The organism is Flavobacterium sp. ALJ2 (assembly GCF_015594725.1).
Classification (GTDB): domain Bacteria; phylum Bacteroidota; class Bacteroidia; order Flavobacteriales; family Flavobacteriaceae; genus Flavobacterium.
Window position 1 is genome coordinate 1 of the sequence record NZ_JADNRC010000012.1, and the last position, 115343, is coordinate 115343.

Annotated in this window: 115 protein-coding genes (1 of these 115 running past the window's edge); 64 read left to right on the forward strand and 51 right to left on the reverse strand. The window is 31.4% G+C overall.

Translation table 11 applies throughout. The annotated features are described in order from the left end of the window. Positions 1–414: 414 nt before the first annotated feature. The 4 genes from IUY40_RS14030 to IUY40_RS14045 form a co-directional block, all read right to left on the reverse strand. On the reverse strand, positions 415–2313 hold the full coding sequence (locus tag IUY40_RS14030; protein WP_195737495.1) for an amidophosphoribosyltransferase: 1899 nt from the start codon (positions 2311–2313) through the stop codon (positions 415–417). A gap of 90 nt (positions 2314–2403) precedes the next feature. Next, the gene (locus tag IUY40_RS14035) at positions 2404–3327 is read right to left on the reverse strand and encodes a PfkB family carbohydrate kinase (protein WP_195737496.1); all 924 of its coding nucleotides are present in this window, start codon (positions 3325–3327) and stop codon (positions 2404–2406) included. A 203-nt stretch (positions 3328–3530) separates the two neighbouring features. After that, positions 3531–3932 carry a hypothetical protein gene (locus IUY40_RS14040; RefSeq protein WP_195737497.1) on the reverse strand — a complete coding sequence of 134 codons (402 nt, stop codon included), beginning with the start codon at positions 3930–3932 and terminating at the stop codon, positions 3531–3533. A gap of 46 nt (positions 3933–3978) precedes the next feature. Further along, positions 3979–4587 (reverse strand): sigma-70 family RNA polymerase sigma factor, encoded by a 609-nt coding sequence (locus IUY40_RS14045; RefSeq protein WP_195737498.1) that lies wholly within the window; start codon positions 4585–4587, stop codon positions 3979–3981. A gap of 127 nt (positions 4588–4714) precedes the next feature. Here IUY40_RS14045 and IUY40_RS14050 point away from each other — a divergent pair, with 127 nt between their 5' ends. Further along, positions 4715–5062 (forward strand): DUF6249 domain-containing protein, encoded by a 348-nt coding sequence (locus tag IUY40_RS14050; RefSeq protein ID WP_195737499.1) that lies wholly within the window; start codon positions 4715–4717, stop codon positions 5060–5062. 61 nt (positions 5063–5123) lie between these two features. Here IUY40_RS14050 and rnhA read toward each other — a convergent pair whose 3' ends face one another. Then, positions 5124–5606, reverse strand: coding sequence for a ribonuclease HI (rnhA, locus tag IUY40_RS14055; protein ID WP_195737500.1), 483 nt, complete (start codon positions 5604–5606; stop codon positions 5124–5126). A gap of 249 nt (positions 5607–5855) precedes the next feature. Beyond that, on the reverse strand, positions 5856–6428 hold the full coding sequence (purN, locus tag IUY40_RS14060; RefSeq protein WP_195737501.1) for a phosphoribosylglycinamide formyltransferase: 573 nt from the start codon (positions 6426–6428) through the stop codon (positions 5856–5858). A gap of 175 nt (positions 6429–6603) precedes the next feature. Here purN and IUY40_RS14065 point away from each other — a divergent pair, with 175 nt between their 5' ends. The 5 genes from IUY40_RS14065 (at position 6604) to pyk (ending at position 11072) form a co-directional block, all read left to right on the forward strand. Continuing rightward, entirely contained in the window at positions 6604–6840 is a 237-nt protein-coding gene (locus IUY40_RS14065; protein ID WP_007137004.1) for an acyl carrier protein, read from the forward strand. Positions 6841–7031: 191 nt separating this feature from the next. Beyond that, complete coding sequence (gene fabF, locus IUY40_RS14070) at positions 7032–8285, forward strand: beta-ketoacyl-ACP synthase II (protein WP_195737502.1); 1254 nt, start codon at positions 7032–7034, stop codon at positions 8283–8285. Between the two features lie 7 nt (positions 8286–8292). Beyond that, entirely contained in the window at positions 8293–9033 is a 741-nt protein-coding gene (locus tag IUY40_RS14075) for a ribonuclease III domain-containing protein (protein ID WP_195737503.1), read from the forward strand. 114 nt (positions 9034–9147) lie between these two features. Further along, complete coding sequence (locus IUY40_RS14080) at positions 9148–9636, forward strand: IPExxxVDY family protein (RefSeq protein ID WP_195737504.1); 489 nt, start codon at positions 9148–9150, stop codon at positions 9634–9636. A gap of 5 nt (positions 9637–9641) precedes the next feature. Beyond that, positions 9642–11072, forward strand: a complete 1431-nt coding sequence (gene pyk, locus IUY40_RS14085; protein ID WP_195737505.1) for a pyruvate kinase — start codon at positions 9642–9644, stop codon at positions 11070–11072. 68 nt (positions 11073–11140) lie between these two features. On the opposite strand, the gene IUY40_RS14090 is transcribed toward pyk, so the two are convergent. Continuing rightward, positions 11141–11593, reverse strand: coding sequence for an OsmC family protein (locus IUY40_RS14090; protein ID WP_195737506.1), 453 nt, complete (start codon positions 11591–11593; stop codon positions 11141–11143). A gap of 42 nt (positions 11594–11635) precedes the next feature. Beyond that, positions 11636–12634 carry a GntR family transcriptional regulator gene (locus IUY40_RS14095; RefSeq protein ID WP_195737507.1) on the reverse strand — a complete coding sequence of 333 codons (999 nt, stop codon included), beginning with the start codon at positions 12632–12634 and terminating at the stop codon, positions 11636–11638. 102 nt (positions 12635–12736) lie between these two features. Between IUY40_RS14095 and IUY40_RS14100 the strand changes: the two genes are divergently transcribed. From IUY40_RS14100 to IUY40_RS14110, 3 genes are all read left to right on the forward strand, one after another. Continuing rightward, on the forward strand, positions 12737–13789 hold the full coding sequence (locus IUY40_RS14100; protein ID WP_195737508.1) for an aldose epimerase family protein: 1053 nt from the start codon (positions 12737–12739) through the stop codon (positions 13787–13789). 61 nt (positions 13790–13850) lie between these two features. Next, a complete protein-coding gene (locus IUY40_RS14105) occupies positions 13851–15536 on the forward strand; it encodes a sodium/sugar symporter (protein WP_195737509.1) in 1686 nt (561 codons plus the stop codon). A gap of 192 nt (positions 15537–15728) precedes the next feature. Continuing rightward, complete coding sequence (locus IUY40_RS14110) at positions 15729–16337, forward strand: hypothetical protein (protein WP_195737510.1); 609 nt, start codon at positions 15729–15731, stop codon at positions 16335–16337. 16 nt (positions 16338–16353) lie between these two features. Here the strand turns inward: IUY40_RS14110 and IUY40_RS14115 are convergent, their stop codons facing one another. Then, complete coding sequence (locus IUY40_RS14115; protein WP_195737511.1) at positions 16354–17616, reverse strand: NAD(P)/FAD-dependent oxidoreductase; 1263 nt, start codon at positions 17614–17616, stop codon at positions 16354–16356. Between the two features lie 101 nt (positions 17617–17717). On the opposite strand from IUY40_RS14115, the gene IUY40_RS14120 reads away from it, so the two are divergent. From IUY40_RS14120 to dusB, 34 genes are all read left to right on the forward strand, one after another. Then, the gene (locus IUY40_RS14120) at positions 17718–19238 is read left to right on the forward strand and encodes an aromatic amino acid ammonia-lyase (RefSeq protein WP_195737512.1); all 1521 of its coding nucleotides are present in this window, start codon (positions 17718–17720) and stop codon (positions 19236–19238) included. 38 nt (positions 19239–19276) lie between these two features. Then, on the forward strand, positions 19277–20482 hold the full coding sequence (locus IUY40_RS14125; RefSeq protein WP_195737513.1) for a WG repeat-containing protein: 1206 nt from the start codon (positions 19277–19279) through the stop codon (positions 20480–20482). Between the two features lie 127 nt (positions 20483–20609). Further along, positions 20610–21341, forward strand: a complete 732-nt coding sequence (fabG, locus tag IUY40_RS14130; protein WP_195737514.1) for a 3-oxoacyl-ACP reductase FabG — start codon at positions 20610–20612, stop codon at positions 21339–21341. Positions 21342–21362: 21 nt separating this feature from the next. After that, complete coding sequence (locus tag IUY40_RS14135; RefSeq protein ID WP_195737515.1) at positions 21363–22586, forward strand: beta-ketoacyl-[acyl-carrier-protein] synthase family protein; 1224 nt, start codon at positions 21363–21365, stop codon at positions 22584–22586. A gap of 4 nt (positions 22587–22590) precedes the next feature. Then, positions 22591–22845, forward strand: coding sequence for a phosphopantetheine-binding protein (locus IUY40_RS14140; RefSeq protein WP_195737516.1), 255 nt, complete (start codon positions 22591–22593; stop codon positions 22843–22845). After that, entirely contained in the window at positions 22845–23729 is an 885-nt protein-coding gene (locus tag IUY40_RS14145; protein ID WP_195737517.1) for a lipid A biosynthesis acyltransferase, read from the forward strand. Before IUY40_RS14140 ends, IUY40_RS14145 begins: the two co-directional genes overlap by 1 nt. A 65-nt stretch (positions 23730–23794) precedes the next feature. After that, positions 23795–25438, forward strand: coding sequence for an NAD(P)/FAD-dependent oxidoreductase (locus IUY40_RS14150; RefSeq protein WP_195737518.1), 1644 nt, complete (start codon positions 23795–23797; stop codon positions 25436–25438). A 39-nt stretch (positions 25439–25477) separates the two neighbouring features. Continuing rightward, positions 25478–26380, forward strand: a complete 903-nt coding sequence (locus IUY40_RS14155; RefSeq protein WP_195737519.1) for a dialkylrecorsinol condensing enzyme DarA — start codon at positions 25478–25480, stop codon at positions 26378–26380. 10 nt (positions 26381–26390) lie between these two features. Continuing rightward, positions 26391–27524, forward strand: coding sequence for a beta-ketoacyl-ACP synthase III (locus IUY40_RS14160; protein WP_195737520.1), 1134 nt, complete (start codon positions 26391–26393; stop codon positions 27522–27524). Next, entirely contained in the window at positions 27524–27955 is a 432-nt protein-coding gene (locus IUY40_RS14165) for a hypothetical protein (protein WP_195737521.1), read from the forward strand. The genes IUY40_RS14160 and IUY40_RS14165 overlap by 1 nt, the downstream gene beginning before the upstream one ends. 8 nt (positions 27956–27963) lie before the next feature. Next, complete coding sequence (locus IUY40_RS14170; protein ID WP_195737522.1) at positions 27964–28422, forward strand: ABC transporter permease; 459 nt, start codon at positions 27964–27966, stop codon at positions 28420–28422. Between the two features lie 299 nt (positions 28423–28721). Then, a complete protein-coding gene (locus tag IUY40_RS14175) occupies positions 28722–29126 on the forward strand; it encodes a hypothetical protein (RefSeq protein WP_195737523.1) in 405 nt (134 codons plus the stop codon). Further along, positions 29126–30124 carry a BtrH N-terminal domain-containing protein gene (locus IUY40_RS14180; protein ID WP_195737524.1) on the forward strand — a complete coding sequence of 333 codons (999 nt, stop codon included), beginning with the start codon at positions 29126–29128 and terminating at the stop codon, positions 30122–30124. The genes IUY40_RS14175 and IUY40_RS14180 overlap by 1 nt, the downstream gene beginning before the upstream one ends. Positions 30125–30185: 61 nt before the next feature. Further along, positions 30186–30884: an ABC transporter ATP-binding protein gene (locus tag IUY40_RS14185; RefSeq protein WP_195737525.1), complete on the forward strand. Its 699-nt coding sequence runs from the start codon at positions 30186–30188 to the stop codon at positions 30882–30884. Then, on the forward strand, positions 30874–32157 hold the full coding sequence (locus tag IUY40_RS14190; RefSeq protein ID WP_195737526.1) for an ABC transporter permease: 1284 nt from the start codon (positions 30874–30876) through the stop codon (positions 32155–32157). The genes IUY40_RS14185 and IUY40_RS14190 overlap by 11 nt, the downstream gene beginning before the upstream one ends. Further along, positions 32132–32581 (forward strand): acyl-CoA thioesterase, encoded by a 450-nt coding sequence (locus IUY40_RS14195; RefSeq protein WP_035620083.1) that lies wholly within the window; start codon positions 32132–32134, stop codon positions 32579–32581. The genes IUY40_RS14190 and IUY40_RS14195 overlap by 26 nt, the downstream gene beginning before the upstream one ends. Positions 32582–32641: 60 nt before the next feature. After that, the gene (locus IUY40_RS14200; RefSeq protein ID WP_195737527.1) at positions 32642–33778 is read left to right on the forward strand and encodes a beta-ketoacyl synthase N-terminal-like domain-containing protein; all 1137 of its coding nucleotides are present in this window, start codon (positions 32642–32644) and stop codon (positions 33776–33778) included. Between the two features lie 264 nt (positions 33779–34042). Then, positions 34043–34648 (forward strand): 3-oxoacyl-ACP synthase, encoded by a 606-nt coding sequence (locus IUY40_RS14205; protein WP_195737528.1) that lies wholly within the window; start codon positions 34043–34045, stop codon positions 34646–34648. A 2-nt stretch (positions 34649–34650) separates the two neighbouring features. Further along, positions 34651–34908, forward strand: coding sequence for a phosphopantetheine-binding protein (locus IUY40_RS14210; protein WP_195737529.1), 258 nt, complete (start codon positions 34651–34653; stop codon positions 34906–34908). Between the two features lie 106 nt (positions 34909–35014). Continuing rightward, positions 35015–36217: a beta-ketoacyl-[acyl-carrier-protein] synthase family protein gene (locus IUY40_RS14215; protein ID WP_195737530.1), complete on the forward strand. Its 1203-nt coding sequence runs from the start codon at positions 35015–35017 to the stop codon at positions 36215–36217. Then, the gene (locus IUY40_RS14220; RefSeq protein ID WP_195737531.1) at positions 36214–37275 is read left to right on the forward strand and encodes a beta-ketoacyl synthase N-terminal-like domain-containing protein; all 1062 of its coding nucleotides are present in this window, start codon (positions 36214–36216) and stop codon (positions 37273–37275) included. Before IUY40_RS14215 ends, IUY40_RS14220 begins: the two co-directional genes overlap by 4 nt. Then, positions 37272–38048: a polysaccharide deacetylase family protein gene (locus IUY40_RS14225; protein WP_195737532.1), complete on the forward strand. Its 777-nt coding sequence runs from the start codon at positions 37272–37274 to the stop codon at positions 38046–38048. The genes IUY40_RS14220 and IUY40_RS14225 overlap by 4 nt, the downstream gene beginning before the upstream one ends. Further along, positions 38038–38673 carry an outer membrane lipoprotein carrier protein LolA gene (locus IUY40_RS14230; RefSeq protein WP_195737533.1) on the forward strand — a complete coding sequence of 212 codons (636 nt, stop codon included), beginning with the start codon at positions 38038–38040 and terminating at the stop codon, positions 38671–38673. The genes IUY40_RS14225 and IUY40_RS14230 overlap by 11 nt, the downstream gene beginning before the upstream one ends. Then, on the forward strand, positions 38639–39277 hold the full coding sequence (locus tag IUY40_RS14235; protein WP_195737534.1) for a hypothetical protein: 639 nt from the start codon (positions 38639–38641) through the stop codon (positions 39275–39277). The genes IUY40_RS14230 and IUY40_RS14235 overlap by 35 nt, the downstream gene beginning before the upstream one ends. A 30-nt stretch (positions 39278–39307) precedes the next feature. Further along, on the forward strand, positions 39308–39916 hold the full coding sequence (locus IUY40_RS14240) for a porin family protein (RefSeq protein WP_195737535.1): 609 nt from the start codon (positions 39308–39310) through the stop codon (positions 39914–39916). Between the two features lie 4 nt (positions 39917–39920). Then, the gene (locus tag IUY40_RS14245) at positions 39921–40565 is read left to right on the forward strand and encodes an outer membrane beta-barrel protein (protein ID WP_195737536.1); all 645 of its coding nucleotides are present in this window, start codon (positions 39921–39923) and stop codon (positions 40563–40565) included. A gap of 10 nt (positions 40566–40575) precedes the next feature. After that, positions 40576–40947, forward strand: a complete 372-nt coding sequence (locus IUY40_RS14250) for a 3-hydroxyacyl-ACP dehydratase (RefSeq protein ID WP_195737537.1) — start codon at positions 40576–40578, stop codon at positions 40945–40947. A gap of 2 nt (positions 40948–40949) precedes the next feature. Continuing rightward, positions 40950–41435, forward strand: coding sequence for a hypothetical protein (locus IUY40_RS14255; protein ID WP_195737538.1), 486 nt, complete (start codon positions 40950–40952; stop codon positions 41433–41435). A 19-nt stretch (positions 41436–41454) separates the two neighbouring features. Then, positions 41455–42630: a DUF2062 domain-containing protein gene (locus tag IUY40_RS14260; protein WP_195737539.1), complete on the forward strand. Its 1176-nt coding sequence runs from the start codon at positions 41455–41457 to the stop codon at positions 42628–42630. 2 nt (positions 42631–42632) lie between these two features. Further along, positions 42633–46316, forward strand: coding sequence for a 1-acyl-sn-glycerol-3-phosphate acyltransferase (locus IUY40_RS14265; protein WP_195737540.1), 3684 nt, complete (start codon positions 42633–42635; stop codon positions 46314–46316). Between the two features lies 1 nt (position 46317). After that, positions 46318–47835: an NAD(P)/FAD-dependent oxidoreductase gene (locus IUY40_RS14270; protein WP_195737541.1), complete on the forward strand. Its 1518-nt coding sequence runs from the start codon at positions 46318–46320 to the stop codon at positions 47833–47835. Between the two features lie 8 nt (positions 47836–47843). Then, positions 47844–49511, forward strand: coding sequence for a C45 family peptidase (locus tag IUY40_RS14275; RefSeq protein WP_195737542.1), 1668 nt, complete (start codon positions 47844–47846; stop codon positions 49509–49511). Beyond that, a complete protein-coding gene (locus IUY40_RS14280) occupies positions 49511–50797 on the forward strand; it encodes an AMP-binding protein (protein WP_195737543.1) in 1287 nt (428 codons plus the stop codon). The genes IUY40_RS14275 and IUY40_RS14280 overlap by 1 nt, the downstream gene beginning before the upstream one ends. 146 nt (positions 50798–50943) lie before the next feature. Further along, positions 50944–51936: a tRNA dihydrouridine synthase DusB gene (gene dusB, locus IUY40_RS14285; RefSeq protein ID WP_195737544.1), complete on the forward strand. Its 993-nt coding sequence runs from the start codon at positions 50944–50946 to the stop codon at positions 51934–51936. Between the two features lie 115 nt (positions 51937–52051). On the opposite strand, the gene IUY40_RS14290 is transcribed toward dusB, so the two are convergent. The 4 genes from IUY40_RS14290 to rbfA all read right to left on the reverse strand — a co-directional run bounded on the left by IUY40_RS14290 (position 52052) and on the right by rbfA (position 55924). Next, positions 52052–52657 carry an N-acetylmuramoyl-L-alanine amidase gene (locus tag IUY40_RS14290; RefSeq protein ID WP_195737545.1) on the reverse strand — a complete coding sequence of 202 codons (606 nt, stop codon included), beginning with the start codon at positions 52655–52657 and terminating at the stop codon, positions 52052–52054. A 70-nt stretch (positions 52658–52727) separates the two neighbouring features. After that, a complete protein-coding gene (locus IUY40_RS14295) occupies positions 52728–54155 on the reverse strand; it encodes an MATE family efflux transporter (protein WP_195737546.1) in 1428 nt (475 codons plus the stop codon). A 175-nt stretch (positions 54156–54330) separates the two neighbouring features. After that, positions 54331–55530, reverse strand: coding sequence for an FtsX-like permease family protein (locus tag IUY40_RS14300; protein WP_195737547.1), 1200 nt, complete (start codon positions 55528–55530; stop codon positions 54331–54333). Between the two features lies 1 nt (position 55531). Continuing rightward, the gene (rbfA, locus tag IUY40_RS14305; RefSeq protein ID WP_195737548.1) at positions 55532–55924 is read right to left on the reverse strand and encodes a 30S ribosome-binding factor RbfA; all 393 of its coding nucleotides are present in this window, start codon (positions 55922–55924) and stop codon (positions 55532–55534) included. A 232-nt stretch (positions 55925–56156) separates the two neighbouring features. Between rbfA and IUY40_RS14310 the strand changes: the two genes are divergently transcribed. Beyond that, entirely contained in the window at positions 56157–56576 is a 420-nt protein-coding gene (locus tag IUY40_RS14310) for a CBS domain-containing protein (protein ID WP_195737549.1), read from the forward strand. A 45-nt stretch (positions 56577–56621) separates the two neighbouring features. On the opposite strand, the gene IUY40_RS14315 is transcribed toward IUY40_RS14310, so the two are convergent. From IUY40_RS14315 to IUY40_RS14375, 13 genes are all read right to left on the reverse strand, one after another. Continuing rightward, positions 56622–57869: a peptidoglycan DD-metalloendopeptidase family protein gene (locus tag IUY40_RS14315; protein ID WP_195737550.1), complete on the reverse strand. Its 1248-nt coding sequence runs from the start codon at positions 57867–57869 to the stop codon at positions 56622–56624. Between the two features lie 23 nt (positions 57870–57892). Beyond that, positions 57893–58672 carry a DUF4292 domain-containing protein gene (locus IUY40_RS14320; protein ID WP_195737551.1) on the reverse strand — a complete coding sequence of 260 codons (780 nt, stop codon included), beginning with the start codon at positions 58670–58672 and terminating at the stop codon, positions 57893–57895. 6 nt (positions 58673–58678) lie between these two features. Continuing rightward, a complete protein-coding gene (locus IUY40_RS14325) occupies positions 58679–60028 on the reverse strand; it encodes a tetratricopeptide repeat protein (RefSeq protein WP_195737552.1) in 1350 nt (449 codons plus the stop codon). A 49-nt stretch (positions 60029–60077) separates the two neighbouring features. Continuing rightward, entirely contained in the window at positions 60078–61094 is a 1017-nt protein-coding gene (locus tag IUY40_RS14330; RefSeq protein ID WP_195737553.1) for a sugar phosphate nucleotidyltransferase, read from the reverse strand. A gap of 53 nt (positions 61095–61147) precedes the next feature. Beyond that, on the reverse strand, positions 61148–61510 hold the full coding sequence (locus IUY40_RS14335) for a four helix bundle protein (protein WP_129540395.1): 363 nt from the start codon (positions 61508–61510) through the stop codon (positions 61148–61150). Positions 61511–61599: 89 nt separating this feature from the next. Then, positions 61600–62034 carry a dUTP diphosphatase gene (gene dut / locus IUY40_RS14340; protein WP_195737554.1) on the reverse strand — a complete coding sequence of 145 codons (435 nt, stop codon included), beginning with the start codon at positions 62032–62034 and terminating at the stop codon, positions 61600–61602. A 38-nt stretch (positions 62035–62072) separates the two neighbouring features. Next, complete coding sequence (locus IUY40_RS14345; RefSeq protein WP_195737555.1) at positions 62073–63533, reverse strand: oligosaccharide flippase family protein; 1461 nt, start codon at positions 63531–63533, stop codon at positions 62073–62075. A 100-nt stretch (positions 63534–63633) separates the two neighbouring features. Continuing rightward, positions 63634–64077, reverse strand: a complete 444-nt coding sequence (locus IUY40_RS14350; protein WP_195737556.1) for a GNAT family N-acetyltransferase — start codon at positions 64075–64077, stop codon at positions 63634–63636. A 64-nt stretch (positions 64078–64141) separates the two neighbouring features. Then, on the reverse strand, positions 64142–65008 hold the full coding sequence (locus IUY40_RS14355) for a thiopeptide-type bacteriocin biosynthesis protein (protein ID WP_195737557.1): 867 nt from the start codon (positions 65006–65008) through the stop codon (positions 64142–64144). Between the two features lie 2 nt (positions 65009–65010). Then, complete coding sequence (locus IUY40_RS14360; RefSeq protein WP_195737558.1) at positions 65011–67212, reverse strand: lantibiotic dehydratase family protein; 2202 nt, start codon at positions 67210–67212, stop codon at positions 65011–65013. An 18-nt stretch (positions 67213–67230) separates the two neighbouring features. Continuing rightward, the gene (locus tag IUY40_RS14365) at positions 67231–69399 is read right to left on the reverse strand and encodes a prolyl oligopeptidase family serine peptidase (protein ID WP_195737559.1); all 2169 of its coding nucleotides are present in this window, start codon (positions 69397–69399) and stop codon (positions 67231–67233) included. 204 nt (positions 69400–69603) lie between these two features. Then, on the reverse strand, positions 69604–69771 hold the full coding sequence (locus tag IUY40_RS14370; RefSeq protein WP_195737560.1) for a hypothetical protein: 168 nt from the start codon (positions 69769–69771) through the stop codon (positions 69604–69606). A 145-nt stretch (positions 69772–69916) separates the two neighbouring features. After that, complete coding sequence (locus IUY40_RS14375; RefSeq protein ID WP_195737561.1) at positions 69917–71638, reverse strand: helix-turn-helix domain-containing protein; 1722 nt, start codon at positions 71636–71638, stop codon at positions 69917–69919. A gap of 484 nt (positions 71639–72122) precedes the next feature. Here IUY40_RS14375 and IUY40_RS19500 point away from each other — a divergent pair, with 484 nt between their 5' ends. The 11 genes from IUY40_RS19500 to IUY40_RS14435 all read left to right on the forward strand — a co-directional run bounded on the left by IUY40_RS19500 (position 72123) and on the right by IUY40_RS14435 (position 81662). Further along, entirely contained in the window at positions 72123–72275 is a 153-nt protein-coding gene (locus IUY40_RS19500) for a hypothetical protein (RefSeq protein ID WP_229335567.1), read from the forward strand. 38 nt (positions 72276–72313) lie between these two features. Then, positions 72314–72484 (forward strand): hypothetical protein, encoded by a 171-nt coding sequence (locus tag IUY40_RS14385; RefSeq protein ID WP_195737562.1) that lies wholly within the window; start codon positions 72314–72316, stop codon positions 72482–72484. A 77-nt stretch (positions 72485–72561) separates the two neighbouring features. Continuing rightward, positions 72562–73050: a CPBP family intramembrane glutamic endopeptidase gene (locus IUY40_RS14390; RefSeq protein ID WP_195737563.1), complete on the forward strand. Its 489-nt coding sequence runs from the start codon at positions 72562–72564 to the stop codon at positions 73048–73050. A gap of 327 nt (positions 73051–73377) precedes the next feature. Further along, positions 73378–73767 (forward strand): hypothetical protein, encoded by a 390-nt coding sequence (locus tag IUY40_RS14395; RefSeq protein ID WP_195737564.1) that lies wholly within the window; start codon positions 73378–73380, stop codon positions 73765–73767. A gap of 343 nt (positions 73768–74110) precedes the next feature. Continuing rightward, positions 74111–74299: a hypothetical protein gene (locus tag IUY40_RS14400; RefSeq protein ID WP_195737565.1), complete on the forward strand. Its 189-nt coding sequence runs from the start codon at positions 74111–74113 to the stop codon at positions 74297–74299. A gap of 11 nt (positions 74300–74310) precedes the next feature. After that, positions 74311–74481, forward strand: coding sequence for a hypothetical protein (locus tag IUY40_RS14405; RefSeq protein WP_195737566.1), 171 nt, complete (start codon positions 74311–74313; stop codon positions 74479–74481). A gap of 272 nt (positions 74482–74753) precedes the next feature. After that, positions 74754–74963, forward strand: coding sequence for a hypothetical protein (locus IUY40_RS14410; protein ID WP_195737567.1), 210 nt, complete (start codon positions 74754–74756; stop codon positions 74961–74963). Positions 74964–75812: 849 nt separating this feature from the next. Next, positions 75813–76268 (forward strand): CPBP family intramembrane glutamic endopeptidase, encoded by a 456-nt coding sequence (locus tag IUY40_RS14420; RefSeq protein WP_195737569.1) that lies wholly within the window; start codon positions 75813–75815, stop codon positions 76266–76268. Between the two features lie 337 nt (positions 76269–76605). Further along, complete coding sequence (locus IUY40_RS14425) at positions 76606–77748, forward strand: HlyD family efflux transporter periplasmic adaptor subunit (protein ID WP_195737570.1); 1143 nt, start codon at positions 76606–76608, stop codon at positions 77746–77748. Between the two features lie 130 nt (positions 77749–77878). Further along, a complete protein-coding gene (locus tag IUY40_RS14430; protein ID WP_195737571.1) occupies positions 77879–80053 on the forward strand; it encodes a peptidase domain-containing ABC transporter in 2175 nt (724 codons plus the stop codon). A gap of 973 nt (positions 80054–81026) precedes the next feature. Then, complete coding sequence (locus IUY40_RS14435; protein WP_195737572.1) at positions 81027–81662, forward strand: ATP-binding cassette domain-containing protein; 636 nt, start codon at positions 81027–81029, stop codon at positions 81660–81662. A gap of 193 nt (positions 81663–81855) precedes the next feature. On the opposite strand, the gene atpG is transcribed toward IUY40_RS14435, so the two are convergent. From atpG to IUY40_RS14495, 12 genes are all read right to left on the reverse strand, one after another. Continuing rightward, positions 81856–82716 carry an ATP synthase F1 subunit gamma gene (atpG, locus tag IUY40_RS14440; protein WP_195737573.1) on the reverse strand — a complete coding sequence of 287 codons (861 nt, stop codon included), beginning with the start codon at positions 82714–82716 and terminating at the stop codon, positions 81856–81858. Positions 82717–82808: 92 nt separating this feature from the next. Beyond that, the gene (gene atpA, locus IUY40_RS14445) at positions 82809–84386 is read right to left on the reverse strand and encodes a F0F1 ATP synthase subunit alpha (RefSeq protein WP_195737574.1); all 1578 of its coding nucleotides are present in this window, start codon (positions 84384–84386) and stop codon (positions 82809–82811) included. 39 nt (positions 84387–84425) lie between these two features. Continuing rightward, the gene (atpH, locus tag IUY40_RS14450) at positions 84426–84959 is read right to left on the reverse strand and encodes an ATP synthase F1 subunit delta (RefSeq protein WP_195737575.1); all 534 of its coding nucleotides are present in this window, start codon (positions 84957–84959) and stop codon (positions 84426–84428) included. A gap of 4 nt (positions 84960–84963) precedes the next feature. Continuing rightward, positions 84964–85455, reverse strand: a complete 492-nt coding sequence (locus IUY40_RS14455; protein ID WP_195737576.1) for a F0F1 ATP synthase subunit B — start codon at positions 85453–85455, stop codon at positions 84964–84966. An 80-nt stretch (positions 85456–85535) separates the two neighbouring features. Next, positions 85536–85739, reverse strand: coding sequence for an ATP synthase F0 subunit C (atpE, locus tag IUY40_RS14460; RefSeq protein ID WP_039113322.1), 204 nt, complete (start codon positions 85737–85739; stop codon positions 85536–85538). A gap of 40 nt (positions 85740–85779) precedes the next feature. After that, positions 85780–86943: a F0F1 ATP synthase subunit A gene (gene atpB / locus IUY40_RS14465; RefSeq protein WP_195737577.1), complete on the reverse strand. Its 1164-nt coding sequence runs from the start codon at positions 86941–86943 to the stop codon at positions 85780–85782. A 133-nt stretch (positions 86944–87076) separates the two neighbouring features. After that, positions 87077–87460 (reverse strand): hypothetical protein, encoded by a 384-nt coding sequence (locus IUY40_RS14470; RefSeq protein WP_195737578.1) that lies wholly within the window; start codon positions 87458–87460, stop codon positions 87077–87079. Continuing rightward, the gene (locus IUY40_RS14475) at positions 87460–87687 is read right to left on the reverse strand and encodes an AtpZ/AtpI family protein (protein WP_195737579.1); all 228 of its coding nucleotides are present in this window, start codon (positions 87685–87687) and stop codon (positions 87460–87462) included. The genes IUY40_RS14470 and IUY40_RS14475 overlap by 1 nt, the downstream gene beginning before the upstream one ends. Continuing rightward, positions 87665–88057, reverse strand: a complete 393-nt coding sequence (locus tag IUY40_RS14480) for a polymer-forming cytoskeletal protein (RefSeq protein ID WP_195737580.1) — start codon at positions 88055–88057, stop codon at positions 87665–87667. Before IUY40_RS14480 ends, IUY40_RS14475 begins: the two co-directional genes overlap by 23 nt. Positions 88058–88059: 2 nt before the next feature. After that, positions 88060–90594: a gliding motility protein gene (locus IUY40_RS14485; protein WP_317190931.1), complete on the reverse strand. Its 2535-nt coding sequence runs from the start codon at positions 90592–90594 to the stop codon at positions 88060–88062. Positions 90595–90765: 171 nt separating this feature from the next. After that, positions 90766–91461 (reverse strand): ABC transporter ATP-binding protein, encoded by a 696-nt coding sequence (locus IUY40_RS14490; RefSeq protein WP_195737582.1) that lies wholly within the window; start codon positions 91459–91461, stop codon positions 90766–90768. Between the two features lie 97 nt (positions 91462–91558). Then, the gene (locus IUY40_RS14495) at positions 91559–93028 is read right to left on the reverse strand and encodes a DUF5687 family protein (protein WP_195737583.1); all 1470 of its coding nucleotides are present in this window, start codon (positions 93026–93028) and stop codon (positions 91559–91561) included. A 125-nt stretch (positions 93029–93153) separates the two neighbouring features. Here IUY40_RS14495 and IUY40_RS14500 point away from each other — a divergent pair, with 125 nt between their 5' ends. Continuing rightward, a complete protein-coding gene (locus IUY40_RS14500; RefSeq protein WP_195737584.1) occupies positions 93154–94206 on the forward strand; it encodes a ferredoxin--NADP reductase in 1053 nt (350 codons plus the stop codon). 155 nt (positions 94207–94361) lie between these two features. Here the strand turns inward: IUY40_RS14500 and IUY40_RS14505 are convergent, their stop codons facing one another. Both IUY40_RS14505 and IUY40_RS14510 read right to left on the reverse strand, forming a co-directional pair. Then, positions 94362–95369: a glycosyltransferase family 9 protein gene (locus tag IUY40_RS14505; RefSeq protein WP_195737585.1), complete on the reverse strand. Its 1008-nt coding sequence runs from the start codon at positions 95367–95369 to the stop codon at positions 94362–94364. A 39-nt stretch (positions 95370–95408) separates the two neighbouring features. After that, the gene (locus tag IUY40_RS14510; protein ID WP_195737586.1) at positions 95409–96014 is read right to left on the reverse strand and encodes a DUF4254 domain-containing protein; all 606 of its coding nucleotides are present in this window, start codon (positions 96012–96014) and stop codon (positions 95409–95411) included. A gap of 112 nt (positions 96015–96126) precedes the next feature. On the opposite strand from IUY40_RS14510, the gene upp reads away from it, so the two are divergent. Then, positions 96127–96780: a uracil phosphoribosyltransferase gene (gene upp / locus IUY40_RS14515; protein WP_195737587.1), complete on the forward strand. Its 654-nt coding sequence runs from the start codon at positions 96127–96129 to the stop codon at positions 96778–96780. On the opposite strand, the gene IUY40_RS14520 is transcribed toward upp, so the two are convergent. Then, positions 96775–97704 carry a DUF6427 family protein gene (locus IUY40_RS14520; RefSeq protein ID WP_195737588.1) on the reverse strand — a complete coding sequence of 310 codons (930 nt, stop codon included), beginning with the start codon at positions 97702–97704 and terminating at the stop codon, positions 96775–96777. The genes upp and IUY40_RS14520 overlap by 6 nt on opposite strands. A gap of 143 nt (positions 97705–97847) precedes the next feature. On the opposite strand from IUY40_RS14520, the gene IUY40_RS14525 reads away from it, so the two are divergent. After that, positions 97848–98078 carry a uracil phosphoribosyltransferase gene (locus IUY40_RS14525; RefSeq protein ID WP_195737589.1) on the forward strand — a complete coding sequence of 77 codons (231 nt, stop codon included), beginning with the start codon at positions 97848–97850 and terminating at the stop codon, positions 98076–98078. On the opposite strand, the gene purD is transcribed toward IUY40_RS14525, so the two are convergent. Continuing rightward, positions 98070–99344, reverse strand: coding sequence for a phosphoribosylamine--glycine ligase (gene purD, locus IUY40_RS14530; RefSeq protein ID WP_195737590.1), 1275 nt, complete (start codon positions 99342–99344; stop codon positions 98070–98072). The two genes, IUY40_RS14525 and purD, sit on opposite strands and share 9 nt — an antisense overlap. A gap of 133 nt (positions 99345–99477) precedes the next feature. On the opposite strand from purD, the gene IUY40_RS14535 reads away from it, so the two are divergent. Both IUY40_RS14535 and IUY40_RS19505 read left to right on the forward strand, forming a co-directional pair. After that, positions 99478–100788: a phenylacetate--CoA ligase family protein gene (locus IUY40_RS14535; RefSeq protein ID WP_195737591.1), complete on the forward strand. Its 1311-nt coding sequence runs from the start codon at positions 99478–99480 to the stop codon at positions 100786–100788. A 60-nt stretch (positions 100789–100848) separates the two neighbouring features. Beyond that, positions 100849–101013, forward strand: a complete 165-nt coding sequence (locus IUY40_RS19505; RefSeq protein ID WP_317190932.1) for an ORF6N domain-containing protein — start codon at positions 100849–100851, stop codon at positions 101011–101013. Between the two features lie 44 nt (positions 101014–101057). On the opposite strand, the gene IUY40_RS14545 is transcribed toward IUY40_RS19505, so the two are convergent. The 6 genes from IUY40_RS14545 to IUY40_RS14570 form a co-directional block, all read right to left on the reverse strand. After that, complete coding sequence (locus IUY40_RS14545) at positions 101058–101828, reverse strand: glycosyltransferase family 2 protein (RefSeq protein ID WP_195737592.1); 771 nt, start codon at positions 101826–101828, stop codon at positions 101058–101060. Continuing rightward, positions 101828–103180 (reverse strand): exopolysaccharide biosynthesis polyprenyl glycosylphosphotransferase, encoded by a 1353-nt coding sequence (locus tag IUY40_RS14550; protein ID WP_195737593.1) that lies wholly within the window; start codon positions 103178–103180, stop codon positions 101828–101830. Before IUY40_RS14550 ends, IUY40_RS14545 begins: the two co-directional genes overlap by 1 nt. Then, positions 103181–104164, reverse strand: coding sequence for a UDP-glucuronic acid decarboxylase family protein (locus IUY40_RS14555; RefSeq protein ID WP_195737594.1), 984 nt, complete (start codon positions 104162–104164; stop codon positions 103181–103183). A gap of 142 nt (positions 104165–104306) precedes the next feature. Continuing rightward, complete coding sequence (locus tag IUY40_RS14560) at positions 104307–105983, reverse strand: hypothetical protein (RefSeq protein ID WP_195737595.1); 1677 nt, start codon at positions 105981–105983, stop codon at positions 104307–104309. A 30-nt stretch (positions 105984–106013) separates the two neighbouring features. Further along, positions 106014–107501, reverse strand: a complete 1488-nt coding sequence (locus tag IUY40_RS14565; RefSeq protein ID WP_195737596.1) for a GH3 auxin-responsive promoter family protein — start codon at positions 107499–107501, stop codon at positions 106014–106016. Positions 107502–107510: 9 nt separating this feature from the next. Continuing rightward, positions 107511–108023, reverse strand: coding sequence for a peptidase (locus IUY40_RS14570; RefSeq protein WP_195737597.1), 513 nt, complete (start codon positions 108021–108023; stop codon positions 107511–107513). A 208-nt stretch (positions 108024–108231) separates the two neighbouring features. On the opposite strand from IUY40_RS14570, the gene tatA reads away from it, so the two are divergent. Further along, positions 108232–108417, forward strand: a complete 186-nt coding sequence (tatA, locus tag IUY40_RS14575) for a twin-arginine translocase TatA/TatE family subunit (protein WP_129540358.1) — start codon at positions 108232–108234, stop codon at positions 108415–108417. A 76-nt stretch (positions 108418–108493) separates the two neighbouring features. Here tatA and IUY40_RS14580 read toward each other — a convergent pair whose 3' ends face one another. Beyond that, positions 108494–110617 carry a Tex family protein gene (locus tag IUY40_RS14580; protein WP_195737598.1) on the reverse strand — a complete coding sequence of 708 codons (2124 nt, stop codon included), beginning with the start codon at positions 110615–110617 and terminating at the stop codon, positions 108494–108496. A 116-nt stretch (positions 110618–110733) separates the two neighbouring features. Here IUY40_RS14580 and IUY40_RS14585 point away from each other — a divergent pair, with 116 nt between their 5' ends. Next, positions 110734–111045, forward strand: coding sequence for a DUF1294 domain-containing protein (locus IUY40_RS14585; protein ID WP_195737599.1), 312 nt, complete (start codon positions 110734–110736; stop codon positions 111043–111045). Between the two features lie 146 nt (positions 111046–111191). Here the strand turns inward: IUY40_RS14585 and rpiB are convergent, their stop codons facing one another. Together rpiB and IUY40_RS14595 are read right to left on the reverse strand one after the other, a co-directional pair. Continuing rightward, the gene (rpiB, locus tag IUY40_RS14590; RefSeq protein WP_195737600.1) at positions 111192–111623 is read right to left on the reverse strand and encodes a ribose 5-phosphate isomerase B; all 432 of its coding nucleotides are present in this window, start codon (positions 111621–111623) and stop codon (positions 111192–111194) included. An 870-nt stretch (positions 111624–112493) separates the two neighbouring features. Further along, on the reverse strand, positions 112494–112727 hold the full coding sequence (locus tag IUY40_RS14595) for a DUF2007 domain-containing protein (RefSeq protein ID WP_195737601.1): 234 nt from the start codon (positions 112725–112727) through the stop codon (positions 112494–112496). 225 nt (positions 112728–112952) lie between these two features. Here IUY40_RS14595 and rnr point away from each other — a divergent pair, with 225 nt between their 5' ends. Then, a complete protein-coding gene (gene rnr, locus IUY40_RS14600) occupies positions 112953–115133 on the forward strand; it encodes a ribonuclease R (RefSeq protein WP_195737602.1) in 2181 nt (726 codons plus the stop codon). 26 nt (positions 115134–115159) lie between these two features. Continuing rightward, on the forward strand, positions 115160–115343 hold the start of the coding sequence (locus IUY40_RS14605; RefSeq protein WP_195737603.1) for a head GIN domain-containing protein. Its footprint extends 485 nt past the window's final position; 184 of the gene's 669 nt are visible here — the first part of the coding sequence; its start codon is at positions 115160–115162; its stop codon lies off the right edge, out of view.

Genomic DNA, 115343 nt, shown 5'->3' on the forward strand with positions numbered 1-115343 from the left:
TTTTTTCTATTCACTAAATTCTATTTTTTATTTGAGTTTATTCCAATAAAAAAGGCGGAATCTCTTCCGCCTTTTTTGCCCCAAATCTACCATAAACTTAACCTACTAATGTTATGGTTCTTCAAATGTATGTTAACATTGTAGCTCTGACAAATATTTCTGTTGAACTACAAAAAAAAACGTTTATTAGTCCTTTTTCATATAAGAGAGCCTTTTTTTAAGCTATCTCCTTGACTTTATTCCAATAAAAAAGGCGGAATCTCTTCCGCCTTTTTTGCCCCAAATCTACCATAAACTTAACCTACTAATGTTATGGTACTACAAAAGTATGTTAGCAATACATTTTGTCCAAACAATTAGGACAAACGGTAAAAAAAACCGATGAAATGCATATTTTAACCTTTTGTTATATTTTTAATACGCTCTAGCGTCTTTTCCTTCATAGAAATTCATAAAAGCACGATTCACTACTCTATTCCCTCCTGGAGTAGGGTAATCTCCTGTAAAATACCAATCTCCAAGATTTTTAGGACATGCAATATGCAAATCCTCTACTCTTTGAAATATGATTTTTACTTCGGCATTTATCTCTGGTGAACTTAACATTTCTGCAATTTTATCTGAGATTTCTTGCGGTTCAAATGGCGCATAAATTGCAGTAACATAATTTACAACATCACTGTCTAAATAATTCTCCTGAGCTTTACACTTTGCATAAACTTCATCTACTATATTATACAGATTTCGTTCTTTTAACAATTCTAAAGCTGCTCTAAAAGCTACCAAACCTTCCAACTTTGCCATATCGATTCCGTAACAATCTGGGTAACGAATTTGTGGTGCTGATGATACAATTACAATTCGCTTTGGATTTAAACGATCCATCATTTTTATGATACTCATTTTAAGTGTAGTTCCACGAACAATACTATCATCAATTATTACTAGGTTATCCGTTGGTTTTATAACACCATATGTTACATCATATACGTGAGCAACTAAGTCATCACGACTACTATCCTCTGTAATAAAGGTTCTTAATTTTGCATCTTTAATAGCTACTTTCTCAGTACGTATTTTTACAGCAAGTAACTCCTGCAACGTATCTGCAGTAAGTGTATTTCTATTGGCTATTATATAGTTGTTTTTTCTCTGATTCAAGAAATCCTGAGCAGCTTCAACTAAACCATAAAAAGAAGTTTCTGCTGTATTTGGGATATATGAAAAAACGGTATTGTCTGTATCACTATCAATAGCTTCTAAGACTGCAGGTAAAATTAATCTACCTAAAATTTTGCGCTCTTGATATATTTCAGCATCACTACCCCTTGAGAAATAGATTCTTTCAAACGAACATGCTTTTTTAACAGTTGGTGTTAAAATTTCTTCCATCGAAACTTTACCACTTTTTTTAATGATTAATGCATTTCCTGGTTCAATTTCCTGAACACTAGCAAAGGGTACGTTAAAAACAGTTTGAATAACTGGTCTTTCAGATGCTACGACTACAACCTCATCATCTTGATAAAAATAAGCAGGACGAATCCCTGCTGGATCTCTAAACACAAATGCATCACCATGACCTAGTAAACCTGCCATTGCGTAACCACCATCTAAGTTTTTAGCTGATCGCATCAATATTTTTCCAATGTCTAATCGGTCTGCAATTACTGGCGAAGCTTCTCTTTTAGAATAGCCTTCCTTTTTACAATCTTGATATAATGACATCACTTCTTTATCAAGAAAGTGACCTATTTTCTCCATAACTGTAACTGTATCCGCCATTTCTTTAGGATGCTGTCCCAACTCAACTAAATTCTCAAAAAGCTCTTTAACATTAGTCATGTTAAAATTACCTGCTAAAATAAGATTGCGGTGCATCCAATTACTCTGACGTAAAAATGGATGTACACTTTCGATACTATTTTTACCAAAAGTTCCGTAACGAACGTGCCCTAAAAACAACTCTCCTATATATGGAATATTTGCTTTTTGTTTTTCAACATCATTTGCGTATTCAGGATGTGAAGTCATTTCTTCATTAATACGCTCATTTATTTGCTTAAAAACATCTTGTATCGGTTGTGCGTGATTAGAACGAACTCTACTTATGTATCGTTGTCCAGGTTCAACGTCTAATTTAATACTTGCAAAACCAGCTCCATCTTGACCACGGTTATGCTGCTTCTCCATCATAAGATACATTTTTTGTACCCCATAAAAAGCTGTTCCGTATTTTTCTTTGTAATATTCAAGCGGTTTAAGAAGTCTAACCAAAGCTATACCACATTCGTGTTTTAAAGCGTCACTCATTGTATTTGTGTTTGTGTGTTGTTGTTGTGGTTTCTACTATTCATTGTAATAACAAAATCAAAAAAGCCCCGTGAACGAGGCTTTAATTCTTTATAGTTCTATGTCAAACTGAGTTAGCGATTTAAATTGTTTTAATCTCGCAACTACTTCGTTTTTATCTAATGCTACCATTCTTTCTGTCCCAAATTTCTCTACACAAAAAGAAGCTAAATTCGATCCATAAATTACAGCATTCTTCATATTCTTATATGATATGTTTTCACTCTGTGCAATAAATCCTGCAAATCCTCCTGCAAATGTATCTCCAGCTCCTGTTGGATCGAAAACATCTTCTAAAGGCAATGCTGGCGCAAAAAACACTTCTTTATCATGAAATAACAATGCTCCGTGTTCTCCTTTCTTAATTACCACATATTTTGGTCCAAGAGTGTGAATCTTTGCAGCTGCTTTTACTAACGAATATTCTCCCGAAAGTTGTCTTGCTTCTTCATCATTGATTGTAATTACATCAACACGCTTTATAACCTCTAATAATTCAGGCAAAGCACAATCCATCCAAAAGTTCATTGTATCTAAAACCACTAACTTTGGTTTTGATTCCATTTGATCCAAAACACTACTTTGTACCAACGGATGTAAATTTCCTAACATTACAACATCTGAGTCTTTAAAGTTTTCTGGAACTTTAGGCTGAAAATCTGCCAATACATTAAGCTCAGTTGCCAATGTATCTCTTGAATTTAGATCGTTATGATAACGTCCACTCCAAAAGAAAGTTTTTCCTCCTTTTACAATTTCAAGTCCAGAAATATCAATATTTCTTGACGTTAACAAATCTAAATATTCTTGAGGAAAATCATCTCCAACTACAGAAACAATAGCCGATTGTAGGTTGAAAAACGATGCCGACAAACCAATATATGTCGCTGCACCACCTAATATTTTATCTGTTTTCCCAAAAGGAGTTTCAATCGCATCGAAAGCAACTGTTCCGACAATCAGTAATTTATTCATTTTATGAATTTCGAATTAAGGTGCAAAGATACTTTATAAGTTTCAGAGTTGCAACGGTTCATTGCACCAAAATTTTTATAAAAATCAAAACCAAATAAAACAAGCAAACATATTAAAAGCCAAAGGGTTATAATAAAAAAATACCTACTAATTTCCTGCGGTTACAAGAATAAATCAATCAATAATTCTCAAAAAAAAAAGACTTATAATTCATATTTTTTATCATAATAATTCTTCAATAATGGTATCTGAATTAATACCATTAAAACAACAATTAAAACTGCATAAGAAGTGCTTTTTGAAAACTGAAACACTGGAATCAAATTATCCATTTTAGAATAGTACAAAGCACTTCCCTTTAAATCATAATCTGTTACTTGATTTCCTGCAAAAATTACATATCCAACAAAAGCAATTAAGCTTCCAAAAATGACAATCCAAACTGGTTTTGAGATTAGTGGTTTGTATACAATCCTCTTATTTTTCTCTATAATAAAAACTTGAGACATAATTTTAGATGTAAAATCTGCAGAAGGCTTTTGCAAAGTACTTTCGACCATTACTTTGTCAACTAGATTTTCATAATATTTATCGCTCTCTTTCATACGTAGACAATATTTGTTTTTTAATGGAATATGCTATCGGTATTCTTTATTTTATTTTTGTTTTTGGAATCTTACCGATATCATAATAATTTAATGTGTCAGGTTCCAATTTCTCTTTTAAAATAACTGCTAGTTTTTTTCTGCTCCGAAATAATTTTATTTTGACATTATTAACACTAATGTCCATAATCTTACCAATTTCATTTAAACTCTGGTCGTCAAAATAAAAAAGTGTCAATAAGAAACTTTCTTCACTTGATAACAAATTTAAACAATTCTGAATATCCTGCTTTCGTTCCTGATCTTCCAAAATACTTAAAGCATTATCAGTTGTTTTAACCAAATATCCTTTAAGTTCATCGATTACAACGTTGCTTTCATCTTTTTTATTCTTCTTCAAATAATCCAAAGATGTATTATATGCAATTTTATAAATCCAAGTTGAAAACTTAGAATCTCCTTTAAATTTATTGAGGGAATTAAAAATTTTAATAAAGGTATCTTGAGAAACTTCTTCAGCTATCTCTCTATTTTTTACCATTTTTATAGCCAAAGTAAAAATCAGGTCTTTATAGCGATCGACTAATACTGCAAACATATTAGTTTCTCCTAAAAGAATCCGATTGATATAATACTGATCATTTACTTTATCCATATTCCATATGACGACAACAATCTCATTAAGGTTACAACTAAATTAAAAAAATATTTTAGTAAAATCTGTAACCTCTATCAAACATCTTTCGTCATATGGAATATCAATCAATTAAATTTAAAAAATTATGGGTCCACAAATGTTAATACCAATTAGTCTTTTCCTTATGATCTTTGGAATTGCATATCTTATTTTTTCTACCAGAAACAGAGAACGTTTAGCTCTTATAGAAAAGGGCATAGATGCTAGTATTTTTTCAAATAGTAAAAACAATACTGCTCCTATATGGAAAGTACTTGTTTTAAATTTAGCTTTTTTACTAATCGGAAGTGGAATTGGGATTTTTATCGCCTTACTTATTACAACTTACACATCTCTTCAGGATGACGCTGTATATCCTGCTACTATTTTTACGATGGCAGGAATTGGGCTACTTATCGGATTTAATAAATCTAAAGATTTAAACAACAATTAAATCTCTCTTGATTTCTATAAATAACGTGTCTGAAAAATATATCTCAGACACGTTATTCTTTTTATGCTTCTTTTGAACCTATATCTTCATAATAGGCATCTATTGAAAGTTGTTTTTGCATCGAAGCCATTACAGCCAATTGATCACAACGTTCGTTTTGAGGATGATTATTATGTCCTTTTATCCATTTAAAATCTACTTGGTGTTTTCTATAAATAATTAGAAAACGTTTCCATAAGTCAGGATTTTTCCTCCCAACAAATTTTTTCTTCTCCCAACCAAAGACCCATTTTTTTAAAACAGAATCGACTACATATTTCGAATCCGAAATAACAAGTACTTTCATGCTTGGTTTTTTAAGTTTTTCGAGACCTACTATTACAGCCAAAAGTTCCATTCTATTATTTGTTGTTAATCGAAATCCCTCATAATATTCCTTTTTATGTGGCGTTCCTACCAATTCCATAACAACTCCATATCCTCCATTGCCAGGATTACCCTTAGCCGCACCATCTGTATATATATGTACTTCGTGTTGATTCATTTTAGACTACTTAGATTTTTAGACTTCTTAGACTTGCTATGCTTTTTAGACTACTTAGATTAGTTAGATTTTCAGATTCTTGGACTGTTAGACTTCTTGAACTACAAGTCGACTTTCTTTCTAAATACTTAGAAAGAAAAAAATTCTGTTTCTATTTACTTTTTCAAGCGAAACAAAAAACAATTTTATCTCTTTTTATTCTTTTTTCAAACCTAGAATAAAAACAACAATCTAACTAATCTAAGATATCTAAAATTCTAAGGCCTCTACCAGCCTATGAATAACTTCCGGAAAGTGTTTTTGTTCTAATTCATGAATTTTAGCGGCCACATCTTCAGCTGTATCTGTATCTGTTAAAACTACTTTTTCCTGAAAAATAATTGCCCCTTCATCATAATTTTCATTTACATAATGAATACTTATTCCTGTCTCTTTTTCCTTATTTTCTACTATTGCTCTATGAATGTGCATTCCATACATTCCCTTCCCTCCATAGTTAGGCAATAATGCAGGATGTATATTTATTATTTTATTAGGATATGCTTCGATTATCTGTTTTGGGAATTGAAGCAGGAAACCAGCTAAAATAATAAGATCGGGGTTAATTAATTTTACTTTTTGTAGTACATAACCTTCAATTAATTCTGTTTTAGTGAAAATTTCGACCTCTACATGATAGTTTTTGGCTCTTTCAATTACTTTAGCATTAGCGTTATTAGTAAACACAGAAACAACATTTGCAATTTGTGTTTCAGCAAAATATTTTATTATATTTTCTGCGTTACTTCCTGATCCTGAAGCAAAAACGATTATTTTTTTCATACTCGAATTAATTTATTTTTTGCAAAAAACGGAATAAAAAACCAAAATAAATAACATTCCAACCCCTTTGTTCAAATAAATTTTATAAATTAGTGTTACATTTATTAACTAAATCGTGGTTTTAAAATAAAGTTTTTTATTTTTGCCAACAAATTAAATTCTAAAATTAAAGATTATGTCAGACATTGCATCAAGAGTAAAAGCGATTATCGTAGACAAATTAGGTGTTGACGAAAACGAAGTTGTAACAGAAGCAAGCTTCACTAATGATTTAGGAGCTGACTCATTAGACACTGTTGAGCTTATTATGGAATTCGAAAAAGAATTTGATATTCAAATTCCAGATGATCAAGCAGAAAACATTGCTACTGTTGGTCAAGCTATTTCTTACATCGAAGAAGCTAAAAAATAATAAATTTCCACCCGATTTTTTTATAAACTATAAAAAGTCGGGTGTTATTATTTTTTATAAAAATTTAAATTTTGGGTTGATTTTCAATCAAAAAAATATATTTATATTGTAATACCCATGGCTCTTTTGTAATATAATACAATCAAGAAAGCGTGGGTTTTATTTGTTTAAAGCTAATAAAACACATATTTATGGTATTAAGGCGAGTTGTTGTAACAGGATTAGGCGCACTTACTCCTATTGGAAATAACATTCAGGAGTATTGGAACGCGCTTATCAATGGAGTTAGCGGTGCTGCCCCAATAACGTATTACGATACAGAGAAACATAAAACGAAATTTGCCTGTGAAGTAAAAAACTTCAACATCGAAGATTTTATGGATCGTAAAGAATCACGTAGACTTGATAAATTTGCACAATATGCTGTTGCTGCAAGTGATGAGGCTATAAAAGATGCTGGACTTACAGATGATAATATTGACAAACAAAGAGTTGGAGTTATTTGGGGAGCTGGAATTGGTGGTTTACAAACTTTTCAAGAAGAAGTAATTTATTATGCTAAAGGAGATGGTACACCAAAATTTAATCCATTCTTTATTCCTAAAATGATTGCTGATATTGCTCCTGCACACATTTCTATGAGAAATGGTTATATGGGACCAAATTATACAACTGTTTCTGCTTGTGCTTCTTCTGCTAATGCACTTATTGATGCCTTCAATTACATTCGTTTAGGAATGTGTGATGTTATCATCTCTGGTGGATCAGAAGCTGCTATTACAATTGCTGGAATGGGAGGTTTTAACTCTATGCATGCTTTATCAACCAGAAACGAAAGTCCTGAGACTGCTTCAAGACCTTTTGATGCTACTCGTGACGGTTTTGTTTTAGGTGAAGGAGCTGGTGCATTAGTACTTGAGGATTATGAGCATGCAAAAGCACGTGGAGCAAAAATATATTGCGAAATTGGCGGAGGCGGAATGTCATCTGATGCATACCATTTAACGGCACCACATCCGGAAGGAATTGGGGTTATTGCTGTAATGAAAAACACATTGCGTGATGCTGGTATGAAACCTGAAGATGTTGATCATATTAATACGCATGGTACATCTACTCCACTTGGGGATGTTGCTGAATTAAAAGCAATTAGTGCTGTTTTTGGAGATCATGCCAAAAAAATAAATATCAACTCTACTAAATCTATGACTGGTCACTTACTTGGTGCTGCTGGTGCTATCGAAGCAATTGCTTCTATACTTGCCATGAAACACGGTATTATACCCCCAACTATCAATCATACGGTTGCTGACGAAAAAATAGATCCTTCATTAAATTTAACACTAAACAAACCTCAATATAGAGAAGTTAATGTTGCTATGAGTAACACTTTCGGTTTTGGAGGTCACAATGCTTGTGTTTTATTTAAAAAATTAGTTGACTAGTTTTTATATGAGTATTTTCAAAAAAATATTTTCAAAATCCCGTTCTCAAGAAGACGGGATTTTTTTTGATTCTATTCAAAAAATACTTGGATTTCCACCCATTTCGATTCAGTTTTACAAGAAAGCATTTACACATCGCTCTTCTAATCGACTAGACGAAAACGGACATCCTATTAACTACGAACGTCTAGAGTTTTTGGGAGATGCAATGTTAAGCGCTGTAATTGCTGCACATTTATTCAACAAAGCTCCTGCTGGAGATGAAGGCTACTTAACCAAAATGCGTTCTAAAATAGTAAGTAGAGAGCATTTAAACGACCTAGGAAAGGATTTAAATCTTGTTCGGTTTATTGAGAGCAAAGTACCTTTGCAGCATTTTGGAGAAAACATCCATGGTAATATTTTCGAATCACTTATAGGCGCTATTTACTTAGACAGAGGTTATTCTTATTGTGAAAAATTCATTCAAAATAGCGTAATTAGCCCATATGTAGACATAACCCGACTGGAAGGAAAAGTAATAAGTTATAAAAGCTTAGTTATCGAATGGTGTCAAAAGGAGAAAAAGATATTCCATTACGATATTTTTGAAGACAATGGTATTGGTGGCGAACGTTTATTTGGCGTAAAATTAAGTATTGATGATAAAGTAGTCGCAAGAGCGCGAGCAACTTCCAAAAAGAAAGCTGAAGAGAAGGCTTCTCAACGTGCCTATTTTGCTTTTCAAGAAAAAATAGACAAGAAATAAACCCGATTTTCTTAAAACTATATCGTTTTCGTTTATAAATTAACAAAAACATACCAATCTTAACTATTGAACCAGCAATAGAAATAGTATATTTACAACTTATTTTTTCAGGGAATGGCTATTCATAAATTAGAATTAGGCGAATTTGATGAAATTGATTATAATTTAATTGCCATACATACTTCAATGGAAGATTATAGATTGGCGTATTTTATCAATCAGAATTTCCCAGTTCTTTTGAGTAAAAGTAAAAATGAAATTCAAATTAATGTGAAAGAAGGTGAGACTCATTTTTCACGATTTGATTATTATGACGAAGAAAAAGAACTTTACTGGGATTTGATTCAGAATAAAAACGAAGTCATTCAAAATACACCAAATGACAATCAGGATTTATTTTCAGATTCTCCAATTGAACTAGCCACAAAAGTATATTTACTACCTGAGTTTAAAAAAGTTGATTATTTTTTAAAAATTGAAAAGAGTGAGGGAGCTTTCGATATATTAAAAATACAACAAATATTAAACACCATTGATACCATCTCAACGGTTTATATAGTTGATACGAATAAAATAAAATCAAAAAACAATTTAATTTTTTAATAGAAATGCTTACAAACAAAAAAACCAAAATTGTAGCCACACTTGGCCCTGCATGTGGTACTAGAGAGATCATAAAAGACATGATCGAAGCAGGTGTGAACGTATTTAGAGTTAATTTTTCGCATGCAGATTACGAAGGTGTAAAGGAGAAAATCAATATCATTAGAGGACTTAACGAAGAGTTTGGCTATACTACAGCTATACTTGGAGACTTACAAGGTCCTAAACTTCGTGTGGGAATAATGGAAGAAGGTGTTGTAGTAAACGATGGTGATGTAATCACTTTTACTACTGCTGAAGACATTATTGGTACTGCAAAAAAAGTTTTCATGAAGTACCAAAACTTTCCAAATGATGTAAATCCTGGAGAGCGTATTTTACTTGATGACGGAAAACTTATTTTTGAAATCCTTACAACTGACAAAAAAACAGAAGTTACTGCTGTGGTAATTCAAGGTGGTGAACTAAAATCTAAAAAAGGAGTTAACCTTCCTAATACTAAAATATCTTTACCTGCATTAACTGAGAAAGATATCGCTGATGCAATTTTTGCTATTGAACAAAAAGTTGATTGGATTGCTCTTTCATTTGTAAAAACACCACGTGACTTACAAGACTTACAAGAGTTAATTGCAAAACACTCTGATGTTAAAATTCCAATCGTTGCTAAAATCGAAATGCCTGAAGCATTAGAGAATATGGATAAAATCGTTGCTTATTGCGACGCTTTAATGGTGGCTCGTGGAGATTTAGGGGTTGAACTTCCTGCTCATGAAGTACCTTTAGTTCAAAAAGAATTAATCCGTAGAGCAAAAACAGCTCGTATTCCTGTAATTGTGGCAACACAAATGATGGAAACAATGATCACTAGCTTAACACCTACTCGTGCTGAAGTAAATGACGTTGCTAACTCTGTTATGGATGGTGCTGATGCTGTAATGCTTTCTGGAGAAACTGCTGCAGGAAATTACCCTGTTCAGGTTATCCAAAAAATGACTCAAATTATCGAAGCTGTTGAAGACTCTCCGCTAATTCATGTTCCACAAAATACACCACAAATAAAAACAAATCGTTTTATTACCAAAACAATTTGTCAGCAAGCGGCTATGATGGCTAATGTTATAAAAGCTAAAGCAATTTGTACGCTTACAAATAGTGGATATACTGCTTTCCAAATTTCAGCTTGGAGACCATCTGCTCATATTTTAGTATTTACTTCTAACAGAAGAATTTTAACTCAATTGAGTCTTTTATGGGGAGTTAAATCTTATTACTATGACAAAGATGTAAGTACTGATGATACTGTAACTGATGTAAATCAAATCGTAAAAGATAAGGGATATGTTGTAAAAGGTGATTACCTAATCAACTTAGCTGCAATGCCTATTAAAGAAAAAGGAATGGTAAACACCATGAGAGTTTCTGAAATAGAGTAAACTGATCTCCTTTCAAAATATTAAATCCGTCTTGTATTATACTTGACGGATTTTTATTTTATATAAATTCAGACTACTTCACAAGTTGGATTATGCAAAACTGGGAAATTGCATGAATTGGCTATAAAACACAACTGATTTGCTTTTTTATGTAACTCTAATGCAAGTTGGATTTTGTCTGGATTAGCAATTGTTACTTTTGGATTCAATCGAACTTCCGTAAAACGTCCACTTCCATTAAACTCAACCTCTAGAATAGCCTCAGCGTTATCTGAATAAGTAACCACTTCAATCCCATTTTGACTGCAAACATAGAAATACGACATCATGTGGCAAGAAACAAGACTACTCAGTAGCATATCTTCTGGATTGTATAGCTTTGCATCACCTTTAAAAGCTTTTGCAGCAGAGACGCTTAGTTTAGGTTTTCCTTCAATTGTGATCTCGTGATTTTTAGGATTAAGTTCATTTTCATTTGACTCCCATTTGACCTCTGCTTTGAATAAATGTTTAAATCCCATAATTATTTTAAATTTAAAAAACTACAATAACAAAACTTCTGATTACAATGAATTACGCATGATCAAAGAGGATTTGTTTTCAATATTTTGTTTTTTTCCTGACAAAACCATCTTTGCCATAATTTTTCCCATTTCTTCAAAATTTGTTGAAATAGTTGTTATTCCATTTTCAACCACTTTTTTTAATGGTGTTTCATTATAAGAGATAATTCCAAAATCAATTCCAAGCTTTAAATCTTGACGTTTGGATTTTTCGATAACCCGAACCAAATCTCTATCATTAGGAATTATATATACCTCTCCTACTTTAACTTCTCTTTCTCTAAACTCAGTGATCACTTCATTATCAAATGAAAAATCATTGCAAAATTTCAAAAAACCAACTTTCATTCCTAAAGGCTCTCTAAATCCTGGAAAAATCATAATAAGCTTCCTATATTTATCTAGTTTAGTTTTTCCTTTTACTAACGCATCGTAAATATCTTTTGGAAAATTCTGGCAAACTGATGGATATGCTTTTAAAGCTTCACTAGTCTGATCCAAAATATAAACTTCATTTACTGGTAGGGTATTTATACAAGAAGCTGCATCTGCTAAATCGGTTGGCATTATTATATATTTAGTATATGCTCCGTTATTGTCATTTATTAGTTTCTTAAAAACCTTAGTATTGAAATAGTAAAAAAAGATATCAACCTGCACTTCTTCACCTATATTCCTCAAAAACGAAATATAAATATCTTCTTTAAAATTATTCAATTCATCAAAAAGTAAAAAAACCCGCTCTTTAATCGTGATTTCAACACTTTTAATATAATATCCCTTTCCTGGTATGGCATAAATAATACCTCTCTTTTTTAATTCATCATAAGCCTGCAAGACAGTATCTCTTGACAAAGAAAAGGCTAAACACACTTTATTAACTGATGGTAGTCTATCGCCTTTCTTTAAATTTTTCTTATTAATGCTGCTCTCAACAGAAGCTATAATCTGCTTGTATTTAGGAACACCTAGATTATTTTGGATAGAAATTATATTCATAAAAGGTTTGGTTTTTATGCAATATACAAAAAACTGGTAGGTGCTGGTATGAATCGTGTCAATATATACATATTTTTGAATTTCATTTTTCACAAAAAAATAATGAAAATAAAACACAAATCACATTTTACAGATATAAACACAAAAGGATTCTTTGGTATATTACCCGACAACAACGCTATCCATTCTTATAAATTAACCAATAAAAACGGCATGCAAGCCACTATTATCGATTATGGAGCAACAGTTACTTCGTTAATAGTACCGCTTGAGAACGGAGAACTCATAGATGTAGTTTTAGGTTTTGACAACTTAGAAAAATATTTAAAATCATACTTTTTATCTGACGCGCCGTATTTTGGCGCTACCATAGGTCGTTATTCTGGCAGAATAAATAATGGAACTTTTACCTTAAATGATAAAACATATCTTTTAAACAAAAACAAAACCAATCATTCCATACATGGTGGAATTATTGGTTTTGCTCAAAAAAAATGGAAAGTAGAAACAATTACCGAAGGCGAAAATCCATCAATAACAATGACTCTTTTAAGTCCTGCAAATGAAGAAAATTATCCTGGAGACTTATCTGTAAGCCTGACTTATACACTATCTGAAGACAATGAGTTACAACTAGAATACAATGCAACTACCACAGAGGATACGATTATAAACTTAACAAATCATAGTTATTTTAATCTTAACGGACATGACTCTAGTGTTGCAGACCAGGAAATGATTGTAAACTCGGATGAAATATTAGAAACAACTCCTGAGAATATCCCAACAGGAAATATATTAAATCTTTTAGATCATCCTTTCGATTTTAGAACTCCTGCAAACTGCCCTCCTATTATTGATAATTCATTTATAATAGAAACTAAAAATGACATTGCTGCTGCACTTTATAGTCCAACAAGCGGATTACGAATGACTGTTTATACAGATCAGCCAAGTGTTCATGTATTTGTAGGCGGTAATTGTTCAGCCGAAATAAAAGGAAAAGAAAACGTTACGTACCATTCTTTAAGCGGCATTTGTTTTGAAACCCAAAATTATCCCGATGCTCCTAATCAATCCCGTTTTCCTAATTCAGTACTTAGAAAAGAAGATAAATACCATCATAAAACTGTTTATAAATTTCAGTCTATTTAAAACCACCTTACAATAACCACGAAAAAATTTTATATTAATTTCCCTCTATAACGCCATTACCATGAACCAAACCCTTGCTCTCGCCGATTATGTAGTTTTCATCGTCTACTTTATTGTAGTATCTACTTACGGCTACACTATATACCGAAAACGTAAAAAAGACGAAAAAGATGCCAAAGCTTATTTCCTTGCTGAAGGAAACCTAACTTGGTGGGCAATTGGAGCTTCGTTAATCGCATCTAATATTTCAGCAGAACAATTTATCGGAATGAGCGGCGAAGGTTTCTTTTTAGGAATTGCTGTTGCTGCTTATGAATGGGTTGCTGCTATTACATTAATAATTGTTGCCGTCTGGTTTATTCCTGTTTATCTTAAAAACAAGATTTATACCATGCCTCAGTTTTTAAAAACACGTTATAATGAATCGACTGCTTTGATTATGGCTGTTTTTTGGTTGTTTTTGTATGTTTTTGTGAACCTTACTTCTATTTTGTACTTAGGAGCTGTTGCTATTAATGGATTAGCGGGAGGAGAATATCTTCATGTTATTATGGTAGGATTGGCTCTCTTTGCGTTAATAATTTCCTTGGGCGGAATGAAAGTAGTTGCTTATACTGATGTGATTCAAGTTGCAGTATTAATAATAGGTGGGTTAGTAACTTCTTATATTGCTCTAACCACTGTAGGACACTATTTTGGTGTGGGTCAAAATGCTATTGCGGGTTTTAAAGTATTAATGCAAGAAGCCCCAGAGCACTTTAAGATGATAATCCCAAAACCAACAGCTACTTCTTCTCAACTAGAAATAGATAAGTATTTAACCTTTCCTGGATTATTATCTTACGTTGCTGGTATCTGGATTATTAACCTCAACTATTGGGGTTGCAACCAATATATCACTCAAAGAGCACTTGGCGCCGACTTACAAACTGCTCGTACAGGTATTTTATTTGCAGGTTTCTTAAAATTATTAATGCCTTTAATCGTTATGTTACCTGGTATTGCTGCTTATGTTTTATACCAAAACGGACATTTACCTCAACTTGTTGGAGGAAAAGATGGAGCTTATTCTGCTGTATTAACTTTTTTACCAACAGGATTAAAAGGGCTTTCGGTAGCAGCCTTAACTGCAGCAATCGTGGCTTCATTAGCCGGTAAGGTAAATAGTATTTCGACTATTTATACTTTAGACATTCATAAAAAATACATACAAAAAGAGGCTGGCGAGAAACAACAAGTAAACATTGGTCGAATTGCTGTTTTTGCTGCAATGCTTTTGGCTGTTTTATTTACTTGGAATGATATTTTAGGAATTGGCGGCGTTGGAGGTTTTACATACATCCAAAAATATACTGGGTTTATTAGCCCTGGAGTTTTTGCCATGTTTATTCTTGGTATGTTCTGGAAAAGAACAACTGGAGCTGCTGCTATTGTAGGTGTAATTTTAGGGTTTGTATTATCTATCTTATTTAATGAATACGCCCCAATGTTATTTGGTAATGACACATTATTATATACTGCTTATCCAAACGGAAAAGGAGCATACGAAATTCCGTTCCATATTTGTATGGGATTATCTTTCTGCTTTACTGCAATGGCCATGGTTCTTATCAGTTTTGCAGGACCAAAAGTAAATCCAAAAGCATTCGAATTAGATACTACAATGTTTAAACTAAAACCACAAACAACTGTATTGATTGTAATTGCTCTATTAATAATTGCCTCTTTATATGTGAAGTTCTGGTAACCATTTACGACTTAATTAATAGAAAACAAGGATGCTGCAACTATAATAGTATCCTTGCTTTATGTTTATCCAATACCATATAATGATTTGATACAATAAAATTAACAAGATAAATATTGGCTTTAATAGGTTGGTTTTAATTACATTTGAGCGAAAAAATAATAAACGAACCATTTAATCCAAAATGAAATAATGAAAAAAACAGTAATTGCCTTTTTATTCCTTTCTTTCGCAATGTCAGCACAAGACATGAAAGTTGTATCTGGAGACTTTAAATTCTTGAAGGATCAGAAAGAAATCAATGTTGAATTTGATTATAGTAAATTCACAATGATGAAAGAAAAAAAGACAGAAGCTCAATATGTAGAAGAAAGAACCAAAGATTTAAATACAAAAACAAAAAGAAATGGTGACATTTGGAAAAAGAAATGGGATTCTTCCAAAGAATTAATCTGGACTCCTAAGTTTTTGGAATTAATGAATGTTATTTTCACCAAAGGGCGCAAAGATGTAAATTTTCAAGAAGGTTTAACAAATGCTCCTTACACATTAATTGTAGAAACTGTTTGGATTTACCCAGGTTGGGATGCTGGAGTAATGAAGCAAGCTGCAAAAGTATCTACTAATCTAAAATTTGTTGAAACAAATAACAAATCAAATGTATTACTTGAAATTTCTAGCCAAGAAGCTCCTGGAGATCAATGGGGAAACAACTACAGTAATGAATCAAGAATAGGAGAAGGATATGCTAAAACTGCAAAATCACTTGCTAAAATGATTCTGAAAAAAGCATACAAATAATTTAAAAAACAAAACCCTAGTTTGCACTAGGGTTTTGTTTTTTCTTACTTTCCATATTCAAGAGATAAGCCATGTTTTTAATTACATTATCATGTTTTTTCACAAATGGGTTTTCTTCATCCCAAACATAACCTGCAAGAACAGCACAAATTTTACGCTTTACATCTGGATTCTCTGGTTGATGAAAAAATAAAGTCTGTAAGTTTCCTGTGTACCATTCTTTTACATAAGTCGTAAAAACATTAATTCCACGCTTCATGTATTCGGTAAATTCTATTTCCCAATCTACAGCAATGCCTTGCGATTGTTTCAAGTATAGTTTTGCAGCAAGCATGCCCGATTCGGTAGCAAAAGCAACTCCTGATGAAAAAACCGGATCTAAAAATTCGGTACTATTTCCAGTTAAGGCAAAACCATCTCCATACATTTTCTTTACGGAACGCGAATAATTTTCCAATTTTATAGGTTCGAATAAAAACTCAATTCCTCCAAATCTTTTAATATAATAATCTGATAGTTGAATTGCTTTTTTTAAAGCTTCACCATTGTTTTTATTTTCAGAAAGTGAATTGATAAAATCTGTTGGACCTACAACTCCTAAACTTGTATTCCCATTAGAAAAAGGAATTACCCATAACCAAACTTCGGTTTCAAGAACGTCAAATGAAATTAACGTTCCTTCTTCTCCTTCTGGTCTGTTACTATCTTTTACATGTGTAAAAATAGAAGAATGTGGATCTAATGCAGACGGTTTATCTAAATCTAAAAGTCTTGGTAAGACTCTACCATAACCGCTTGAATCTATAATGAATTTGGCATGAATCTCTTTTAAATTTCCATCCTTATTCTTTACAATTGTTTTTGAATTACTTCCTTCAAAAGAAACTTCAATCACTTCTGACTCAAATTCTAAATCAATTCCTTTCCGAATTAATTCCTGAGCCATTGTATTGTCAAAATCAGCTCTCGGTACTTGCCATGTCCAATCCCAACCTTTAGTAAATTTATCAGAAAAATCAAAAACACAAATTTCATTTCCTCTAATAAATCGTGCTCCTAGCTTCTTTTCAAAGTTGACAGCATTTAAGCTATCAAATAACTCCGCTTCAGCAAAGTGATCCATAACTCTTGGTATCAAGCTTTCACCAACAACAATTCTAGGAAATTTTGTCTTTTCAACAACCTTTATTTTGCAATTATTCTTATGCAAATAAGCAGCCGATACGCATCCAGACGGTCCTGCTCCTATTATTAAAACATCTACAAACTCCTTTAACATATACGAATTGTTATTAATTATTAACTTACATTTGCGCTCATCAAAATAACTACATTTATTTTAATAAATAAAATTAATTTAGCATAATCAAAAAAGGGTAAATGAATACAATTGGCGAATATTTAAGTTTAAAAGAATTTGAATCTATAATCTTTGGAAATAATAAAATTGACATCAGTAAAGTTGTCTTAAATCGAGTAAATGAAAGCTTTGACTTCTTAAAAGAGTTTTCAGGTAACAAAGTTATTTATGGTGTAAATACTGGTTTTGGCCCTATGGCACAATACCGTATCAAAGACGAGGATCGAATTCAACTACAATATAATCTAATCAGAAGTCACTCTTCTGGAACTGGCAAACCATTAAATGCGGTTTGCGTAAAAGCAGCAATTCTAGCACGATTAAACACCCTTTCCTTAGGAAATTCTGGAGTACATCCTTCAGTTATTAATCTAATGAAAGAATTTATAAATAAAGATATTACTCCGTTAATTTTTGAACATGGAGGAGTTGGAGCAAGTGGAGATTTAGTACAACTATCCCATTTAGCATTAACACTAATTGGTGAAGGCGAAGTTTTTTACAAAGGCGAAAGAAGATCTACTAAAGAAGTTTTTGAAATTGAAAATCTATCTCCAATACAAGTAGAAATAAGAGAAGGTCTTGCCCTTATAAACGGAACCTCTGTAATGACTGGGATAGGCGTTGTAAACGTGCATCATGCTAATAAACTATTAGATTGGTCATTGAAATTTTCTTGTGCAATCAATGAATTAGTACAAGCTTATGACGATCATTTTTCGGAAGAATTAAATCAAACCAAACGTCACAAAGGGCAACAGGAAGTAGCTGCAAGAATGAGACAAAATCTTTCAGACAGTACTCTAATTCGCAAAAGAGAAGATCATTTATATACTGGTGAAAACACTGAAGAAATCTTCAAAGAAAAAGTCCAAGAATATTACTCTTTAAGATGTGTACCACAAATTTTAGGTCCTATCTTAGAAACTATTAATAATGTTGGGTCAATTCTAGAAGACGAGTTTAACTCCGCAAATGACAATCCTATTATAGATGTAAAAAACAAACATGTATATCATGGAGGTAATTTTCATGGAGATTACATCTCCCTAGAAATGGACAAACTAAAAATTGTAGTGACTAAACTTACAATGCTAGCAGAGCGTCAATTGAATTATTTATTAAATTCTAAAATCAATGAAATCCTTCCTCCATTTGTTAATCTTGGAACTTTAGGATTTAATTTTGGAATGCAAGGGGTTCAATTTACTGCAACCTCAACAACTGCCGAAAACCAAATGCTCTCTAACCCAATGTATGTACACAGTATCCCGAACAACAATGACAATCAAGATATTGTAAGTATGGGTACAAATGCGGCCGTAATCACTGCAAAAGTTATCGAAAACTCATTTGAAGTTTTAGCTATTGAACTGATTACCATTGTTCAGGCAATTGACTACCTAGAACAAAAAGATCAAATTTCGTCTGTATCTAAAAAATTATATGACGACATTAGAACAATTATTCCTAAATTTAAAGAAGACCAGGTAATGTATCCTTTTGTTCAAAAAGTAAAAGACTACCTGATAAATAATTAATATTTTATTTCATATTATTAATCTTGAATCTTAAAAACATGAAAAAACCACTTATTTTTTTATTGCTCTGTTTTATTCAATTTGTTAATAGTCAAGAACTGGCATTAGTTAGAAAAAACGGAAAATGGGGATATCTCACTAAAGAAGGAACATTTTGTATTGAGCCTACATACAAAAATGCCAAAAGCTTTTCTGAAGGCTTAGCAGCTGTAGAAGACAATGGAAAATGGGGGTTTATTGACTCTAAAGGAGCATGGGTTATACCCGCAACTTTTGATAATGTTAAGGATTTTAATAGTGGTATTTGTCTTGTATCTAAAGACAAGAAATGGGTCTACATTGACATAAAAGGAGAAGTTCAAATTGCTCCACCTTCGGATAAATTATATGAATTTGAAAACGGTGTAGCATTTATAAAACAAGGAAATAAAATTGGATTAATCAATTCAAAAATGGCAATTGTTTTAGAACCAAAATATGATGTCATCAAACCTTTTCAAAATGGTTTTGCTAGAGTAGCGAACAATAAAAACTGGGGGATTATAAATACAGCTGGAAAAGAAGTTGTAGAACCAGCGTATGCCGAAATAGGTAATTATAATAAAAACACAACTTGGGCCAAAAAAGACAAAGTGTTTGGATTAGTAAGTGCTGGGAAATTTATTCCTGTAGATGGTGCAGATAAAATTTGGGATTTTGAAACACAAGATTTGACATACGCTAGAAAAGGTGGTAAAATTGGATTCATCGACTTAAAAGGAACCTGGGTAATCATACCTATATACGATAAAGCCAAAGCTTTTTCTAAAAATTTAGCACCCGTTTGTATTGGATCTAAATGGGGGTACATTAACCCTAAAGCAGAATTTGTGATTCCGCCAACCTATAGTGATGCAGAAGTTTTTAGCACAAATGGATTGGCTCCTGTAAAAGAAAAAAACTGGGGATTTATCAATGATACAGGAAAATTAGTAATCCCAACTCAATACGGCATAACAACAAATGGATTCGTCATTGCTCTATTTGTACAACAAGACAAAGGATTTATAGACGGTTTAGCAAGAGTTAAAAATGAAGGGAAATGGGGATTTCTTAAGCCTGACGGAACTGTATTAAGTAATCAATGGTTTGAAAATGCCGAGCTATTTTCGCAAACAAAAGAAAAGAATAATGTAGATAAAATCGCTGCCGATAAGCCAAAAGCTGAAACAAAAACAAAACCGGTAAATAAAAAAAAGCGATAACATTTTTCAATCAATAAAAAAATAAAAATTACATATATGAAATCGCCACAGATAAAATTGTGTCAACAAGACCATTAAATAAAAAAGCGATACCATATATGCCCTATAAAAAATAAAATTTACATATATGAAATGTGTATTAGTAACTGGTGGTTCACGAGGAATTGGGAGTGCTATTTGTAAAAAATTAGCAGTAGATACAGAATACCATATTCTGATTAATTATCATTCAAACAAAATTGCTGCCGAACAAACACTTGAAGAAGTACTAAAATTAGGAGCAACTGCTGAGATTATACAATTTGATGTTTCTAATTTTGAAGAAGTTCAAAAAACATTAACCCAATGGCAAGACGCAAATCCAGAAGCCATCGTTGAGGCAATTGTAAATAATGCCGGAATTACCAAAGACGGTTTGTTTATGTGGATGTCACATGAAGACTGGAATGGTGTTATGAATACAAGTGTAGGTGGTTTTTTTAATGTCACCCAATTTTTTATTCAAAAAATGCTTCGTAATAAATACGGCCGTATTGTAAATATGGTTTCGGTTTCGGGAGTAAAAGGTACTCCGGGTCAAACCAACTATTCTGCTGCAAAAGGTGCTATTGTTGCTGCAACCAAAGCATTGGCTCAAGAAGTAGCCAAAAGAAATATTACTGTAAATGCCGTTGCACCAGGATTTATAAGAACTGATATGACAAGCCTGTTGGACGAAAAAGAATTATTGAAATTAATTCCTGTTAATCGTTTTGGCGAAGCCGAAGAAGTTGCAGATTTGGTAAGCTTTTTGATTTCAAATAAATCAAGCTATATTACCGGTGAAATTATAAACATTAACGGCGGAATATATTCTTAAAAAATTACTATAAAAAAGACGATGAATAGGAGAGTTGTAATTACAGGAATGGGAATTTACTCATGTATCGGTACTTCCTTAAACGAAGTAAAGGAATCGCTGTATAACGGAAAATCAGGAATACAATTTGATGCCGAAAGAAAAGAATTTGGCTTTCAATCTGCCTTAACTGGTATGGTTCCAAAACCAGATTTAAAAAATTTATTGACCCGAAGACAGCGTATGAGTATTGGTGAAGAAACCGAATATGCTTATATGGCAACTATCCAAGCATTGAAAAATGCTGGAATTGATGATGCTTTTTTCGACCACAATGAAGTAGGTATTATGTATGGTAATGATAGTGTTTCTAAAGCTATTATAGATGCTATCGACATTGTTCGAGAAAAAAAAGACACTGCATTAATTGGTTCTGGTGCCATTTTTAAGTCCATGAACTCTACTGTTACAATGAATCTTTCGACAATTTTTAAGTTAAGAGGTATAAACCTAACTATAAGTGCTGCCTGTGCAAGTGGCTCTCATGCTATAGGTCTCGCTTATTTTTTAATAAAAAGTGGATTTCAAGACACCGTAATTTGTGGCGGATCGCAAGAAATCAATAAATATGCCATGTGTAGTTTTGATGGCTTAGGTGTTTTTGCTTCGGGAGAAGGAGATCCTACAAAAGCATCAAGACCTTTTGACGCAGGACGCGATGGTTTAGTTCCTAGTGGCGGAGGCGCAACTTTAATTTTAGAAAGCTATGAATCGGCTATAAAACGAGGAGCAACTATCATTGCCGAAATTGGAGGTTATGGATTTTCATCAAATGGAGGTCATATTTCAACACCAAATGTAGAAGGACCATCAATTGCAATGCAAAGAGCACTTGATGATGCAAAAATAAATGCATCAGATATTGACTACATAAATGCGCATGCAACCTCAACTCCTGTTGGAGATGAAAATGAGGCAAAAGCAATCTTCGAAATCTTTGGAAAAAGCAATCCTTATGTAAGCTCCACAAAATCAATGACTGGGCATGAATGCTGGATGGCAGGCGCAAGCGAAGTCATTTATTCTATACTAATGATGCAAAACGATTTTATAGCTCCAAACATCAATTTAGAAAATCCAGACGAAGATGCTGCTAAATTAAATTTAGTTAAAACTACGCTAAATAGAAAAATTGATATATTTTTGTCCAATTCCTTCGGGTTTGGAGGAACCAATTCTGCATTGGTAGTTAAAAAGTTTAAATAGAATAATGAATAAGCAAGAGATAATAGAAAAGATTAATGGTTTTTTGGTTGATGAATTTGAAGTTGATAGTGACGACATTGAACCAGGCGCTAATTTAAAAGATACTTTAGGACTAGATAGTTTAGACTATGTAGACTTGGTAGTATCTATAGAATCAAATTTTGGTGTAAAATTAGTTGAAGTTGATTTCGTTGGCATTGCTACTTTTCAAAATTTTTATGACCTTATAGAAACCAAATTAAAAGCTAAAGCTGCTTAATGAGCAAATGGGATGGTAAATCCAAAGGAACAGTTTTAGGCTATAGAATATTCGTTTTTTTAATACAAAAAGCGGGTGTTAAGTCTGCCTATTTCCTATTGTATTTTGTAGCAAGTTATTATTTCCTTTTTCTCAAAAAAAGCAATCGTGCCATCTTTTATTACTTCAATAAAAGATTGGGATATTCTTATTTTAAATCCAAAAAAATGGTTTTCAAAAGCTACTATGTTTTTGGACAAACCATTATTGATAAAGTCTCCATTTCTGCAGGAATGAGAGAGCAATTCACCTATGAATTCGATGGTATTGAAACGCTAAAAAATTTACTTGCCGAAAAAAAAGGCGGTGTTTTGATTAGTGCTCATATTGGGAATTTTGAAATTGCTGAACATTTTTTCGGAGAAATTGACATCGATTTTCAAATCAATCTGGTTACTACAGATTTAGAACATTCTGATATAAAAAAATACCTAGAAAGCGTTACCCAAAAACCAACAGTTAAGTTTATTGTTATAAAAGATGATCTATCACATATTTTCGAAATCAACGCTGCGTTAGGTCGAAATGAACTTATTTGTTTTACAGGTGACCGTTATTTTGAAGGAACAAAATCATTATCAGATCAACTATTGGGGCAAGAAGCTAATTTTCCTGCCGGTCCTTTTTTAATTGCATCCCGATTAAAAGTGCCTGTGGTTTTTGTTTATGTAATGAAAGAACCAAACCTACATTACCACTTATATGCACGTGAGGCCATTGTAAAACATCGCGACGAAAAAGGTTTACTAAAGGTCTATATCGAAAGTGTAGAAACCATGCTTGAAAAATATCCCTTGCAATGGTTCAATTATTTTGATTTTTGGAGTCAATTTAAAAATAAATAAACCTGTAAGGAATACTGCAATTTAATACGTTTTCTTTTATACTTTAGCGATTCTTAAAATAAAGTATGGAAGAATTTGACACTATCATAATAGGTTCTGGAGTTGGCGGTTTAGCAACAGGTATTTGTTTGGCAAGAGCCGGACAGCGAGTCTTAATTCTAGAGCAACATTATGTTCCTGGTGGTTGGAGTCATAGCTTTACTTTAAAAGGACAACGCTTTAGTCCCGGTGTACATTATGTAGGTCTCATAGATAAAGGCGCTTCTACAAATGAATTATATCGTGGCTTAGGAATTGCCAATGATATGGTATTCTTTCGAATGAATAAAAAGGCATACGAACATTGCCTGATTGGTAACCAAACTTTCGATTTGCCCGCAGGAATCGAGAATCTCAAAAAAACACTTTCTGTACGTTTTCCTAAAGAAGAAAAAAACATAGATGAATATCTTTCATTAGTCGAGAAAGTTAGCTCTGAACTGCAATTAATCCCAAAATTAAAAGGCCTTTGGCAAAAAATAACTGTTCCATTCCGAACGAAGCATTTTGGAAAATTTGCTTTATTCCCTTTAAAAAAAGTGATAGGATGGCACATCAAAGATCCTATACTCAAAGCTATCCTTAATATACAATGTGGCGATCATGGGCTTTCGCCAAATAGAGCCTGTTTTCCTGTTCATTGCTCTGTAATGAGTCATTATTTTGATGGTGGATTTTATCCCATGGGTGGTGGAGGCGGAATTGTAAAAGCAATGACAAATGGAGTAAAAAAACATGGTGGAGAAGTTCGGATAAAACAAAACGTTAAAAAAATTATTATTGAAAACAAAAAAGCAATAGGAGTTGAACTCGAAAACGGCGAAACCATTTTTGCTAAAAATATTGTTTCCAATGCAGATCCATCGATTACCTATTTAAACTTAATTGGTCAGGAACATTTGAGTAAATCACTTATCAAAAAACTACATAAAACAAAATACTCTGTAACCTCCTTAATCTTATTCCTTACACTGGATATAGATGTCACCCAATTCAATATCGATTCGGGTAATATCTGGATGATGAAAGATGAAAATGATGATGCTAATTTCGAAAGTTTAATGAGTAACAATATTGATTCTGGAGATTCATTCCCAGCAGTATTTATAAGTTGCACCACTCTTAAAGACCCTGCCAGTTTCAATGGCAGATATCATAATTTTGAGATTGTTACTTATGTAAATTATGACAACTTAAAAGACTTTAACGGATTAGATGATTATCACACTATAGAATATAAAATATTCAAAGAAAAGGTCATTAATAAACTGATGAATAATGTTGAAAAAATCATTCCAAACGCAAAACAATTTATCATTCAAGCCGAATTAGGAACACCAAAAACAAATGAGTTTTACATCAATTCGACTAAAGGAAATGTATATGGAACCGAAAAAACACTAAACCAAGTTGGTCCTTTCTCCTATAAAAACAAAACCGAAATTGAAAATTTATTCCTATGCGGAGCCTGTACCCTATCTCATGGTGTTGCGGGTGCTACCTATTCGGGAGTTGCTGCAGCTGCATTAATACTTAATTGCACATCCGACGAATTATTAATCGAAGACCCAGCTCAAGAAATACGTATTTATGATGCCGAAGATGAATCGACTTGGCCAAATTGGGTTCACACGAAACGAACAGATAAAATAAGAAAATTCTTTTCATAAAATTAATTACTTTTGCGATATCCAAAAGCCAAAACCAAAATGAAAAATGTTCTTTTTATATATTACTCTCAATCTGGTCAACTAGAAAGTATAGCCCGAAATATTGCTAAACCATTCTTAGATTCAGATGAGTTTAAAGTAACGTTTCATGAAATACAATTAGAAAAACCATTCCCATTCCCTTGGGATAAAGATGCTTTTTTTGATGCTTTTCCTGAATCATTTAGGCAAGTTCCAACGGCACTAAAACCAGTACGCGAAGAAATTTTAAATACAAAATTCGACTTGGTTCTATTGCATTATCAAGTTTGGTATTTATCCCCTTCTATCCCTATTAATTCATTCTTAAAAAGTCCAGAAGCACATAAAATATTAAACAATACTCCTGTTGTAACCATTAGCGGATCTCGCAATATGTGGATTATGGCACAGGAAAAAACCAAAGTTTTACTAAAACAAAACAATGCTGACTTAGTTGGAAACATAGCTTTAGTAGATCGAGTCGGTAATTTAATTAGTGTCATTACAATTGTAGAATGGATGTTCTCTGGAGTGAAAAAGAAGTATTTGGGAATTTTTCCTTTACCAGGAGTTTCAGAAAAAGACATCCATGAATCCTCGAAATTTGGAGCCATTATTGCTTCTAATTTAAAAGAAAACAGCCTAAAAACGCTACAGCCTAAATTAATTGCAAATTCAGCTGTTCGTATTAGTTCCTATTTAGTTACCGTAGACAAAACTGCCAACAAAATTTTTACTAAATGGTCTGGATTAATTTCCGAAAATGATAAAAACAGGAAGGTACTCCTTAAGGTATTTTACATTTATTTATTCCTTGCAATTTGGTTAATATCGCCAATAGTGTATATATTGCACCTTATTACATATCCTATTAAAATAAAAAAAATAAAAAAAGAAACCCTGTACTATCAAGGAGTTTAGATCCCATATTATGTCTGAAGTATATATTACAAAAGCCGCAAAATATTTGCCAAATGAAGCTGTTACCAACGATGAAATGGAAAGCTATTTGGGCCTTATCAATGATTCTGTTTCCAAAGCGAGACGAATTATCTTGCGCAACAACAAGATTATAAGCCGTTACTATGCAATAGACAAAGAAGGAAAAAGCACGCATAATAATGCTGAGCTAACCAAAAATGCTATTACAAATTTATTTGATGAGAATTTCACTTCGCAAGACATGGAAGTGCTTTCATGCGGAACCTCAACACCAGATGTTTTTTTACCATCTCATGCAGCTATGGTTCATGGATTGTTAAAAAATAAATCGGTTGAATTAAATTCTTCATCAGGAGTTTGCTGTGCAGGAATGAATTCCTTAAAATATGGATTCCTTTCTGTTAAGTCCGGAAATTCAAATAATGCAGTTTGCACCGGATCTGAAAAAGTTTCTTCATGGTTCTTGTCACACAAATATGCCCCAGAAGTTTCTAATCTAAAAACCTTGGAAGAATTACCTATAATCGCTTTCAAAAAAGATTTTTTAAGATGGATGTTATCTGATGGCTCAGGTGCTTTTTTATTAGAAAACAAACCCAGAGGTCCAATTTCATTAAAGATAGAATGGATGGAAGCTTTTTCATACGCATATGAATTAGAAACCTGCATGTATGCCGGAGGAGATAAACTAGAATCTGGCGAAATTAAAGCCTGGAGTGATTACTCACCGGAAGAATGGTTAAATCAATCTGTGTTTTCTATCAAACAAGATGTAAAATTACTAGATGAATTTATCCTGTCAAAAGGTGCAGAAAGTATGGGTATCGCAATGAAAAAAAATAACATCACCGCAGATCAGGTTGATTATTTCATTCCACACGTTTCATCACACTTTTTTGTAGAAGGTTTAAAGAAAAGCCTTGAAGAAAATAATGTTGGAATGGCCGATGAAAAATGGTTTATGAATCTTGCTCGTGTTGGAAACGTAGGTTCTGCCTCTATTTATCTTGCAGTTGAAGAATTGATGAATTCAGAGAAATTAAAAGTAGGCGATCGCATTCTTTTATCAGTTCCGGAAAGTGGAAGATTCTCATTTGCGTATGCTTATTTAACCGTTTGCTAATGAAAACAACTTTACTTTTAGAAAAAGAAGCCGTCGAAAATTTATTACCACAAAAGTTTCCTTTTGTAATGGTCGATAAAATGTTTTCGTTTGATGAAACTTCTTTGGTCGCTGGTTTAAAAATTCAAAGTGAAAATATTTTTTCAGAAAATGGGACTTTTCTAGAAGCTGGATTAATAGAACATATGGCACAATCCGTGGCCCTACATACGGGGTATGTCTTTTTCTTAAAACAAGAAAAAGCCCCAACAGGATATATTGGTTCTATCAAGCAAATTGACATAAAGAAACTGCCAAATGTTAACGACGAAATTCAATCAACGATAACAATTATACAAGAATTTGCTGGGATAACACTCGTAGATATCGTTACAACATTAAATAATGAAGAAATCGCCAACGGTCAGATGAAGACCGTTTTGGCCAAATAATAAAGCCAATGGACACTTTAGTAGACATACGAAATTATCTCCCGCATCGTGAGCCCATGCTTATGGTGGATTTAATTCTTACGATAGATGCTCAAAGTGTCGAAACAATATTTTTGATAAAAGAAGACAATATTTTTGTTGACAAGAATACTTTTATCGAAGCCGGATTAATCGAGAATGTAGCACAAACCTGTTCCTCTATTGTAGCGCAAAAATATTTTGCCAATCCGGATGGAGAAGAAAATGTAAGTGTTATTGGTTTTATTAGCACGCTGAAAAACCTTAAAATATACGAATTACCCAAAGTGAATAATAGCATAATTACACGAGCAACTTTGGTTTCTAAATTTGCCGGAGACGATTATACATTATGTACTATGAGTTGCGAAAGTTTTTACGAAAATAAAATGCTTTTAGAATGTGAGATTAATTTGTTCATTCAAAAAACAAATCCAATCATGCAATAATTTAAACATGGATTTTAAAAAAAATATTATTTCATGTTTTAATACGAATAGTCATTTTTGTTGGAAAATCTTTTCCTTTTTTGGTATTTCACTTTCAACCCTCATAAATATTGTGAAGGTGATATACACCGATACATTGATGGTGATTTAGGATTATTCAAATGTATTGTATCGGTCTATTTGCTGAAATGATTTATTTATTATTAAAAAAACTGGCTTTTGCAAATTTGGAGATTTTAACAATTCTTGCTTTTATAATAGCCGCTTTTATGTTCGGAATATCATAGTTTAAAAACAATATGGAAAAAGAAAAAGTACCACAAGACCAAGGGAATCTAACCAAAAACAATATGAAGGAGCTAGTATATGCAACCGATGAAAACGGCAATTATACTACCGCTTTAAGTACAGGTTGGGAACCTAAAACTATTGCGCTTTCTAATTCTATCGACGAAATAAACGAACGAATCGCCGATGCTAAATTGCAAGTAAAAAATGGAGAAGTAAGCCCTATTTGCTATTTTATGGAATTGAACCGAATGGATTTGCTAATCCTTTCTAATTATGTTGGTATGTGGAAATGGCGCGTAAAAAGGCATTTTAAACCTGCTATCTTTGCAAAATTAAATGACCGGATTTTACAAAAATATGCTGAAGCCTTTTCGATTTCAGTATCCGAATTAAAAAAATTTAAAACAGATTAATGCAAACTACTTTTACACATCATCAATCGGCACATTGCGAAAATGGGGTAGCTTCGAACTTGCTAAAAAACAATGGTTTAAATTTAAGTGAACCTATGATTTTTGGAATTGGCTCAGGACTCTTTTTCGTGTACCTGCCCTTTATAAAAGTTAATTATGCTCCTGCGATAAGTTACAGAACTCTCCCGGGACAAATTTTCAGGAGAGTAGCCAATAGATTGCATTTAAAAATAAAAAGACAAAAGTTTTCATCCGTTTCAAAAGCAAACCAAGCTTTGGATGAAAATCTAAAAAATAATATCCCAACAGGATTACAAGTCGGTGTATATAATTTAAGTTATTTTCCAGATGAATATCGTTTTCATTTCAATGCACATAATTTAGTCGTTTACGGAAAAACCGATACCGATTACCTTATTAGCGATCCGGTAATGGAAACTGTTACTACCCTTACACATGATGAATTAGACAAAGTCCGTTTTGCCAAAGGTGCTTTTGCTCCAAAAGGGCAAATGTATTATCCCATTCATATTCCTGAGAACGTTGACTTAAAAAGTGCGATTATCAAAGGAATAAAAAATACTTGCCGTGATATGCTTGCGCCAATGCCAATTATTGGTGTTAAAGGAATAAAACTAGTTTCGGGGAAAATCCGAAAGTGGCCCATTAAGCATGGAACCAAAAAAGCCAATCATTACTTAGCACAGATCGTTCGAATGCAAGAAGAAATAGGAACTGGTGGTGGAGGATTTCGTTTTATATATGCTGCTTTTTTACAAGAAGCAGCTGTTATTTTAAACAATGAAGATTTAAAAATCCTTTCGAAAGAAATGACACAAATTGGAGATTTATGGCGCGATTTTGCTGTAGAAGCTTCAAGAATCTACAAAAACAGAAGTGCCAAAAATGATGCTTACAATACTATTGCCGACCAGCTTTTGGACATTGCCAATAGAGAAGAAGTATTTTTTAAAAAATTAAAAAAAGCAATTAGCTAAATATATTTTGCAACCCATTATTCAAATAACAGCACTCTCTAAAAAGTACAAAAATGCAGAAATGTATTCTTTGAACGAGTTAACGCTTACTATAAACGAAGGACAGATTTTTGGTTTATTAGGCCCAAATGGCGCAGGGAAAACAACATTAATTTCCATGCTTTGTGGTTTGGTAAAGCCTACTTCGGGTTCTTTTACAATTAGCGATATGGCATATGCTACCAATGCTAGCAAAATAAAAAAAATTATTGGTGTAGTTCCTCAGGAATATGCCCTATATCCTACCCTAACAGCTAGAGAAAATTTACATTATTTTGGGAGTATGTACGGTTTAAAAGGACAAGATTTAAAAGACAAAGTAATCGAAACTTTGGATCTTTTGGGTTTACTGAAATTTGCCGATAAACGCATCGAAACCTTTTCGGGTGGAATGAAAAGAAGGATTAATTTAATTGCAGGTATATTACACAATCCTAAAATTATTTTTCTGGATGAACCAACAGTAGGTGTAGATGTCCAATCGAAAAATGCGATTATTGATTACCTAAAACACCTCAACCAAAACGGAACTACTATAATCTATACTTCTCACCATTTATCCGAAGCAGAAGATTTTTGTAGTGATATTGCGATTCTTGACCAAGGAAAAATTTATGCCCAAGGCACCCCGTCTGGATTAATTTCGAGTACAAAAAATGCCCAAAATCTTGAGGACGTTTTTATTTCATTAACTGGTAAAGAACTGAGAGATGATATATAAACTATGGATGTCCGTCGTGAAAGAATTCCTTTTACTGAAAAGGGATTTAGGAGGATTAATCATTTTATTTGTGATGCCTTTGGTACTTGTTATCACCGTAACTTTAATTCAGGATAGTACTTTTAAAACCGTAAGCGATTCTAAAATAGAAATCCTTCTCGTTAATAACGACAATGGTTCTGTAGCCAAAACGGTTTATGATAATTTACAAAAAAGCAACTTATTTACAGTAGTTACACAAATCAACAATATTCCTTTAACCGAGACAGTTGCCAAAGAAGCCGTTTATAAAGGAAAGTACCAATTAGCAATTGTTATCCCCCAAAACTTAAGCAAGGATTTACAAGCAAAAATAGATCAGAATGTACAAAAAATAGTAAGCAGCATCGGTTTAACTGATACACTTGCTCAGGCAGAAGCTCCAAGAACAATTAACCAAAAGGAAGTAAAACTATACTTTGACCCTGCGGTACAAATAAGCTTCAAGAATGCAGTCATGAACGCTATTGATAAAATGATTTCGCAAATAGAAACACATTCTATATACACCGCATTCCAAGAACAATTAGGAGAAGGAAGTGCCAGTTTTGAACAAAAAAGTTTTATCATATTCAAGGAAATAGTACCAAGAGTAAACAATAAAGAAGTGTTACCAAATTCGACACAACATAACGTACCTGCCTGGACACTTTTTGCCATGTTCTTTATTGTAATTCCGCTTTCGATTAATATCGTAAAAGAAAAAACACAAGGAACATTTGTTCGATTATTAACAAATCCGGTTTCAAATCGTGTTGTTATGATGGGGAAAACAATTACATATTCTGTAATTTGTATGATTCAGTTTTATATGATGGTTGCCGTTGCTGTATTTTTATTTCCAGAAATTGGTTTACCACCACTTAATATCGAAGGACATTTATTCTTAATGAGTATCGTTGCATTATTCTCAGGATTTGCCGCAATTGGTTTCGGAATTTTATTAGGAACTATTGCTAAAACACAAGAACAATCGGCTCCGTTTGGCGCAACAAGTGTAATTATTCTGGCAGCAATTGGTGGGGTTTGGGTTCCTGTTTTTGCAATGCCAAAAATCATGCAAATCATCGCCAAATCATCCCCTATGAACTGGGGATTAAATGCATTTTATGATGTGTTGTTACGTAACGCATCTTTCTTAGAAATTATTCCAGAAATAGGTTTATTATTTCTGTTTTTTATAATTACCACAACAATTGCCTTAGCATATGATAAGAAGAAAAGAGCAGTATAACGAAGCTATTGCATTAACAGTTACCGAAGAAGTTAGAGTACGCTTTAACGAAACCGATGCACTCGGAATCGTTTGGCACGGCTATTACATAACTTATTTTGAAGATGGTCGTGAAGCTTTCGGGCGCAAACACGGGATTACATACCTAGATGTTGCCGATAGTGGTTATACAACGCCAATCGTAAAATCTATTTGCGAACACAAACTATCTTTACGCTACGGCGATGTTATTCGGGTAGAAACTAGTATTGTCGATACACCAGCCGCTAAAATAATTTTCAGATTCAAAATTTTCAATACCAATAATGAGATTGTCTGCACAGGCGAAACCACTCAGGTGTTTTTAAATAAAGAAGGGAATTTAATGCTTACCAATCCTCCATTTTATGAAGAATGGAAAAGAAAAGTAGGATTATTGAAATAGAAATAAACACGATTCTCACCTGCAAAGTTTCAAAAACCTTACAGGAATAAAATAATAAAAATGACAAAAGCAGTATACATCACGCAAACCAATTGTATCACACCATTAGGATTTAATGTTCCATCAAACATTGAAGCGATCCTTAATGGTCAATCGGGTATTCAGTTGCATGAAGATCTGTCTTTAATGCCAAATCCTTTTTATGCTTCGATTATAAAAAACGAGAAACTAAATACCGCTTTCGCGAAAGTTAGTTCCGAAACCAACTATTCGAGATTAGAGAAAATGATGATTTTGGCTTTAGAGCCAATTATCAAAAAATCAAAAATAGATTTAGATTCAAAGACCGCTTTAATACTTTCGACAACAAAAGGAAATATCACTGCGCTAAAAAATGATTCACCAGAGAATTTTCAGAATGCACATTTGCATACTTTAGCGCAGACAATAGCCGATTATTTTGAATTTAAAACCCAACCAATAGTAGTTTCAAATGCTTGTGTATCTGGAATTTTAGCCGTTTCGGTTGCCAAAAGACTACTACAAAGCGAACTTTACGACAATGTTTTTATTGTTGCTGGCGATGAAGTTTCAGAGTTTGTTTTATCAGGTTTTAATGCTTTTCAGGCAATGAGTAACTTACCATGCAAACCATATTCTTTAAACAGAACTGGTGTAAGTCTTGGCGAAGCGGCAGCAGCAGTTTTAGTTTCGGCGGAAGCCAAAGACGCAAAAATAAAAGTTATTGGAGATAGTTCTATAAACGATGCCAATCATATTTCGGGTCCTTCAAGAACAGGAGAAGGTTTGTACCGAAGCATACAAAATGCCTTAAACGAAGCACAAATAAAGCCAGAGAATATCGATTATATCTCGGCTCACGGAACCGCAACTCCTTTTAATGACGAAATGGAAGCCATTGCTTTCAACCGATTACAAATGGGGACTGTTCCTGTAAATAGCATGAAAGGTTTTTATGGTCATACCTTAGGCGCATCAGGATTATTAGAAACAGTAATTGCGATTGAATCTGTTCTTCAAAACAAGCTTTTTGTTTCCTTAGGTTTTGATGAATTAGGCGTAAGTCAATCAATAAATATAATTGAGAAAAACGAAGATAAAAACATCAATACATTCCTTAAAACAGCGTCTGGTTTTGGAGGTTGCAATACGGCTGTGGTTTTTGAAAAGGTATAAATATGAAAAAATTAAGTAGTAAAGAACTGAGTTCCTTTTAATTATTTCTCGTTTAAAATGGTACCAACAATTTTAATAATCTTGTTTTTTTTAAACTTGCTGGTCTTACAAAAACATTGTAGAAAACACAGTATCAACAAGTACTTTTGATAAAAAAGCTTTTCTGTTTTAATTGTGGATATTTTTCGTAGAATTTCATAATCAAAAATTTAAAAGGATACAAAAATTAAAATTATCACTAACTAATGTTAGTAAATTAAATAAATGACTCAAAACAAAACATACATATACGATTATTGTACGATTCAAAACAACGAAATTGTTTTGAATGGAGCTTCTGTATTCAAAACAGAACCAACTTCATTTGCTGATTTTTCAAAACAAGCATATCGCAATTTTGAAATTAATTACCCTAAGTTTTTTAAAATGGATTCTTTAAGCAAACTTGCTTTTTTAGGAGCCGAATTACTTTTGAAATCAGAAATAGAAAACAATACTGCTTTGGTTTTATCCAATAAATCATCCAGTTTGGATACCGATGTAAAGTATCAGGAATCAATATCCGACAAAGAAGACTATTATCCAAGCCCTGCAGTTTTTGTTTATACGCTGCCAAACATTTGCCTAGGCGAAATTAGTATTCGTCATCAACTAAAAAGTGAAAATTCTTTCTTTATATTTGACGCCTTCAATCCGGAATTTATGACCAGTTATGCTGATACGCTTTTGCATACCAATAAAGCCGAAACGGTACTTTGTGGATGGGTTGAATTTTTTAATGAAGAATATAAAGCTTTTCTTTGCCTGATTGGTAAAGAAAAAAACCAAAAATACCAAAACGAAACGATAGAAACATTATATAACAAATAACAATGGACACATTAAAATTAGAATTAAAAAATAAAATTATTACTGTTTTAAACCTTGAAGACATCACCCTTGAAGACATTAATGACAATGACCCTCTGTTTGGAGATGGCTTAGGTTTAGACTCTATCGATGCTCTAGAATTAATTGTTATCCTAGATAAGGATTATGGAATTAAATTAGTTGACCCAAAAGAAGGAAAAGTAATTTTCCAATCAATTGAATCAATGGCTGCCTACATTACAGCTAATAGAACAAAATAAGTATAGATTATTGTTTTTTTCGACTATCCTCTAGTTTTTATCTCAAAAATCTAAGTAAGTTTAAAAATCCAACAATTCAACAATCTAAAAATCCAACAATCTAAAAATGAACAGAGGAGTTGCTATAACTGGTATGGGAATAATATCTTCAATCGGAAATTCGGTTGAGGAAAATTATATTTCATTAATAAATAACAAAATTGGCATTACAACTATCGAGAACATTTCGACAGTTCATGCCGATGTTATTAAGGTTGGTGAAATAAAAAAAACCAATGCAGAATTAGTTGCTCAATTACAACTAGACGAAGAAAACAACTTTTCTAGAACAGCTATGCTTGGCGCGATTGCTGCCAAAGAAGCTGTTGCCAATTCTGGAATCACATCTATTAACGAATATAAAACGGGATTAATCTCGGCAACAAGTGTTGGCGGAATGGATATGACCGAAAAATATTATTACGATTATTTCGAGAATCCTGAAGTAAGAAAATATATTGTTAGCCATAATTGTGGTGATATAGCTCAAAAAATTGCCGATGAACTTGGATTAAAAGGCATGGTTACAACAATAAGCACTGCTTGTTCTTCGGCTGCAAATGCAATTATGCTTGGTGCAAGATTGATAAAAACCGGAAAACTTGATCGTGTAATTGTTGGCGGAACTGATGCTTTGGCAAAATTTACAATCAATGGTTTTAAGACTTTAATGATATTATCTGATGGTTACAATAAACCATTTGATGATGAACGTAAAGGATTAAATCTTGGTGAAGCTGCTGCTTTTTTAGTTTTGGAATCTGATGAAATTGTAAAAAAAGAAAATAAAAAAGTACTCGCTCGAGTTTCGGGTTATGGCAATGCCAATGATGCTTTTCATCAAACAGCTTCGTCAGAAAATGGTGATGGTGCTTATCTTGCCATGAAAAAAGCATTTGATGTAGCCGCTTTAAACCCAAGCGAGATAGATTATATAAATGTTCACGGAACAGCAACTCCTAATAATGATTTATCAGAAGGAAGAGCCGTTCTTAGAATCTACGACAAACAACCTGTTCCAGATTTTAGCTCAACTAAACCTTTTACGGGACATACGCTGGCAGCAGCAGCAGCAATTGAAGCCGTTTATAGCGTACTTGCTATTCAGAACAATGTAGTTTTCCCTAGTTTGAATTTCGAAACTCCAATGCAAGAATTTGATCTAACGCCACAAACAACTTTAAAACATAAAAATATCGAACACGTATTATCCAATTCATTTGGGTTTGGTGGCAATTGTTCTACTCTTATATTTTCTAAAAACAAATGAAAAAAACATATATAAATGGTACAGGTTGTCTTTCAGCTCAAAAAACATTTGATACTGTTTTTTTAGAAGATGCCCAATGGAATAAAGATGACAATGTTTTATTTCTAAAAAAGCCTGTTTACAAAGATTTCATTTCTCCAATTGCAAGCCGAAGAATGGCAAATGGAATTAAAAACGGAATCGTAGCTTCGGCTTATGCCATGAAAGAAGCCAATGTTGCGAATATTGATGCAATTATTACCGGAACAGGAATGGGTTGCATCGAGGATTCAGAGAAATTCTTAAAGGCAATTATCGATAATAATGAGGAGTTTTTAACACCTACCGCTTTTATACAATCTACACACAATACAGTTGGAGCACAAATTGCTCTTACATTGCAATGCAAGGGATATAACTTTACTTATGTAAATGGTGCAATCTCTTTTGAGTCGGCTCTTCTAGATGCTAAAATGCAAATAGAAGGAAATGAAGCAAACTCAGTATTAGTAGGTGGAGTTGATGAAAATGGTGATTATACAATATCGCTTTTTAAATTAGCTGGTTATATAAAAGCAGATCGCGATGAACCTTACCAACTTTTAAATGAAACTACAAAAGGGTATATTTATGGTGAAGGAGCTAGTTTCTTTGTTTTAGAAAATGAAAAGAAAGATACTACCTATGCTGAGCTTCTTGATATAGAAATCAAAAACCAACTACAAGAAGATGAAATCGAAGCCGAAATTATTGAATTCCTGAAATCAAATAAATTAGAAATTTCGGATATTGATGCCATTGTTTTAGGTTTTAATGGTGATGTAGAATTTGACACTTATTATACCAATTTATCCGAAAATGCTTTTGTAAATACACCACAGATTTTTTACAAACATTTAAGTGGGGAATACAATACAGCTTCGGCATTTGGATTATGGGTTGGTTCTAAAATTATTAAAACACAAACAATTCCAGAACTTATTAAAGTTAATTCATTAGAAAAATCAACATACAACACCATTTTATTATATAACCAATTAAACGGTAAAGACCATAGTTTTACATTAATTTCAAAATGATACCCCACAAAAAAACTTCCTTGTTTTTTATCATCATATTGCTATTGTTGCTTCTTACGAAACTTTATATAGCAATCAATTTTTGGTGGTTTATCCTAATTGGAATAATCTGGCTTAGTATTGTGGCGATAAATTCGGCGCGAATAAAATCCAACTATCATGTAAGAGCGTATTGCAATAACCCATCATTAACCAAAAAAAAAATCGCATTAACTTTTGATGACGGTCCAAGCGAAATCACACTGGAAGTTCTGGATGTTTTAAAAAAATACGATATAAAAGCTACTTTTTTTTGTATTGGAAAAAATATTGAGAAACATCCCGAAATTATAGAACGTATCTTATCCGAAGGCCATCAAGTAGGAAATCATTCTTATAGCCATTCTCGTTTTTTTGATTTTTACAATACCAAAAAAATCCTAAAAGAACTGGAGAAAACTGATGTATTGCTGGAGAAATTTACTGCAAAAAAAATTAAGTTCTTTAGACCTCCCTATGGCGTAACAACTCCATCGATTCGAAGAGCTTTAAAAATAAGTAAACATAGCGTAATAGGTTGGAATATTCGATCATTCGATGGTGGAATTAAAGACCAAAAAATAATTTACAATCGCATTATAAAACGAGTTTCTCCAGGCGGAATTGTACTTTTGCATGACACAGCTACACATTCAGTTTTGGTCTTGGAACAGTTTTTGCAATTTTTGCAACAAAACAATTATACCGTAATTTCGGTTGAAAAACTTTTGAATCTTAAAGCATATGAAGACTAAAATATATTTATTCATTTTAATTTTGAATCTGTTTACAATGAACTTGTTTGCGCAAGAACAAAAAATGCCTGATAGTGAAATTGCTGCTTTCAAACAATCTGTGAATGCAGTTTCCAAAAAAATTAAAACATTAAGTACCGATTTTGTACAATACAAACATCTTGATTTTCTATCAAAAGATATTGAAACATCTGGAAAGATGATTTTTAAGGAGCCTAACTTATTACAATGGCAATACAAGAAACCATATAATTATAGTATTGTTTTTAAAAACGGTAAAATCCTGATTAACGACGAAGGCAAAAAAAGTGCTGTCGATATTGGTAACAGTAAAATCTTTGGTCGAATCAATAAACTAATTGTTGGTAGTGTTAGCGGAGATATGTTTGATGATAAAGAATTTAGCATCAGTTATTTTAAATCAAAGAGCCAGAACATTGCCAAATTTATTCCAAAAGATGTAACTTTAAAAAAATACATCAAGCAAATAGAATTAACTTTTGATAAAGAAAGCGCAACAGTAGTTCAGGTAAAACTCCTTGAATCATCTGAAGATTATACTCGAATTGTACTTAAAAATAAAGTGATAAATGCAAAAATTGACGACTCCATTTTTACTAATTAATTGTTTTTTAGTACTTTTTCTGTTTTCTTGTAGTCAAAAAATAACGAAAAATTACACTTCAAAAACATTAGATAAAACAACTTACGAAGCACCTTATTTTTCTAATCCCGAAATTGATTATGTTTACAAAGCAAACATAACCGTTTATGGTCACGAACTATCTGGAATTTTTATTGCTAAGAAAATAAATGACACTACACATCGAGTTGTTTTTACAACAGAATTTGGTAATAAATTATTAGACTTTGAAATCTCCGAAACTAATTTTAAAGTCAACTCAATAGTATCTGAATTAGATCGAAAAATTCTTATTTCGACCTTAAAAAAAGATTTTCGATTACTCCTTAAAAAGAACCATATAATCGAAAAACAATTTGAAGATCAAACAAATACCATCTATCAATCTAAAGATGGTAACCGCTATAATTTTATATTTTTATCTAAAGAAAATAAAAAGTTAGAAAAGATAATACATGCTTCTTCAACAAAAGAAAAAATAACGATCCGTTTTAGTTCAGAAAACAATATTTTTGCAGAAAAAATAGAGATTTTACATCAAAATATAAAGTTAAAAATAGAGCTGAATTATTTTAAATCAGAGTAAAATTTAAACTAATCATTAAATTAAATCAGAATGAGAAAATTAACCTTAATTGCATTTGTATTTTTTATCGGCCTAACAGAATCTCATGCACAAGTAACTGTAAGTCCCGGAATTCGTGGTGGTTTAAATGTTTCAAACCTTTCCAATTTTGGATCTAGCGATGCAAAATCAGATTTTTATGTAGGCGGATTGGTAGCCATCAAATTCAATAGATACTTCACTCTTCAACCAGAATTAACCTATACAAGACAAGGAGCTGAGGCACGTGAATATTCAATGGGATCATTTAGATCAAGTAAAGTAAAATACGAACTAAATTATATTTCATTAGGTGCAGTTGCTAAATATCATTTTGCTGGAGGTGGCTTTCATATATTAGCTGGTCCATCTGTAGATTTTAAAACAAGTGATAATTTCCCTTCATACGACTACAACCCTGTTGGAGTTGATGTTGCTTTTGTTGCTGGTCTTGGATATAGTTTGCCAAATGGTTTAACCTTTGAAGCAAGATTTAAACAAGGATTAATCGATATTTATGGATATGATGGCATAAATAATAACAACGACAATTATTATGATAACATCATTCTAAATACTGTTTTTCAAGTTGGAGTTACCTACACTTTTAAAGTAAAATAGAACAATGAATTATAGGAATTTATTTTTGGCCTTATTCTCGATTATAGGAATATTTCAGGCTCAAGCACAAGTAACTTTTAAACCAGGAATTCAAGCCGGAATTAACATTTCTAAATTGACAGATTCAAATCTTGGAAACAAAACCGATTTTTATATCGGAGGATTTGGAGCTCTGAAACTTTCTAAATTTTATACATTACAACCTGAATTAACATATTCGAGACAAGGAGGTAAAGGAAATCTTTCTATGGGAACCACAACTATTTATGATTCTGCAACAAATAGTTACATCATTACTGATTATGAAGAAGCCAATGTAAATGCATCACTCCAATATATTTCTGGAATAACAATTAATAAATTTAATTTTACTGAGCGTTTTTATGTTTTAGCAGGGCCCTTTTGTGACATACTTATCGCGAATACATTTAAAGTAGATCCTAAAGACAAAGAAAGAAATTTCAATAAAGGACAAGATATAGATTTAGGAATCATCGGAGGATTAGGATACAGTCTGAAAAATGGTGTTTCATTTGAGGCAAGAATTAAAAAAGGGGTAACAAATGCATTTACAAATTATTATACACACGCAACAGATAATACTAATTTAGTTTATCAAATAGGCGCAACATATACCTTTGGAAAATAAAAATACAACTATGGTTTTAAAAGACTTTTATAAAATACTTTCATTAGAAAATACAAGTGATTCTAAATACAATGCTATTATTTTGGTTAATGATAAACATGCTGTTTTTAAAGGACATTTTCCAGACAATCCGATAATGCCAGGCGTATGTATGATCCAGATTATAAAAGAACTTTCGGAAACAATAACCAAAAGTACCTTAATGATGCAAACGCTGAGTAATGTTAAATTTATGGCGTTAATAAATCCCGAAGTTACTCCCGAATTACGTTTAGAATTAGATATCACTACAACCGAAGATGGTTTGGTAAAAGTAAAAAACACCACTTATTTTAACGAAACAGTTGCATTAAAACTAAGTAATATTTATAAAAAAATTTAATTATGAAACTATTTATATCACTGATTTTATGGATGGGTTTAATAAGTACTCCAGATCTAGCTACTATTAGAAAAATATATCCAACTGCTTCAAATTCTGAAACTAGCGCAAAAGATTTTACTGCAAAACTAAATGACATTTCTACTAACGACGAAAATACTCTGGTAGCCTATAAAGCTGCTTCTATCCTATTGGATTCAAAATTTGAGAAAAAAATATCTGCCAAAATGAGTCGCTTTAAAGAAGGAGCCAAGTTATTGGAGAGCACCATTGCAAAAGAACCAAACTCGGTAGAAATTAGAATGATTCGATTGAGTATTCAAGAGAACGTTCCTGGAATTACTGGTTATAAAAAAAACATCAAAGAAGATAGAAAATTTATTCTAACACATTATAAAGACCAAAATAATGCGCTAAAAGAATACCTGAAAAACTTTATCCAACAATCCAAAAGCTTTTCTGATGAGGAAAAGCAAACGGTAAAGTAGTTAAAGAAAAAACAACAAAATGAAACCTATTTTATCTCAAGAAGAACAACTTACCCAAACTAATTTTTGTGTTATTGTACCCACATATAACAATAACAAAACATTAGAAAAAGTTCTTAATTCTGTTTTAACCTACACTAATAATATTATTGTAGTCAATGATGGATCAACCGATAAAACAGGTGAAATTTTGGAAGATTTTCCAGATCTAGTCCAAATTCACCATCCCCAAAACCAAGGAAAAGGAATTGCATTACAAAACGGATTCTATAAGGCAATAGCTTTAAATTACGAATATGCAATAACAATCGATTCCGATGGGCAACATTTTGCTTCGGACATTCCTTCGTTTATTAATTTTATTCAAAACGAACCAAATACATTACTTATCGGAAGTCGTAATATGACACAAGAAAATGTACCTAAAAAAAGTAGTTTTGGAAATAAATTCTCAAACTTCTGGTTTTGGTTTGAAACAGGAATACGGCTTGAAGACACACAATCTGGATTTCGATTGTACCCATTGCAACTAATTCCTGAAAAACATTACACTACAAAATTTGAATTTGAAATCGAGGTTATTGTACGTTCAGCTTGGAAAGGCATTTCAGTTAAAAACATCCCCGTTAAAGTCTTATACGATCCTCTTGAACGAGTTTCGCATTTTCGTCCATTCAGGGATTTTACTCGAATTAGTGTCTTAAATACCGTGTTGGTTTTTATAGCTCTTGTCTATATCAAACCCAGAGATTTAGTCCGAAAAATAAAAAAAAAAGGGCTTAAAAAATTTCTTCTCGAAGATATTCTAGAAAGTGATGAATCTAATTTTAAAAAATCATCTGCTATTGCATTAGGTGTATTTATTGGAATTTCACCATTTTGGGGATTCCAAACGGTATTGCTACTTTTTTTAGCCACCTTATTCAAGCTCAATAAAGTCATTGCTTTTGTGGCTTCAAATATTAGTTTGCCCCCTTTGATTCCATTAATAATATATGGATCTCTAAAAATGGGAAGCCTTTTTGTGCCAAACAATTCTTCCTTGATACAAAATGATTCAATGATACTTTATGATGTTTCAAAAAACGTAACACAATATGTCGTTGGAAGTCTTATTTTAGCCTCCCTAATGGCCTTATTATTCGGACTAACATCATATTTGATCTTGACATTCTTTAATACAAATAAAAAATAAACATGCATCATTATTTCTACGCCATACATCTATTTGTAAACAAGAGAAAATCATTATCGGTTTTTTTGGCAATTGCGATGCTTTTTGTATTTGGCTTTTTTGCTTCAAAAATTAAATTTGAAGAAGACATTACCAAACTTATTCCAACAAATGATAAGGCTGATATTACTGCAAAAGTATTAAAACAACTTAATTTCGCCGACAAGATTACAGTAATTTTTCAGCTTGAAAAAGAGGGAACCGATGAAGACTTAAAAGAAATGGCCGCTATTTTCACCGATAGTATTGCCAAAACTTGCCAACCTTATATAACTGCTGTACAAGGAAAAATAGATGAAGAGAATATTCAACAGACTATTGATTTTGTTCACAATAACGTCCCCCTTTTCTTGGATGACAACGATTATATAGCCATTCAATCCAAATTACAACAGGATAGTATTGCAGCAACTGTACAAGGAAATTACAAATCGATAATTTCTCCTTCTGGGTTTATCACCAAAGATTTTATATTACAAGATCCATTAGGAATTTCATTTATAGCCTTAAAGAAATTACAACAATTAAATGTTGGTGATGATTTTACCCTCGATAATGGTTTTGTAATGACCAAAGACAAAACGAAATTGTTGTTGTTTATTACTTCTAATCTGCCTTCGAGCGAAACAGAAAAAAATTCTGTTTTTGCTGCAAAACTCAATACCATAAAAGACAACTTAAATAAACAATTCAAAACAAAAGCTTCAGTTAGTTATTTTGGATCTGCACTTATTGCTGTAGCAAATGCCAATCAGATTAAAGGCGATATTGTACTTACTACAACTATTGCAATGATTACACTAATGCTTATTTTGATTTTATTTTATCGTAAAGTATTTATCCCATTAATCATTTTTCTTCCAACGGTATTTGGAGCACTATTCGCCGTTGCATTTTTATATTTTGTAAAAGAACGAATTTCGGCAATTTCACTCGGAATAGGCTCAATTCTTTTGGGAATTACAATAGATTATTCCATTCATATCCTTACACATTACAAACATAATAGTGATGTAAAAACCTTGTACAAAGACATCACAATGCCAGTAATAATGAGTAGTTCAACTACTGCTGTTGCTTTTTTATGTTTACTTTTTGTAAAATCAGATGCACTAAACGACTTAGGGATTTTTGCTGCAGTAATTGTAATGGCATCGGCATTTTTCTCACTTCTCATTGTGCCACATTTATATAAACCAAAAGAAAACAATTTCGAACACAAGAAAAATGTGATTGATAAATTGGCTCATTTTTCATTTCATAACAATAAATTCCTAATTGGTTTTTGCGTACTTATTACCATCGTTTGTTGTTTTACTTATAACGATGTTGGATTCAACAACGATTTATCACAACTTAATTTTGTTCCAGAAGAAATTAAAGCTGCTGAAAAAAAACTTGAAGAAAGCACAACAAGTTTAACTTCTAAAACAATTTATCTGGCTTCTTACGGAAATAGTATGGAAGAAGTCTTGCAGAAAAACAGTCAGCTTTTTAATGCTCTCGCAAAAGACAAACAACAAAACAAAATCCTAAATTATAGTTCCGTAGGAGGAATTATGCTTTCGCAAAAAGAACAAAAGCAAAAAATAGATAAATGGAATTCCTTTTGGGATGCCAATAAAAAACAGCTTTTAAAGTCTAAATTAATAAGTGAAGGTGCCAAACTAGGATTTAAACCCACAACGTACACTGCATTTTTTGACCATCTTGATGCTCACTTTAAACCTATTTCCTATCAGGATTATTTAAAGATAAATGCTTTACAATTACAAGAATTCATTAGTGAGAAAAATGGATTTTTTACCATTTCGACATTAGCAAAAGTTGCACCCGAACAACGTGATGCATTTGTAAAATCAGCTTCTGCCAAAGATGGTTTACTGGCAATCGACCGTCAGCAAATGAATGAAACCTTTTTTAGTACACTTAATACCGATTTCAATTCTCTTGTAAATTATTCATTTGTTGCAGTAATTCTTATTCTATTCTTCTTTTTCAGAAGAGTCGAATTGGTAATCATAAGTTGTATTCCGATTGCATTAACCGGAATTGTAACTGCTGGTATCATGGGGATTTTTAACATTCAACTGAATATTTTTAGTATGATTGTATGTACTCTTATTTTTGGCCATGGTGTCGATTTTAGTATTTTCATGACAAGCGCATTACAGAAAGAATATACTACCGGAAAGAATGAAATTGCAATCTATAGAACATCAATCATTCTTGCGGTAATAACAACCATCCTAGGAATTGGCGCATTAATATTTGCCAAACATCCTGCATTACAATCTATCTCATCAATCTCGTTGATTGGGGTTTTTGCAGCGCTAATTATTACGTTTATCTTCTACCCGATTCTATTCAAATTATTCTTGTCTAATCGTCCTAAAAACGGAAAAGCACCATTCCAACTTCGTTCCTTGATAAATGGTATATTCTCATTTTTGTATTATGGTCTTGGCGGAATTTTAATGTCTGTATTTTGCTTGACAATTATGAAAATTCTTCCTTTAAAAGAGCAAACAAAAATGAACGGTTTTAGATATTTGATTTCAAAATTCATGAAATCTGTTTTATATACAAATCCTTTTGTAAGCAAAAATGTAATTAATATTCATAACGAAAAATTCGAAAAGCCAGCCGTAATTATTGCCAACCATTCTTCCTTTTTAGATATCCTAGCAGTTGGAATGCTGAGCCCAAAAATCATTTACCTGGTAAGCGACTGGGTTTATAATTCTCCTATTTTTGGAGCTACGGTAAGAAAAGCAGGTTTTTATCCCGTATCAGAAGGTCTTGAAGGGGGTCTCGAACATTTACGCAAAAAAATAGACGAAGGATATTCCTTAATGGTATTTCCTGAAGGAACTAGATCCGAAAGCAATCAAATAAAACGATTCCACAAAGGGGCTTTTTATCTTTCAGAACATTTTAATCTGGACATTATTCCTGTTTTAATTCATGGTACATCTGAAGCCTTACCCAAAGGAGATTTCATTATTTATGATAGCGCTATAACAGTTTCTATTCTAAACAGAATTACTCCTGAGAATCTTTCTTTTGGAAAAAACTATACAGAAAGAACAAAACAAATAAGTGCTTTTTTTAAAGCCGAATTTCATAAAACACGTCAAAATCTTGAAGGTCCGGATTATTTCAAAAAAATGATTATTAATAGTTTTGATTACAAAGAATCGGAGATAATTAATAGTGTAAAGAAGAATCTAAAAGCAAATTCAGAAACCTTTCATCTATTAAATAAATACATAAAACCAAAAGCCAGAATATTGCATTTGAGTAATGATTACGGTGAGCTAAATTTATTATTAACACTACAGGAACCGGAACGAAAAGTTGATTCTTTTACAACCGATGAAGAAAAATATGCGGTTGCAAAAACCAATTATATCGTTAAAAAAAGAACAATTCATTATCTAGAAAAAATCGAAACTGCACTACAAAAACAATATGACGTCGTTTTAATTACTGATGGAAATTACAGTACAATTATCGAAGGAATCATACCGATAACTACTTGCTTTATTTTAATAAATAGCAGCAGTTTAAAAAGTACATTGCTTAATTTTGGCTTCACTTGTACTAATGAAGAAGGCAAAATTTTAGTCTTAAAGAAAGAATAGCATGAAAGAACATTATGATGTAGTTATCGTAGGCAGCGGTTTGGGTGGTTTGGTTTCGGCTATTATTCTTGCCAAAGAAGGTTATAGTGTTTGCGTACTCGAAAAAAACAATCAATTTGGTGGAAATCTACAGACTTTTGTGAGAGACAAAACCATTTTTGACACAGGAATTCACTACATCGGAGGATTGAGCGAAGGACAAAACCTATATAAGTATTTCAAATATCTAGGTATTATGGATAATTTGAAATTAAAAAAAATGGATGAAGATGGTTTTGATATCATCTCATTTGAAGATCAAAATAAAGAATATCCACATGCTCAAGGATACGAAAACTTCGTTAACCAATTACTAAAGCATTTTCCTGAAGAAAAAGAAGCAATAGAGAATTATTGTGAAAAAGTAAGAACTACCTGTGATTCATTCCCTTTATACAACTTGCGTTCGGAAGGAAAATACGATAGCGATATCCTGACTTTAAATGCCAAGCAAACCATCGATGAAATAACCGAAAATAAACAATTAAGAGCTGTCCTTGCTGGTTCTAATTTTTTATATGCAGGTATTGAAGATAAATCGCCTTTTTATGTACATGCACTATCTGTAAACTCTTATATCCAAAGCTCTTGGAGATGCATAAATGGAGGAAGTCAGATAACGAAGCAACTCATCAAACAACTCAAAAAATATGGTGGAGAAGTTTATAAATATAAAGAAGTAACGAGTTTTAATGTCGGGAACAACAATGTTACTTCCGTTAAAATGAAAGACGGAAGCGAAGTTTCAGCAACTTATTTTATTTCTAACATTGAACCAAAAACCACCTTGAAAATGGTTGGCGAAGAAAATTTTCGAAAATCATTTTATAGCCGTATTCAAAGTCTCGAAGGTGTAATTTCGGCATTTAGCCTATATATTGTCTTTAAACCAAAAACATTCAAATACATCAATCATAACTATTATCATTTTAAAAATAGTAATGAGGTTTGGACTGCACATGAATACGACGAAAATTCTTGGCCAAAAGCATACATGGCTTCAATGAATGCATCCAAAAAAGACGAAGAATGGGCCGATGGAATGACCTTTATTACCTATATGAAATTTGACGATTTGTTACCTTGGGCTAATACGTTTAATACCACTGCCGAAAAAAATGATCGTGGCGAAAGTTATGATGAATTTAAATCCCGAAAAGCAAGTAAGTTTTTAAAGGAAATTGAGATGAAATTCCCAGAAATAAAAGAGTGCATTCAATCGATACACACCTCCACTCCACTATCTTATCGTGATTATATTGGCGGTCATAATGGTAATATGTATGGTTATATAAAAGATTCTAATAACCCTATGAAATCATTTATTGCTTCTAAAACTAAACTAAATAACTTGTTTTTAACAGGACAAAGTATTAATATGCATGGTGTTTTAGGCGTAACTATTGGCGCCGTTGTTACTTGCTCAGAAATAGTTGGAAAAGAATATTTAGTATCCAAAATCAACCAAGCCTCTGAATAATTTTGATTATGAAAAAACGAATTCTGGTTGTCTTCCTAATCGGTTTTTTGTTAGTGTTTCTTTCATGTGGCACTTCAAAATCAATGCATCATAAGCCAAATATAACAGATTATAATACCGTTCTTCCAATTATAAAAAAACAATCTGATTCGGTATTTTCATCAGGAAACAACTTCTTATTAAAAAACCCGCAAGGTCTTTGGGAACTTTATATAGAAGGAGATGCCTATCAAATTGGTCTTAATTCAGGAGCTTTAACGGACTCTCTCTTAAAAAAACAGGAACGCATATTTTTCTCTAAAATTCAAGATATAGTGCCTTCAAAGTTCAAGCAAAATATGCTTCGGAACTTTTTAAAATGGTACAACAGGAAATTATATCTCAATGTTCCCGAAGAATATCAAACCGAAATTTATGGCGTTTCTCAATATACATCTCATGATTACGATGCAATCGCATCACAGTATTTGCGTAGTTTGTATTTACATGCAGCGCATGATATCGGCCATGCATTACAAGATTTGGCATTAGTGGGTTGTTCCTCTTTTGCAGCTTGGGGAGATAAATCAGAAAATGGAAATTTAATCCTAGGGCGAAATTTTGATTTTTATGTAAATGATGCTTTTGCAAAAGACAAAATAGTAGCCTTTATAAAGCCAAAAACAGGCCATCCGTTTATGATGGTAACTTGGCCTGGGATGATTGGAGCAGTTTCGGGAATGAATCAAGAAGGATTAACAGTAACCATAAACGCTGGAAAATCAAAAATTCCGCTAATCGCAAAAACTCCAATATCTATTCTAACCCGCCAAATTCTGCAATATGCAACCAATATTGATGAAGCAATTGCTATTGCAAAAAAAACAACCGTTTTTGTTTCCGAATCAATAATGGTAGGAAGTGCCAACGATAATAAAGCAGTTTTAATAGAAGTTTCTCCACACAAATTTGGGGTTTATGAAGTTTCAAACAACAACCAGCTTATTTGTTCCAATCATTTTCAAAGTGCTGTTTTAAAAGATGACAAACGAAATAAAAAACAAATTCTCAACAGTCATTCAAAATACCGTTACGATAGAATGGTAGAACTATTTGAAGAAACTCCAAAAGTAAACCCAAAGAAGGCTGCAGAAATACTTAGAAATAAAGAGGGCTTAGAAAATACTAAATTGGGTTATGGCAACGAAAAATCTCTAAATCAATTAATGGCACATCATGGCATCATTTTTAAACCCAAAGAAAAGTTAGTTTGGGTATCTGCGAATCCATATCAATTAGGAGAATTTGTATGTTATGACTTGAATAAAATATTTAAAAAACGAGAGCAAACCGATACAATTGTATCTTTGTCTGAAACAAAATTAAATATTCAAAAAGATCCTTTTTTGGCTACAGCCGAATTTAAAAATTATCAAAAATTCAGAATAAAAGATAAAAAAATAGATTCTTACTTAAATGAAAGAGATACCATTTCCGCGGAATTTATTCAAGAATATCAATCCTTAAACCCTGATTACTGGGTCGTTTATTATAAAGTTGGATTGTATTTTTATCAAAAAAAAGAATATGCTTTGGCGAAAAATTACTTTGAAAAAGCATTAACAAAAGAAATTACAACACTTCCTGAAAAACAGAAAGTTGAAAAGTATATAAAAAAAATTAAAAGAAAATTATAATGATTCCAGAAATAGAAAAAGGTTCTTTAGAAGAAATTAAAAAATTTCAAGAACAAAAATTAGTGGAACTTTTGGTTTACATAAGTCAGAATTCACCTTATTATAAAGCCCTTTTCGAAAAGAAAAACATTGATCTTTCTGCTATTAAAACTCTAGAAGATCTTCAGCTTTTACCCGTTACCACCAAAGAAGATCTTCAAAACAATAATGATGATTTCCTATGTGTACCCATAAATAAAATTATAGATTTCTCAACCACTTCGGGAACTTTAGGTGATCCTGTAACTTTTGGCTTAACCGATGCCGATTTAGACAGATTGGCTTATAATGAGGCTATTTCTTTTGATTGTGCAGGAATTAAAGAAGGTGATATTGTACAACTTATGACTACAATTGATCGCAAGTTTATGGCTGGATTAGCTTACTTTTTGGGATTGCGAAAACTAAAAGTGGGTGTAATTCGCGTTGGTGCAGGAATACCAGAATTACAATGGGATTCTATCTTAAAATACAATCCATCTTACTTAATAACGGTTCCTTCCTTTTTACTAAAACTGATTGAATATGCCGAAAGCCATAATATCGATTATAATAATTCGAGCATAAAAGGGGCTATTTGCATTGGAGAATCCCTGAGAAACCAAGATTTCTCAATGAATATTTTGTCTAAAAAAATCACTGACAAATGGAATATTAAATTGTTCTCTACTTATGCTTCAACCGAAATGAGCACCGCTTTTACCGAATGCGAGCACGAGAACGGAGGGCATCATCATCCTGAATTAATCATTGTAGAAGTTCTAGATGAAAACAATAATCGAGTAAAGAATGGCGAAGCTGGTGAACTTACCTTTACCACTTTAGGAATCGAAGCCATGCCTTTATTACGTTTTAAAACGGGTGATATTGTCCAGTTACACGACACTCCTTGTGCCTGTGGAAGAAATACTTTGCGTGTAGGTCCAGTTATCGGGCGCAAAAAGCAAATGATAAAATACAAAGGAACAACCCTTTACCCACCTGCAATGAATGATGTTTTAAGTGATTTTGATGCTATCGAAAATCACATCATCGAGATATCTACCAATGATTTAGGAACTGACGAAATCCTGATTAAGATTGCTGTAAAGCAGCAATCAGATGAATTATTGCATGCAATAAAAGATCACTTTAGAGCCAAATTAAGAGTAACTCCAAAAATAGAATTTACTTCAAGAGAAATATTAAATTCATTAGTCTTTAACCCAATGAGCCGTAAACCAATTCGGTTTTTTGATAATCGCTAATTTAGGTATAAAGTGGCAAAGATTCAGATTTACAAAGGTTTACATTTGGAAGTCAAAAACCTGTGAACCTTTGCTTCTATGAACCTTTGAACCTCAATTTGGTACAAATTAAACTAAAAGTTGTAATTTTGCAAAAAATAATGAAGATGGTCAAGATTGGCAACATAGAATTACCCGAATTTCCTTTACTACTCGCTCCTATGGAAGATGTGAGTGATCCACCGTTCCGTAGATTGTGTAAAACACATGGAGCAGATTTAATGTATTCGGAATTTATTTCTTCAGAAGGATTAATTCGTGATGCTATTAAAAGCCGAATGAAGTTGGATATTTTTGATTACGAACGTCCTGTTGGAATTCAGATTTTTGGTGGAGACGAAGAAGCGATGGCAATGTCATCAAAAATTGTTACTACTGTAAATCCTGATTTAATCGATATCAACTTTGGTTGTCCTGTAAAAAAAGTAGTTTGTAAAGGTGCAGGTGCAGGAGTTCTAAAAGACGTTGATTTAATGGTCCGTTTAACCAAAGCAGTTATCGATAGTACTAATTTACCTGTTACTGTAAAAACCCGCTTAGGTTGGGATGATAACTCGATAAACATCGATGAAGTTGCCGAACGCCTACAAGATATTGGTGTACAAGCATTAACGATTCATGCAAGAACCCGTGCTCAAATGTACAAAGGCCATTCAGACTGGTCACATATTGCACGTGTAAAAAACAACCCAAGAATTACGATGCCTATCTTCGGAAATGGGGATATTGATAGCCCTGAAAAAGCATTGAAATTTAAAAATGAATACGGTGTCGACGGTATTATGATTGGTCGTGCTGCAATTGGATATCCTTGGATTTTTAACGAAATAAAGCACTTTTTTGAAACTGGCGAACATTTACCCGCACCAACTGTTGCTGATCGTGTAGAAGCCGCAAGAAATCACCTTACGTGGTCGATGGAATGGAAAGGTGAACGCTTAGGAATTGTAGAAATGCGTCGTCATTATACCAATTACTTTAAAGGGATACATTCATTTAAAGAATACAAACAAAAACTAGTTACAATAGACGATCCTCAAGAACTGTTTAATGTAATGAACGAAATCCAGGATGTATATTCTGGATATGAATTTGTTTAAACTATAGATTAATCTTTGACAAAGTTTTGAACTTTAATAAAGATGTTTTCTTTCAAATATATTATCAAAAAAGACCATCAATAGACGGTCTTTTTTTATGTTGTATGATTATTGTTTATTTTACTGCTTCTAAAATTTTAGTTGCAATTTCATTTTGTCCCGTTTCACTGGTAAGATATTCTCTATCCTTATTGTTTGATAAAAAACCCATCAGTAATGTTATTGCTGCACAATTAGAATTTTTCAACACATAAAAAGGGGCTTCACTTATTCTTCTTTTTAAAAGATTATCTCCAGAAACTTCATTAACAATTTTTTCCGCACTTTCTTTCGATTTTTCATAAAACTCAGTTTTAGATGAAATATAGGCATCAACTCCGTTTACCTGAACATTTTTTGAAGCATTAACATGCAATGAAATTACCAAATCAGGATTATGATTATTTATTATTGAAACTCTTTCGCTCAATCCCATAAAATGATCTCCATCACGAAGCAGCACAATTTCTAGATTACTATCTTTATTAAATGCTTTGATTTTCTTTGCAATCGCTTCAGAAATATTTTTTTCCTGAAAACCGTGCATGTCTGCTCCAAAATCATGACCACCGTGACCAGCATCAATTACAATTATTTTTTTCTCTTCAAATGGCTTAAATGCAAAAAGACAAAATAATACTACTGCACTAAGAATTCCTGAAATTTTGATGTTGGTTTTCATACTAATTTAGTTTTGATTTGATTAGTCTATTCCAACGAGAACATTTAAGAAATATTGTACAAATTATACTTTATACTTGAATACGTTTCCATTTACCTTTTTTGTACAATACTATACTTGCCAAAGTTATAGCCGTTTCTGCAACTGGAATAGCTATAAAAACACCAGTTGGTCCCATTTTAAAATGCTTCGCTAATACATATGCTAATGGAATCTGTAACAACCAGAATCCAACAAAATTAACCAATGTAGGCGTCCAGGTATCTCCAGCCCCATTGAAGGTATTTATTAATACCATTCCGATTCCGTAGAAAATATATCCAGAACTCATAATCTGTAAAGCTTCAACAGCTATATTTTGTATTAGAATATCATAGGTGAAAAATGAAACTATATATTTTGCAAAGAAGAAAGTAATAAGCATAATTGTTGCCATAAAAATAACATTGTATTTTGCCGTTGTAAAAACCGATTTTTCGGCACGCTCAATTTGTTTGGCACCTAAATTTTGACCAACCAAAGTTGCTGCGGCATTACTTAATCCCCAAGCAGGAAGAATGAAAAACATCATGATACGCAATGCGGTTTGATACCCTGCAGAACCATGGTCTCCACCAGTTGTAGCAACAAGTTGCGCAAGAAAAATCCAACTACATGATGCAATAACAAATTGCAATACTCCTGGAGCTGCAATTTTAACCAAAGCTTTGATTTGCTTAAAGTCAGGAATAAAATAAGATGAAATAATCTTTAAAACGCCTTTTCCATTAAACAAGTGATACAATTGGTATAATACACCGATACTTCGACCAGATGTTGTTGCTATTGCTGCACCAACTAATCCAAAAGCAGGAATTGGCCCAAATCCATTAATTAAAACAGGGCACAAAATGATATTACAAATATTAGCAATCCAAAGACTTTTCATGGCTATTGCCGCATTTCCTGCACCACGGAAAATACCGTTGATAAGAAACAAAAGCATCACACATAAACTTCCGCCTATCATAATTTGAGTAAATCTATAACCATATTCGGCAGCTTCTACAGAAGCTCCCATGAGTAACAAGATCTCTTTGGCATAAATAAAACCAAAAACACTAATTACACTATTAATTGCAAAAGCAATAATAATGGCTTGCATTCCTGCTTTTGCAGCGGCAACTGGATCTTTCTCCCCTATACGGCGAGCAACAACTGCTGTTGCAGCCATACTTATACCGATTGCTATAGAGTAAACAATGGTAATAACCGACTCTGTTAGTCCAACTGCCTGAATAGCAAAGCTGCTATGCTCCAAGTGGCCAACAAAATATAAATCGACTAATGCAAAAACCGATTCCATAAGCATTTCCAATACCATTGGAATAGCCAGAAGAATCACTGCTTTTTTTATGCTGCCAGATGTATAATCAAAAGATTCATCTCCTTTGATTGCTTGTTTTATTGTTGAAAAAATTCGTGAAAATACACTTTTCTGTATTGTTGTTTCTGTCATGATAATTAAGGATAAATGATAAAATTGTCCAAAACCATATGCTGGCTGGACTTAAAAAATTTGAAGACATCCTAATTATTTGAAAAATAAAAATAGGACTAGGCAGAAACTATCATAACGTTGTGTGTTTTTTAAGACGATAAATATAAGAATTATTATTAAATTTAGAAAAAATCTAATCCAGCAATTTTACACTAACACGTGTACTTGCTATTAATGAAGCTATAAATCCAAGTGAAAAAATAGTTCCTAAAACAATAAATACATTTTCAAGAGTGAAAACAACAGGAAAAGCTAATGTCGAAGTAATCATTATAAGCTCATATTGTTGTTGCAACAAAACTAGAATAACTCCCAGTACAAGACCTATTAATCCTCCAAATACACTGAGTAAAGTTCCTTGTAGTAAAAATATTTTTCGCAAATCTTTAATTTCAGTTCCTAAATTAAAAAGCGTTTTCAAGTTGCTTTTTTTATCCAAAATCATCATAATTAATGCCCCAATCAAATTAAAAAGGGCTACAATAATTACCAACGTAAATATTAAATAAACTGCAATATTTTCAGTATTAAGCATTTTATACAAAGACGCATTAAGTTGTGCTCTGTTTTTTGTAGTAACTTTATTATTGAATATTGTTTGTAATTGTGAATCAATTTTTGATTCGTTTGCATTTGGTTTTAACTTAAATTCGATACCAGAAATCTGATTGGCTTTATACTCCAATAATTCCTGAACTAAACCTAAATCAGCAAAAACATATTTAGAATCCAAATCCTCACTTATTGAATATATTCCTACTGGCAATACATCCGTTTTACTAAACGCTTCTTCTGGGTTTTCAATTGTCCCTTTTCCTGGTTTGGGTGCAAATACCTGCAATGGATTTTCGAAATCTAATATTCCCATTGAAAAGTTCTTCGAAATTCCATAACCCACAACAACCTGATATGTATCTGGTTTTAGCCATTGCCCGTTAAAGAGTTTTTTTTGAATATCATTTACTACTGGATAATTACGATCAACTCCTTTTAAGTAAGTTACTTGTTGTTTTCCATTAAAAATAAACAAAACTCGTTCTTCGATTATTTTAGTATACGAAGCAATACCATCGATCTTTTTAATTTGAGTATCCTGATTTGGTGTAACCATAAATGATTTTCCGTAGGTACTCTCAATTTTTAAATCAGGGTCTATTTCATTTGTAAAAGAAAGACTGAATACTTTTAATCCGCTAAAAACAGATAAAACTACAAACAAAGCCATTGTACCAACAATTATTCCAAGGCTGGCAATACGATTTATAATATTGATAGCATTGTTTTTACTCTTGCTGAAAATATATCTTTTGGCTATGTAAAGGGGGAAGTTCAAGCTATGATTTTCTTCTTTTTTCTAAAAGATCACGATTTTCTATTGGGTTATCTCTATTCGCTAAAGCATTATCTATTTTCTCAATATAGTCTAATGAGTCATCTATAAAAAACACTAAATTGGGTACTTTACGTAATTGCAAACGTACTCGTTGAGATAAATCATGTTTAATCAAAGTCGAATTTGACTTAATTCCTTCCAATGTTTCTTTGGCTTTCTCCTGAGGAAAAATACTTAAATATACTGTTGCCACGGATAAATCTGTAGTTACGCTAACTTTGGATACTGAAATTATCAAATTACTAATTCCATTTTTTCTCACTTCACCTTGCAAAATATCAACCAAATCCTTTTGGATGACACCGCCTATTTTTTTCTGTCTATTTGTTTCCATAATGCAAAAATACTATTTTAAATTTCAATCGATACATTTTCAAATGAACAATAAGATCATTTTTATATTCTTATTTTCTTTAGCACAAATTTCGGTACTCTTTTTTTTATAAAAACCCAAAATTGAGATAATAATTCGCTCGTTACTTCTTTTTACTAAGCTGATTATAAAATCATGTTTTTTGTCAGAAATATTCTATCTCTTTAATGAAGAAATAATAACACAATTTATTATGAAAAAGAGAGAACCAATCAGTCATATAATGACTAAAACTGTAGTAACTGCAAATGATAATGACGGTTTAAGAGAAGTAGTCGAAAAACTTAAAAAAAATACCATTAGACACATTCCAATCATTCGGGGCAAAGAAGTCATTGGTATTATAAACCGGACGGATATAAACCGATTAACTTTTGGTGCTTTATTTGAAGGACAAGAAGAAGCCGATGAAACTATTCTGGATATGCTTACAATTACTCAAGTAATGACATCAAAACCCATTACAGTATCATCAGATACAATAATTAGAGATTTGGCTGAAATTTTTGTGAAAGAAGAATTTCATGCTTTACCTGTAGTCAATAATGGTGAACTCAAAGGTATTGTTACAACAACCGATGTTGTGAGATATTTTTTAGAACAATATCATTAAATCAAGTACAACATAAAAAAACGGGACTTAGCGTCCCGTTTTCTATTACATATTATACAACCAACTCTGCGGATTGTTATACGTTGTGTTTTGAAGTATTGAGAACTTAATAGTTGTTTTTCCCGTTTCCCCACTAGTTCTAATCTTACCTATATTTTGTTTGATGCTCACTTTTTCTCCTTTACTTACAGATACTGAACTTAAGTTTTGATACACTGTAAAATAATCTCCATGCTGAATCATTACTGCTTTATTTATTGGCGATAATACCATAACACTCGATACAACCCCTTCGAAAACAGCTCTTGCATTTGAACCTGATTCAGTTGTAATTTCGACACCACTATTATGAATTACCAATGTATTATAAATTGGATGTGCCTGATCACCAAATCCCAATGAAACAAACCCTTTCTCTACTGGCCAAGGTAATTTTCCTCTGTTGGCTTTAAAGTCAGCAGCAAGTATTTTTGCTTCAGCAGTTAATGCAATTTTTGTATCCGATACAGCAGCAACCGATTTAGTTCCAGTTACTTTTCCTTTTTCGGCGGCAGTCTTGCGATTTGCAGCTGCAATAGCTTCACGAATTAAGCGGTCAATTTGTCTGTCGATTCTTTTTGCTTCCTGCTGTTTACTTTTGGTATCAGCAATAATTTTGTTTTTATCTTTTTTAATCGAGTTAACTAGTTTTTGTTGCTCTTTCTTTTCTGCTTCTAATGCAATACGCTCCTTTTCGTTTTCGGCAATTATTTTTTTCTTTACTTGTCTTTGACTGTCTAATTTTGCATTATAATCGGCTAATTGAACTGATTTTGACTGAATTTCTTCTCCTTGATTTTTTCTAAAACTTGTATATTGTTTCATATACTGTGCACGCTTATATGCTTGCAGAAAATTCTCTGAAGACAACAAAAACATCGCTCTACTTTGCTCAGAACGACTTTTATAAGACTTAAGAATCATCTTGGCATAATCTGCTTTTAATACCTCTAACTCTTTCTTAAGTTTATTAATTTTTGTTTGATTGATATACATATCATTACTCAAAAGCTTCGTTTGCTTTTCGGTAGTATTGATTAGCTTTTCTTTAAGCTTAATTTTGTTAGACTGAACAATGTAAACATTCACTGCAGATTTTTCCTTCTTCTTTACAGATTGTAACATTTTCTCGTTATCTCTAATTTCTTGTTGAATCTGAGCTTTACGTTGTTCCAGTTTTTCTTGTTGCGAATCTTGTGCCCACATCAATGAGGTGGTGCAAATAAAAATTAGGCTTAGGAGAAATTTTGGCATCTTTAAAATATATTTTTGCAAACTTACTTAATTATAATTTTTTTATATCCATTTGGAACACTATAAGGAAAAGAAAGTTCTTCATTAAAAGTAATTGTGTTGTAATTTAAGTTAATTTCTGTTTTCCCTTTTGGCTGAATAGCTTCTATAGCAATGGTTCTAGGGAGTGTTCCTTGATCAAAAGTTTTATTATCACCATATGCAATTTGCATCATAATATTCTTTGACGTTTGTGAAATTTGTTCTTTTTCTAACAAAAATGTATCGGCTTCAAAGAAAAAGGCTTTTTTAATATCTGTCTCCTTAACCTCATCCAATCGATACACTCTATCGATTAGCGTTTCAGTATATTTACCTTTCTTTAAATCGTCGATTGCAGCACCTAATAGAAGGTTTTGAACTTTATTAAAATCTAAATCGGTTCCTAACCATTTACTCAAACTACTAAAATCTCCTTCATAATAAGAGCCTCCTATTTTTTCATAATAGCTCACTGAATCTGGCGTAATTAGAGCCTTAGCCATTGTAATACCCAGAAAACGAATACTTACCAAAATCTGTTCGTCTTTCTTAATTTTTATTTCTGCTGTAACATTCTGACTTTGTTTATCATCTGAATATTTGGCACTGGCTTTAATATATAAAGTCGAAAACTGTAATTTATTATTGTAATGTCCATCGATAATTTTATTCGCAGAAATAAGATTTACCTCTTCTTTATTATCATTCCCTTGTACTACACCCGATTTTGATTTACACGAAACGATAAAAATGAGCAACAATATCATTATATATTTCTTCATCAGAATTTACTTTTTTTGTCTTAATAATTGATTTGCTTTCGCAAAATACGCTTCTTTTTTCTTCATATCCCCTAAACCATTATAAGCTTCTCCTAACTGAATGTTAAAATTTGCTTCTAAAGTTAAATCATCTACAACATAATCGAGCCCCATTTCTAGAACGTCTTTTGCCTTTTTAAATTGTTGTAATTGATTATTAGCCAGACCTGAATAAAAATAAAATTGTGGCTGTGTTGGGAATGTCTCTATCATTACCACCGAACGTTTAGCCATTGGTTCGTATTGCTTGGTTTCGGTATAGGATTGAAGCAAAAGCAAATTAGTTTCGATATCTACTTGTGAAGCCGAATTTACCGACAACTCATAATATTTAACTGCCTGATTAAATTGATTTTTACTGTGATAAAACTTTCCAATTTCTTTTGCGACATCTACATTTGCATCATTTTTAAAATAAATAATTGCTTTGTCCAAATCTGGTGCAAATTGTGGATTCTTACCTACGAAAATTAAAAACTCATTTAAGATTCGATGTTTTATTTTTGAGTCTATTTTAGAATTTGCTAAAACAACATTCATTGCCTGAATTGCTTTTTCTGGTTGGTTTTGATCTAAATAGTTTTTAAAAGAACTTACTTGCGCCCACTCTGATGTTGGAACCGCTTTTTCTAATTGTTGCGTAATCTCCAACACTTTATCAGCATCATTATTCTTTGCATACAATGTGATCAAAGCAATATAATTAGACTCTTCTTTTGGGTTTTTCTTAATCAGATCTACAAGGCTTTCTATTTCAGCATTTTGATATTTTCCTTGTGACAAAATCTGTGCCTTGTATAATTCTCTTTCATCTGATTTTCCAAACTTCTCATTCATTTCATTAATCAGGGAAAGTGCTTTGTCAAATTGAGTTGTAATCATATACAACGAAATCAAATCATCTTTATACTCCTCATCAAACGGAATAATTTTCTGAATTGTTTCTATTGCCAAAGGATAATTCTTAGTTTGATAACAAACATCATAAATGCCCAACCAAAACCATTTATTATTTGGATTTAACTGGATCGCTTTTTCAAACGAACTTTGCGCATTTCTATAGTCTTTTAAAGACAGGTAGTTTTTACCCAATTCAAAATAAACTGTTGCATCATTAGGCTGAAGCTTCTCACACTTTTGCAAAGCAGTAATTGCTTTATCATAATTTTCGATGCCTTTTTGTAATAACGATTCATAAAAAGAGTCCTGAAATTCATCGGTGACCATAGCAATATCTTCTGGCTCTGTTTGAGCCATTATCGAAGCTTGATTTCCAACCAATGCCATGAATACAATTATTAAAACTCTTTTTTTCATTTTTATTATTGCTGTTTTAAGTAAAAACGAACGCTATTAGACTGCTTGTTTATTCTAAAACCGAATAATCACCAATGCTAATACTTGTAAACTTACCATCATAACTAACGTGGTTACCTATCATTGCATTATCTAAATTAGCGTTTTTTATTTGAGTATAGGTTTGCACCAAACTATTTTTAATCGTGCTATCAATTACATGGCATCCTTTTCCTAAAGATACATTTGGACCTACAGTTGCATTTTTCAATACTACATTTTCACCAATATAACAGGGCGGAATAATTGTAGCATTTTCTAATTTTACATCATAATCTACTAAATGTTCTCCGTCATTATGCAAAAACCCTAACATTCTAGAGTTAGTTTCAACAGTAACATCTTTATTACCACAATCCATCCATTCGTCAACGCTACCCGTTTTAAAAACTTTTCCGTTGGCCATCATGGCTTTAATACCATCATTAATTTGATATTCGCCACCGTTTTGAATGTTATTATCTAAAACTATTTGTAGCTCATTTTTAAGAATCTCTATTTCCTTAAAGTAGTATATTCCAATAACTGCCAGATCACTTACAAACTCTTTTGGTTTTTCGACCAATTCTGTGATTTCATTATTAGCATTTAACTTAACTACTCCAAACGCTTCTGGCCGCTCTACTTGTTTTACCCAAATTACTGCATCAGCTACTGGATCTAACTCAAAATCAGCTCTTATTAAAGTATCTGCATAAGCAATTACTGCTGGTCCTGATAAAGATTCTTTGGCACACATAATTGCATGTCCGGTACCCAAAGGTAAATCTTGACGATATATAGATGCTTTAGCACCCAAACTTTGTGCTAATTCTTGTAAGCTTGATACAACATCTTCGCCAAAAAAAGCTTCATCTCCTAATATAAATGCTACCTCTTCAATGGGTTCTTTAAGTATTTTCGCTATATCCTCTACCAATCGATGCACAATTGATTTTCCTGCAACAGGAATTAATGGTTTAGGAATTGTTAAAGTATGTGGTCTTAATCTAGACCCGCGACCCGCCATTGGAACGATTATTTTCATATTCTATAATTTCAAAATTGAATATTCCTAGTTGAATATTCAAACTTATTATTTTACTTATTTTTATTTCTTGATGTTTCCAAACTTTTTACAAATATTGAAATTAGCTCATCATTTTCTTTTATTGCGACGTTTAAATCTAATTCTTCTTTTGAATATAACTCCGCTCTTAAAATGATTTTTAAACAAGAATGAGTCTCTCGAAGTTCTTTTAACACAATAGACATCTTATGAATAAAATCATTTCTAGATTCTGCACTCTGAGCTTCACTATAATTTAATGATGGTGAAGTTCCTGAACGTACAATTTGACCTGACAGATGATTTCCTGCCTTTGTTGCTTTTAAATTATCCGTTATTTTTATAATTTGAACTGCAAAATCAATTAGCCTTTCATGTAAATCAAATTTTTTCACAACTTATAAATTTTAAAGTTGAAATTAAAAAATTTGGAATTTTCAACTTGGAATTTTGAATTTTGAATTCTAAAAACTGCAACTGATAACTACTTTACTCCTGTACTACCAAAACCACCTTCTCCTCTTGAGGTTTCAGAAAGTTCGCTAACTTCAACCCATTCGGCTCTTTCGTGCTTCGCGATAATTAGTTGCGCAATTCTTTCTCCATTTTCAATCACAAAAGCTTCATTGGATAAATTTACTAAAATTACTCCTATCTCTCCTCTATAATCAGCATCAACTGTTCCAGGAGAGTTTAATACTGTTACTCCTTTCTTTGCCGCCAATCCACTTCTTGGTCGCACTTGTGCTTCGTAACCAATTGGTAATTCAATAAAAAGTCCCGTTTTAACGATTGTTCTTTCTAATGGGTTTAATGTTATTGGTTCTGATAAATTAGCACGTAAATCCATTCCTGCCGAAGCTATTGTTTCGTAGTTAGGTAAAGCGTGTTGTGATTTGTTGATAATATTAATCGTCATTTTTATATTTTTAAAGCTAATTGTAAATCTTAAAATTGTTATTTTTTACTAAGTATTCCTTTTATCGTATCCTTTTCATTATGGTAAACGAAATAAATAAACAGAAGAAATAAAGGAATACCCACAAAGTAGTTTTCTCTGAATCCATAAAAAGAAATAATCGAGAATACAATCGAAATCCCTAAATAGGATCCTATTTTTTTCATGTCGTAAGGTATTGGATAATACTTGTTTCCTAAAACATAGGAAATAAGCATCATGCTTCCGTATGCTGAAATCGTTGCAATTGCCGATCCGTAGTAACTGTACTTTGGAATCAATAGATAGTTTAGAACTAAAGTCAATATTGCTCCAACTATCGATATATAAGCGCCGATTCTAGTTTTATCAGTTAGCTTATACCAAACCGACAAATTATTGTAAATGCCTAAGAAAAAGTTAGCCAGAATGATTAATGGAACCACTTTCATCGCTTCCCAATATGCTTTGTTTTCTAATAGAAGTAATTTTAAAATATCCGCAAAAACAATTACCCCCAACAAAATCAAAGATCCTAGAATCACAAAATACTTTGTAATTACGGCATACGTTTGAGGTGCATTTTCATTTTTGGCATGACTAAAAAAGAAAGGCTCTATTCCTAATCTAAATGCTGTGGCAAACAACACCATAAACAATCCCAATTTGTAACAGGCGGAATAAGCTCCAACCTCTGACTTTGCAATATTTTCTGGTAATAAATAACCCAATAATATTTTGTCAAAATGCTCATTAACTGCAAAAGCAAGTCCTGCTACCAAAATTGGCAACCCGTACTTCATCATTTTTTTCCAGAGTACTGGGTCAAATTTTCGTCCAAGCGAAAGATAATTTGGAGATAATACTATAAAAGTTGCTAAACTCGCAAGCAGGTTCGCAATAAAAATATAAGCTATTTGGAAATTTTCAACATATAAATTATCCCAAACTGAGTTAGGATTTTCTGCTGCAAGAGTCGGTAAGTAAATCAAGAAGAAAATATTCAGAACAAGATTCACTATTACATTTCCGATTTTTATTGCTGCATAAACCATTGGACGCTGATTGGCACGAAGTTTAGAAAATGGTACTAAAACCAATGCATCCAAAACTAAAATCCAAACAGAATAGGTAACAAACTGTACATCGACTTCAGCAAGTGTTGCGAGTGTGTTTCTAAAAATTAATGCCGCAAAAAGAAAAATAATTGAGGACCAAAATATAGAAATTGTAGAAGTTGCTATTACATTTTTCTTATCCGGTTCAGAATTATAAAATCTAAAAAAGGCTGTTTCCATTCCGTAAGAAAGAACTACATTAAAGAAAACCATCCACGACAGCACAATAGAAACTTCTCCGTATTCGGCAGTTGGCAAAATACCCGTGTAGAGTCGTACTAATAAAAAACTAAGCATTCGTGGCAGTACAGTTGCAAGCCCGTAAATAGCTGTCTGTTTAAAAAGATTTTTATATAATCCCAAAATAATTGTAGTGATAAAATTTATAAAACAAAAATAACCAATTCTTTGGTTTAATATCGTTTTTGTTGATTCAATAAGAAAATGTTATGATAATTTTATATTAAGTCAACTTATTTTCATCTAAGATTTTCACAAAATGAAACCCCTTTGGGCCATATCCTTGATTATAATAGAACCGATGGGCTGCAAAGTTAGCTGTAAATGCATCTAAAACAATATTAGAACATCCCAAATCAAGTGCTTTTTTCTCAATATAATCTGTCAATAATTTCCCAATTCCTTTTGAACGATGATCAGGATGCACAACAAAATTATCAATCTCAAGATATTTTCCCGACCACAATTTTGTAGAAGACCAGCAACCCGTAATTCCTAAACAAACATCGTTTTCAAAAACAGCAATTTGAGTATAATTATGAGGAACCATTTCCGAAAGATATTGTTCGTATTTATCCAAACCCAAATTAGGATATAAATACTGCATGGTATCAATTTGAGCAACCATTTCGGCAATTGTAGTAAGTTCTTTGATTATAAATTGCATAATACTATAAAAATAGAACCCAAAATTAATCAAAAAAACCGATTAATACTTAAGGTTGTTCTATTCAGAACTCAATTGGGGCTGATTGTTGATGGGCTATTGTTTTATAATACCGATATAAATGATCGTAAATGAGTAGTTCATACATTCTTTGTTTTGATGTATATTGCCTATTTACCATCATATGTATGTGACTCATTAAAAAACTGGATAAAGAAATTTGTAAATTTTCTTTGATTCGTAAAGTCACTTTGTCTATTTGGGTTTGTTTTTCTTGTATTAATTCAAATACTTCAGGATAATCATTTTTAGTTTTACCAGACAGAAATCGATTTATTTCAGGAAACAACTCTCGATACTGTTTATCCATTTCTTTTTTAAGAGTCTTATCTGCTTTAAACTCTTCTTTAAAGGATAATTGTAACTCATCCATTAGCTTTAATTTATTTGCATTTGATAAATGAAATGAATTTAAAAAATTATCAATCGCACAGAAACTAAAAAACAATTGCATTTCGTTAGTTACAAACTCCGATTTTAAGATCAAATATTTTAAGACCATTTCACTATCGTGCCAGAAAATAAATTCAGAATCAATCATTGTGTTCTGTCCGTATCTTTCTATTTCTCTTTTATAAGTATCTGTTTGTACTTTCCAAATACTATTTTGCTCAAGTAATTGATTCAAAACAGGATAAAATAGTGCTATTATCTGAGCTAATTTATTTGGCGAATCGATCAAGAAACGAATTCTTAAATGTTCATCTGAATCTTTATATCGTATAAAAAACCATTCGCTTATTAAATTTCTCTCCTTTAATAGAAAAATAATAGGATATAATTTTTCTATTAAAACAATATCTGCCGTTTTAACTCCTGTATATATTTTATAATACAACCATTCACTCCCTAAACAAAAATCTCTTTTCATTTTTATGTTTGTTCTTTATAGAATGATAAAATAAATTGGTTGGTAAATCCTTCTCCATTGACGTCTTTAACAATAGAATCACCGGAAAACAAAAACTCTTCTAATATAATTTTAGGATAGTTTTGAACTGATTTTAAAAACATTTGAATACCTATTTCTTTTTCTAAATCAAGTAAAAGTGTATTATCAAATTTGACCCAATTTACAAATCGAGGTATATCCCTCTCGTTTTTCCAAATCGTAAAGGCTTCAAATACTCTATTAGCATCTATTTTTAAAAACTGATTTATTTCATTTTTACTCACCATCCATCTCGCTTTCGAAAGAATAACATCTTTGTATAGTACTCTTGGAAAGAAATTATAATGTAAATCTAAAACACCCCAATTAAAACTATAAATAGGTTTTATATCCTGTGATTGCAAATCACATAAAAAATGATAAATAGGCAATGATTTATTAGAATAATCATGGGCATTAGATAAACAAGGAATAACTTCCTTATTGTATTTTTTAGATCGTAAAAAAATCTTGTTTTCTTTTACAGCAATCATCAAATCATTTAAATCGATTGTTTTCTCTTCAGAAGTACCTGGAATAGAAAGATAGGCGATTTCATATTCTCTTAAAACGGGTCTTCGTAATATATTCCCCGTTCTTGATTCTGGAATATGTACCACTTCTGCCAAAATTTTATCCGGATGATTGACTCTTTCTTTTTCAATAATTTCTTTTGTCAAATTATGAATACCACTGTTGCCAATACAAAAACGCCCTAATAATTTTGCAGCACTAACATTGCCAGAAGATTCAATACTAATTACTTCATTTTTAAAAAGTTCAATCATTACCGAAAACGTAGCCGGAGCTTTACCCCAACTGGCATCAAAATCAGGGAAATCTTGTTCCGAAAGCAAAATACTTTTCTCTTTATTCAAAATACATGCTTGTATCTTTTTCTCTATGATATAATCATAAGCACTCCAAGACTGATTTTCTGTTTTGGATGTTGAATTTTGAAAAGTAAACCGTTCTAGTATTTCATGCACATCGTTCATTTCAGAATGCTGAAGATAGCCAATACCAGTTTCTGTATCCAAAACTGTCGTTAAAGGCATTTCTCTGGATTCATATCTTTGAGTAAATGCTTTTATAAAATGAGTCTGATTTATAAATTCTTTTTTGCTTTGAATTCCATTTAAAAACCGAATCGCTTGTAGTACCTTTTTTGGAATCTTTTCGCTTAATACATTTACATCTGTAGTTGTATTTAAATCGGTTTGAAAAAGATGTTTTTCATCATAAGGCAAATCTATTTTTTGAATTACCCTCTTTATTTCTGTATAACTGTCTTCAGAAGGAATTAGACTTTTATCTAATTGTAAGAGCTTCTTTTTAATAATTTGCAGTTGTTTATACTCCTCTTGTAATTCGGGAATGGTATTAAAAATAGTAAATACACTATCCCACTCCTCTTTACCCGTAAGTGTTCCATCTATTTCACTTACAAGAAACTGAAAATCGATTAATTGATAAATAAAACCCAATGCCCCTTCTTTTTCGGAAGAATCATCAATAAGAACTAATACCATTTCATCAACAGTCATTCCTTGTTTTGCATGAAGCAATACCATTTCTAAAAGTGCTGTTTTTCTTAGTGCCGAAATACTATGTTCCCTCTTCGTTTTTACATATTTATATTCTACATAACGATAGAAATCGCCAAGAGCATAAACTGAAGTATTAGGATAATATATAAGATGATTTCTAATTTCTTTTCGTTTCCCAAATTCTTGTAACATTCCTAACCAAAACTGCCTGTCAAATTGCGTAAAACGAGTAAAACTAGCAGGCGATTTAAGAATACTATTTGTTTCTGAATCTATTTTTCCTGTAGTACAACCTGCAAACAACCCAAAAGGAGTACAGCGTGCAGCCATTCTGGCAATATATTTTAGCAAAGCAATCTCTAAACCGCTTTCTTTTTTATCTGATAAACTAGAAGCATCTTTTTTCCATTTATCTAAAGCAGATACCAATTCGGGAGAAGCAATATAAATTGCCTCCCGAACCAAAGGATTTTCAAACGTTTCTAATACTTTTTCCTGAGAATAATTTTCAACTAATTGTAAATAAAAAGATAAAGGAAATAAAGGCGTTCTTAAAATGTATTGGGAAAAACATTGAACTTTATAGGTGTTCATTATTTCGATATAAATGCATTATTTCTTCTTTACCTTATAATCGGGATGACCTAGTTGCCAATAAAAAAAGGCATAAGAATCGGCAAGTTTATTATACAACTTGTCATAAGTCACATCTCCACCATGACCATTTTCCATACCTACATTTAAAAATATAGGGTTATCGCCTGAATTATTCGCTTGAAGTTTAGCCGCAAACTTCGCAGGAAGCCAAGCAATTACACGTGGATCATTCATACCCGCAGTTATCAAAGTCGCAGGATATTTTATTCCTTTCTTTATATGATGAAATGCATCCATTTCTAGCAATGCTTTAAACTCTTCTTCATTTTCAACAGTTCCAAATTCTTTTGTATTATTTGGTCCGTTGGGTGCAATTTCAGCACGAACTGCATTTATCGATCCTACCTCAATAATTGTAGCTTTAAATAAATCTGGTCTTTCTGTAATCGCTCTCCCTACCAAGATACCACCAGCACTTGCTCCTTCTACCCCCAAATATTCGGGAGAGGTATATTTTTCCTTGATTAAAAACTCTGCACTCGAAATAAAATCTTTCCATGTGTTTGGTTTTGTTTTCTTAAAACCGCCTTTATGCCATGCATCTCCTTTTTCTCCACCACCTCGTACATGCGTATGCACCAAAATACCTCCATCTAAAACCCATAATAGGCTATATGGATTAAAATAAGCATCGTTTGAACTGCCATACGCACCATATCCATCCATGATTACTCTATTTTTACCATTTTTATCCAATCCCTTTTTGTGAATAATGGTTAGTGGTAAATCTAAGCCGTCATGTGCTTTTATTTCTATTTCTTCTACCACTATATCTTCATATTCGAAATAATCTGGCTGTTCACGATAATCTTCCGGTTTTAATGTATCCGTTTTAATATCGTACTTATATCTTTTTCTATTTTGAGTCCATCCTGAACAAGAAATCCAAATATCCGATACATTTTCACTTATTGTTTGCATGTAAATTTTACCAGAAGGTGTTGGTAAAACTATTTTCTTATAATTCCGTCCGTTATAAAAATAAAAATTGGCAACCACTCCATTTTTTACTGTTGTAAAGAAAAATCCATCTTTTGTTTTTACAACATCATCTATTATTTCATCTTTTATTTGTTGAACAGCAACTTCAGGGGTTGAGAAATTTGGACAATCAAGGGATGTTTTGCATAGCTGACTTTTATTGTTTTTTTCTGAAATAAAAATCACATCATTTCCATCAATTATAAAATTTTTTACTTTTTCTTCTTTTTTAAAAAAAGATTTCCAAATCACTTTATCATTGTAAACATCATTCACATTTGCATAATAATAATCATCATAGTTAGTAACCCCACCAACTCGTCCAAATATATAATTACTAAATTTTTGAGGAATTCTTACAATAGGAAAATCTTCCTTATTTAATTTTATTTCAGGATTATTTGCTATCGAAAAAATGTCTTTTATAGTATTCCGGTTACTTCCTATTTTATAAACAACAGATTGTGTATTCATGATGAAATCATTAGACTTTATGTCAATATTAGGAATATGAACATAAACAATTCCTGAGTTATCAGGCAACCAACTTATTCCTCCTATTCCACTTGGCCAAGTATTGGTAATAATTTCTGGTAGCATTTTATTTTTTACTACATCATAAATTATAATTTCTGCAATTTCTTTTCCTCCTTCGGTAATTGCAATAGCTACTTTAGAACCGTCTTTGGCAGGTTTATAATAACTTATTAAATATTTTTTATTATTCTCTGGTTTAAAATCCTTGGGGTCAAAAAGTAATTGTTCCTTACCATTAAGTCCTTTTTTACAGTATAATTTTCGATAGGTTTCGTCATTACGCGTTTTAGTATAAAAATTAGTGCCATCTATAGTTGTATTTATGGCACCATAAAAAAATTCCGTTTTCTTATCTATGTTTAGCATTCGATTTAAGAATTCATTTCTTTTAGATATACTTTTTAAAGTTGCTTCAGTATAAATAGTTTGGTTTTTCATCCAATCCATAACAGCAGGGGCTTCTAAATTTTCTAAATTTCTGTACTCGTCAACAACTTCAATTCCATGATATACATCGGTTACTGGAAATGATGGGGCCAATGCAGGAGATTGAGCAGATATAATTCCAGAAAAGCTAATGGCTAGTAATGTTATGATTTTTTTCAATTTATTTATACTTAATGTTATAATGTTTTTTATTATCGTTTCTTCTTACTCACTTTTTCTGCTAATTGCATCGCATCATAAACATTTAATACTTTACCCGATTTGGACAATTCCGAAAAAGGAACTTTTTTATCTTTTGTTATTATTTACCCTAATCAAAATATTATATCTCAGAAAAACTGGTTGTATATAAATGACTTTATTCTATTTACAATATTCTGACGAATCTTTAAGTTTACCAAGAGTACCCGTCTCTTCTTTTGAACCATTTCCACCACCTCCTTTAATTACATGTAAATTTTTTAATTTTGCTACTTTAAATCTTTCTAAATCAAATTTATTGATTCCTTTTTTTTCACTTTTGGTTTTCATCTCTGTAAATTTTACTTATTATTATACTTACAAATATAGAATGGTTCTCTTATAAAACTACTAAACAATCACCTGATGTATATCGGAATTCAGGAATTCCGAGTTACCAGATTCATTTGAGAATCTCAAACTAAGTCCTTTATTATTATATTTCAGCACCTAATTCTTTAATAAAATATGCTGGTTTGATACCTGTTTTTTTATAAAAAGCAGTTGAGAAAGATTCTGCATTGTTAAAACCAAACTCCAGTGCAAGTGCCTGAATTGTATATTTTCTGAACATCTTATTTTCTTGTAATTGTACAACTGCATACTCAACTCTTAAATCGTTTATGTATTGGGTAAATGTTTTTCCTTTGTACACATTTACTATTTTAGAAACATATTTAGTATTCGTCTCAAATATCGTTGATAACATTTGTACCGTAATATTCGATTCTAGATATCCTTTTCTTTCTTCAAAATCATCGAGCTTTTCTATGATTTGGTTTACCAATTCTTCAGCTATACCAATAGCTTCAATTTTAGTCGTGGCTATTTGAGTTTTCTTTTCTTTATTTTCTTCAACTCCAGTACCTTCTTTTTCTGCCGTATCGTTTATTATTTTTTCAAAACGTGAACGGTATTTTTTTTTAAGCTGGTACTGATACATTCCAAAACTTCCCGCACCAATAGTTATTAAAAATAACACTCCCAACCCCCAATAGGTTACTATTTTATCATTATTTAAAGACGCAATAAGTTTTTCTTTATCGGAGATTAATCGAGGAGTGTCATATTCCTTATGTACCAACTTATTAAGTTCTCTATAATTTTTCTGTAGAGTACTATCTATCGTCATATATGTAGTGATGTACTTCAATTGATTTTCTTTATCTCCTAAGTTTTTATAATAGGTAATCAAATACGGGTACCCATCTATAAATTCTGTGGTTATTTCTTTTGTTACTTTATAGATAGAATCTACTTTGATGAAATTTTTAGCAGCAATTTCTTTTTTACCCAAACCATCAAAGGCTTTCCCTAAAAAAAAATAAGCAGCTAATACATTGCCAACATTATTATATTCAATCATTTTGGGCAATGCTTTATTAATACTATCTAAACCTACTTTATAATTCTTTCCTTCTATTTGGTTTGCTCCCTCATTTAAAACAAATAAAAATTGATATTCTTCATTTTTTGTTATTTGAGACTCTCTGAACCCCAATTTATTATAGAAAGTAGTTGAATCCCTATTTTTTAACGATTTATAGCAATCTGCTAACCCAAAAATAACACTTTGATAATCCCTAGAAAGCTTCGGATTTCTTAAATCTTTACTTTTATAATACCGATAACATTCTTTATAAATATCTAATGCTTCATTAAAATCTCCCAAATCTTCTGATTTAGTTGTGCCAATATATTCCCTCACTATATAATAGTAATCGATATTAGTTTTACGTGCTATTTTTTCCGCCAAATTGTAATTAATCAAAGCTTCTTTAAACTTAAATTGTTTTTTAAGTAAATCCGCTTTTTCGCAATAAGCCGCAGCAGGAAAAAATTTATGACCCGTATTTTGTGAATATTTAATTACACTATCCAGATACATAATGGCTTTATTAGTATCTGTTTTATAGTACAAAAGTGCAAATTGGTAATTTGCCTTGGCTTTTTGGATAGAAATATTCTCTCTATTAGCCTTCGCCAAATAAGCTTGCGCACATTCCTTTTGTACTTTTTTATCTTTTTCGTTGGCAAAATATAACTGATGTAATTCATCATACGAAAGTTTTGTATAGTCCTTTTTTTGAGTTTGCCCCAGTACAATTATTGGCAGTAAAAACAATAAAACCATTCTTTTTTTAACAAAGCACTTCATTACTATTTCGTTTTCTTACAAAGAAACAATAAACTTGTACGATATAGCTAATAAAAACTAAATTTAACGCATCTAACTCAACGTGCTTACTACCAGGTGCTTACACTTGTTTTTAGCCCGAAATTCCCGAAAACAATATCGGGATTCGGGAATCCCGATAACGACCATTTGCTTTCAATACGTTGTTTGCCATAGTTTTGACAAAAGAAAATGAGATTGTTTTTTTTAGTAAGACGTTGCTTGAAATACTCTCTTTTTCTAAAATTACAATTTTGGCCAATTGTGAGGGAATAATACAGCTGTTATGTAACCCTATAAAAAAATAGAGCACAGGATTTTGATAAAGCTAATTTGTAATCCTCAAAAAAACAAAGCAAACGGAATTTACAGCTGCCGGAATAAAGAATGTAAAAAATCATAACAAATTTCTCGAGATACATTTGTTACAAACAAAAAATGTTTAATTTTAAAAAACTTGAAAATTATGAATTTAGATAATTTAAATTTAGTAGAGCTTAATGCTCAAGAAGTACAAGAAGTTGAAGGGGGTAATTGGATTGAGTTTTTATACGAACTAGCTGATCATTGGGGAGATGTAAAAAAAGGCTTTAAAGAAGGTTACAATAAACAGTGGTAACTTTCAAATATTTAAAAAATAACTTAAAAAAATAAAAAATGGATTTAGAAAATTTAAATTTAACAGAACTTACTGTTTTAGAGAATCAAGAAATACTAGGAGGTAGCAATTTATGGGAAGATGTCGCTTATGTCATAGGTGTTGTTGCTAGAGGATTAGAATCTTTTGGAAACGGAGGTGTCTCTGGATCTGCTAATCGTTTTGCATAAATAATTAATAAATTTCTTGATTATTACACTAAAGCTGATTGTTACATGTAACAATCAGCTTTCTTAAAAGGAAAATAATGAATGCATATAATGATTTTTGTTTAAAAATAAGTAGTAATCAAATAAAGAAATGGAATCTTATTTTATTTGCTGTCGTTTTTAATTTACTGCTATCACTCCTTTTCTCTTTTATTTCACATTCTGTTTTAAACAAAACTATTTCAGAAGGTTTTAAAAATAATTTGGGTTCCTCCTTAAGAGAACAAGCAATTTGGATTATCATTGTAGGTCCATTTTTTGAAACATTATTGTATCAATATGCAATCATTGAAACTGCCAACAAAAAACTTACACCATTTATAAGTTGTATAATTTCGGCTTTCCTATTCGGTTTATCTCATACATACAATGTTTTATATTTTGTTTTTGCATTTATAACTGGATTTATTTTCTCAACAATATATTATATTGGGAGTATTACGAAAAGAGGAATTTTTTATACTTTTTTGGCTCATTCTATTTATAATGGTATTGCATTTATATTAAATGCTGTGTTCAACTCATAAGTGCAACAAACTTATTAGAATTTAAAAAAGAAACTTTTGAATAGCTGTTTTTCAATATATTTCAGGTTTTATCTGAAAATCAAATTATTATCAAATGAAAACTAGAAAAATTATTATATCTTATTATATGCAATAGCAATTTTTATATTAGAAAAAGTAGTGTTTTTTTAGTAAAGCTTTGGCTCGTTCAAATAATATCGAGGGGATATTAACTATCTCTTCTACAATAAATTTATTATTTATATTGAAATATAATACAGTTTTGAAGACCTAAAAATAAATTCATTTTAACCAATACAACAAATATCTTAATTATAAAAACACATAATGCAAACGAATAAAGACTTAATTCTCAGAAACATTAAGAAATTTTCAGACTTTTTAATGGCATTGACGAAGCAAAAGCCATCAGAAATAGACAATATTGTTGACTATATAAATGAATTCAACTTAAAAACTTTTAATCATTCTACACAGTCCCTTTTAGAAAAAGAATCTTCTGAAATATTAGAAATAATTGGAAGTACAAATTTGGATAATATTAAAGATTTTGCAGATTTATTGTTTTTTAGATTTTCACTCGAGAAAGATACATCAATACGATTACAACAATCTAAAAAAATACTTGAATTATATCAGTTTTATGAAAAGATGTCTTTAATATATTCATTTGAAATTCAATCAAAAATTAATATATTAAAGAAAGAATCCAATTGATTACCTCTATTTACAAGTACAATTGTATTATAATTCCTGAAAACAATATCGGGATTCCCGAATCTCGATAATGAGCATTTGCTTTCAATACATTGTTTACCTTAGTTTTGACAAAAGAAAATGAGATTGTTTTTTAGTAAGACGTTACTTGAAATGCACTCTTTTTCTAGAATTACAATTTGGCCAATTGTGAGGAAATAATACAGCTGTTATGTAACCCTATAAAAAACAGAGCATAGAGAATTTATAGCTTCCGGAATAAAGAATATAAAAAATCACAACAAATTTCTCGAGAATGCATTTGTTACAAATACAAAATGTTTAACTTTAAAAACAACAAATCATGAATTTAGATAATTTAAATTTAGTTGAGCTTAATGCTCAGGAAGTGGAAACCGTTGAGGGAGGAAATCCCTATTTAGGTTGGGTTATAAGTTCTATGGCAGGATCTTTTATGTATAGCATTGTAGAAGATTGGAATGGAAATGTAGCAGCATTTGAAAAAGCATATAGCGAAGGTAGAAACAGATAAAAAATACAAAAATGAATATATCCGATATAAATGTTATTGAATTAAAAAATGAGGAATTAATTTCAATTTCTGGTGGAGATAAATTAACTAGACGTTTTTTTTCTTGGTTAGGCGATATGGCAGCAGTAATTGGAAATGCAATGGAATCTGATGCTCAATATGGTGCTCACGGTCACATATAATAAACTAAAGATCCCTTTTAAATGAAACTAAACACAAAAAAGTTAATTAAAATAACACTTTCTATTCTAGTTGGTATTTTACTTTATAGGATTTTAAATGCTTTATTTTAAACGTTTATAAGAGATTATTGTGTTATAAAAGCAGTGTAAAAAAACTTTACACTGCTTTTTATTATAATGAAATAATATATTCTTAAAGGTCTATTGGTTTCGTTGCCACAGCTATACTTTATAAGTAAAACTAACTTTTCTAAAGCTTTAAATTAATTATAATGAAATTTTCAAAAAACTTTTATCTTGTTATAGGTGTGCTATTCACAATAGACTTCTTTTATTCATTATTTGATACACGTCACTCGCATGAATTATTCTTTTGGGATGTTGATCTATGGGTTTATAGAGGCTACCGATTGTTAATTGCGCTTGTATTTATCAAATTGTATTTTGATAAAAAAAAGAACGAAAAAAATCAACTTATTTAAACCCTTAATATTACATAAAATGAAAAAAATTAGAATCGCACTTTACGTAATTACTATTCTCTATGGATTATCAATTGTATTTTTTCATATAGACTTTATATACAAAAAACCTATTCTTTACTTTCTTATAGTTGCCCTACTTATCTTTGATTTAATTATTCCTTTTTTTAGAAAGAAATCTAATCCTACGAAATAATTTCGTGGAATATATAACATCTAACGAAAAAATTAGTAATTCTTTCTGTTTTTTGAAAAAGCAATGAATAAAAGTATGAAATTTTCAATCAAGCTAGTACTACAATCTATTCTTTTAGGATTATCCCTTTGTTTATTGTCTATTGTATCTAGTTATTTAGTGAATGCATTTACAGGAATAAGTTTAGGCAAACAAAACACCAATTCTGTTAATATCGATTTTAAATCTTATTTTTTTGTTGCATTTATTATACCTCTTTTTGAGACATTCATTTTTCAATGGTTGATTATATATCAAATCTATGAAAGTTACAAAAGAAAATATAAAAAGCAATTAGCAATACTATTATCCTCCCTATTGTTTGGGTTGTCGCATTCTTATAGTTATCATTATTTTATTTTCACAACAATTGCAGGGATTTTTCTCGCAACAAGTTTTTGTTACTTTAAAGAAAGAACAAATTGGTTATCTGCTTTTTTGTACGTAACACTAATTCACTCCGTATCCAATTCTTTGATTTTTATTATAAAGACACTCAATACGTAATTATTCTATGACCTTCAGTTCTGACCCCAATAAATACTCCAGAAAACCGTATTAGTAAAAACAAAACTAATAATAGTTCTGTTTTCTTAATTTTGTAATTACGAAGTATGAAAAATAAAAGTATTTACTCTAAACTAATTACGTTTTTTAGTTATTTAATTGTTGCCATTTTAAATGGCTATTTCTTCAATTGGATTAATGATACCTATTTTAATTATTCTAATAAATCTGAAAATGGATTAAAAGACTTTTCAGGTTTAGTGAAATTTGTTATTGTTGTAATTTTAGCACCTATTCTTGAAACCTTAATTTTTCAATTTGCACCAAACGAAATATTAGAAAAATTAAAAGTTAGAAGTTATTTTTTAAAAATAACAATCCCTAGTTTATTATTTTCATTAACACACCTCTACCACCCCATTTATATTGTAATGACTTTTATTGCAGGCATTCTACTAAACAAATATTATATAGATAGAAAAAATGAAACACGACTTTTTTTTATTCTAACTGTCTTATTGCATTCAGCTTATAACTTATATGGTTATTTATTCGTAGTTTAATCCTCTTCCTCTTTTATTTACAACTTTCAATTAAAGATATCCTCAATCTTTTCATGTTTTTGAAGTAAAACTAAACTGGTATCGCGTTTTTCTTAAGGCAATATCCCAATACTCTTATCTGTTTTTAAAACCTATTAGGGGTAAGCTATTATAACTCTATGCCTTAATTGATATACAGCACTATTTACAAGTACAATTGTATTATAATTCCTGAAAATAGTATCGGGATTCCCGAATCTCGATAACGATTATTTGCTTTCAATACATGGTTTGACATAGTTTTGACAAAAGAAAACAAGACTATTTTTTAAATAAAACCAACTAATAAATTTAAATCATGAACTTCAGTTCAGATCCAATAAACACCCTCGAGAATCTTATTGCAAAAAACAAAACAAAGAATATATCCATATACTTGGCTCTCGTTTTGGCAATTATTGTTTTCTTGGTTTTATTACCAATAATTAAAGTCGATATTAGTAGTCAGAGTCGTGGTATTATCCGTAGTACTACCGATAATGTTCCTGTTTCAACTATAGTAAGTGGCCGTGTGACCTGGTTGTCACTTAAAAACAATGCTATTGTACAAAAAGGCGACACCCTTATAAAAATTTCCAAGCAAAATCTGGAAAGTGATAAAAAAACACAAGACAGCTTATCAGGCTCCGTTTCGGCATTACTAAAAGACATTTCTTACCTGTTGCAAAATAAAACGACTCCTATAGCAACATCTACTGCTCGAGAAGATTTATCCAAATTTCAAGCCCGAAAAAATGAATTGCAGAGTAAAGTGGCACAAGCACAAATTAACTTCAATCGAAATAAAAGCTTGTATAATAAGGATATCATTGCAAAGGCCGAATTCGAAAAAGATGAATACGAATTGCGTTTTGCTAATCAGGCATTACAAAGCTACATCACCCAACAAAAAGCTACTTGGGAAAATCAAAAAAGAGAGCTGGAAGAACGATTAAAAAACTTGAACGGAACTGTTGCCAAAATAAATACCGAATCAACTAATTACATCGTTTTAGCACCTATTTCTGGTACAATTGAAAGTTTTTCGGGTATTCAGATAGGCTCTTATATAAATGCTTCACAACCTATTGCATCAATTTCGGCAGCAGATCATCTTATTGTCGAAAGTAATGTTTCTCCAAATGATATTGGACTTATAAAAAAGAATCAGAAAGTAAAATTTCAGTTGGATGCCTTTAATTACAATCAGTGGGGTTTATTAGAAGGAAAAGTAATTGATATCGATCGAAATATTACCATGCAAGGAGAACAGGCCTTTTTTAAAGTACGCAGCACATTGGATTCAACAACGATGCAGTTACAATCGGGTTACAAAACAAATGTTTCAAAAGGAATGACACTCACTACACGATACATCATTACCAGAAGAAGCTTGTTTGATTTATTATTCGATAAAGTAGATGATTGGCTTAACCCTAAACAATTAGCAAGTAGTAATTAGTAATTGCTAATGTTCCTTTTAATTTTTTAATTATGGAAACTAATAACATTATCATTTTTTCATAAAGAAATTAATTTGTAGAATATCAAAATTACTAATTTCTAACTGTTAATTTCTAATCACAATAAATATGAGTTCAATAAAAATAAAACAACATGATATTAAAGATTGTGGTGCGGCTTGTCTGGCTTCTATTGGAAACCATTTCAAAGTTAATCTCCCTATAGCAAGGATTCGACAATATGCTAATACTGATAAGCGAGGTACTAATGTCCTAGGGATTATTGAAGCTGCCGAAAAAATGGGCTTTACCGCCAAAGGAGTAAAAGGTGGAATAGATTCTTTAGATAAAATCCCACTTCCTGCCATTGCTCATATAATTACAAAAGAACAATTGCATCATTATGTGGTTGTCTATAAAGTTGAATTCTCCCCTAACCCCTCCAAAGGAGGGGGAACCATACAAGTAATGGATCCTGGTTTGGGTAAAATGGAAACCTATACATTTGAAGACTTTCAAAAAGTATGGTCTGGAGTATTAATTCTTTTTGCTCCGAATGATGACTTTAAAGTGTATAATGAAAAGACATCTCCTATAAGACGGTTTTGGCATTTGATACAACCACACAAAACCATTTTAATCCAAGCCCTCATTGGTGCGATACTGTTTACCGTTTTGGGATTGGCAATGTCTATTTATATCCAAAAAATAACCGATTATGTTTTAGTTGATGGCAATCGAAATTTACTTAATCTATTAAGCGTATCAATGATTGCGATCATAGTACTGCAGGCTTATATTGGTTCCAAAAAAAGCATCTTTGTAATGAAAACTGGGCAATTAATTGATGCTAAATTAATACTCGGCTATTACAAGCATTTACTCCATTTGCCACAGCGTTTCTTTGACACGATGCAAATAGGAGAAATTACTTCCCGAATAAATGATGCCGTAAAAATACGTTCGTTTATAAATGAAGTAGCGATTGAAATGATTGTAAACGTTTTTATTGTCGTTTTTTCCTTTGCGTTGATGTTTACTTATTATTGGAAACTGGCTTTGGTAATCCTACTCGTAATTCCATTTTATGCAGCAATCTATTTTGTTTTGAATAAATTCAATAAGAAAGTAGAACGAAACATTATGGAAAATGCTGCCGAACTGCAAACTCAGCTAGTCGAAAGTATTACTCATATAAGAACCGTAAAAGAATTTGGAATCGAAGAATATTCCAATTTAAAAACGGAAAACAAATTTGTAAAACTATTGTTTACGGGCTATAAATCTGGTCTAAATGGAATTTTCGCAAATACATCTACCCAATTTTTGGCTTCGGGATTCACCGTTATTTTAATGTGGATTGGCTCCGGATATGTAATAGACAGAGCCATTACTCCAGGGGAATTATTTTCTTTTTATGCCTTGATTGGTTATTTTACTTCGCCTGTTGCTTCTTTAATTGGCATGAACAAAACAGCACAAAATGCACTAATTGCTGCCGATAGACTTTTTGAGATAATGGATCTGGAACGCGAAGAAACAGAAAATAAAGTGGAGCTGCAAAGAGAAAATATAGGGGACATAAAATTCGAAAATGTCTCCTTTCGTTATGGCTCACGAGTTGAAGTCTTTAAAAATTTCAATGCAGTATTCAAGAAAAATGAAACAACGGCTATTGTTGGCGAAAGCGGAAGCGGTAAAACTACATTAATCTCCTTGCTGCAAAATTTATATCCTATAAAAGAAGGCAAAATTTACATTGGCGAATATGATACACAATTTATCCATTACCAAAGTCTAAGAAATTACGTTGGCGTAGTTCCGCAACAACTCAATCTATTTTCAGGAAATATTATCGAAAACATTGCTTTAGGTGATTCCTTCCCAAACATTCAACGTGTTTTGGACTTATCTAAACAACTTGGAATAACTGAATTTGTCGAAAAATTACCAAACGGTTTTGAAACACAAATCGGAGAAAATGGCACCATGCTCTCAGGAGGTCAGAAACAACGAATTGCAATTGCTAGGGCTTTATATAAGAATCCTGAGGTTCTATTAATGGATGAAGCAACATCCTCACTAGATACCAATTCTGAAAAAACTGTAAAAGAAGTTATCGATAATTTTAAGTCTCAAGGGAAAACAGTTATTGTTATTGCACATCGATTAAGTACTATTGCTAATGCGAATACTATTTTGGTAATGAAAAATGGTGCTATCATCGAATCAGGAAATCATATCGATTTATTAAATCAAAAAGGAGAATATTTTGATTTATGGAATAAACAGGGATTGTTATAATATTTAAAAATAGTAGCTTATCTCAAGAGAAATAGTAAATTTAGAAACACTTAAAGATAAATTATTCCCTATTTAAATTAAAACATGATAAAAATAGTAAAGTATTTAATTGTAATACGATTTAGGAAAATCCTACCAAAGGATGATTATCTGGCCATTGGTTTACTCCTACTATTTTATGCTATTATTATTTATTTTCTAAATCAATTATTTCCAAAGTACAGTTATTACTTTTTAATAACGACTTTGGAATTAGCATTTTACCACCAAAACAGAAAAGATATTGAGTTATTAAAAGTCAATAAAAACTATCGTCTTTTATTGTTCTTAGAATATCTAATTTATAGCTCCCCATTTATATTCATTTATGTAATAAACCAAAGATGGGACATTCTTATAATTCATTTTATAATACTTTATTTCTTGATTCTAATAAGTAAAATAGGAGTCAAAATTATAAGATACCCTTTCAGATTATTTGATCCTTTCTGGCATATTAGTTTTAGAAAAAACAAGCTCATTCTTTTTATCCCATTGATTATCTTCTTAAACGTAATGGGAAATCAATATCATAATAATAATCTAAATATTGCAAGCTTATTTTTAGTCTCCTTTATAGCCTGCCTGCCTTCTTTTAATAGAGAGGATTTAATTTATATCAAAATGAGTTCATTTGATTCTAGAAAATATCTTATAAAACAGATTCAAACTACATTCTATAACACCTTAATAATTAGCTGCGCTATCATTTTATGCTTTTTAATATTCAAAAAATGGGATTTATTACTATTTATAACTCTCGTTTTTGTATTACCCATAATAAATGTACTTTTTAAGTATAGCTTTTTTTCAAATGGATTATTACAACAGCTATTTTTAGCATTATTTATTATAAATATTCCTATTGGATTACCCTTTTTAATCTTGCCCTATTTATATTATAAGTCTATAAAAACAATAAACAATTTGAAATATGTTACAAATTAATATCAAAAAGAAAGCATTTGGAAATAAAACTGTTTTGCAAGATATTAATCTTTCAATTTCAGAAAATGGAATTTACGGTGTAGTTGGGAAAAATGGAGAAGGAAAAACGACTTTCTTCAAAATAATTACATCGCTTGTAAACTATCAAGGAACAATATCGTATCAAAACTCAACCATAAAACATAACGAAATAGCATTTTTCCCTACTGAAGTACCCATATATGATGAACTTACAGCAACTGAATTTTCAGATTTTTATAAAGAATTATTAAATCTTAAAATTAAAAATAAATCAAATTTGTTTGATGTAGCACAAGATAAGCTCATCAAAACATTTTCTACTGGTATGAAAAAAAAGGCCTATATGAATGCCGTATTTCAAAAAGAATATCCCATTTATATTTTTGACGAACCTTTTAATGGTCTTGACCTAGAATCTAATTATCTATTAATGAATTACATTAGAGAGTTATCTAAAAACAGTATTATCCTTATTTCTTCACATATCTTGGAAATTCTGTATAAAGATTGTAACAAAATTTTTTTAATAAAAAATACTGCTATTAAAGAATTTGAAAAAGAGCAATTTTTTAAAATTGAAGAAGAACTATTCTTAAAATAAAATTTATCTCTCACAAATTCCAAAAATATTGACAAAAAAAGAGCCGACAATTTACTTATCGGCTCTTTATATATACTTTTTATTTCCTTATCCTTTCAAAGCTTCGCAATTTTAAAGATTTGAAAAATTAAAAATTTTCCTTATCCTTTCAAAGCTTCGCAATTTTAAAGATTTGAAAAATTAAAAATTTTCCTTATCCTTTCAAAGCTTCCGCTCCACCAACGATTTCTAAGATTTCGTTTGTGATGGCTGCTTGACGCGCTTTATTATAAGTTAATTTCAATTGATTTCTTAACTCAGTTGCATTATCTGTTGCTTTGTGCATTGCAGTCATACGTGCACCATGCTCTGAAGCAAATGAATCACGAATACCTTTGTATAATTGTGTTTTTAATGATTTTGGAATCAAAGTCAACACGATTTCTTCTTTCGAAGGTTCAAAGATATAATCTCCTGTTGAAACAGGCACATCAGATTTAATTGGAGCTAATGGTAAAAACTGTTCTACTTGTACAATTTGAGTCGCCGCATTTTTAAACTGATTATAAATCAATTCAATTCTATCGTACTCTCCTGACAAGAATTTTTCAGTTAATTTATCAGCAATTGTAGCAACGTTATCAAAAGTCAAATGATCAAAAATTGCATTATGATGACCGTGAACTTTATGAGTTTTAGCTAATACATCATTTCCTTTTTTACCTATAGGAAAAATATCAACCTGTTTTCCGGCATAAAATTCAGAGCGTGCTTTTGCTTCCTTTATTACATTGGTATTAAATGCACCACATAAACCTCTATTTGAAGTTATCGCTACAAGCAATACTTTTTTTACCTCACGTTGTGTTGTAAAATCTCCTCCAACATCACCATCTAGTGTTGCTGAAAGATTTTGTAATAATTCCGTTAATTTCTCGGCATAAGGACGCATCGCTGTGATTGCATCTTGTGCTTTCTTAAGCTTAGCTGCAGAAACCATTTTCATCGCCGATGTAATCTGCATCGTAGATGAAACGGAAGTAATTCTATTACGGATTTCCTTTAAATTTGCCATTTTTTCTAATTAGAAAATTTGAGAATCAGTCAATTAGATAATTAGATAAACCTAAGAGATTTTTCTAATTATCTAATTATCCAATTATCTTATTAGTTATATTTTGCTGAAATTTCTTTTGCTACTTTTTCAATAACATCAGTAATGTTATCATCAAGTTTACCTGCTTTAAGCGCATTAAGAGTATCTTTATGTTTGCTGTTAAGGTATGCTAAGAAATCTGCTTCAAATTCTTTTACTTTATTTACAGGAACGTTTCTTAATAAGTTTTTAGAACCAGCGTAAATAATAGCTACTTGGTTTTCAACTGTATAAGGGTCATTTAAACCTTGTTTCAAAATTTCAACGTTTCTTTTTCCTTTTTCGATTACGTTTAAAGTAACTGAATCTAAGTCAGAACCAAATTTAGCAAACGCTTCCAATTCACGGAATTGCGCTTGATCTAATTTTAAAGTACCTGATACTTTTTTCATAGATTTAATTTGTGCATTACCTCCAACACGAGATACTGAAATACCTACGTTGATAGCAGGACGAACTCCAGAGTTAAACAAATCTCCATCAAGGAAAATTTGACCATCTGTAATCGAAATTACGTTTGTTGGGATATATGCAGAAACGTCACCAGCTTGAGTTTCAATAATCGGTAGCGCCGTTAATGAACCACCACCTTTAACGATTGATTTAAGTGAATCTGGTAAATCGTTCATGTTTTTAGCAATTCCATTATCTGCAATTACTTTACAAGCACGCTCTAATAATCTACTGTGTAAGTAGAAAACGTCTCCAGGATATGCTTCACGTCCCGGTGGTCTTCTTAATAAAAGAGAAACCTCACGGTATGCAACAGCTTGTTTAGATAAATCATCATACACAATAAGTGCTGGACGACCTGAATCTCTAAAATATTCTCCAATTGCAGCACCTGCGAAAGGAGCATAAACTTGCATTGGAGCTGGATCAGAAGCATTTGCTGCAACAATAACTGTATAAGCCATTGCCCCTTTTTCTTCTAACATTTTAGCAATTCCTGCTACAGTTGAAGCTTTTTGCCCAATTGCAACATATATACAAAATACAGGTTTTCCTGCATCGTAAAATTCTTTTTGGTTTAAGATAGTATCCAAACAAACAGTAGATTTTCCTGTTTGACGGTCACCAATTACAAGCTCACGTTGTCCACGTCCAACTGGAATCATAGCATCAACAGCTTTAATACCTGTTTGTAATGGTTCTGTTACTGGCTGACGGAAGATAACTCCTGGTGCTTTTCTTTCTAAAGGCATTTCATATAATGTACCCCCGATTGGTCCTTTTCCATCAATTGGAAAACCAAGAGTGTTCACTACACGTCCTACCATTTGCTCACCTACTTTAAGAGAAGCAATACGTTGTGTTCTTTTTGCTGTAGATCCTTCTTTGATTCCTGTTGATGGTCCTAAAAGTACCACACCAACATTATCTTCTTCAAGGTTCAATACAATAGCTTCAAGTCCGTTTTCAAATTCAACTAACTCACCATATTGTACATTCGATAGCCCGTAAATACGAGCAATACCGTCTCCAACTTGAAGTACTGTTCCTACTTCTTCTAGCGTAGCACCAGATTCAAAACCTTCTACTTGCTTTCTTAATATTGCTGAAATTTCAGCAGGTTTGATTTCCGCCATCTTAAATTTATTATTTAGACACTTTTATGTGTAATAAAACTAATTACTTAACTCTCTTTTTAATACTTGTAATCTGTTTGCAACAGATGCATTATATTGCTTATCGCCTATTCTTAAAATAAATCCTCCAATAATTGAAGCATCTACGTTATTTTCAATTGTAATTTTCTTGTCTGATAATGTTGCAATTTTAGCTAAAACTTTAGCTTCTAAAGCGGCATCCATTGGAATTGCTGTTGTAACTTTTGCTACTTCAACACCAATGCTCTCATCAAATAACTTATTATATTCTAGTGCAATTGCTTCTAGAATTTCGAATCTTTTATTTTCGAACAATAAATGAAATAACCCTTTGGTTACTACATTTACATCTGCGAAAACTTCTAAAAGAGTACTTTCTTTAATTTCAACTTTAATAGTTGGACTTTGGATAAAGATACTCAATTCTGCATTTATATCAATTGTTGAAGCAATCGATTTCATATCGTTATTAACAACTTCGGCAACACCTTTAGAGTTTGCTAAGTCCAGAATTGCTTTTGCATAACGAATTGCTGCTCTTGTACTTGCCATAATATTAGTTTAACTTTACGTCATCTAACATTTTCTCAACTAATTTAGTTTGAGATTCTTTGTTAGATAATTCATCTTTCAATAGTTTTTCAGCAATACTTAATGATAAAGTTGAAACTTGTGATTTCAATTCAGCCATAGCTGCATTCTTTTCATTTTCGATAGCTGCTTTTGCTTGGGCAATTAATTTTTGACCTTGCTCTTGTGCTTCATTTTTAGATTCAGCTATAATTTGCTCTTTCATTTCGCGAGCTTCTTTTAACATCGCATCACGTTCTGCACGAGCTTCTTTTAAGATACGCTCATTATCAGCAGTTAAATTCTGCATTTCTCTACGAGCAGCTTCTGCAGATGCTAAAGCTTCATTAATAGATTCTTCACGGCTTTTTACTGCACCTAATATAGGTTTCCAAGCAAATTTTGCCATTAGAAGGAAGAAAACAATAAAGATAATTGTTGTCCAAAAAATTAAACTTTCTGGTGAAGTTAATTGCATAACATTATATATTTAAAATTTGTTTGTCTTTTTTAAAAAACTTCCTGAAGCCAACCGCTACAGGAAGTTTTAGATTTTAATTATGCGTTTGTAATCAACGCAACAACTACTGCAAAAAGAGCAACCCCTTCAATAAGTGCAGCAGCAATAATCATAGCAGTCTGGATTTTTCCAGCAGCTTCTGGTTGACGAGCAATAGCATCCATTGCAGATCCACCAATTTTTCCAATTCCAAGACCTGCACCAATTACAGCTAATCCAGCTCCGATTCCAGCTAATACCATAATAATAAATTTATATAGTTAATAATTAATAAAACTCTGATTAATGATGATCGTGCTCTTCAACAGCCTGACCAATAAATAATGCTGATAGCAAAGTAAATACATATGCTTGCAAAGCAGCAACCAACATTTCTAATACACTCATGAACAATACGAATGCTCCAGCAACTGGCCCGATAGCAATAGTTTTGAAAATGAAAATCAAAGAAACTAAACTTAAAATAATAATGTGACCTGCAGTGATGTTTGCAAATAAACGAATCATCAATGCAAATGGCTTAGTAAGCATTCCTATAATTTCTACAGGAATCATAATTGGAGCCAACCACACAGGAACTCCTGGCGTATTAAAAATATGACCCCAGTAATTTTTGTTTGCGCTTAAAGTTGTAACGATAAAAGTAATAAATGCCATTACAAATGTAAAATAGATATTACCTGTTAAGTTAGAACTGAATGGAAAGAAAGGAATCAATCCGATAAGGTTATTAATCCAGATAAAGAAAAAGATAGTTAAAAGATACGGCATGTATTTAGCGTATTTTTTTGTTCCAATATTTGGAATCGCAATCTCATCTCTAACATATGTAACTAATGGCTCTAAAAATCCTGCCAATCCTTTTGGTGCATTTGGGTTTTTCTTATATGATCTTGCTACTGCAAAAAACAAGAAAAACAAAACTATTGCTGATAACAACATCGAGAAAACATTCTTTGTGATAGAAAAATCTAAAGGTCTTGCATCAAAAGCAAAAGCGCCATTATCTCTTTCCTCTTTTGTCATTTGCTCAAATTTGTCAGCATAAAAAATTACTTCTTTATAACGAACAACTTTTTGACCATTGACATCTACAACATGTTCTCCTGCATTATCGTGGTGAAATTTTTCTGATGAAAAAATCTCTAATCCATTTTTAGTCCATAAAATAACTGGTAGATTTAGCGAAATAGCATGACCCTTCCAGTCAGCAATATGAAAATCATGAGAATCTCCAATGTGTGAATTAATCAACTCACTTGCATTAAACTCTTTTTCTATTTCGTGACCAACACTTTCTCCGTGACCGCTTCCTTCAACTGTCTCAACAACGTTTTCGTGTTTAATAGAAATACTATCAACAGGAGTAGAGGCGAAACTTATCGACGAAGTAAAAGCTAATAAAGTAACTAATACGTACTGAACTGGTTTGTTTGAAAATATCATTATTAAATCTTTATCTAATTTTAGGTTCCAAAAATTTTTTGCAAAGGTACATTTTAAATTGAAAATCGAAAATTTATGGATGTGTTTTTTGAAATTACATTTTAAATTATCAACTTATCTAACAATGAAGCGATTAGCCTTTATTTATTAGTCTAACAGTAAAATAGGTTTCAAAAAGTAAAAATAAAAAATAAGGGATAAAAAATGCTCCCAAATCAATTATTGGATCTTTAACGCCGGCTTTTATCAAAGGAATTAGAAAAATGATAGCTACCATCATTCTGAAAAAACTTGCTCCAAGAAAAGCGAACCCTGTATAAGTTGGGAAAACTTTATTCACATAAATTAAAAACAGGTACACTAAAAAAGTAGCTAAAATATTAAATATGTAAATACTCCAAACGGAATAAAAAAACACTAATTGAGCTGACAATGATTGCATTATAAAATATTGTGTAACTAACAATACAATCGAAAAAGGAACAAAATACTTAAGAAAATCTACAACTTTATTCATTATTTATTTAAATTTTTAACTTGTCGAATGACATTATAAAGAGCTAGAAAGACAGAAAATAAAGACAAGATAATTGTCCACAGTGAACCTCCATTTGAATATTTTTCGTCTAACCAAATACCCAGATAGGAAAATAAAAATATAATTACTCCCATCTGTATTGGAATGTTAACAAAAACTAGCCATTTGTTATTTCTCTGATTTTCATTTGGTTCTTTCTCCGTCATTTATTGCACTTTTAGAATCTGTCATCATTATACAAGTCGCTGTAAAGTCGGCACCTGGTTCTACAGATAATTTACCTACGGTTACTTCTCCATTAATTTTTGCTGTTGCTTTTACATTTAAAAGCTCAGCAACTTTGATCTTTCCTGTAAATTCTCCTTCAATATCGGCATTCTGGCAAATGATCTCTCCCTTGACTTTACTCTTTGGGCCAAGTACAATTTTTCCTTTCGAGGTAAAATTACCTATTAATTCTCCGTCTAATCTAAAATCGGCTAACGATGTAATATCTCCGGTTATGATAGTTCCTTCAACTATTCTATTCGTTTTTCCTAGGTTTTCTGTGCTAAATTTTTGGGCTTTATTAAACATGTTTAAGGTGTTTTAGGAGCTAAATAGGCTTCTAAATTTTTATTAATTTGTACTATACTATAATTGTCACTTGATATTATTACTGCTGGATAGGCTGCCAAATTATACTTTTTGTTTTCTTTTAATACTTTTGCAACATCATTTGCATAACTCTCTGATTTTATACCATGAATAGTAACAAATCCAGAGTCCAAATCATATTTATCAAAAGAATAAGTTAGTTTTTGGAAGTTCTCATCAACTAAGAATTTTTTAATAATATCTTCAATTGTTTTTCTTGCTTTTTCATCCTGAATACCTATTTTGTAAAGGATTTTCCAATTTCTGTTATCAACAGTTGTAAATACACGTTTCTCCAAAAATGGAATTTGATTGGCTAAAACATCCTGTGCTTTTTTACCTTCTTCACTATTAGGATAATTCTCTGCTACATTTTCTATTGCTTTTTTATACGCAACTAATCCTTTGGCTTTTGCTAATGTATTGGCTTTTAATAACTCAAATTTAGAAACTATTTCATCTCCTGAATATTGATTTATGAGATTATCAATATTATTTAAGACTTCGGCATATTTTTCTTCTTGGAATAATTTATACCATTTTTGATATTCTTTTTCTGGTGCCTTTATTCCTCCTCCCTCATCTAAACCATTATTATTTATAATTTGTGCATATCTTGAATTTGGGTAACGTGAAGTTATATCCAGTTTCATCGATACTGCTTTAGCAGGATTTATAATCTCGTATATTTTATATAAATTATACATTGATGGCAAAATTAATTTTTCTTCAGGATTATTCTTCAATAATTGTTCTAACTTATTGCTAGCCAATTCATATTCTTTGAATTTCTCTTTGTAAATAAGTCCTAACTGGTAGTAAGAAAAATTTCGTTCCTGAACAATACTATCTATTGCCTGTTTGTCTTTTGGAAGTTGTTTTAAATAAAAATCTGCGGTATATTTTTCAACTATTACTTCTTCTTTTATTGAATCATTTACAACAACTGCTGTTGATTTATCATCATCAGAATTTGCATTCGATTTATTAGACGGTAATCTCCAGTGGCTATTTACATCTCTGTTCCCCCAGAGTTTTTTGAATTGTAATTTACCATAAGCTACTGTTGATGGATTATAAAAATAAAAAACACTCGCAACCTCATTTCCTGTTGGCGGACTTGGAATACCACTTTTCTCAGAATTCCCTGGTAGAGCACCTTTTGCTGTTATAGTTTCTATACCTCCTCCATTAGTATTTCGCTCTATATTGGCAATTTTCTCTTTTTGTTTTTCTTCAAGAATTCGTTTTGCTTCATCGGCAGTTTTTAACTTGGCTATATAATCTCCAAAATATTTTAATCTGTCTGAATCTGAAAGTCCAACTACATTTATAATACTATCATTACGCTTAGCAATACCTTCATATTTTATTACATCATCCAAATTTTTTCTGGTTTTCTGGATATAAACATATTCTCTAGTTTTAGAATCTAATTTAACCAAAGTGCTATCGTAATACTTTGCTGCTAATGTATAACTTGCTTTTTTAAAGTACATATTCCCTATGTTACGATAGGTGGATGCTACTAAATAGGAATCTTTAGATTTTCTTTTTAAAGAAGAATTATAAAATTTTAATGCTGATTTTTCATCTTTATTTTTATCAAAAAAGACTCCCATTTCATAAAATATTACATCTAAGAATGGTCTATTTTCTCTATCATCAACTAATTTATTGTATGTTTTAATAAAAAGTTCACTATCACCATTTTGATAATCAAATAACTGAGCCTTTTTTGCATAAGCATTAATTACATACTTTCGTTCTGCTCTTCTGTTCATATCGATTACTGATTGATAAAAATAAAGTGCACTATCTCTCTTATTTGTTTCCTGATATAATTGTCCTAAAATAAAACGGTATCTAGATCTTTCTGGATTTCTTTTGGTAAACTCTTCTGCAATTTTAAGTTTTGTAATTGCACTATCTTTTTGTTCCAAATTAATAAAAGCTTCTGCTAATAAGGCATTTGCATTTGCATAAACTTGCTTTTTTAATGCAACTCCTTTTATTAATTTATAGATGTTTTTTATAACCAGCTCATCATTACCTAAACGCATATTGGTTTTCTCTCGCCAAATTCTTGCCGTATTGATATTGCTACTTGTTGGATATTTATATAAAATGTAATTAAATGCTTCTAGAGCAGGTAAAAATCTCTGATCATAATAACGAGCCTGACCAAGCATTAAATACGCTTCGTCTATCTGACTGTTTTTTTCTCGTCCACCAATATTCATCGAATGTTTCTGAATGGCCTTGGTCGCTTTTGTCTCTGCAAGTTGAAAATCAGGATTTTTAGTTTTAACTTCATCTGAATTACCTTCATCAATTTGCATCCTTTCAACAGGCAGTAATTTCCAAAAGTTATCGGTATAATTAGCTTCTATCGCTTTCATCCCTTTATCAAAACCCACTTGCCCGTTATACAAAATATTATACTTTGTACTTAAAGCATGGGAATTTCTTGCCAAAAACGTATCTCTTTTTGTAGAACAAGCTATCAAAAAAGAGATAAATATAAACAGAAAAATGTATTTAAATCTATTGTTTTTCAATGGGAAACACTTTTAACATTTAACATCTAAAAAAGTTTTTTAGTATAATGACTGGTAAAAATACGCTTCTTTTTGAAATATTTATATTTAAACGGCAAAAAACGCTTCTAATTCTTGAAGTGTTTCTTTAGATGTCTGGATGTCTTTTACAATTTCTCCTTTATTTAAAGCAACTATTCTATCACAAACTTCGACTGTATGTTGCAAATCATGGCTCGAAACCAAAACTGTAACATTCGGATTATCTGCTAGTTCTTTAATTATTTTTTTTAATCTACTCACTGTTGTCGGGTCTAAGTTAGCAAATGGTTCGTCTAAAACAATTACTTCGGGGCCACCAATAAGCGTGGCTATAATTCCTATTTTTTTTTGATTCCCTTTGGATAAATCACGCAGGTATTTTTTGTTTTTTAAAATTTCACCATTAAAAAACTCTTCGTGTTTTGATAACAATGCATCAACATCCGCTTTATTTTGTTTGCGTAAATCTCCTACAAAGTAAAAATACTCTTCTGGAGTTAAATACCCAATCAGAAAACTTTCGTCTAAAAAAGAACCTGTAAAAGTTTTCCAACCTTCATCATTATTTACTTGTACGTTATTATTAATTATATTTCCTGTAGATGGCTGGATTAAATCCAATAATAAACTAAAAAAAGTAGTCTTCCCTGCTCCATTATTTCCAACCAATCCAAAACTTTGCCCTTTTGGAATTTCTAAATTTTCTATTTTTAAAACCGTTGTCCCGTTATATATTTTTGAAAGTTGATTTACTTGTATCATGGTAATTATAGATTTTAGTCCCGAAGCTTCGGAATTGATTTTTAGATTACGTCAATTAAAATTAATTCTCTAATTGACACATTTTTAAATTGATAAATTATCCCTTTTGTTTATATGCACTTATGGTTTTATATTTTTCGATTTTATATCTTTTTTCGATTAATGAAAAAACCTTATCTCTAAATACAAAACCTATAATTCCTGCTAAAGCAACCAATGCTAATCCAATATTAGGATTTCCAAGAGAAAAACCAATCCAGTACAATCCCACTGGTAGCAATAATTTAGGTAGTGTAAGCAACATTGCACTTACATTGAACGCTTTTTTATCTCCAAAAGCACCACTAGTAGATGTTAAGTCAATTGGAGTTTTAGTAAATGCTCCTCCTAAAAGAACTAAATGTGAATTAACGCCAATATTATAAATTGCTCCAACGACAATTATAAGATATACTTGCCATCCAAAATAAAGATAAAATGAAGCTAATATTGTTGAAACAATTGTTGCGATAACTATTAACCACCATTTTGATGTAATATATCCTTTGTACGGAATATTTTGAGTCATCATAAGTTGGTAATACGAACTATCCCAGCTTGGTACAAATTGTCCGAAAGTAAACAGAAAACCACCTGAAACAAAGATACCTGCAAAAATGTGCATAACGGGGCTATTATATGATTTGACCCCACCAGAAAAAAATAGTAAACCATAAAACAAGAAAAGAATACTCATCATAATAGTCATCTTGGATCTTTTATTTCTCTTTATAAGTTTAATATCATTTTTAAGAAATGTTCCTAATGTCCCGAATTGATTAAGCCACGTTAAATTTTCAGTTTTAGCAATATCGTGCTTATTCGAAAGTCCTGCATCAAGATATAAATTGCTTTTAAAATAATTAAAAGTTACATAATACAACCCTATCAAAACCAAAACCGGAATAAGAAAAAGTCCTTTTATTACATATAATCCATCAAAAAAGAAAACGGTATAATTGGTAATATCAAAAATATTATAATATTGTAATCCTCCAAAAATAGCTATTACAACGAGAAAAATGACAAACAATTTATCAATATTACTTAACAAAATATTCAGGTAATTATTGATATAAATTAATGCTATTATAGCCAAATGCCAAAAAATTACACCTAAGATATCATATCCTTCTAGCAATAATACTATCGTAAAAGGGAGAAAAAAGAAAGCATGAACAATATTAAAAAACGATAAGGCTGTTTTTCCAAGTGAAAAATGAACTATGGTTTTCTTTTGGATTCTCAATGTTAATAAAGGTCTTATATTAAGCACTGGAATGGCTTGCATTAAAAGTCTAATGGCCAAATCGAATAAAAAATAATAAACTAAGAACTTATTTATAGTTAATAAAGGATCCAGATTCATCTTTTTAAGAATATAAAAAGCCCCAGCTCCTGCTGCTATAAAAATAAGTGAAAAATAAACTGCCAGAAACCCTATTATAATTTTCAATGCTACATTAGCACCAAAAGATGCCGACCTTGAAAAGGCTTTCCATTCGAGATAAATAAACTTTTTAATCATTTTTTTATGGTTTAGTCTGTCAGTTAGTCTGTAAATGTAAGAAAACGTTACAAACAAAATAAAATATTACTATTTAATACCAATCATTTAATAGCTGTTTGCTATTTTTGCAAAAAAACAATATCATGCCTTCATTCCTAAAACTAATAATAAAAGAAGTAAAACGTGAAACTGCTGCTGCAGTCTCAATACTTTTTAATGTTCCTGAAGAACTAAAATCAAACTATGCTTTTGTTGCAGGACAATATATCAATTTACGATTAACATTAGATAACAAAGAACTTCGTCGTGCTTATTCTATTTGTTCTTCTCCAGAGAGTGGCGAGTTACGTATTGCAGTAAAAGCTGTGAAAAATGGTGTTTTTTCTCAATTTGCAACTTCAAGACTAAAAGCTGGAGATGTCCTTGAAGTAGGTAAACCAGAAGGCAAATTTACATTTGAACCGGAACCTGAAAAACAAAAAAATTATGCTGCATTTGTTGCTGGAAGTGGAATAACTCCTGTACTTTCTATCTTAAAATCAGTTTTAAAAAGTGAGCCAAAAAGTTCATTTGTACTAGTTTACGGAAACAAAACTATTGAAGACACTATTTTCCATCAAGAATTACACGATTTACAATTGCAATATGTAGGCCGTTTCTTTGTACACTATGTTTATAGTCAGGCTAAAGCAGAAAATGCATTGTTTGGGAGAATTGATAAATCGGCAGTAAATTATGTATTGAATAACAAACATAAAGAATTAGAATTTGATAAATTCTATTTATGTGGTCCTGAAGAAATGATCAATACTGTTTCAGGGATTCTGAAAGAAAAAAATGTGAAAGAATCTGCTATAAAATTTGAGCTTTTCACTTCTTCAACTCAAGAAAATAAAATTGATACTTCATTAGAAGGACATTCAAAAATCACTGTTCTTGTTGATGATGAAGAAGTTTCTTTTGAAATGTCTCAAAAACAAACCATTCTTGATGCTGCTTTAAAGCAAGGAATTGATGCTCCTTATTCTTGCCAAGGCGGAATTTGCAGCAGCTGTCTTGCTCGTGTAACTTCGGGAACTGCCGAAATGAAAAAGAACTCGATTTTAACGGATAAAGAAATCGCAGACGGATTAATTCTTACCTGTCAAGCACATCCAACATCGGAGTCTATTTATGTAGATTATGATGATGTTTAATCTTAAGCCTCAATTTTTCGTAACAGTCATAGTTTTCAGATATTTATTGAATGTAAAATATAAATTCATAAAAAAGAGTTTGCAATTGCAAACTCTTTTTTTGTTTTATAAGTTTAGTTTTCTATGCACAATAAGACTCACTGAATACTGAATTATTATAACTGCGACTGAATACTAGATACTACTTTATCAGGCAAAATTGTTCGCATTACATCTTCATAACCAGGAACTATTTTGTTTCCATACACCGATGTTGGTAATAAAGGAAATTTAGTCCTATTTGATACCAATGCTTCTTCTAGTTTTTGATTAAATGGTAAGAATCCTGCATACGGATGTGTTGCTCCCCAAAGTGTGATTACTTTTACACCCAGCATTGCAGCAATATGAGCATTTCCTGAATCCATAGAAAGCATTACATCGAGATTACTAATCAGTTTTAATTCTTGCTGAAACTTAATTTTTCCAGCTACATTTATTACATTTTTAAATGGCTTAGAAAGTGATTCTAAAATTTCAATTTCTTTTTTCCCTCCACCAAAAAGTAAGATTGTATACTCTTTATTTTCAGCCAATTTTGCAATTACTTCCTGCATTAAATCCATAGGATAAACCTTAGATTCGTATTGAGCAAAAGGGGCGATGCCTACTAGTTTTTGATAGTTTTCTCCAATCAAATTTGTAATTTCTGCACTTAAAACTGTCTTTTTAGGAAATTCAGGATTAGATAAATCCAACGAAAAACCTAGTTGTTCAAACACTTTTGTGTGTCGTTCAAACATCGTTGGTAATTGCTCAAAGATTTTGTTTTCTGTACGCATTAATGCCTTTTTAGCCTCTCTTGCTTTATCAACAAAAGCGGTTTTCTTTCCGTTTAAAGCGAAAAAAGTCCTGACAACTTTAGAACGTAAAACGTTATGCAAATCAGCAAAAGCATCAATATGCAATTCTTTTAAATCTTTATATAAACGCACCAATCCAATAAAACCTTTATGACGCTCTTTATCATCAAAAACGAAAAAAGTTAAGTTAGGTATTCCATCAAAAAATGGTTTAAAAAATGGGCGTGAAATTACGGTTAATTGAACCTCCGGGTGCTGTTTTACAAATGCGCGTAAAACAGGAACCGTCATGGCGACATCTCCCATTGCGGAAAGTCTCATGACGGCTATGTGCTTAATTTTATTGGAAAATTCTGCCAATTATTTTTTATTTTGGTATAAAACAGGATTCAAATCATCATCATTGTACATTTTCATTTGTTTGTACACTTTCATGAATTTATCTCCATTTTCAATGTCTGCTAACAAATCATCAATTGCTGTAGACAAATCACTTCTTTGTTCTAAAAGTACATTTAGTTTTTCCTGACATTTATCTCTATGTTCTTGTGAAGCTTCTGCACGAGTAGCTTCTTCATTCATATGATAAATTTTTAAAGCTAAGATTGATAATCTATCAAATGCCCATGCAGGACTCTCTGAATTGATTTTTGCGCCGTCTTTTACTTTTACATTGCTAAATTTTTGTAAAAAATAACTATCGATATATTCTACCATATCAGTACGCTCTTGGTTAGAAGCATCAATTCTTCTTTTTAGAGCAAGTGCAGCTACTGGATCGATATTTGGATCACGAATAATATCTTCAAAATGCCATTGTACAGTATCTATCCAGTTTTTTAAATATAATAAATGTTCAAATTTATCTTTAGGATATGGATTGCTTATTGGCTGATCAACATTATCAAATTTATGATAATCTTTGATGCTTTGTTCGAATACAGAATATGCTAATTTTGAAAACATGTCTTTAATTTTTATAGATACAAAGATACTTTTTATACTTTTATAAAAAAATATCAAATCATAAATCTATTTATCACAAATCAGATTTAAAATTATAATTAAAATTACCATCATGCAGATTCACTATTTATCCGAAAATAACAGCGTCTTAAACCACTTTTTAGGTCAGATACGAAATATAAAAGTTCAAAACGATAGCATGCGTTTTCGAAGAAATATTGAGCGAATTGGTGAAATTATGGCTTATGAGATAAGTAAAGACCTATCTTATAAAAACGTAGAAATTGAAACGCCTCTTGGTATTAAAAACACTACCGAAATAGATGAAAAACTGATCCTATGTTCTATTTTACGTGCTGGATTACCGTTACATATTGGTTTCTTAAATTATTTTGATGAAGCCGAAAATGGTTTTGTTTCGGCAAGCAGACATCATCCTAATAATGATGATGAATTTGTTATTTTAGTCGAATATCAAGCCTTATCTAGTATCAATAATAAAACCGTTTTATTAATTGACCCAATGCTCGCAACTGGACAATCTATTGTTGCTGTTTATCAGAAATTAATACAAAATGGTGCTCCAAAAGAAATGCATCTTGCTGTTGTAATTGCTGCTCCAGAAGGTGTTGCTTATCTAGAAAAACATCTTCCAGATTCTTGTCATTTATGGATTGCTGCCTTGGATAGTAACTTAAATGAGAAAAATTATATCGTCCCAGGATTAGGTGATGCTGGCGACCTAGCTTATGGAAATAAACTATAATTGAGAAAAAAAAGTAAAAAGACTACACAAAATCAAGACTACAAAAACAATTTCATTGTTTAGTTTATTTTGCGAAAACTCAATATAACTTGATCCCATAATAGCCAATGGTGCAAGTGTAAACAATAGTAAATCATTGCTTTTATTAGGTGATATTAAAAATATAATAACTCCTATAAAGAAATAAGCTACAATTTTCTTATAAGAAGAGTGTAGTAATAATGGTCTATTTGATAATGTTAACAACAACGAAACTACTAGGAATAAAGCTACTGCAACATATATTGATAAAGCCCCATTTTGATAATTATTGGTAAAATAATTGATCCTAAAATCAAGCAATGCATGATTTTTAAAAAATGTAATTACATCAATATTAAACAATAAAGATACTAATAGGAACAACGTAGCTATAGTAAAAAGAGCTATAAATGGTAAAATCCAGTTTCTATAATCACCCGCAACGTGAAAAATTATTGATATAAATACTAATATAAGGAATAAAATACACCAAAATTGGAACAAAGAAGCCAATAGAATCCATAATGATGCATCAAATATTTTTTCTTTTGAAGCTTTTAGGGATTGCAATGATAACAAACGACGAAGCGCTAATAGTACAAAAAAATTGGCAAGTAAAATAGTAGGATTATTAAACGCTGATGGAAAAAATAACGTTAACAATAAATAAAAAAATATCGTGTAACCGTTGTCTTTACTAAGCCCGTTTTTCTTGACCACAAAATTTGTTATCAACATCGATCCTAATACAACTATCAATAAACTTATTTTTTCAGAAATTGAAATAAGTGATTTTGTCCAAGAAATATCTTGAAATTGATAGATGAAAAAGAAAACCAGCATTAAAATTACAACCAAAGAATAATTTAATGGTGTAGATTTTTTAAAAACACTTGTTATCATAAGGATATTTTATACTTTTGTGACTGTAAATATAATACTTGTTTAAAAAGGAAACCAACAACTTGAAATAAAGATTCTGATTATCGGGATTTATAACTTCAATATGTTACAAAACAATAAATAACAAAATAATTTTATAAATTATGACAGCTTTTTTTGAAGGAATACAGTACTTATTCGTAAACATTTTATTTGCTCCCCTTGATTTTTTACGTTCATTAGAACTTGTATCATGGTTTGGTGCTAATACAATTAATTGGATTTTTATGATTATCTGTGCAGTTGCGATGGTATATTGGATTAAACAATTACGCATTTTTGATGCAGCCGGAACAGAAAATCAAGATACTACGGCTCACTCTTTTTTAAAGTAAGTCGAAGCCAATATCTTTTCTAAAATACATCTTATCAAAATTTAGCTTGTCTATGTTTTGATAAGATTTTTTTATGGCCTCTTGAAAGTTGTCTCCATACGAAGTCACTGCCAAAACTCTTCCACCATTACTTATAACATTGTTGTTATCCAACTTTGTTCCAGCATGGAAAACAATAGAATCTGAAATATTTTCTAATCCAGAAATTACTTTTCCTTTTTCAAAATCCTCTGGATAACCTCCCGAAACAACCATAATTGTTGTAGCACTTCTTGGATCTACCTCTAAAGAAATTGTATCTAGTTTTTCATTGGCTACAGCCAAAAACAATTCTACCAAATCAGTTTTTAATCTTGGAACTACAACTTCAGTTTCTGGATCACCCATTCTTACATTGTATTCTATAACGATTGGTTCATTATTAACATTTATTAATCCGATAAATACAAAACCTTTATATTCGATTCCGTCTTTTTGGAAACCTTCGATTGTTGGTTTAACAATGCGTGTTTCGATTTTTTCCATTAAAACAGCATCAACATAAGGAACTGGAGAAACTGCTCCCATTCCGCCTGTATTTAATCCTGTATCACCTTCTCCAATACGTTTGTAATCTTTTGCTGTAGGCAGTATTTTATAACTTTTACCATCTGTTAATACAAAACAGCTTAGTTCGATACCATCTAAGAACTCTTCGATAACCACTTTTGAACTCGCTGCACCAAATTTTTCATGAACTAACATGTTTCTTAATTCAGTTTTAGCTTCTTCTAAATCTTGAATAATCAAAACTCCTTTACCTGCTGCCAAACCATCTGCTTTTAAAACATAAGGAGGTTGCAATGTTTCTAGAAACTCACATCCTTTTTCTACAGTTTCTGCAGTAAAACTATCATAAGCTGCTGTTGGAATATTGTGCTTCATCAAAAACTCTTTGGCAAACTCTTTACTTCCTTCAAGTTGTGCGCCTAATTTTGATGGTCCGATAACCGGAATATGTTTTAAACTTTCGTCATTTTTAAAATAATCGTAAATCCCTTTTACCAATGGATCTTCGGGTCCAACGACAACCATACCTATGTTTTCCTCAAGTACTAAGGTTTTTATTGCTTCAAAATCGGTTGGACTAATGTTTACATTGTGAGCAATACCAGCTGTTCCAGCATTTCCTGGTGCCACAAAAAGTTTATCGCATAGCGGACTTTGAATCATTTTCCATGCAAACGCATGCTCTCTTCCTCCTGAACCCAATAGTAAAATTGTCATTGTATAGTTGTATTTAGTTGTGGTGCAAAAATAATTGCTTTTAACCTTAAAACAGAATTATTTTCTAAAAAGTTGTTGGTTCTTCATTTTTAGTTGTTAGTAAGTATTATTTTTGATAAAACTTATACTCCAAATGCTTCGACTTTTTGATCTTTCCCTTCTGATAAATGGATTTCCAATAAAGAAAGCTAAAGCTGAATTGGATGCCATTATTAGTTTTTCTGAAGAAGAACATACTCTATTTATTCAGCATAAAAAAGAAAAAATCGTTGCTTTCCATTTGCTAAATAATCCTTTTTATGCTGCATTGGTTGGTTCTGTAAATACCAAAAATTGGAGTGATTTACCTGTTTTAAATAAACAAAATTTACAAAAACCACTTTCTGAAAGACTTTCTAAAGGATATACCATCAAAAATATTTACCTCAACAAAACCTCTGGATCAAGCGGAACTCCATTTGTTTTTGCAAAGGATAAATATTGTCATGCTTTAACTTGGGCTTCAAACTGTATGCGGTTTGGTTGGCACGGAATCGATTTTAATACTTCATATCAAGCCCGTTTTTATGGCATTCCAATGGATTTTATTGGAAATAAAAAAGAACGTTTTAAAGATTTTTTAAGTAACCGCTATCGGTTTCCGATTTTTAATTTATCCGATATTGTTTTAGAACGGTTTTTGCAAAAATTCAGAACCAAAAAATTCGATTACCTCAACGGCTATACCAGTTCGATTGTTTTGTTTGCTAAGTTTTTAGAAAATAAAAATATCGTCTTAAAAGATAGCTGTCCAACATTAAAAGCTTGTTTTGTTACTTCTGAAATGCTTTTTGAATCGGATAAAAAACTTTTAGAAAGACAATTTGGTATCCCAATTATTAATGAATATGGAGCATCTGAACTTGATTTAATTGCATTTGAAAACCCTGAAGGAGAATGGCAAATAAATGCAGAAACTCTTTTTGTCGAAATTCTGGATGAAAATAATCAACCTGTTCCTAATGGAACTGAAGGTAGAATTGTAATCACTTCTTTATTCAACAAAGCACATCCATTTATTCGTTATGATATAGGTGATATCGGAATTTTGGATGAAAAAAGCACTTTACAAAAACCAATTCTTAAAAAACTAATTGGCAGAACCAATGATGTTGCTGTTTTACCAAACGGTAAAAAATCACCTGGATTAACCTTTTATTATGTGACCAAAAGTATTATTGAAGACGATGGAAACGTTAAAGAATTTATCATTAAACAAACTAAAGTAGACACTTTTGAAATAGAATATATTAGTGATAATGAACTCAATAAAAACCAAATTGATAAAATTAAAACTGCAATTGTTCTTTATTTGGAGCCAAATTTAAACTTCGCTTTTACAAGAAAAACAGTTTTAGAAAGAACCAATAGAGGCAAACTAAAACAGTTTAAATCTTATTTATAATATAAATAAAAACTTATCGCAAATCAATCTTTACTTTCTGAAGAAACTATTTTAAATAAAATATGCTTTATCCGGAACGAAAAAGTAATACTTGATCGTGATTTAGCAATGCTCTATGGAATAGAAACGAAACGATTAAAAGAACAAGTAAAAAGAAATAGGAATCGTTTTCCTGAAGACTTTATGTTTGAATTTACCAAAATAGAATTTGAAAATTGGATATAAAAAATAATAAATTCTTTAAGGTCACAATTTGCCACCTTAAAGAATTATAAAAAATATGTCTTCATATATCTTGGTTTAATAACCAATTGAGTGAACAGAAATCGGGTCATTAGAATACAGGAAATCACAAAATTAAACCCATGAAATCGCCTGTAAACACCAAAATTATGTTTAATTAATTTAAACTTTGAAGATGAAATCGAATCTTTTCTTATCCTATAATAAGCCAAAGATTCTGGAACTGGTTCTGCTTCTTTAATTTGCTTTAAAATTGTAAGCCACAAGCGCCAATCTTGCCTTTTTTGAGTAGCTTCGATTGTAATTTTTCCGAAAAAATCAACATCGTAAATTGCAGTTAAGTTCCCTACATAATTGCAAAAAAACAATTGTTGATAAGTTAAGTTTAATGGAGCTTCTATCTTTTTGTTTAGAACATTCCCTTCTTCATCAATCCATTCATAAAAACTAAACGTAAACGGTATATTCTTATCTTTTAAGAACTTTATTTGTTTTTCTAATTTTTGGGGAAACCATAAATCATCAGCATCTAGAAATGCTATATACCTTCCATTTGCTTTATTCAAAGCTATATTTCTAGCAAAACCATTCCCTGAGTTCTTTTCTAATTCTATGATCTTGATTCGATTATCAGCTTGAGCAAATTCTTTTATTATTGCTACTGTATTATCTATCGAGGCATCGTCAACCAAAATAATTTCCCAGTTAGGATAACTCTGGTTTTGTACAGATTGCACCGTTTGATGAATAAATTTTTCGCAATTATATGTCGGAATTATAATAGAAACTAAATCCATTAATATGCTTTATCATCGCCTTTTAGCGTATTACGAATCGTATCAAAAATTATTTTCATATCCAATAAAATAGACCAGTTTTCCATATAAAAAATATCATATTTAACTCGGTTAATAATATCTTTATCCGATTCTACTTCGCCACGAAATCCGCTCGTTTGGGCTAATCCTGTAATGCCTGGCTTTACAAAATGCCTTACCATGAATTTATTGATTTTTAGCGCATAAGTCTCTGTTACGCTCAACATATGGGGTCTTGGCCCTACTACAGACATATTACCCATTAAAACATTAAAAAATTGTGGCAATTCATCAATACTCGTCTTACGAATAAATGCACCTGTTTTTGTTATTCTCTCATCGTTTTTAGAAGCCAGATTTATATGTGCTCCATCATTTAATTTCATCGATCGAAACTTATAGCAATAAAACTCTTTATTATTCAATCCATTCCTTTTTTGCTTGAAAAAAATGGGCCCTTTTGTTTCTGATTTTATTAAAATTCCTATAATTGGTATTAACCACGAAAGTATTCCAAGTATAATTATAGTAGAAAAAACTATATCAAAAACACGCTTAACTGCTTTATTAAAATTATCATCTAACCGAATATTCCTTAACTTAAGAACAGGTATATAATCATAGTATTCGAACATAAAATTTCTAAAAAATATTTGTTTATCGTCAGGAATAAATTTTAATGTCTTCAAATTATTATCTGCAAAATAAATAAGATCCCTCATTTGTTGTTGCGATAAATCAATCATTGAACAATACATTTCATCTATTCTATTTAATAAAACAAAATCTTTCATTTGATTAATTTGGCATTTTTTATCACTCCCAATATCAAATATATGCATCAGCTTATATCCATAATCTAAATTATCCGTAAAAAAATTTTGTAATGGTGCAACGCTCTTGCTATTCCCCATTAATACTACTCGTCTGGAGTTACCTCCATATAGTACCCTGAATTTTTTTAGGAAAAAATAAATAGAAAACTTAATGGTTAATATCGCCAAAAAAGAGGTGCTAATAAATACAACTATCGAAAGTAAACTTACTCTTTTCGAATAAAAAAAAGCCAATGCAAAAACTACTAAACTAAACAAAACATATTGCTTTAGTGCACAATTTAAAATTGCAATTACTTTAGTATATCGATATACCTCGTAAAAACCTAAATGTACAGCAATAGAAACCCAAGCAAAGCTTAAAGCTAAAGGAAATACGATTTGGTGAACAGAAAAATCAATTATATAAACCGCAAATAAGTTGATAATAATTAAATCTATCAAATATGAGAAAGGTCGAATATAACCTGAATATCTTCCTGTTTTTGTTCGCATCTACCTTATATAATTTGAAAAATCTTTATGTTCTTCTTTAGATAGTTCTTCTTTAGAAAGGGACTTAAAATAATCATATGTAATTTTCATACCCTCTGCACGATTAACTTTTGCTTCCCAACCAAGCAATTCTTTTGCCTTTGTAGTGTCTGGCTGTCGCTGTAATGGATCATTAATTGGTAATGGGTGGTAAACTACTTTTTGATTTGTTCCTGTAAGTTTTATAATTTCTTCAGCAAAATCTTTAATGGTGATTTCATCTGGATTTCCAATATTAACCGGATAAACATAATCAGAATGTAATAATCGGAAAATACCTTCCACCTGGTCATCTACGTAACAAAATGAACGGGTTTGCATACCATCTCCAAAAATAGTTAAATCTTCTCCTCGAAGTGCCTGACCGATAAAAGCTGGAATTACACGACCATCATTAAGTCGCATTCTTGGTCCATAGGTATTAAAAATTCGTACTATTCTAGTTTCTACACCGTGAAAAGTATGATACGCCATTGTTATAGACTCTTGAAAACGTTTTGCCTCATCATACACGCCACGTGGTCCAATAGTATTTACATTACCATAATATTCCTCTGTTTGCGGATGCACTAAAGGATCTCCATAAACTTCAGACGTTGAAGCTATCAAGATTCTTGCTTGTTTTACTCTAGCTAAACCTAATAAATTATGTGTTCCCAATGAACCAACTTTTAAAGTTTGAATTGGAATTTTTAAATAATCTATCGGACTTGCTGGCGAAGCAAAATGTAGTATATAATCTAAATCGCCAGGAACATGTACAAATTTTGTGATATCATGATGATAAAACTCAAAATTCTCAAGTTTAAATAAATGCTCGATGTTTTTTAAATCACCCGTAATTAGATTATCCATTCCGATAACATAATAACCTTCTTTTATAAAACGGTCGCAAAGATGTGAACCTAAAAACCCTGCTGCTCCTGTAATAAGTATTCTTTTCATTGAATTTTTATATGTAGTAAATGTAATTGAATTTATGAATTACATTCTTTAAAATATTGTGATCTAATCTTTGCGATAACATCAACCGCAAATCTATTTTTGTTTTATCAAGGGCACAAAGTACCCTTATATGCTAATGTTATTATTTTACGTTAAAAATTTGCTCTAGAATTTTTATTGTAATTAAATAAGTTGGCTTAACTCCTGTTGTTCCTAATCCTCCTGAAGCCAAAGTACTTCCTGTTTCTAGTGGATTATCTGATGCGTAATAAGCATATCTAACCTTTATATCATGTGGTACGCTTTTTCTAATCTTTGAAGCCGATTGAATCGCTTTTTGATAATACGATCCTTCCATTTCAAGACCAATAACACCCCAAGTAGATTCATGGAAGAATTTTAATAGATCACGATTCTGTAACGAAGTTCCTAATACAGTAACCATAGCTCCTTCAAAAACGGCAATATCATTTCCTTCAAACATTGCTCCTGTTAACTCATTTTCGAAATAGTAATTATCAGCTGTTCCTTCATTTATATGCGCTGTCGGAATCATGATATCTCCTTTTCCTCCTTCTAGAATCCCCGCTTTACCCATAATCGAAACCGATTTTACGTTAAGAAGTGTTTCTTTTTTATATGGTTTTAATAACTCATCAATAGTTTCATAAGCTTGCTCTCCAAACGCATAATCCATTACAATGATTACTGGTTTTTTCTCTTCTAAATTGGCTTTAGGAAATGCTGTTTTAGCCCAGTCAATCTTAGCTGTATCAAAAATTTGAACGTCGATATTAGTTCCTGAAGTATCTGGTAACGAAATCATTCCATTTTTCAATGCAAGAGCTTCAACATCTTTACGTATTGTTGCTCCCGATTTACTTAGCTCTTCATAAATAAAGAAATCTGATTTGTCTTTAAACTTAGTTTTCAACAAAGGCGTTGCAAAGATAGAATTCATCACACTATGCATATTAGCACTTATTACATGTATAGGGCGATCTAAAAGCGAATTTGCTTTTAAAACCTCCTTAATATTCGTTGCCCAGATTTCTCCATGAATATGATGCCCTAAACGCTCTCGCAAAATAGGACTAAATGTGATGGTGCGTTTATTATTTTCAACAACCTCTTCAATCGCTAATTTACCTAACCAATAAATAATATGCAAAAATCGATCTGGTTCAGCTTCAGAACCAAAAGCATCATAAATAGTAAGAACATCTTCAAATGTTCTTCCTAAAATATTTGCAACATGCGATATTGCCTTTTCTTTCTCTACAAGTGGTAACTTTTTTGTTTGCATTACTGCCTGCTCCAGTTTAAACCAGTCACGTGAAACTTCACCTCCGTCATCTAATAAAACTCTATTTCTAATTTTATGAGATTCAATAAAAATAAAAGTCAAGTGTGTCAAAATATCATAGATATCTGATCGCCCACGGGTAATTTCTACGTTCATTTGCTCCTCATCAATTCTATAACAATTTCTTCTTCTCTTTGGAGGAACAATTGCTTGGAAATGTGATCTAGAATATCCTTCGTCTGAAGTTAAATTAATATAACGACATTCTTCAATTCCTACCGGAAGTCTTTCTATAACATACAAAAGTCCATTCAGCTCAACTTTATTTTCGGCAATATTTCCGTAAATTTCTGGACGTAAAGCTAATAATGCTTCTCGTAATGTATCGCCCGAAATGCCCATTGGTTTATAAAAACCTCTGTTAAACAAGTGGCGCATTGTAATGTACATTTTTTCAATGGCGGCTGATGATTCTTGTGCTCTTGATCTCGAAATGTTTTTTGATTCTTTCATTCTAATTATATTTTTTTAAACTTATAAGTTTTATACTTTTTTTAATGCGTCTGCTATATCTCTGTTATTAGACAGTCGCGGTATTTTATTTTGTCCCCCTAACTTTCCTTGTGATTTCATATATTCCTGAAAACCATTTTTGACAACTTTGGTTATTACCACTTTCTGCAAAATATTTCCAGTTATTAAATCGTCGTAATAAATGTTTTGTTTTCGCATTGCATCATCTATTGCTTCGGCGAAAGTTAACATATTTTCTGGTTCATTTTCAAATTCTACAAGCCATTCATGATAGGGTAGTCCTTCAGTCGGATTAATTTGTGGCGCAACGGTAAACTCATTAATTCTAACATTGGTATTTTCCATTGCAGCTTTCATTGCATTTTCGACCTCATTACCAATAACGTGCTCTCCAAATGCAGAAATATAATGTTTAATCCTTCCCGAAACAATAATACGATGCGGATATAAAGAAGTAAACTGTACCGTATCTCCAATATTATATCCCCAAAGCCCTGCATTTGTTGATATTATAAAAACATAATTTACACCTAACTCTACTTCTCCTATTGTTAACCGTTTTGGATTTTCGTTAAAAAACTCATCTGCTTTTATAAACTCATAAAAAATTCCAGAATTCAACAACAAAAGCATTCCTTTCGATTTTTGAGAATCTTGATAAGCAAAGAAACCTTCTGAAGCTGGAAACAACTCAATACTATCTACTTTTCTTCCTATCAGGTTTTCGAACTTTGCACGATAAGGCTCGTAATTAACTCCACCATAAATAAACAGATTAAAATTTTTGAATAAATCCCCTACTTTCTTACCACTTCTTTCTTCCAATCGTTCAAAATACATTTGTACCCAAGATGGAATTCCCGAAATAATAGTCATATCCTGATCTATTGTTTCACCGACAATTGTATTAATCTTAGTTTCCCAATCCTCAATACAATTGGCTTTCCAAGATGGCATGCGGTTCTTTTGAAGATATTTTGGCACAAAATGAGCTGCAATTCCAGATAATCGTCCAAGTTTAATTCCGTTTTTTTCAATCAATTCAGGGCTTCCTTGCAAAAAAATCATTTTCCCATCTACAAAATCTGTTTTTCCAGTTTCATGTATATAATGTAAAATTGCATTTCTGGAAGCTTCAATATGATAAGGCATTGATTCTTTGGTAAGCGGAATATATTTCGCTCCCGAAGTTGTTCCAGATGTTTTAGCAAAATAAAGTGGTTTTCCTTTCCAAAGAATGTCTTTCTGACCCAATTGCACTTTATCTATATATGATTTTAAATCTTCATAATCTCTTATAGGTACATGCTTTTTAAAATCTTCAAACGTCTTTATTTTATCAAAATGATGATCTTTTCCAAACTCAGTATCTTTAGCCCCATTTATCAAACTCTTAAAAACCTTCATTTGAGTTTCGATAGGTTTTTTTGACCAAGCCTGTGTTTTGTTATAAATTTTGCTGGCAAATAATTTTGCAGCGACTGATTTTATAGACATTCTTTATTTTTATTTTTTAGCACTTTTATCCTTTTTTACAGAACTAGTGTTTTCAATTTTTTCTTCGTTTGCCACTTCCTCGCGTAATTTTAATTCTTCTTTGGATGGGGCTAAATTCACACCTTCCTCCTTCATATCAATACTAGATAAGATAGAATCTTTATTAAATTTAGCATATTCTAATTGGCCTGTTAATACTTTTTGAATCGATTTAATATAAGCTTCATTTTTCTTTAATGCGACCGTTAATGAGTCTGATTTTAAAGCCAATTCCGTTGCGTTTCTTTTTAATTCTGTCGATGAATATCCTGGAATAAATTCACGTAATGGTGTAAAAGCGATTATAAATGTGGTAATTAATATTAAAAAAATAGCCCCTAGTGTCGCAACTACAAAAACATTCATAAGATTTAATTTGAAAGAGAAGATCTCTTCAAATGTATTCTCATTCAAGATAACCAATCGGTTTTTGATAAATAATCTATTTCTAAATTTAATTCGTTTTAGTCTTTTCTGGGTCATTGTGGTACTTTAATTGACAAATATAATAATTAATAGTGTTGATAAAACGGTCAAAATACAATAGGATAGCCTTTAAAATAGCATTTTATAAAATATTTAACGTGATTAAAAATAAATATTTTATAGTAAAACTAATTCATATTAACTAATTCTGTATACCTTTGTCTTTATTATATACAAATTTGCTCCGGCAATTAACTATTCAATCATGGGAAGATTAGGTGTTACAGAAATCCTTGTTATATTAGCGGTTGTTTTATTACTTTTTGGAGGTAAAAAAATTCCAGAATTAATGAAAGGTTTAGGTAGTGGAATTAAAGAATTCAAAAACGCTGCTAAAGACAATGATCAGCCAGCTGATAAGAAAGAAAAAGAAGAAGATAAACCAGCTTAATTTATTTAATAAATTATATCGGTTGTATAAATTCCAAATCCCAGTAAAATATTATTGGGATTTGGAATTTCTTGGTTTATAAAATCATAGTTAACTGAATACGCTTTCTATCTTCATCAACCTCAGTTACTTTTACATCTACATGTTGATGTAGTTTTACTACTTCGTTTACATCGCTTACAAAACCTGCTTTTAGTTGCGAAATGTGAACCAATCCACTTTCTTTAACACCGATGTCAACAAAACAACCAAAGTTGGTGATGTTATTAACAATTCCTGGTAATATCATTCCAGTTTTTACATCTTTTATACTTTTTACATTTGGATCAAATTCAAAAACCTTAGCCGATTTTCTAGGATCTAAACCTGGTTTTTCTAATTCTTTGATAATATCCTTTAATGTCAATAAACCAATTTCTGGCGTAATATAATTCTCTGGTTTAATTAAAGCTGTTCGTTCTTTATTGGCAATAAGATCATTAACCGTTAGTTTTAAATCTTTAGCCATTTTTTCAACAATTCCATAAGCTTCAGGATGTACGGCCGAATTATCCAACGGATTTTTAGCATTAGTAATTCTAATAAATGCAGCTCCTTGCTGATAGGCTTTATCGCCTAAACGAGGTACTTTTTTCAACTGTTTACGATCTTCAAAAGGGCCATTTTCAGAACGATATTGTACAATGTTTTCGGCAAGCTTCTCTCCTATTCCACTAACATAACTCAATAAATGTTTACTCGCTGTATTAATATTAATACCTACCGAGTTTACGCAACGAATTACGGTATTATCCAGCTCTTCTTTTAATTTTGACTGATCTACATCATGTTGATATTGTCCTACTCCAATAGCTTTTGGATCGATTTTTACCAACTCCGCCAACGGATCCGAAAGTCGTCTTCCTATAGAAACTGATCCACGCACAGTAACATCATAATTAGGAAACTCATCACGAGCGATTTTAGATGCCGAATATACCGACGCTCCTGCCTCAGAAACGATAAAAACTTGAACTGGTTTATCAAACGCAATTTTTTTGATAAAAAACTCCGTTTCTCTAGATGCCGTTCCGTTACCAATAGAAATTGCATCAATTTTATAAGAGTTTACCATAGAACGAATTTTTTTCATCGCCATAACATCTTCATGTTGTGGTGCGTGTGGATAAATGGTTTCATTGTATAACAAATCACCTTTTTCATCTAGACAAACCACTTTACAACCACTTCTAAAACCTGGATCAATTGCCAGAATACGTTTTTCACCCAATGGTGGTGCCAATAATAACTGTCCTAAATTATTAGCAAAAACCTGAATAGAATTGGCATCAGCTTTGGCTTTGGCTTCTTGCAACGTTTCATTTCCTATAGCAGGATTCAACAACCGTTTATAACTATCTTCAATAGCTAATTGTATATGCGGGGTTGTATTATTTTGACCTTTTATAACCAGTTCATCAATAATATCATAAGCTTCATCAATATCAACCTCTACTTTCATTTTTACAAATCCTTCGTTTTCAGCACGAAGCATGGCCAGTAATCGATGTGATGGTGCTTTTGTTAATGGCTCTGACCAATCAAAATACTGATTAAATTTTTGCGCATTCTCATCCTCTTTCTTAGTCTTTACAACCTTAGTAGCAATTGTCGATTTACGTTGATATAATCTACGTAATTGTTTACGAACATATATATTTTCGTTGATCCATTCGGCAATGATATCACGAGCTCCTTGTAAAGCAGCTTCTTCATTAATAACATTATCATTAATATATTGTGTCGAGATAAAATCAACATCATCATTGCCTTGCGACATAATTATTTTTGCTAATGGCTCTAGTCCATTTTCACGTGCCACATCAGCTTTTGTTTTCTTTTTCTTTTTAAACGGTAGATAAAAATCTTCTATCTCTTGTAAATCAAAACTTTGTTCTATTTTTTGCTTTAATTCTGGAGTAAGTAGCTTTTGTTCTTCTATCGATTTTAAAACTGCTTCTTTACGTTTTACAATAACTTGGTAATCTTTATGAAGTTTTGCAATTTGCTCTATTACAACTTCGTCAAGATTTCCGGTTGTATCTTTTCGATATCTTGAAATAAACGGAATCGTGCAATCTTCCTCTAATAATTTAACTGTATTTTGAATGTTTATTGCTGCTGTTTGAACAGACTTCGCAATGAATTGAATATTAGTCATGCTTTTAATGAAATAATTTCTTAATTATAAATTGATATAATTTACTTATTAAAATGAAATAGCAAATTAATCAATAATTCTGCTAAAATAATATCTTTGTTCTTAATTTTAAGCCAATGAAAGTTTTATTACCGTATTTTTTTATCGTAAATAGTATTGCCTTTATCTTAGCTGGATACGATAAATATTTGGCCATCAAGCATAAGCGTAGAATCTCCGAAAATATGCTGTTTACAATAACTGCTATTGGTGGCTCTGTTGGTTTGTTATTAGCAATGCTATTGTTTAGACATAAAATGAGTAAACCTTCTTTTATGATGAAATATGGCGGTATTGTTTTCCTTCAGATTGTAATTGCTCTTCTTATATATTTTTATTACTGTGATACAGAAACTCTCGCTTGGTTTAGGGTAAGTAGCAGTAAATAGTTTTGTTTTTTTGTTGTTAATAACTCTACAAAGACCTATTTATCAGTAAATTAAATTTAACATCTTTAAAAAAACCAGATGAATTTTAAAAAATTCGCCTGGCTTATTATTTTATTGGTGCGAAGCACCCGTTTTTTTTGACTTGTTTACTGACAAGCAATCTTATTTACTCTATTTTGGTGTCTTCCACCTTCAAATTGAGTATTTAAAAATGCTTCAACCATTTCTACAGCTTGTGGAATCGATGTAAAACGCGCAGGAATACTAATAATGTTAGCATCGTTATGTAAACGTGTTAAAACCGCAATTTCTTTAGTCCAACACAAACCAGCTCTTACTTTTGGGTGTTTATTAACAGTCATTGCAATACCATTTCCGCTTCCGCAAATAACAATTCCAAAATCAGCCCTACCTTCAGTAATATCTGTAGCTACTGGATGACCAAAATCTGGATAATCTACAGAATCCTCAGAATCTGTACCATAATTAGTTACCTCATATCCTTTTGCTTTAAGCATAGCAACAATTGCTTTTTTATACTCTGGTCCTGCGTGATCGTTTCCTATTGAAATTTTCATTATATAAGTTATATTAAGTTGTGTCCTGCAAATTTAACCAAACAATATCGAAGTAAATATATTTGAAAAGAAAAGTTCAACACGAATTACACTAATAAGAGCTAATTTTTTTTTCAATCTTTTAAAACAAATATTTACCATATATAAATTAATAAAAATTAGAGTAATATGTGGCAAAAAATTTACTAGTTAAACATATTTATAGCATTTTATTATTATTAACTCTACATAAAAATTTATCTACTTTACAACTAAATAGAGTCTATATATAACTAGCTCACTATCATAAACTTAACACTTGTTAACATTATTAATAACGCTATAACTATCTAGTAATCAATGAAAAATAAACATCTTTTTTGTTAATTTTATATAATGTTAATAGTAAAACGCAATTGCTTGATATTCAGTTAACTTTAAATTAACATCTTTTGTTGATAACTACAGAAAGAAAATTAGAAGTTTTTTTTGGTTGTATCATAAAAAACCCTAATCCAAAATCGGAACTTAATAACCTAATAAAGTTTGGGTGATTTTTAGAAAAGTTATCAATATAAAAAAGTACATTTTCAACAAAATTCAACATATGAAGTTATCTACAAAATGAATTCATTTTGAGTTATTAACCAATGTTAATTAAAATCTAAAAGGTATTAGTTACTAATCCTTTAGCTAAATATAAGTATGTTGATAACTCTATATAACAAAGAGAAACTTGATTACAACACTTTTAAAAATTAAGTTATATGACATATTAACACACTATAATAACAACCATAAATTAATTAAATTTAAATTTTTCTTTTTTATATATATAATATATGTTAACAACTTTTAAAAATGAAAAATAAAAAAAATGAAATTTTAGGTTTAAACGATTGAAAGTGGACTATTGAGACTGTCAAGAATTTGCTGAACTCTTTCGAAATCCTCTGGATAAACGTTGAGTTTGATTCCGCCCAAAGCTGCCGAATAGAAAGGAGCCACCGATAAGGTCATTTCGTTCACCAGGTAGTATGGAATGTCTTCTTGTTCTAGTAAGTGTTTTAGAATTACTGTTTCGTGCAGATAATTGAATGTAGCAATGGTTTTGAAGCTTTCCATAAAGGTCTTTTTGTAAAGATACGAAATGAGCATTACCAAAAATAAGTCGATATCACTAATTTATATATGCAATCTGAGTAATAGCAAATAGTCAGAACAATTAAAAAATACCATTAAAAATCATTTAGATAGTAACCTTTTAAAGTTATATTTTTAATAAAATGGAACCTAAAAAGCATTATCTGATATCTTCTTTGTAATTTTAAACCTTATAAGAAAAGATATATGAGTAAGAAAATTAGAAAACCGATAAAGAATGAGAATGATTTCTCAAGTAAGATTATAAAAATTTTATCGCAAAATGCTAATAAACCATTTAATTACAAACAAATAGGAGCGAAGTTAGAATTAGACGATACTAAAAGTCGCAATCAAATTATAAAAGATTTAAAGATTCTGGCATCACAAAACAAGATTGTAGAATCAGAACCAGGCAAATATTTAATCAAAGCTGTTAGTCAAGATTATTACGAAGGTACGATAGATATGACAAGTCGTAAAACGGCTTATTTTATTTGTCCTGATTTTACAGAGGATGTTTTTATCCCTACAAATAATTTAAATCGTGCATTAGATAAAGACAAAGTAAAAGTTTACGTTTATAACAGAAGAAAAGGAAAACGACCTGAAGGAGAAGTAATTGAGGTTATAGAAAGAAAAAAAACTGATTTTGTTGGAGTTATTGACATTCAGAACAACTTTGCATTTGTAGCTACTGCTAATCCTAAAATGTACACTGATATTTTTATTCCAAAAGATAAAATAGGAGAGGCACAAAACGGTGATGTAGTATTAGTTACGATAGAAGATTGGCCAAAAAGAGCTGATAGTCCTTTTGGTTCAGTAATTAAAGTTTTAGGAAAACCAGGAGAACACGATACCGAAATTCATGCTATTTTGGCTGAATATGGTTTACCATCAGATTTTCCGGTAGAAGTAGAGGTTTACGCACAAAAAATAGATACGTCTATACAAGAAAGTGAAATTGCTAAGCGTCGTGATATGCGAGATACACTTACGTTTACGATAGATCCAAAAGATGCAAAAGATTTTGATGATGCATTATCATTCAAGAAATTAGATAATGGAAATTATGAAATAGGAATTCATATTGCAGATGTTTCGTATTATCTTCAAGAAGGAACAATCCTAGATGATGAAGCGTATCAACGAGCAACATCAGTATATTTAGTAGATAGAGTAGTACCAATGCTTCCTGAAGTCTTATCTAACTTTGCCTGTTCGTTACGACCTAATGAAGAAAAATATACCTTCTCGGCAGTTTTTGAAGTATCAGAAAATGCGCAAGTAATTAACCAATGGTTTGGTAGAACAGTAATATTCTCTGATCAACGATTTGCTTATGAAGAAGCACAATATATCATTGAAACAAAAGATAATACAATTCCAGCAGAAACTTCAATTACTGGAAGTTCGTATGTTGTTTCAGATGAAATTACAAATGCAACTTTAAAATTAGATGAATTAGCTAAGATTTTGAGAAAGAAAAGAATGGCTAATGGAGCTATTTCTTTTGACAAAGTTGAAGTTAAATTTGATTTGAATGCAGAAGGAGAACCAGAAGGAGTTTATTTTAAAGTTTCAAAAGATGCCAATCATTTAATTGAAGAATTTATGCTTTTGGCAAATAGAAAAGTTGCTGAATACATTGGTAAACAAAAGAAAACATTCGTTTATAGAATTCACGATGAACCAAATGAAGACAAATTAATTGCAATGCAATCGGTAATTGCTAAGTTTGGTTACAAGATAGATTTCCGAAATAAAGGAGATATATCAAAATCGTTAAATGCTTTAATGGAAGAAGTTAATGGTAAAAAAGAACAAAACTTAATTGATACTCTTGCTATTAGAAGTATGAGTAAAGCCAAATATTCAACAGATAATATTGGACATTACGGTTTAGCTTTTGATTATTACAGTCATTTTACATCACCAATTCGTCGTTATCCTGATATAATGGTACATCGATTGTTACAATATTATTTAGACGGTGGAAAATCTGTAGATGAAGAAACATACGAAACCAAGTGTTTGCATTGTTCAAACATGGAAGGATTAGCTACAAATGCAGAACGAGATAGTATTAAGTATATGCAGGTTAAATACATGCAGGATCATAAAGACGAAGAATTTTTGGGAGTTATTTCAGGAGTTACAGAGTGGGGAATTTATGTAGAAATAGTATCGAATAAATGTGAAGGGATGGTAAGAATCAGAGATATAAAAGATGATTATTATACTTTCGATGAAAAACAATATGCACTAGTTGGTGCTACTTCAGATAAAATATTACAATTAGGCGATGAGATTTACGTTAAAGTAAAAAATGCTGATTTAGTTAAAAAACAATTGGATTTTCATTTTTTAAGAAGAGCAGAGTAGGAAGTAAAAATTTAAAAAAGAAAAACATGAAAAAGTTATTAATAGGAGTTGCAATTTTATTTATACAAGTATCATTTAGTCAGGTAACTAAAAATTTAGGAGATTTTGATAAAGTTAAAGTATTCGATAAATTGAGTATTACACTAATTCATTCTTCAGAAAATAAGATAGTTATAAAAGGAAGCAGAGAGAGTGAAGTAGAAGTTGTGA

Bases quoted from the DNA above. Each gene is read 5' to 3' on its own strand.
- fabF (WP_195737502.1), top strand. From the start codon at position 7,032: ATGGTATTAAGGCGAGTTGTTGTAACAGGATTAGGCGCACTTACTCCT.
- IUY40_RS14245 (WP_195737536.1), top strand. From the start codon at position 39,921: ATGAATTATAGGAATTTATTTTTGGCCTTATTCTCGATTATAGGAATA.
- rnr (WP_195737602.1), top strand. From the start codon at position 112,953: ATGAGTAAGAAAATTAGAAAACCGATAAAGAATGAGAATGATTTCTCA.
- IUY40_RS14145 (WP_195737517.1), top strand. From the start codon at position 22,845: ATGAGCAAATGGGATGGTAAATCCAAAGGAACAGTTTTAGGCTATAGA.
- IUY40_RS14545 (WP_195737592.1), bottom strand. From the start codon at position 101,828: ATGGATTTAGTTTCTATTATAATTCCGACATATAATTGCGAAAAATTT.
- IUY40_RS14490 (WP_195737582.1), bottom strand. From the start codon at position 91,461: ATGATACAAGTAAATCAACTTTCAAAAATATATAACGGGACAACGGTT.
- IUY40_RS14120 (WP_195737512.1), top strand. From the start codon at position 17,718: ATGAATACAATTGGCGAATATTTAAGTTTAAAAGAATTTGAATCTATA.
- IUY40_RS14185 (WP_195737525.1), top strand. From the start codon at position 30,186: ATGTATTCTTTGAACGAGTTAACGCTTACTATAAACGAAGGACAGATT.
- IUY40_RS14220 (WP_195737531.1), top strand. From the start codon at position 36,214: ATGAAAAAAACATATATAAATGGTACAGGTTGTCTTTCAGCTCAAAAA.
- IUY40_RS14310 (WP_195737549.1), top strand. From the start codon at position 56,157: ATGAAAAAGAGAGAACCAATCAGTCATATAATGACTAAAACTGTAGTA.
- IUY40_RS14205 (WP_195737528.1), top strand. From the start codon at position 34,043: ATGACTCAAAACAAAACATACATATACGATTATTGTACGATTCAAAAC.
- IUY40_RS14370 (WP_195737560.1), bottom strand. From the start codon at position 69,771: ATGAAAACCAAAAGTGAAAAAAAAGGAATCAATAAATTTGATTTAGAA.
- IUY40_RS14565 (WP_195737596.1), bottom strand. From the start codon at position 107,501: ATGTCTATAAAATCAGTCGCTGCAAAATTATTTGCCAGCAAAATTTAT.
- IUY40_RS14150 (WP_195737518.1), top strand. From the start codon at position 23,795: ATGGAAGAATTTGACACTATCATAATAGGTTCTGGAGTTGGCGGTTTA.
- IUY40_RS14400 (WP_195737565.1), top strand. From the start codon at position 74,111: ATGAATTTAGATAATTTAAATTTAGTTGAGCTTAATGCTCAGGAAGTG.
- IUY40_RS14275 (WP_195737542.1), top strand. From the start codon at position 47,844: ATGAAAAAACGAATTCTGGTTGTCTTCCTAATCGGTTTTTTGTTAGTG.
- IUY40_RS14105 (WP_195737509.1), top strand. From the start codon at position 13,851: ATGAACCAAACCCTTGCTCTCGCCGATTATGTAGTTTTCATCGTCTAC.
- purD (WP_195737590.1), bottom strand. From the start codon at position 99,344: ATGACAATTTTACTATTGGGTTCAGGAGGAAGAGAGCATGCGTTTGCA.
- IUY40_RS14580 (WP_195737598.1), bottom strand. From the start codon at position 110,617: ATGACTAATATTCAATTCATTGCGAAGTCTGTTCAAACAGCAGCAATA.
- IUY40_RS14270 (WP_195737541.1), top strand. From the start codon at position 46,318: ATGAAAGAACATTATGATGTAGTTATCGTAGGCAGCGGTTTGGGTGGT.
- IUY40_RS14210 (WP_195737529.1), top strand. From the start codon at position 34,651: ATGGACACATTAAAATTAGAATTAAAAAATAAAATTATTACTGTTTTA.
- IUY40_RS14180 (WP_195737524.1), top strand. From the start codon at position 29,126: ATGCAAACTACTTTTACACATCATCAATCGGCACATTGCGAAAATGGG.
- IUY40_RS14280 (WP_195737543.1), top strand. From the start codon at position 49,511: ATGATTCCAGAAATAGAAAAAGGTTCTTTAGAAGAAATTAAAAAATTT.
- IUY40_RS14525 (WP_195737589.1), top strand. From the start codon at position 97,848: ATGACAGCTTTTTTTGAAGGAATACAGTACTTATTCGTAAACATTTTA.
- IUY40_RS14040 (WP_195737497.1), bottom strand. From the start codon at position 3,932: ATGAAAGAGAGCGATAAATATTATGAAAATCTAGTTGACAAAGTAATG.
- IUY40_RS14355 (WP_195737557.1), bottom strand. From the start codon at position 65,008: ATGAAAAGAGATTTTTGTTTAGGGAGTGAATGGTTGTATTATAAAATA.
- atpG (WP_195737573.1), bottom strand. From the start codon at position 82,716: ATGGCAAATTTAAAGGAAATCCGTAATAGAATTACTTCCGTTTCATCT.
- IUY40_RS14170 (WP_195737522.1), top strand. From the start codon at position 27,964: ATGGACACTTTAGTAGACATACGAAATTATCTCCCGCATCGTGAGCCC.
- IUY40_RS14200 (WP_195737527.1), top strand. From the start codon at position 32,642: ATGACAAAAGCAGTATACATCACGCAAACCAATTGTATCACACCATTA.
- IUY40_RS14395 (WP_195737564.1), top strand. From the start codon at position 73,378: ATGCAAACGAATAAAGACTTAATTCTCAGAAACATTAAGAAATTTTCA.
- atpA (WP_195737574.1), bottom strand. From the start codon at position 84,386: ATGGCGGAAATCAAACCTGCTGAAATTTCAGCAATATTAAGAAAGCAA.
- IUY40_RS14080 (WP_195737504.1), top strand. From the start codon at position 9,148: ATGGCTATTCATAAATTAGAATTAGGCGAATTTGATGAAATTGATTAT.
- IUY40_RS14470 (WP_195737578.1), bottom strand. From the start codon at position 87,460: ATGAATAAAGTTGTAGATTTTCTTAAGTATTTTGTTCCTTTTTCGATT.
- IUY40_RS14140 (WP_195737516.1), top strand. From the start codon at position 22,591: ATGAATAAGCAAGAGATAATAGAAAAGATTAATGGTTTTTTGGTTGAT.
- atpB (WP_195737577.1), bottom strand. From the start codon at position 86,943: ATGATATTTTCAAACAAACCAGTTCAGTACGTATTAGTTACTTTATTA.
- IUY40_RS14520 (WP_195737588.1), bottom strand. From the start codon at position 97,704: ATGATAACAAGTGTTTTTAAAAAATCTACACCATTAAATTATTCTTTG.
- purN (WP_195737501.1), bottom strand. From the start codon at position 6,428: ATGAAAAAAATAATCGTTTTTGCTTCAGGATCAGGAAGTAACGCAGAA.
- IUY40_RS14410 (WP_195737567.1), top strand. From the start codon at position 74,754: ATGAAATTTTCAAAAAACTTTTATCTTGTTATAGGTGTGCTATTCACA.
- IUY40_RS14265 (WP_195737540.1), top strand. From the start codon at position 42,633: ATGCATCATTATTTCTACGCCATACATCTATTTGTAAACAAGAGAAAA.
- IUY40_RS14190 (WP_195737526.1), top strand. From the start codon at position 30,874: ATGATATATAAACTATGGATGTCCGTCGTGAAAGAATTCCTTTTACTG.
- atpH (WP_195737575.1), bottom strand. From the start codon at position 84,959: ATGGCAAGTACAAGAGCAGCAATTCGTTATGCAAAAGCAATTCTGGAC.
- IUY40_RS14295 (WP_195737546.1), bottom strand. From the start codon at position 54,155: ATGACAGAAACAACAATACAGAAAAGTGTATTTTCACGAATTTTTTCA.
- IUY40_RS14035 (WP_195737496.1), bottom strand. From the start codon at position 3,327: ATGAATAAATTACTGATTGTCGGAACAGTTGCTTTCGATGCGATTGAA.
- IUY40_RS14215 (WP_195737530.1), top strand. From the start codon at position 35,015: ATGAACAGAGGAGTTGCTATAACTGGTATGGGAATAATATCTTCAATC.
- pyk (WP_195737505.1), top strand. From the start codon at position 9,642: ATGCTTACAAACAAAAAAACCAAAATTGTAGCCACACTTGGCCCTGCA.
- IUY40_RS14330 (WP_195737553.1), bottom strand. From the start codon at position 61,094: ATGAAAATAATCGTTCCAATGGCGGGTCGCGGGTCTAGATTAAGACCA.
- rnhA (WP_195737500.1), bottom strand. From the start codon at position 5,606: ATGAATCAACACGAAGTACATATATATACAGATGGTGCGGCTAAGGGT.
- IUY40_RS14595 (WP_195737601.1), bottom strand. From the start codon at position 112,727: ATGGAAAGCTTCAAAACCATTGCTACATTCAATTATCTGCACGAAACA.
- IUY40_RS14050 (WP_195737499.1), top strand. From the start codon at position 4,715: ATGGGTCCACAAATGTTAATACCAATTAGTCTTTTCCTTATGATCTTT.
- IUY40_RS14510 (WP_195737586.1), bottom strand. From the start codon at position 96,014: ATGTTTTCAAAATTAGCATATTCTGTATTCGAACAAAGCATCAAAGAT.
- upp (WP_195737587.1), top strand. From the start codon at position 96,127: ATGCAGATTCACTATTTATCCGAAAATAACAGCGTCTTAAACCACTTT.
- IUY40_RS14375 (WP_195737561.1), bottom strand. From the start codon at position 71,638: ATGAAGTGCTTTGTTAAAAAAAGAATGGTTTTATTGTTTTTACTGCCA.
- IUY40_RS14495 (WP_195737583.1), bottom strand. From the start codon at position 93,028: ATGATTAAAAAGTTTATTTATCTCGAATGGAAAGCCTTTTCAAGGTCG.
- tatA (WP_129540358.1), top strand. From the start codon at position 108,232: ATGGGAAGATTAGGTGTTACAGAAATCCTTGTTATATTAGCGGTTGTT.
- IUY40_RS14385 (WP_195737562.1), top strand. From the start codon at position 72,314: ATGGATTTAGAAAATTTAAATTTAACAGAACTTACTGTTTTAGAGAAT.
- IUY40_RS14550 (WP_195737593.1), bottom strand. From the start codon at position 103,180: ATGCGAACAAAAACAGGAAGATATTCAGGTTATATTCGACCTTTCTCA.
- IUY40_RS14250 (WP_195737537.1), top strand. From the start codon at position 40,576: ATGGTTTTAAAAGACTTTTATAAAATACTTTCATTAGAAAATACAAGT.
- IUY40_RS14065 (WP_007137004.1), top strand. From the start codon at position 6,604: ATGTCAGACATTGCATCAAGAGTAAAAGCGATTATCGTAGACAAATTA.
- IUY40_RS14155 (WP_195737519.1), top strand. From the start codon at position 25,478: ATGAAAAATGTTCTTTTTATATATTACTCTCAATCTGGTCAACTAGAA.
- IUY40_RS14315 (WP_195737550.1), bottom strand. From the start codon at position 57,869: ATGCCAAAATTTCTCCTAAGCCTAATTTTTATTTGCACCACCTCATTG.
- IUY40_RS14255 (WP_195737538.1), top strand. From the start codon at position 40,950: ATGAAACTATTTATATCACTGATTTTATGGATGGGTTTAATAAGTACT.
- IUY40_RS14030 (WP_195737495.1), bottom strand. From the start codon at position 2,313: ATGAGTGACGCTTTAAAACACGAATGTGGTATAGCTTTGGTTAGACTT.
- IUY40_RS14195 (WP_035620083.1), top strand. From the start codon at position 32,132: ATGATAAGAAGAAAAGAGCAGTATAACGAAGCTATTGCATTAACAGTT.
- IUY40_RS14350 (WP_195737556.1), bottom strand. From the start codon at position 64,077: ATGCAATTTATAATCAAAGAACTTACTACAATTGCCGAAATGGTTGCT.
- IUY40_RS14325 (WP_195737552.1), bottom strand. From the start codon at position 60,028: ATGAAAAAAAGAGTTTTAATAATTGTATTCATGGCATTGGTTGGAAAT.
- dut (WP_195737554.1), bottom strand. From the start codon at position 62,034: ATGACGATTAATATTATCAACAAATCACAACACGCTTTACCTAACTAC.
- IUY40_RS14165 (WP_195737521.1), top strand. From the start codon at position 27,524: ATGAAAACAACTTTACTTTTAGAAAAAGAAGCCGTCGAAAATTTATTA.
- fabG (WP_195737514.1), top strand. From the start codon at position 20,610: ATGAAATGTGTATTAGTAACTGGTGGTTCACGAGGAATTGGGAGTGCT.
- IUY40_RS14555 (WP_195737594.1), bottom strand. From the start codon at position 104,164: ATGAAAAGAATACTTATTACAGGAGCAGCAGGGTTTTTAGGTTCACAT.
- IUY40_RS14135 (WP_195737515.1), top strand. From the start codon at position 21,363: ATGAATAGGAGAGTTGTAATTACAGGAATGGGAATTTACTCATGTATC.
- IUY40_RS14320 (WP_195737551.1), bottom strand. From the start codon at position 58,672: ATGAAGAAATATATAATGATATTGTTGCTCATTTTTATCGTTTCGTGT.
- IUY40_RS14160 (WP_195737520.1), top strand. From the start codon at position 26,391: ATGTCTGAAGTATATATTACAAAAGCCGCAAAATATTTGCCAAATGAA.
- IUY40_RS14570 (WP_195737597.1), bottom strand. From the start codon at position 108,023: ATGACCCAGAAAAGACTAAAACGAATTAAATTTAGAAATAGATTATTT.
- IUY40_RS14235 (WP_195737534.1), top strand. From the start codon at position 38,639: ATGCAAAAATTGACGACTCCATTTTTACTAATTAATTGTTTTTTAGTA.
- IUY40_RS14480 (WP_195737580.1), bottom strand. From the start codon at position 88,057: ATGTTTAATAAAGCCCAAAAATTTAGCACAGAAAACCTAGGAAAAACG.
- IUY40_RS14100 (WP_195737508.1), top strand. From the start codon at position 12,737: ATGAAAATAAAACACAAATCACATTTTACAGATATAAACACAAAAGGA.
- IUY40_RS14505 (WP_195737585.1), bottom strand. From the start codon at position 95,369: ATGAGACTTTCCGCAATGGGAGATGTCGCCATGACGGTTCCTGTTTTA.
- IUY40_RS14475 (WP_195737579.1), bottom strand. From the start codon at position 87,687: ATGACGGAGAAAGAACCAAATGAAAATCAGAGAAATAACAAATGGCTA.
- atpE (WP_039113322.1), bottom strand. From the start codon at position 85,739: ATGGTATTAGCTGGAATCGGAGCTGGATTAGCTGTAATTGGTGCAGGT.
- rbfA (WP_195737548.1), bottom strand. From the start codon at position 55,924: ATGGAAACAAATAGACAGAAAAAAATAGGCGGTGTCATCCAAAAGGAT.
- IUY40_RS14125 (WP_195737513.1), top strand. From the start codon at position 19,277: ATGAAAAAACCACTTATTTTTTTATTGCTCTGTTTTATTCAATTTGTT.
- IUY40_RS14290 (WP_195737545.1), bottom strand. From the start codon at position 52,657: ATGAAAACCAACATCAAAATTTCAGGAATTCTTAGTGCAGTAGTATTA.
- IUY40_RS14045 (WP_195737498.1), bottom strand. From the start codon at position 4,587: ATGGATAAAGTAAATGATCAGTATTATATCAATCGGATTCTTTTAGGA.
- IUY40_RS14560 (WP_195737595.1), bottom strand. From the start codon at position 105,983: ATGAAAGAATCAAAAAACATTTCGAGATCAAGAGCACAAGAATCATCA.
- dusB (WP_195737544.1), top strand. From the start codon at position 50,944: ATGGTCAAGATTGGCAACATAGAATTACCCGAATTTCCTTTACTACTC.
- IUY40_RS14500 (WP_195737584.1), top strand. From the start codon at position 93,154: ATGCCTTCATTCCTAAAACTAATAATAAAAGAAGTAAAACGTGAAACT.
- IUY40_RS14535 (WP_195737591.1), top strand. From the start codon at position 99,478: ATGCTTCGACTTTTTGATCTTTCCCTTCTGATAAATGGATTTCCAATA.
- IUY40_RS14430 (WP_195737571.1), top strand. From the start codon at position 77,879: ATGAGTTCAATAAAAATAAAACAACATGATATTAAAGATTGTGGTGCG.
- IUY40_RS14420 (WP_195737569.1), top strand. From the start codon at position 75,813: ATGAAAAATAAAAGTATTTACTCTAAACTAATTACGTTTTTTAGTTAT.
- IUY40_RS14095 (WP_195737507.1), bottom strand. From the start codon at position 12,634: ATGAATATAATTTCTATCCAAAATAATCTAGGTGTTCCTAAATACAAG.
- IUY40_RS14360 (WP_195737558.1), bottom strand. From the start codon at position 67,212: ATGAACACCTATAAAGTTCAATGTTTTTCCCAATACATTTTAAGAACG.
- IUY40_RS19500 (WP_229335567.1), top strand. From the start codon at position 72,123: ATGAATTTAGATAATTTAAATTTAGTAGAGCTTAATGCTCAAGAAGTA.
- IUY40_RS14585 (WP_195737599.1), top strand. From the start codon at position 110,734: ATGAAAGTTTTATTACCGTATTTTTTTATCGTAAATAGTATTGCCTTT.
- IUY40_RS14390 (WP_195737563.1), top strand. From the start codon at position 72,562: ATGAATGCATATAATGATTTTTGTTTAAAAATAAGTAGTAATCAAATA.
- IUY40_RS14425 (WP_195737570.1), top strand. From the start codon at position 76,606: ATGAACTTCAGTTCAGATCCAATAAACACCCTCGAGAATCTTATTGCA.
- IUY40_RS14240 (WP_195737535.1), top strand. From the start codon at position 39,308: ATGAGAAAATTAACCTTAATTGCATTTGTATTTTTTATCGGCCTAACA.
- IUY40_RS14110 (WP_195737510.1), top strand. From the start codon at position 15,729: ATGAAAAAAACAGTAATTGCCTTTTTATTCCTTTCTTTCGCAATGTCA.
- IUY40_RS14225 (WP_195737532.1), top strand. From the start codon at position 37,272: ATGATACCCCACAAAAAAACTTCCTTGTTTTTTATCATCATATTGCTA.
- IUY40_RS14230 (WP_195737533.1), top strand. From the start codon at position 38,038: ATGAAGACTAAAATATATTTATTCATTTTAATTTTGAATCTGTTTACA.
- IUY40_RS14455 (WP_195737576.1), bottom strand. From the start codon at position 85,455: ATGCAATTAACTTCACCAGAAAGTTTAATTTTTTGGACAACAATTATC.
- IUY40_RS14175 (WP_195737523.1), top strand. From the start codon at position 28,722: ATGGAAAAAGAAAAAGTACCACAAGACCAAGGGAATCTAACCAAAAAC.
- IUY40_RS14435 (WP_195737572.1), top strand. From the start codon at position 81,027: ATGTTACAAATTAATATCAAAAAGAAAGCATTTGGAAATAAAACTGTT.
- IUY40_RS14090 (WP_195737506.1), bottom strand. From the start codon at position 11,593: ATGGGATTTAAACATTTATTCAAAGCAGAGGTCAAATGGGAGTCAAAT.
- IUY40_RS14115 (WP_195737511.1), bottom strand. From the start codon at position 17,616: ATGTTAAAGGAGTTTGTAGATGTTTTAATAATAGGAGCAGGACCGTCT.
- IUY40_RS14260 (WP_195737539.1), top strand. From the start codon at position 41,455: ATGAAACCTATTTTATCTCAAGAAGAACAACTTACCCAAACTAATTTT.
- IUY40_RS14075 (WP_195737503.1), top strand. From the start codon at position 8,293: ATGAGTATTTTCAAAAAAATATTTTCAAAATCCCGTTCTCAAGAAGAC.
- IUY40_RS14405 (WP_195737566.1), top strand. From the start codon at position 74,311: ATGAATATATCCGATATAAATGTTATTGAATTAAAAAATGAGGAATTA.
- rpiB (WP_195737600.1), bottom strand. From the start codon at position 111,623: ATGAAAATTTCAATAGGAAACGATCACGCAGGACCAGAGTATAAAAAA.